This window comes from Acinetobacter tandoii DSM 14970 = CIP 107469 (assembly GCF_000400735.1).
Taxonomy (GTDB): Bacteria; Pseudomonadota; Gammaproteobacteria; order Pseudomonadales; family Moraxellaceae; genus Acinetobacter; species Acinetobacter tandoii.
Genome location: NZ_KE007365.1, coordinates 321,530 through 436,872 on the forward strand (window position 1 = coordinate 321,530; position 115,343 = coordinate 436,872).

Annotated in this window: 131 protein-coding genes and 1 tRNA gene (2 of these 132 running past the window's edge); 40 read left to right on the forward strand and 92 right to left on the reverse strand. The window is 40.1% G+C overall.

The features are described from left to right. On the reverse strand, window positions 1-19 hold the 5' end (the start) of the coding sequence (locus I593_RS05390) for a hypothetical protein (protein WP_026441093.1). The gene continues 335 nt to the left of window position 1, outside the view; only the first 19 of its 354 coding nucleotides appear in the window; it begins with the start codon at window positions 17-19; its stop codon lies beyond the left edge, outside the window. A 252-nt stretch (window positions 20-271) separates the two neighbouring features. Between I593_RS05390 and rlmKL the strand changes: the two genes are divergently transcribed. After that, the gene (gene rlmKL, locus I593_RS05395; RefSeq protein ID WP_016166561.1) at window positions 272-2,476 is read left to right on the forward strand and encodes a bifunctional 23S rRNA (guanine(2069)-N(7))-methyltransferase RlmK/23S rRNA (guanine(2445)-N(2))-methyltransferase RlmL; all 2,205 of its coding nucleotides are present in this window, start codon (window positions 272-274) and stop codon (window positions 2,474-2,476) included. Between the two features lie 68 nt (window positions 2,477-2,544). Here the strand turns inward: rlmKL and I593_RS05400 are convergent, their stop codons facing one another. Next, window positions 2,545-3,828 carry a dicarboxylate/amino acid:cation symporter gene (locus I593_RS05400; RefSeq protein WP_016166562.1) on the reverse strand — a complete coding sequence of 428 codons (1,284 nt, stop codon included), beginning with the start codon at window positions 3,826-3,828 and terminating at the stop codon, window positions 2,545-2,547. A gap of 528 nt (window positions 3,829-4,356) precedes the next feature. Here I593_RS05400 and I593_RS19955 point away from each other — a divergent pair. Further along, the gene (locus I593_RS19955) at window positions 4,357-5,259 is read left to right on the forward strand and encodes a TauD/TfdA family dioxygenase (protein ID WP_016166563.1); all 903 of its coding nucleotides are present in this window, start codon (window positions 4,357-4,359) and stop codon (window positions 5,257-5,259) included. Between the two features lie 11 nt (window positions 5,260-5,270). Continuing rightward, window positions 5,271-6,176 (forward strand): AEC family transporter, encoded by a 906-nt coding sequence (locus I593_RS05415; RefSeq protein WP_016166564.1) that lies wholly within the window; start codon window positions 5,271-5,273, stop codon window positions 6,174-6,176. 208 nt (window positions 6,177-6,384) lie between these two features. On the opposite strand, the gene I593_RS05420 is transcribed toward I593_RS05415, so the two are convergent. From I593_RS05420 to I593_RS05430, 3 genes are all read right to left on the reverse strand, one after another. After that, on the reverse strand, window positions 6,385-7,674 hold the full coding sequence (locus I593_RS05420; RefSeq protein ID WP_016166565.1) for a DUF945 family protein: 1,290 nt from the start codon (window positions 7,672-7,674) through the stop codon (window positions 6,385-6,387). 211 nt (window positions 7,675-7,885) lie between these two features. Then, entirely contained in the window at window positions 7,886-10,465 is a 2,580-nt protein-coding gene (gene clpB / locus I593_RS05425; protein ID WP_016166566.1) for an ATP-dependent chaperone ClpB, read from the reverse strand. Between the two features lie 293 nt (window positions 10,466-10,758). Further along, window positions 10,759-11,181, reverse strand: coding sequence for an OsmC family protein (locus tag I593_RS05430; protein WP_016166567.1), 423 nt, complete (start codon window positions 11,179-11,181; stop codon window positions 10,759-10,761). Window positions 11,182-11,329: 148 nt separating this feature from the next. On the opposite strand from I593_RS05430, the gene crp reads away from it, so the two are divergent. Both crp and I593_RS05440 read left to right on the forward strand, forming a co-directional pair. Beyond that, a complete protein-coding gene (gene crp, locus I593_RS05435) occupies window positions 11,330-12,037 on the forward strand; it encodes a cAMP-activated global transcriptional regulator CRP (RefSeq protein WP_016166568.1) in 708 nt (235 codons plus the stop codon). A 158-nt stretch (window positions 12,038-12,195) separates the two neighbouring features. Further along, the gene (locus I593_RS05440; RefSeq protein WP_016166569.1) at window positions 12,196-13,245 is read left to right on the forward strand and encodes an NADP(H)-dependent aldo-keto reductase; all 1,050 of its coding nucleotides are present in this window, start codon (window positions 12,196-12,198) and stop codon (window positions 13,243-13,245) included. Between the two features lie 130 nt (window positions 13,246-13,375). On the opposite strand, the gene I593_RS05445 is transcribed toward I593_RS05440, so the two are convergent. The 5 genes from I593_RS05445 to I593_RS05465 all read right to left on the reverse strand — a co-directional run bounded on the left by I593_RS05445 (window position 13,376) and on the right by I593_RS05465 (window position 17,963). Next, window positions 13,376-14,152, reverse strand: coding sequence for a M48 family metallopeptidase (locus I593_RS05445; RefSeq protein ID WP_016166570.1), 777 nt, complete (start codon window positions 14,150-14,152; stop codon window positions 13,376-13,378). A 112-nt stretch (window positions 14,153-14,264) separates the two neighbouring features. Further along, window positions 14,265-14,573, reverse strand: a complete 309-nt coding sequence (locus tag I593_RS05450; RefSeq protein WP_016166571.1) for a hypothetical protein — start codon at window positions 14,571-14,573, stop codon at window positions 14,265-14,267. A gap of 169 nt (window positions 14,574-14,742) precedes the next feature. After that, window positions 14,743-16,062, reverse strand: a complete 1,320-nt coding sequence (locus I593_RS05455; RefSeq protein ID WP_016166572.1) for an adenylosuccinate synthase — start codon at window positions 16,060-16,062, stop codon at window positions 14,743-14,745. A 69-nt stretch (window positions 16,063-16,131) separates the two neighbouring features. Then, complete coding sequence (locus I593_RS05460; protein ID WP_016166573.1) at window positions 16,132-17,298, reverse strand: ATP phosphoribosyltransferase regulatory subunit; 1,167 nt, start codon at window positions 17,296-17,298, stop codon at window positions 16,132-16,134. Between the two features lie 212 nt (window positions 17,299-17,510). Then, the gene (locus tag I593_RS05465; protein WP_016166574.1) at window positions 17,511-17,963 is read right to left on the reverse strand and encodes an Lrp/AsnC family transcriptional regulator; all 453 of its coding nucleotides are present in this window, start codon (window positions 17,961-17,963) and stop codon (window positions 17,511-17,513) included. A 141-nt stretch (window positions 17,964-18,104) separates the two neighbouring features. Between I593_RS05465 and I593_RS05470 the strand changes: the two genes are divergently transcribed. Both I593_RS05470 and I593_RS05475 read left to right on the forward strand, forming a co-directional pair. After that, window positions 18,105-18,857 carry an AzlC family ABC transporter permease gene (locus tag I593_RS05470; protein WP_016166575.1) on the forward strand — a complete coding sequence of 251 codons (753 nt, stop codon included), beginning with the start codon at window positions 18,105-18,107 and terminating at the stop codon, window positions 18,855-18,857. Further along, window positions 18,854-19,153 carry an AzlD family protein gene (locus tag I593_RS05475; RefSeq protein WP_016166576.1) on the forward strand — a complete coding sequence of 100 codons (300 nt, stop codon included), beginning with the start codon at window positions 18,854-18,856 and terminating at the stop codon, window positions 19,151-19,153. Before I593_RS05470 ends, I593_RS05475 begins: the two co-directional genes overlap by 4 nt. A 25-nt stretch (window positions 19,154-19,178) precedes the next feature. On the opposite strand, the gene I593_RS05480 is transcribed toward I593_RS05475, so the two are convergent. Then, window positions 19,179-19,484 carry a hypothetical protein gene (locus I593_RS05480; protein ID WP_026441095.1) on the reverse strand — a complete coding sequence of 102 codons (306 nt, stop codon included), beginning with the start codon at window positions 19,482-19,484 and terminating at the stop codon, window positions 19,179-19,181. A 262-nt stretch (window positions 19,485-19,746) separates the two neighbouring features. On the opposite strand from I593_RS05480, the gene I593_RS05485 reads away from it, so the two are divergent. Then, window positions 19,747-20,265, forward strand: coding sequence for a hypothetical protein (locus I593_RS05485; protein ID WP_016166578.1), 519 nt, complete (start codon window positions 19,747-19,749; stop codon window positions 20,263-20,265). A 46-nt stretch (window positions 20,266-20,311) separates the two neighbouring features. Here the strand turns inward: I593_RS05485 and I593_RS05490 are convergent, their stop codons facing one another. Further along, window positions 20,312-21,334, reverse strand: a complete 1,023-nt coding sequence (locus tag I593_RS05490; RefSeq protein ID WP_016166579.1) for a type I glyceraldehyde-3-phosphate dehydrogenase — start codon at window positions 21,332-21,334, stop codon at window positions 20,312-20,314. A gap of 396 nt (window positions 21,335-21,730) precedes the next feature. On the opposite strand from I593_RS05490, the gene alaS reads away from it, so the two are divergent. From alaS to csrA, 3 genes are all read left to right on the forward strand, one after another. Further along, a complete protein-coding gene (gene alaS / locus I593_RS05495; protein WP_171069579.1) occupies window positions 21,731-24,424 on the forward strand; it encodes an alanine--tRNA ligase in 2,694 nt (897 codons plus the stop codon). A gap of 65 nt (window positions 24,425-24,489) precedes the next feature. Next, entirely contained in the window at window positions 24,490-25,770 is a 1,281-nt protein-coding gene (locus I593_RS05500; RefSeq protein WP_016166581.1) for an aspartate kinase, read from the forward strand. A gap of 242 nt (window positions 25,771-26,012) precedes the next feature. Next, window positions 26,013-26,267, forward strand: coding sequence for a carbon storage regulator CsrA (csrA, locus tag I593_RS05505; protein WP_016166582.1), 255 nt, complete (start codon window positions 26,013-26,015; stop codon window positions 26,265-26,267). A 59-nt stretch (window positions 26,268-26,326) separates the two neighbouring features. Here the strand turns inward: csrA and rnhB are convergent, their stop codons facing one another. The 3 genes from rnhB to I593_RS05520 all read right to left on the reverse strand — a co-directional run bounded on the left by rnhB (window position 26,327) and on the right by I593_RS05520 (window position 27,833). Beyond that, a complete protein-coding gene (gene rnhB, locus I593_RS05510; RefSeq protein ID WP_016166583.1) occupies window positions 26,327-26,896 on the reverse strand; it encodes a ribonuclease HII in 570 nt (189 codons plus the stop codon). Window positions 26,897-26,962: 66 nt separating this feature from the next. Next, window positions 26,963-27,328 carry a hypothetical protein gene (locus I593_RS05515; RefSeq protein ID WP_228130564.1) on the reverse strand — a complete coding sequence of 122 codons (366 nt, stop codon included), beginning with the start codon at window positions 27,326-27,328 and terminating at the stop codon, window positions 26,963-26,965. Window positions 27,329-27,455: 127 nt separating this feature from the next. After that, window positions 27,456-27,833 (reverse strand): hypothetical protein, encoded by a 378-nt coding sequence (locus I593_RS05520; RefSeq protein ID WP_016166585.1) that lies wholly within the window; start codon window positions 27,831-27,833, stop codon window positions 27,456-27,458. Window positions 27,834-28,061: 228 nt separating this feature from the next. Here I593_RS05520 and I593_RS05525 point away from each other — a divergent pair, with 228 nt between their 5' ends. After that, a complete protein-coding gene (locus I593_RS05525) occupies window positions 28,062-28,616 on the forward strand; it encodes a cytochrome b (RefSeq protein ID WP_016166586.1) in 555 nt (184 codons plus the stop codon). A 54-nt stretch (window positions 28,617-28,670) separates the two neighbouring features. Here I593_RS05525 and I593_RS05530 read toward each other — a convergent pair whose 3' ends face one another. Beyond that, window positions 28,671-29,669 (reverse strand): adenosine deaminase, encoded by a 999-nt coding sequence (locus I593_RS05530; RefSeq protein ID WP_016166587.1) that lies wholly within the window; start codon window positions 29,667-29,669, stop codon window positions 28,671-28,673. Between the two features lie 63 nt (window positions 29,670-29,732). Beyond that, window positions 29,733-31,055 carry an NCS2 family permease gene (locus I593_RS05535; protein WP_016166588.1) on the reverse strand — a complete coding sequence of 441 codons (1,323 nt, stop codon included), beginning with the start codon at window positions 31,053-31,055 and terminating at the stop codon, window positions 29,733-29,735. Window positions 31,056-32,275: 1,220 nt separating this feature from the next. Here I593_RS05535 and I593_RS05540 point away from each other — a divergent pair. Further along, window positions 32,276-32,986, forward strand: a complete 711-nt coding sequence (locus tag I593_RS05540) for a transglutaminase-like domain-containing protein (RefSeq protein WP_016166589.1) — start codon at window positions 32,276-32,278, stop codon at window positions 32,984-32,986. A 749-nt stretch (window positions 32,987-33,735) separates the two neighbouring features. On the opposite strand, the gene I593_RS05545 is transcribed toward I593_RS05540, so the two are convergent. After that, complete coding sequence (locus I593_RS05545) at window positions 33,736-33,993, reverse strand: hypothetical protein (protein WP_016166590.1); 258 nt, start codon at window positions 33,991-33,993, stop codon at window positions 33,736-33,738. A gap of 267 nt (window positions 33,994-34,260) precedes the next feature. Further along, window positions 34,261-34,419 (reverse strand): hypothetical protein, encoded by a 159-nt coding sequence (locus I593_RS20350; protein WP_154653733.1) that lies wholly within the window; start codon window positions 34,417-34,419, stop codon window positions 34,261-34,263. 65 nt (window positions 34,420-34,484) lie between these two features. On the opposite strand from I593_RS20350, the gene I593_RS05555 reads away from it, so the two are divergent. Next, window positions 34,485-35,650, forward strand: a protein-coding gene (locus tag I593_RS05555; protein ID WP_085944217.1) for an IS3-like element ISAba22 family transposase whose coding sequence is annotated in 2 segments (ribosomal slippage) — window positions 34,485-34,743 and window positions 34,743-35,650 — 1,167 coding nt in all. Because the reading frame shifts where the segments join, the coding sequence is not laid out codon by codon here. A gap of 600 nt (window positions 35,651-36,250) precedes the next feature. Here the strand turns inward: I593_RS05555 and I593_RS05560 are convergent. The 33 genes from I593_RS05560 to I593_RS05720 form a co-directional block, all read right to left on the reverse strand. Then, window positions 36,251-37,228 (reverse strand): hypothetical protein, encoded by a 978-nt coding sequence (locus I593_RS05560; protein ID WP_026441273.1) that lies wholly within the window; start codon window positions 37,226-37,228, stop codon window positions 36,251-36,253. Window positions 37,229-37,402: 174 nt separating this feature from the next. Beyond that, entirely contained in the window at window positions 37,403-37,603 is a 201-nt protein-coding gene (locus I593_RS05565; protein WP_016166592.1) for a helix-turn-helix transcriptional regulator, read from the reverse strand. A 55-nt stretch (window positions 37,604-37,658) separates the two neighbouring features. Then, window positions 37,659-37,934, reverse strand: a complete 276-nt coding sequence (locus tag I593_RS05570) for a hypothetical protein (RefSeq protein ID WP_016166593.1) — start codon at window positions 37,932-37,934, stop codon at window positions 37,659-37,661. An 80-nt stretch (window positions 37,935-38,014) separates the two neighbouring features. After that, window positions 38,015-39,180, reverse strand: a protein-coding gene (locus I593_RS05575; RefSeq protein WP_085944217.1) for an IS3-like element ISAba22 family transposase whose coding sequence is annotated in 2 segments (ribosomal slippage) — window positions 38,015-38,922 and window positions 38,922-39,180 — 1,167 coding nt in all. Because the reading frame shifts where the segments join, the coding sequence is not laid out codon by codon here. Window positions 39,181-39,805: 625 nt separating this feature from the next. Then, window positions 39,806-42,268: a hypothetical protein gene (locus tag I593_RS20815; RefSeq protein WP_016166595.1), complete on the reverse strand. Its 2,463-nt coding sequence runs from the start codon at window positions 42,266-42,268 to the stop codon at window positions 39,806-39,808. 95 nt (window positions 42,269-42,363) lie between these two features. Then, entirely contained in the window at window positions 42,364-49,194 is a 6,831-nt protein-coding gene (locus tag I593_RS05595) for an N-acetyltransferase (protein WP_016166596.1), read from the reverse strand. Between the two features lie 78 nt (window positions 49,195-49,272). Beyond that, window positions 49,273-51,525 (reverse strand): transglycosylase SLT domain-containing protein, encoded by a 2,253-nt coding sequence (locus tag I593_RS05600; protein WP_016166597.1) that lies wholly within the window; start codon window positions 51,523-51,525, stop codon window positions 49,273-49,275. Window positions 51,526-51,527: 2 nt separating this feature from the next. After that, window positions 51,528-52,205 (reverse strand): hypothetical protein, encoded by a 678-nt coding sequence (locus I593_RS05605; RefSeq protein ID WP_016166598.1) that lies wholly within the window; start codon window positions 52,203-52,205, stop codon window positions 51,528-51,530. Then, window positions 52,202-52,672: a hypothetical protein gene (locus I593_RS05610; RefSeq protein WP_016166599.1), complete on the reverse strand. Its 471-nt coding sequence runs from the start codon at window positions 52,670-52,672 to the stop codon at window positions 52,202-52,204. Before I593_RS05610 ends, I593_RS05605 begins: the two co-directional genes overlap by 4 nt. Continuing rightward, window positions 52,669-54,705: a phage tail protein gene (locus tag I593_RS05615; RefSeq protein ID WP_016166600.1), complete on the reverse strand. Its 2,037-nt coding sequence runs from the start codon at window positions 54,703-54,705 to the stop codon at window positions 52,669-52,671. The genes I593_RS05610 and I593_RS05615 overlap by 4 nt, the downstream gene beginning before the upstream one ends. Further along, window positions 54,706-55,260, reverse strand: coding sequence for a phage connector family protein (locus I593_RS05620; protein ID WP_016166601.1), 555 nt, complete (start codon window positions 55,258-55,260; stop codon window positions 54,706-54,708). A gap of 6 nt (window positions 55,261-55,266) precedes the next feature. Continuing rightward, the gene (locus tag I593_RS05625) at window positions 55,267-55,788 is read right to left on the reverse strand and encodes a DUF2829 domain-containing protein (RefSeq protein WP_016166602.1); all 522 of its coding nucleotides are present in this window, start codon (window positions 55,786-55,788) and stop codon (window positions 55,267-55,269) included. Between the two features lie 64 nt (window positions 55,789-55,852). Continuing rightward, window positions 55,853-56,176 (reverse strand): hypothetical protein, encoded by a 324-nt coding sequence (locus I593_RS05630; RefSeq protein WP_016166603.1) that lies wholly within the window; start codon window positions 56,174-56,176, stop codon window positions 55,853-55,855. A gap of 3 nt (window positions 56,177-56,179) precedes the next feature. Beyond that, the gene (locus I593_RS05635; protein WP_016166604.1) at window positions 56,180-56,584 is read right to left on the reverse strand and encodes a Bbp16 family capsid cement protein; all 405 of its coding nucleotides are present in this window, start codon (window positions 56,582-56,584) and stop codon (window positions 56,180-56,182) included. 9 nt (window positions 56,585-56,593) lie between these two features. Next, window positions 56,594-57,589 (reverse strand): major capsid protein, encoded by a 996-nt coding sequence (locus I593_RS05640; protein WP_016166605.1) that lies wholly within the window; start codon window positions 57,587-57,589, stop codon window positions 56,594-56,596. A 17-nt stretch (window positions 57,590-57,606) separates the two neighbouring features. After that, window positions 57,607-58,254, reverse strand: a complete 648-nt coding sequence (locus I593_RS05645; protein WP_016166606.1) for a hypothetical protein — start codon at window positions 58,252-58,254, stop codon at window positions 57,607-57,609. Continuing rightward, a complete protein-coding gene (locus I593_RS05650) occupies window positions 58,223-58,555 on the reverse strand; it encodes a Bbp19 family protein (RefSeq protein WP_016166607.1) in 333 nt (110 codons plus the stop codon). Before I593_RS05650 ends, I593_RS05645 begins: the two co-directional genes overlap by 32 nt. Further along, window positions 58,555-60,237, reverse strand: a complete 1,683-nt coding sequence (locus I593_RS05655; RefSeq protein WP_016166608.1) for a portal protein — start codon at window positions 60,235-60,237, stop codon at window positions 58,555-58,557. Before I593_RS05655 ends, I593_RS05650 begins: the two co-directional genes overlap by 1 nt. Before the next feature lies 1 nt (window position 60,238). Continuing rightward, window positions 60,239-60,523, reverse strand: coding sequence for a hypothetical protein (locus I593_RS05660; RefSeq protein ID WP_016166609.1), 285 nt, complete (start codon window positions 60,521-60,523; stop codon window positions 60,239-60,241). A 72-nt stretch (window positions 60,524-60,595) separates the two neighbouring features. Then, window positions 60,596-62,218 (reverse strand): hypothetical protein, encoded by a 1,623-nt coding sequence (locus I593_RS05665; RefSeq protein WP_016166610.1) that lies wholly within the window; start codon window positions 62,216-62,218, stop codon window positions 60,596-60,598. After that, entirely contained in the window at window positions 62,211-62,543 is a 333-nt protein-coding gene (locus tag I593_RS05670) for a hypothetical protein (protein WP_016166611.1), read from the reverse strand. Before I593_RS05670 ends, I593_RS05665 begins: the two co-directional genes overlap by 8 nt. Further along, window positions 62,536-63,255 (reverse strand): terminase small subunit, encoded by a 720-nt coding sequence (locus I593_RS05675; protein ID WP_016166612.1) that lies wholly within the window; start codon window positions 63,253-63,255, stop codon window positions 62,536-62,538. The genes I593_RS05670 and I593_RS05675 overlap by 8 nt, the downstream gene beginning before the upstream one ends. Beyond that, window positions 63,255-63,464: a hypothetical protein gene (locus I593_RS21035; protein WP_081401222.1), complete on the reverse strand. Its 210-nt coding sequence runs from the start codon at window positions 63,462-63,464 to the stop codon at window positions 63,255-63,257. Before I593_RS21035 ends, I593_RS05675 begins: the two co-directional genes overlap by 1 nt. A 13-nt stretch (window positions 63,465-63,477) precedes the next feature. Then, entirely contained in the window at window positions 63,478-63,906 is a 429-nt protein-coding gene (locus I593_RS05680; protein ID WP_016166613.1) for a hypothetical protein, read from the reverse strand. Then, complete coding sequence (locus I593_RS05685) at window positions 63,899-64,648, reverse strand: ATP-binding protein (RefSeq protein WP_016166614.1); 750 nt, start codon at window positions 64,646-64,648, stop codon at window positions 63,899-63,901. Before I593_RS05685 ends, I593_RS05680 begins: the two co-directional genes overlap by 8 nt. Then, the gene (locus I593_RS05690; protein WP_016166615.1) at window positions 64,645-65,622 is read right to left on the reverse strand and encodes a DUF1376 domain-containing protein; all 978 of its coding nucleotides are present in this window, start codon (window positions 65,620-65,622) and stop codon (window positions 64,645-64,647) included. Before I593_RS05690 ends, I593_RS05685 begins: the two co-directional genes overlap by 4 nt. Next, complete coding sequence (locus I593_RS05695; RefSeq protein WP_016166616.1) at window positions 65,619-66,197, reverse strand: hypothetical protein; 579 nt, start codon at window positions 66,195-66,197, stop codon at window positions 65,619-65,621. The genes I593_RS05690 and I593_RS05695 overlap by 4 nt, the downstream gene beginning before the upstream one ends. A 73-nt stretch (window positions 66,198-66,270) precedes the next feature. Then, a complete protein-coding gene (locus tag I593_RS05700; RefSeq protein ID WP_016166617.1) occupies window positions 66,271-66,780 on the reverse strand; it encodes a hypothetical protein in 510 nt (169 codons plus the stop codon). Further along, window positions 66,777-66,989, reverse strand: a complete 213-nt coding sequence (locus I593_RS05705; RefSeq protein WP_016166618.1) for a hypothetical protein — start codon at window positions 66,987-66,989, stop codon at window positions 66,777-66,779. Before I593_RS05705 ends, I593_RS05700 begins: the two co-directional genes overlap by 4 nt. Then, window positions 66,986-67,153, reverse strand: a complete 168-nt coding sequence (locus I593_RS20355; RefSeq protein WP_016166619.1) for a hypothetical protein — start codon at window positions 67,151-67,153, stop codon at window positions 66,986-66,988. Before I593_RS20355 ends, I593_RS05705 begins: the two co-directional genes overlap by 4 nt. Next, window positions 67,137-67,430 (reverse strand): hypothetical protein, encoded by a 294-nt coding sequence (locus I593_RS05710; RefSeq protein ID WP_016166620.1) that lies wholly within the window; start codon window positions 67,428-67,430, stop codon window positions 67,137-67,139. The genes I593_RS20355 and I593_RS05710 overlap by 17 nt, the downstream gene beginning before the upstream one ends. Window positions 67,431-67,478: 48 nt before the next feature. Continuing rightward, on the reverse strand, window positions 67,479-67,754 hold the full coding sequence (locus tag I593_RS05715) for a hypothetical protein (protein ID WP_016166621.1): 276 nt from the start codon (window positions 67,752-67,754) through the stop codon (window positions 67,479-67,481). 8 nt (window positions 67,755-67,762) lie between these two features. Next, window positions 67,763-67,963: a helix-turn-helix domain-containing protein gene (locus tag I593_RS05720; protein WP_016166622.1), complete on the reverse strand. Its 201-nt coding sequence runs from the start codon at window positions 67,961-67,963 to the stop codon at window positions 67,763-67,765. 111 nt (window positions 67,964-68,074) lie between these two features. Between I593_RS05720 and I593_RS05725 the strand changes: the two genes are divergently transcribed. Then, window positions 68,075-68,740, forward strand: coding sequence for a helix-turn-helix domain-containing protein (locus I593_RS05725; protein ID WP_016166623.1), 666 nt, complete (start codon window positions 68,075-68,077; stop codon window positions 68,738-68,740). 316 nt (window positions 68,741-69,056) lie between these two features. Here the strand turns inward: I593_RS05725 and I593_RS20360 are convergent, their stop codons facing one another. Next, complete coding sequence (locus I593_RS20360; protein WP_016166624.1) at window positions 69,057-69,269, reverse strand: hypothetical protein; 213 nt, start codon at window positions 69,267-69,269, stop codon at window positions 69,057-69,059. Window positions 69,270-69,425: 156 nt separating this feature from the next. Here I593_RS20360 and I593_RS05735 point away from each other — a divergent pair, with 156 nt between their 5' ends. From I593_RS05735 to I593_RS05800, 14 genes are all read left to right on the forward strand, one after another. Beyond that, window positions 69,426-69,767, forward strand: a complete 342-nt coding sequence (locus I593_RS05735) for a hypothetical protein (protein WP_016166625.1) — start codon at window positions 69,426-69,428, stop codon at window positions 69,765-69,767. Window positions 69,768-69,828: 61 nt separating this feature from the next. Beyond that, entirely contained in the window at window positions 69,829-70,677 is an 849-nt protein-coding gene (locus tag I593_RS05740; protein WP_016166626.1) for a DUF2303 family protein, read from the forward strand. An 89-nt stretch (window positions 70,678-70,766) separates the two neighbouring features. Continuing rightward, window positions 70,767-71,225: a hypothetical protein gene (locus I593_RS05745; protein WP_016166627.1), complete on the forward strand. Its 459-nt coding sequence runs from the start codon at window positions 70,767-70,769 to the stop codon at window positions 71,223-71,225. After that, window positions 71,218-71,595 carry a hypothetical protein gene (locus I593_RS05750; protein ID WP_016166628.1) on the forward strand — a complete coding sequence of 126 codons (378 nt, stop codon included), beginning with the start codon at window positions 71,218-71,220 and terminating at the stop codon, window positions 71,593-71,595. The genes I593_RS05745 and I593_RS05750 overlap by 8 nt, the downstream gene beginning before the upstream one ends. Then, on the forward strand, window positions 71,592-71,807 hold the full coding sequence (locus I593_RS05755; protein ID WP_016166629.1) for a hypothetical protein: 216 nt from the start codon (window positions 71,592-71,594) through the stop codon (window positions 71,805-71,807). Before I593_RS05750 ends, I593_RS05755 begins: the two co-directional genes overlap by 4 nt. Before the next feature lies 1 nt (window position 71,808). Continuing rightward, window positions 71,809-72,789, forward strand: a complete 981-nt coding sequence (locus tag I593_RS05760) for a YqaJ viral recombinase family nuclease (protein WP_016166630.1) — start codon at window positions 71,809-71,811, stop codon at window positions 72,787-72,789. Window positions 72,790-72,801: 12 nt separating this feature from the next. Further along, window positions 72,802-73,731: a hypothetical protein gene (locus I593_RS05765; protein WP_016166631.1), complete on the forward strand. Its 930-nt coding sequence runs from the start codon at window positions 72,802-72,804 to the stop codon at window positions 73,729-73,731. 51 nt (window positions 73,732-73,782) lie between these two features. Beyond that, window positions 73,783-75,294, forward strand: a complete 1,512-nt coding sequence (locus I593_RS05770) for a UvrD-helicase domain-containing protein (RefSeq protein ID WP_016166632.1) — start codon at window positions 73,783-73,785, stop codon at window positions 75,292-75,294. Beyond that, window positions 75,282-75,599 carry a hypothetical protein gene (locus I593_RS05775; protein ID WP_016166633.1) on the forward strand — a complete coding sequence of 106 codons (318 nt, stop codon included), beginning with the start codon at window positions 75,282-75,284 and terminating at the stop codon, window positions 75,597-75,599. The genes I593_RS05770 and I593_RS05775 overlap by 13 nt, the downstream gene beginning before the upstream one ends. A 57-nt stretch (window positions 75,600-75,656) precedes the next feature. Beyond that, the gene (locus I593_RS05780; RefSeq protein WP_016166634.1) at window positions 75,657-76,055 is read left to right on the forward strand and encodes a hypothetical protein; all 399 of its coding nucleotides are present in this window, start codon (window positions 75,657-75,659) and stop codon (window positions 76,053-76,055) included. Continuing rightward, window positions 76,048-76,323 carry a hypothetical protein gene (locus I593_RS05785; RefSeq protein WP_016166635.1) on the forward strand — a complete coding sequence of 92 codons (276 nt, stop codon included), beginning with the start codon at window positions 76,048-76,050 and terminating at the stop codon, window positions 76,321-76,323. Before I593_RS05780 ends, I593_RS05785 begins: the two co-directional genes overlap by 8 nt. Before the next feature lie 2 nt (window positions 76,324-76,325). Next, window positions 76,326-76,628, forward strand: a complete 303-nt coding sequence (locus tag I593_RS05790; RefSeq protein WP_016166636.1) for a hypothetical protein — start codon at window positions 76,326-76,328, stop codon at window positions 76,626-76,628. After that, entirely contained in the window at window positions 76,625-76,831 is a 207-nt protein-coding gene (locus tag I593_RS05795) for a hypothetical protein (RefSeq protein ID WP_016166637.1), read from the forward strand. Before I593_RS05790 ends, I593_RS05795 begins: the two co-directional genes overlap by 4 nt. Continuing rightward, a complete protein-coding gene (locus tag I593_RS05800; RefSeq protein WP_016166638.1) occupies window positions 76,831-77,118 on the forward strand; it encodes a hypothetical protein in 288 nt (95 codons plus the stop codon). Before I593_RS05795 ends, I593_RS05800 begins: the two co-directional genes overlap by 1 nt. 12 nt (window positions 77,119-77,130) lie before the next feature. On the opposite strand, the gene I593_RS05805 is transcribed toward I593_RS05800, so the two are convergent. Further along, window positions 77,131-78,144 carry a tyrosine-type recombinase/integrase gene (locus I593_RS05805; protein WP_016166639.1) on the reverse strand — a complete coding sequence of 338 codons (1,014 nt, stop codon included), beginning with the start codon at window positions 78,142-78,144 and terminating at the stop codon, window positions 77,131-77,133. Between the two features lie 318 nt (window positions 78,145-78,462). Between I593_RS05805 and I593_RS05810 the strand changes: the two genes are divergently transcribed. Both I593_RS05810 and I593_RS05815 read left to right on the forward strand, forming a co-directional pair. Further along, complete coding sequence (locus tag I593_RS05810; protein ID WP_016166640.1) at window positions 78,463-78,687, forward strand: hypothetical protein; 225 nt, start codon at window positions 78,463-78,465, stop codon at window positions 78,685-78,687. A gap of 9 nt (window positions 78,688-78,696) precedes the next feature. Next, window positions 78,697-79,287, forward strand: a complete 591-nt coding sequence (locus I593_RS05815; RefSeq protein ID WP_016166641.1) for a hypothetical protein — start codon at window positions 78,697-78,699, stop codon at window positions 79,285-79,287. On the opposite strand, the gene I593_RS05820 is transcribed toward I593_RS05815, so the two are convergent. The 34 genes from I593_RS05820 to I593_RS05985 form a co-directional block, all read right to left on the reverse strand. Continuing rightward, entirely contained in the window at window positions 79,280-79,912 is a 633-nt protein-coding gene (locus I593_RS05820) for a lysozyme (RefSeq protein ID WP_016166642.1), read from the reverse strand. The genes I593_RS05815 and I593_RS05820 overlap by 8 nt on opposite strands. Continuing rightward, the gene (locus I593_RS05825) at window positions 79,899-80,162 is read right to left on the reverse strand and encodes a DUF7940 domain-containing protein (protein WP_016166643.1); all 264 of its coding nucleotides are present in this window, start codon (window positions 80,160-80,162) and stop codon (window positions 79,899-79,901) included. The genes I593_RS05820 and I593_RS05825 overlap by 14 nt, the downstream gene beginning before the upstream one ends. Next, window positions 80,159-80,446, reverse strand: coding sequence for a phage holin family protein (locus tag I593_RS05830; RefSeq protein ID WP_016166644.1), 288 nt, complete (start codon window positions 80,444-80,446; stop codon window positions 80,159-80,161). The genes I593_RS05825 and I593_RS05830 overlap by 4 nt, the downstream gene beginning before the upstream one ends. A 63-nt stretch (window positions 80,447-80,509) precedes the next feature. Further along, window positions 80,510-80,689 (reverse strand): hypothetical protein, encoded by a 180-nt coding sequence (locus tag I593_RS05835; RefSeq protein ID WP_016166645.1) that lies wholly within the window; start codon window positions 80,687-80,689, stop codon window positions 80,510-80,512. Then, a complete protein-coding gene (gene gpJ, locus I593_RS05840) occupies window positions 80,689-85,008 on the reverse strand; it encodes a TipJ family phage tail tip protein (RefSeq protein WP_016166646.1) in 4,320 nt (1,439 codons plus the stop codon). The genes I593_RS05835 and gpJ overlap by 1 nt, the downstream gene beginning before the upstream one ends. A gap of 55 nt (window positions 85,009-85,063) precedes the next feature. Beyond that, on the reverse strand, window positions 85,064-85,642 hold the full coding sequence (locus I593_RS05845; RefSeq protein WP_016166647.1) for a tail assembly protein: 579 nt from the start codon (window positions 85,640-85,642) through the stop codon (window positions 85,064-85,066). Then, window positions 85,626-86,381: a C40 family peptidase gene (locus tag I593_RS05850; RefSeq protein ID WP_016166648.1), complete on the reverse strand. Its 756-nt coding sequence runs from the start codon at window positions 86,379-86,381 to the stop codon at window positions 85,626-85,628. The genes I593_RS05845 and I593_RS05850 overlap by 17 nt, the downstream gene beginning before the upstream one ends. 3 nt (window positions 86,382-86,384) lie before the next feature. After that, window positions 86,385-87,191, reverse strand: coding sequence for a phage minor tail protein L (locus tag I593_RS05855; RefSeq protein ID WP_016166649.1), 807 nt, complete (start codon window positions 87,189-87,191; stop codon window positions 86,385-86,387). Beyond that, window positions 87,175-88,365, reverse strand: a complete 1,191-nt coding sequence (locus I593_RS05860) for a pyocin knob domain-containing protein (RefSeq protein ID WP_016166650.1) — start codon at window positions 88,363-88,365, stop codon at window positions 87,175-87,177. The genes I593_RS05855 and I593_RS05860 overlap by 17 nt, the downstream gene beginning before the upstream one ends. Before the next feature lie 52 nt (window positions 88,366-88,417). Beyond that, window positions 88,418-88,759: a phage tail protein gene (locus I593_RS05865; protein ID WP_016166651.1), complete on the reverse strand. Its 342-nt coding sequence runs from the start codon at window positions 88,757-88,759 to the stop codon at window positions 88,418-88,420. Next, entirely contained in the window at window positions 88,756-92,529 is a 3,774-nt protein-coding gene (locus I593_RS05870) for a transglycosylase SLT domain-containing protein (RefSeq protein ID WP_016166652.1), read from the reverse strand. Before I593_RS05870 ends, I593_RS05865 begins: the two co-directional genes overlap by 4 nt. Window positions 92,530-92,580: 51 nt before the next feature. After that, a complete protein-coding gene (locus I593_RS20605; RefSeq protein ID WP_016166653.1) occupies window positions 92,581-93,201 on the reverse strand; it encodes a hypothetical protein in 621 nt (206 codons plus the stop codon). Window positions 93,202-93,265: 64 nt separating this feature from the next. After that, the gene (locus I593_RS05880; protein ID WP_016166654.1) at window positions 93,266-93,493 is read right to left on the reverse strand and encodes a phage tail assembly protein T; all 228 of its coding nucleotides are present in this window, start codon (window positions 93,491-93,493) and stop codon (window positions 93,266-93,268) included. Between the two features lie 59 nt (window positions 93,494-93,552). Beyond that, on the reverse strand, window positions 93,553-93,936 hold the full coding sequence (locus I593_RS05885; protein WP_016166655.1) for a hypothetical protein: 384 nt from the start codon (window positions 93,934-93,936) through the stop codon (window positions 93,553-93,555). 62 nt (window positions 93,937-93,998) lie between these two features. Beyond that, window positions 93,999-94,436 carry a phage tail tube protein gene (locus tag I593_RS05890; RefSeq protein ID WP_016166656.1) on the reverse strand — a complete coding sequence of 146 codons (438 nt, stop codon included), beginning with the start codon at window positions 94,434-94,436 and terminating at the stop codon, window positions 93,999-94,001. 3 nt (window positions 94,437-94,439) lie between these two features. After that, the gene (locus tag I593_RS05895; protein ID WP_016166657.1) at window positions 94,440-94,808 is read right to left on the reverse strand and encodes a hypothetical protein; all 369 of its coding nucleotides are present in this window, start codon (window positions 94,806-94,808) and stop codon (window positions 94,440-94,442) included. Next, window positions 94,798-95,313: an HK97-gp10 family putative phage morphogenesis protein gene (locus tag I593_RS05900; RefSeq protein ID WP_016166658.1), complete on the reverse strand. Its 516-nt coding sequence runs from the start codon at window positions 95,311-95,313 to the stop codon at window positions 94,798-94,800. The genes I593_RS05895 and I593_RS05900 overlap by 11 nt, the downstream gene beginning before the upstream one ends. Beyond that, on the reverse strand, window positions 95,310-95,639 hold the full coding sequence (locus tag I593_RS05905) for a head-tail adaptor protein (protein ID WP_016166659.1): 330 nt from the start codon (window positions 95,637-95,639) through the stop codon (window positions 95,310-95,312). Before I593_RS05905 ends, I593_RS05900 begins: the two co-directional genes overlap by 4 nt. Window positions 95,640-95,792: 153 nt before the next feature. Beyond that, entirely contained in the window at window positions 95,793-96,119 is a 327-nt protein-coding gene (locus I593_RS05910; RefSeq protein WP_016166660.1) for a head-tail connector protein, read from the reverse strand. A 72-nt stretch (window positions 96,120-96,191) separates the two neighbouring features. Next, the gene (locus I593_RS05915; protein ID WP_016166661.1) at window positions 96,192-97,706 is read right to left on the reverse strand and encodes a phage major capsid protein; all 1,515 of its coding nucleotides are present in this window, start codon (window positions 97,704-97,706) and stop codon (window positions 96,192-96,194) included. 68 nt (window positions 97,707-97,774) lie between these two features. Beyond that, entirely contained in the window at window positions 97,775-98,500 is a 726-nt protein-coding gene (locus I593_RS05920) for an HK97 family phage prohead protease (RefSeq protein ID WP_016166662.1), read from the reverse strand. Continuing rightward, entirely contained in the window at window positions 98,475-99,743 is a 1,269-nt protein-coding gene (locus I593_RS05925; protein WP_016166663.1) for a phage portal protein, read from the reverse strand. The genes I593_RS05920 and I593_RS05925 overlap by 26 nt, the downstream gene beginning before the upstream one ends. Next, window positions 99,740-101,575 carry a terminase large subunit gene (locus tag I593_RS05930; protein WP_016166664.1) on the reverse strand — a complete coding sequence of 612 codons (1,836 nt, stop codon included), beginning with the start codon at window positions 101,573-101,575 and terminating at the stop codon, window positions 99,740-99,742. Before I593_RS05930 ends, I593_RS05925 begins: the two co-directional genes overlap by 4 nt. 10 nt (window positions 101,576-101,585) lie before the next feature. Then, window positions 101,586-102,101: a P27 family phage terminase small subunit gene (locus tag I593_RS05935; protein ID WP_016166665.1), complete on the reverse strand. Its 516-nt coding sequence runs from the start codon at window positions 102,099-102,101 to the stop codon at window positions 101,586-101,588. A gap of 134 nt (window positions 102,102-102,235) precedes the next feature. Continuing rightward, entirely contained in the window at window positions 102,236-102,436 is a 201-nt protein-coding gene (locus tag I593_RS05940; RefSeq protein ID WP_016166666.1) for a hypothetical protein, read from the reverse strand. Between the two features lie 14 nt (window positions 102,437-102,450). Further along, window positions 102,451-102,687, reverse strand: coding sequence for a hypothetical protein (locus I593_RS05945; protein ID WP_016166667.1), 237 nt, complete (start codon window positions 102,685-102,687; stop codon window positions 102,451-102,453). A 3-nt stretch (window positions 102,688-102,690) separates the two neighbouring features. Then, a complete protein-coding gene (locus I593_RS05950; RefSeq protein WP_016166668.1) occupies window positions 102,691-102,903 on the reverse strand; it encodes a hypothetical protein in 213 nt (70 codons plus the stop codon). Beyond that, window positions 102,900-103,490 carry an HNH endonuclease gene (locus tag I593_RS05955; RefSeq protein ID WP_016166669.1) on the reverse strand — a complete coding sequence of 197 codons (591 nt, stop codon included), beginning with the start codon at window positions 103,488-103,490 and terminating at the stop codon, window positions 102,900-102,902. The genes I593_RS05950 and I593_RS05955 overlap by 4 nt, the downstream gene beginning before the upstream one ends. Next, entirely contained in the window at window positions 103,462-103,641 is a 180-nt protein-coding gene (locus I593_RS05960; RefSeq protein ID WP_016166670.1) for a hypothetical protein, read from the reverse strand. The genes I593_RS05955 and I593_RS05960 overlap by 29 nt, the downstream gene beginning before the upstream one ends. Before the next feature lie 182 nt (window positions 103,642-103,823). Then, on the reverse strand, window positions 103,824-104,288 hold the full coding sequence (locus I593_RS05965) for a hypothetical protein (protein ID WP_016166671.1): 465 nt from the start codon (window positions 104,286-104,288) through the stop codon (window positions 103,824-103,826). Window positions 104,289-104,634: 346 nt separating this feature from the next. Next, window positions 104,635-106,401 (reverse strand): DUF5906 domain-containing protein, encoded by a 1,767-nt coding sequence (locus tag I593_RS20715; RefSeq protein WP_016166673.1) that lies wholly within the window; start codon window positions 106,399-106,401, stop codon window positions 104,635-104,637. Further along, window positions 106,398-107,363: a primase-helicase zinc-binding domain-containing protein gene (locus tag I593_RS20720; protein WP_016166674.1), complete on the reverse strand. Its 966-nt coding sequence runs from the start codon at window positions 107,361-107,363 to the stop codon at window positions 106,398-106,400. Before I593_RS20720 ends, I593_RS20715 begins: the two co-directional genes overlap by 4 nt. After that, window positions 107,360-107,854: a phage regulatory CII family protein gene (locus I593_RS05980; protein WP_016166675.1), complete on the reverse strand. Its 495-nt coding sequence runs from the start codon at window positions 107,852-107,854 to the stop codon at window positions 107,360-107,362. Before I593_RS05980 ends, I593_RS20720 begins: the two co-directional genes overlap by 4 nt. Window positions 107,855-107,900: 46 nt before the next feature. Beyond that, on the reverse strand, window positions 107,901-108,131 hold the full coding sequence (locus I593_RS05985) for a hypothetical protein (RefSeq protein ID WP_016166676.1): 231 nt from the start codon (window positions 108,129-108,131) through the stop codon (window positions 107,901-107,903). A 223-nt stretch (window positions 108,132-108,354) separates the two neighbouring features. On the opposite strand from I593_RS05985, the gene I593_RS05990 reads away from it, so the two are divergent. The 9 genes from I593_RS05990 (at window position 108,355) to I593_RS06030 (ending at window position 111,850) form a co-directional block, all read left to right on the forward strand. Continuing rightward, a complete protein-coding gene (locus I593_RS05990) occupies window positions 108,355-109,071 on the forward strand; it encodes a hypothetical protein (protein ID WP_016166677.1) in 717 nt (238 codons plus the stop codon). A gap of 356 nt (window positions 109,072-109,427) precedes the next feature. Further along, window positions 109,428-109,640, forward strand: coding sequence for a hypothetical protein (locus tag I593_RS05995; protein WP_016166678.1), 213 nt, complete (start codon window positions 109,428-109,430; stop codon window positions 109,638-109,640). A 26-nt stretch (window positions 109,641-109,666) separates the two neighbouring features. After that, window positions 109,667-110,137 carry a hypothetical protein gene (locus I593_RS06000; RefSeq protein WP_154653734.1) on the forward strand — a complete coding sequence of 157 codons (471 nt, stop codon included), beginning with the start codon at window positions 109,667-109,669 and terminating at the stop codon, window positions 110,135-110,137. 13 nt (window positions 110,138-110,150) lie between these two features. Further along, on the forward strand, window positions 110,151-110,333 hold the full coding sequence (locus tag I593_RS06005) for a hypothetical protein (RefSeq protein ID WP_016166680.1): 183 nt from the start codon (window positions 110,151-110,153) through the stop codon (window positions 110,331-110,333). Continuing rightward, window positions 110,317-110,529, forward strand: coding sequence for a hypothetical protein (locus tag I593_RS06010; protein WP_016166681.1), 213 nt, complete (start codon window positions 110,317-110,319; stop codon window positions 110,527-110,529). Before I593_RS06005 ends, I593_RS06010 begins: the two co-directional genes overlap by 17 nt. Next, a complete protein-coding gene (locus tag I593_RS06015; protein ID WP_016166682.1) occupies window positions 110,507-110,941 on the forward strand; it encodes a hypothetical protein in 435 nt (144 codons plus the stop codon). The genes I593_RS06010 and I593_RS06015 overlap by 23 nt, the downstream gene beginning before the upstream one ends. Window positions 110,942-110,943: 2 nt before the next feature. Next, window positions 110,944-111,315 (forward strand): hypothetical protein, encoded by a 372-nt coding sequence (locus I593_RS06020; RefSeq protein ID WP_016166683.1) that lies wholly within the window; start codon window positions 110,944-110,946, stop codon window positions 111,313-111,315. A gap of 12 nt (window positions 111,316-111,327) precedes the next feature. Continuing rightward, window positions 111,328-111,576 (forward strand): hypothetical protein, encoded by a 249-nt coding sequence (locus tag I593_RS06025; protein ID WP_016166684.1) that lies wholly within the window; start codon window positions 111,328-111,330, stop codon window positions 111,574-111,576. Beyond that, complete coding sequence (locus tag I593_RS06030; protein ID WP_016166685.1) at window positions 111,569-111,850, forward strand: hypothetical protein; 282 nt, start codon at window positions 111,569-111,571, stop codon at window positions 111,848-111,850. The genes I593_RS06025 and I593_RS06030 overlap by 8 nt, the downstream gene beginning before the upstream one ends. Before the next feature lie 12 nt (window positions 111,851-111,862). On the opposite strand, the gene I593_RS06035 is transcribed toward I593_RS06030, so the two are convergent. The 4 genes from I593_RS06035 to I593_RS06050 form a co-directional block, all read right to left on the reverse strand. Continuing rightward, a complete protein-coding gene (locus I593_RS06035; protein WP_026441052.1) occupies window positions 111,863-112,903 on the reverse strand; it encodes a tyrosine-type recombinase/integrase in 1,041 nt (346 codons plus the stop codon). Window positions 112,904-113,047: 144 nt separating this feature from the next. Next, window positions 113,048-113,124, reverse strand: a tRNA-Val gene (locus I593_RS06040). Window positions 113,125-113,152: 28 nt separating this feature from the next. Then, a complete protein-coding gene (locus tag I593_RS06045; protein ID WP_016166687.1) occupies window positions 113,153-115,183 on the reverse strand; it encodes a transglutaminase TgpA family protein in 2,031 nt (676 codons plus the stop codon). A gap of 3 nt (window positions 115,184-115,186) precedes the next feature. Continuing rightward, on the reverse strand, window positions 115,187-115,343 hold the final stretch of the coding sequence (locus tag I593_RS06050) for a DUF58 domain-containing protein (RefSeq protein ID WP_026441054.1). It continues 749 nt past the right edge of the window; the window shows 157 of its 906 coding nt (coding positions 750-906); the start codon falls outside the window, past its right edge; the stop codon is at window positions 115,187-115,189.

Consider the following 115,343-nt stretch of genomic DNA (forward strand, 5'->3'; position numbering starts at 1 on the left):
GATTAGACATCTTTTTCAATCCCCCAGTTTTATTGAATTTAATACGAATAATGACTTCACAGCAGATTGCGCAAATAAAGTGAAATTTTAAATGCACATCGCCATTTAATGTACTTAACTTAGCAAAATACATACCAATTTTGAGAACCAAGTCGTTAAAAGTGCATTTTTTTATGATCTGCTTATGCAAACACGCAATTTAAAAAGCTTTCAAAGCCAAAATCAGTTAAACTTTGCCAAGTATTTTTTTAAATCTTGGTCTATCTAATTTATGAATAGCTCTTCCCGTTTAAGCAACTATTGGGTCACATGTGCAGATGGGCTAGAAACCTTACTCCAAGAAGAATTACAAGGTCTAGGCATCGAACAAATTGAACGCTTTCCAGGGCGTTTAGTTTTTAAAGGCACGCTAGAACAAGCCTATCGTATTTGCATGTGGTCACGTTTGGCTTCACGTGTTCTGCTCCCTATTCATACCCATGAACTTGAACGCAGCCATGATGCGCGTGATGTTGCTGAAGAACTGTATGAAGGTGCGATCAGCTTTGACTGGTCACTTATTTTTGCACCACAAAGTACTTTTGCTATCCGTTTGCACGTTGAACGCGAAATTATGGTGAACAGCCAATTCGCGACTTTACGTGTTAAAGATGGTGTAGTGGACTCATTCATGGAAGCTGTTGGTCGTCGACCAAGCATTGATACCAAGCAACCTGAAATTACTCTATACGTCCTTGCAGGTAAAACTGAACATACTTATTGCTTAGACTTATCGGGCGATTCTTTACATAAACGTGGTTATCGTCGTTATATGACGGATGCCCCAATCAAAGAAAACTTGGCGGCTGCAATTTTGCAAAAAGCCAAACTTCAACAATTACGACCAGACATTATCTTGGACCCAATGTGTGGTTCGGGTACTTTCATTATTGAATCTTTAATGTTGTTGACTGACCGTGCCCCTGGTTTAGTGCGTCGTTTTGGTTTTAATGGTTGGAATGGTCATAACCATGAGTTATGGATGTCAATTAAAGCGGAAGCTGCTGAACGTCATCAACAAGGTCTAGCTCAACCTTTACCAAAGTTTTATGCTTTTGATGCAGACTGGGAAGCAGTAAAGGCAACTAAACAAAATATTATTGCTGCGGGTTTTGAGAGCCTGCTCGACCAAATTCAGATTGAAGAACGCACCCTTTCTGACTGGCCAGATTTTGAAGTCGGCAATAAAACAGCCTTTATCGTCACAAACCCTCCTTATGGTGAGCGTTTGGGCGATAAAGCATCGAACCGTGCATTGTATTTAGGTCTATCTGCATTATTACAAAAGAACTTCCCGAATCAAACTGCCGCTGTGATCGCAGCAGCCGTTGAACAAGCGGACGTGATGGCATTTAGTGATCCGCAAACCATGCGTTTGATGAATGGTAAATTGCCAATCTATATCCGCTTAGGCAAGATTAAGCCTGCAACCGTGGTGAAGCCATTCCTTGAAACTTGGCAACCCCTGCAATTTGACCCAATTGAAGGTGCAGAAGACTTTACCAATCGCTTACAGAAAAACATGCAGACCTTGAAAAAATGGGCAGTAAAAGAAGGCATTTTCTGTTTACGTTTATATGATGCCGACTTACCTGATTTTAATGTAGCTGTTGACTTGTATGGCGACCGTCTGCATGTGCAAGAATACGCGCCACCAAAAAGCATTGATCCTGAAAAAGCCAAAAAGCGTTTTAACTTGGCTTTAGCTGCGATTCGTGCCGTAACAGGCCTTGGACGTGATGCGATCTTCATCAAGACCCGTGCGCGTCAAGAAGGTAAAAATCAGTACACCAAGCAAAGTACGGCATCTAAACGTTTTATCGTGCAAGAAGGTCAAGCGAAAATTTTAGTCAACATGACGGATTATCTTGATACAGGCCTGTTCCTCGATCACCGTCAAATTCGTTTGCGTATTGCCAAAGAAGCGCGTGGTAAGCACTTCCTAAACTTGTATAGCTATACCTCAACAGCAAGCTTACATGCTGCTTTAGGCGGTGCTGCAAGTACCACTAGTGTGGATTTGTCGAATACATATCTGAACTGGTCAAAAGAAAACTTCGTCTTAAATGGTTTAACCGTCGATCATGCCGATGAACAGCATCAGTTCTTTGCTAGCGACTGTTTTGAATGGCTCAAAGAAGGTCATGAACAATATGACTTGATTTTCATCGATCCACCAACCTTCTCGAATTCGAAGAAATTCTACGGCACCTTTGATGTACAGCGTGATCACGTGTCTCTACTGAAACGTGCTATGAACCGTTTAACCACTGAAGGAACGCTTTACTTCTCGAACAACTACCGTGGTTTCGAGCTAGATGAAGAAATTGAAGCGATGTTTAATGTGCAAGAAATCACCCAAGAAACCATTGGGCCTGACTTCAAGCGCAATCAAAAAATCCATCGCGCTTGGAAAATTCAGCATCACCCAGTCTAATCTTTCAGTTAAAAAAGACCGCTAAAGCGGTCTTTTTTTAGAAGTAATTTTTTAGTGAGCAGCCAATACTAAAGCTTTTCACTTTGTGGTGCATCTACAACAATCGGGCTTGGAAGTTCTTCCTCATCCAACTTTGTTGTCTTAGCAATAACAGCCGTTGCTACACTATTACCGATAATATTGGTTGCTGTGCGACCCATATCAAGGAAGTGATCAACTGCAAGGATAAGTAATAACCCTGCTTCTGGAAGTTTAAACATAGACAATGTAGCAGCAATAACAACCAGTGAAGCACGAGAAACACCCGCAATACCCTTACTGGTAATCATTAGAGTCAAAAGCATTAACAATTGTTGAGAAAGACTAAGGTCGATATTATATGCATGTGCGATAAATAATACGGCAAATGTCATATAGATCATCGAACCATCAAGGTTGAAAGAATAACCTAATGGTAAAACAAAGCTAGTGATTCGCTTAGGAACTCCAAACTTCTCTAAAGATTCCATCAATTTTGGATATGCAGACTCACTACTCGCTGTAGCAAAACCCAAAACAACAGGTTCACGGATTGTTTTTAACAATCTGAACACATCCTTTTTCAAAAAGATAAATCCAGCCGTGATGATAACTGTCCAGAGAATAAATAAGCTGGCATAAAACTCAGCCATGAACGAGCCATAATCAAGAATAATCTTTGGACCTTTCACAGTAATTGCTCCTGCAACAGCAGCAAAAACAGCAATTGGGGCAAACGTCATTACGTAATCAGTAATCTTAAACATTACCAAGCTTAATTCATCAATCATCTTACCGATGATAGAGCCATCTTTTTGCAGATGATTAACGTAAGCCAACGCTGAACCGAAAAATATAGAGAAGATAAGAATCTGAAGAATCTCATTATTCGCCATCGCTTCAGCAAAGCTTTTTGGAAATATATGAGTAATGAAGGTTTGCAAACTGAGGTTTGTTGCGCTAACCCCTACATCGACTGGAGCAGTCGGAATAGGTAAATTCATTCCAACGCCTGTTTGGAAAAAATTAGCGAGTCCTAAACCCAATAAAAGAGAGATGAATGATGCACCAATAAACCAACTCATTGCCTTTAAGGTGATTTTACCTAAAGCTGAGGATTTACCCATTGAGATAATGCCTGAAACAATCGTTGCAAACACCAATGGAGCGATGATCATTTTAATTAATCTTAAAAATACATCGGTTAAAATTTTGAAATATGACGCAATATTTTCGGCTTGAACAGGTGTTAAATAATAGTGGAAGATGCAACCAATAACGATGCCTAAAACCATGGCAATAAGAATAAACTTCAGCAGTTTTTTCTGATTCATATCAAATGTCCTTTTACAACCTTAAAAACGACAAAGCAAGGTATTGAAAAATATAGCTTTAATCTAATTTCATCAAAATCAAATCCTATTTGATTCAGAAACAATGGATGGAATTTAAACAAATTAAAAGAAAATTAATAATGAAAAAAAGTAGAAACCTATGCAAAAAATGCATAACTAATCCTAGTATTTTAAATAATTTGCCAATGACTTAATTGATTAATAAATCTTAAATATAGACCTTGATTTGTATTAATTATTTCAGTTACAAATAATATTTTACTGATTGGTAAATAATCCGATTTTATTCTTATTATTTCATTGAGAATATTTAAAACTCTATGTAATTGAAAATACGCATGAATACATTATTTAATTACGAACAGGAAGGATAATTAAGAACACATTCTCATTATATTTTCACATTCAAGGGAGAATCCAAAGAATAAATATCAACATTTTTCTCGGTTATTTAAATAGTACACATCCAAAGACTTTATAAGAATTGAATTCCGAAATAGGTAAAACATGCAAATTAAGATTGATAAGAATTTGGCTAATGCTTGGAAAAGTGAATTAAAATTATTACCCCCAATTAATGAATGCCTTTCGACAGCGCTCATTGAACATTGTGCGAAATTAGCACAAAAATATCTAAATTTGAGAGATATTCATCTTAATGAATTAAAAGTAGGAGGTGGATTACTTGAGTTTTGCAATTTACCTATTGATGATCAGCTATGCCAACCTCCATCCAGTGCTGCAAGACCCTATTCTAAAGGGTATATCTCAGAACTCGTGCTACTAGGGGTTACAAAAGCGTGTGGTTTAAATCCTTTTGCTTACAAAGAAGAAAAAAAAGGAGCATTAGTACATGAAATCACACCTAAGGACTTAAAAAATAATACCCACATTTCTCCTGTAAGTATTGCAGAGTTTGACTTTCATACCGAGGGAGCTTATTTGTCTCGAAATATTAGACCACATACTCTGTCATTAATGTGTCTTGTAGATGAACAACGAACTGCTACTAATTTGGTAAAGATTTCGGATGTAATTAAAAAATTAAGTCATAAATCTAGAAGTGTGTTAGCTGAGTCAAGATTCGTCCATACAGCACCAGAAACATTTAAAGTACAGAATAAGCGAATAAAGAGTTCAATTTTTGACTTGGTCGATGGGAACTATGAGATTAAAGCAGCATTACACAACCTTAATGCAACAGATGAAGACAGTGAATCAGCATTATATGAACTGAAATCAATAGTTTCTGAGAATCAAATTCAGAAATCATGGAATGCTGGCGATCTCATCATTTTTAATAACCTCCGTTGTTTACATAGACGTAGTGAAGTTAAAGGTAACCGCTGGTTGCAGGGATGTTATGGCACATACACATTCTCATCAGCAACCGTTTTGGACATTCAATAGTTGGTTATTCAATGATTTTTGAAGTTGTAATCAGAGTTTTCTTGTTAATCACAATCTCAATTATTGGCTGGGGTGTGGGTAAGAAATTTGAATTAGATTCCAAAGATATTTCAACCTTGCTTGTTTATATTATTTCCCCATTCGTAATTTTTTATTCAATTATCGAATCACCAGCAAATTGGACCTATCTCAAATTTTCTTTAGGCGCATTTTTATTGGCATCGTTCATGGCTGTAGCGGGGCTACTCTTTGCAAGATGCTTTTGGAAAGACAGCCGAGTAAATCTCTTTGGCTTCGCAGCAGGTACAGGTAACACAGGGTATTTCGCATTGCCATTGATTCTTGCAATTTTTGATAAAACACAAATAGCCATGGCTATTTTTATTATCATTGGTATTAACCTATATGAATTTACTGTGGGTTATTTGATTACTGCTAAAGGCTCACTGAACATTAAAGAAAGTATTTTAAAAGCCATAAAAATGCCTATTCTTTATGCTGCATTTTTAGGAATGATTTTTAAATATCTCGATATTCAATTTGATGAAGTCTTCCTTTCCTTCTTGGCGAATTTTAAAGGTGCATATAGCGTTTTGGGAATGATGACCATTGGGATTACAATTGCAAAATTTTCAAAAATTGAGATAGATTGGCTTTTCTCAGTATTGGCTTTGGCTTGGAAACATCTTATTTATCCAGTTTTTGGCATTTTAATTTTTATGTTTATCTTTCCTGTAAACAAACAAATACTCCAAATTGTAGCCCTAATGGTTGCTACACCTATGGCTGGTAATGTTGTGGTTATTTCTAATACGTTAGGACTTCATCCTGAAAAAGCAGCTACATCCGTGATGTTGAGTACAATGTTGGCATTGATCACTGTACCAATAGCCCTGTTTTTTGTAATGAAGTTCTAAATCTATTCAACCTTTTCATCTAGCATAGTGGGAAGGCTGATCTTCTCATTGAGATATTATCAATAAACCTACAGGTCTTTAATTCAAGAATTTACTTGCTCAAGAAAACTTGTTGATTAATATCTCTAAGTCTAACTCAATTAAACTCTATCTCACCTAATACGCACGAAGGTAAGATAGAGCTTTAGTTTTAAAATATTTTATAAAATCATTCTGTTAAAAATTTCTTCTCGCCATATTTATATTCCATCGACATTTTCATCACATCACCATCACGTTTTAGCTGTCCTGATTGCTGCATACTGCTGAGCATCGTTTCAATATCTTGATCCGACATCGACAGACCTGCCTTACCCGGAATGCTATTCATGATTGAAGCGACCATGTTCTTATCAAATTGCACATCGGCCTTATATTCAACTAGACTCGGCACCATAGCGACCATGCCTTTTAAGGTCTTTTGATGGCTTGGCATAAAACGACCTGTTAGACTGGCTTTAGCTTCACCTGTCCCAATCTTGATTTGATTATCACTAGAATCGAACTTAAAACCTTCATTAATGACTGCAAGCAAAGCAGGTTCCAAATCTTGTAATAATTTCTCTTGGGCTAAACAGCTATTCTCACTCTTTTCAATAATGTCGAACAACGCTTGGAGTTTGGCACGGTTTACATCCTGTACGTTAAAGTTAAACTTCACATTTTGCATGACAGGTGAAAATGTCATTTTCATTTCACCAACTTGAACTGCCATTTTTGTATTTAAAACGCGATCTGTAAGATCACTTTCTGCTTCAACTCGATAATTTTTTAATTCAGCACTTATTGGGTTATTCAAACCTCGATCTGCCATTTTCAGCAAATCCATTTGAACCGTCGTTTTTCCTGCTTCGAGATAATTACCATTCAACCCTTGATTGGTTTCAATTTTCAAACCGGTCATTTGAAAATGAGTTTCTGCATCCATCACAGTCAAATTAGGAATGTCTAATTTCAAGTCCTGCATTTGCAATTGATCATTCACAGGCTTCGCACGATATTCCAAAGTGACTGGATCTAAACGCGTCTGTATTTTGGCTTCATTTCGCACAATCACGGGGGTGGTCAAGGTAGATTTCATTGTCCCTAACCAATTCACATGTGTGTTAAGCTTTAACGGTTGATTCACTAAAGATTTCAAGGCACTATCTGCTTGTACAACTTTAACATCTGATTGAATTTGGTAACCATTCCAACTACGTTTAATCTGATCGCGCCCTGTAAGTTTAATCACTTCTTTTGGCTTACATGGATCAAGAATCAACTCAGCTGTCCAGTCGGCACTGCCTTGCAAAGCCCCCATCTGGAAGTTTTGATAGTTCAAGCTTAGATTTTTACTTGGTTGTTTCGCTTCTTGCTGATAATAAGTTTGCAAGCTTTTATCTGCATATAAATTTCCACCTACCGCTAATGTAGCAACTGCAACGACGCCACCAACACCCCATTTTATTTTCGACATGAATATATCTCATATTGTGTGTTTCTTATGTTTGCGCAGTATAATCAAAAACACCATATAAAGATAATTATTTTACATATAAGGGACTTATAGGTGATTCTTATCACGCTATTATGCATTTAATTGTCAGTTTATGACCCAAAATATCAAATTAATACAAGTCTTGTGATGTAAAAAAAACCAGCCGAAGCTGGTTTTTTTAGACTTAAAGTTAACTTAATTTCAATTTATCAAATAGCAAATGTTGATGATCTGATTTGACCAAGATAGTATCTCCAGCTTGAAACTCTCCAGCCAGAATTTTCTGAGCCAGTGGATTTTCAATTTGTTGCTGAATGGCACGTTTCAATGGACGTGCACCATAAATTGGATCAAAACCTGCATCAATCAATAAGTCGAAGGCAGTATCTTCAACAGATAAACTCAAGTCACGTTCAGCTAAACGGCTACGTAAACGATCCAATTGAATATCCGCAATGCCTCGAATCTGTGCTTTTTTCAACGAATGGAAAATCACGACTTCATCAATACGGTTAATGAACTCTGGACGGAAGTGTTGAGAAACTGCACTCATCACTACTGCACGCACTTCATCATCCGTAGCCCCCTCACCCAATTCACGTACATCTTGTGAACCAAGGTTAGAAGTCATCACAATCACTGTATTCTTAAAGTCAACCACACGACCTTGCGAATCCGTAAGACGACCATCATCCAACACCTGTAGCAAGATATTGAATACATCAGGATGTGCTTTCTCAACTTCATCAAACAACACTACACTATACGGTTTACGGCGTACAGCTTCAGTCAATACACCACCTTCTTCGTAGCCAACATAACCTGGAGGTGCACCAACTAAACGACTGACCGAGTGTTTTTCCATGAACTCACTCATATCGATACGAATCATCGCATCATCACTGTCAAACAAGAAGTTTGCCAATGCCTTTGTAAGTTCAGTTTTACCCACACCTGTTGGTCCAAGGAACAAAAACGAACCACTTGGACGATTTGGATCAGACAAACCTGCTCTCGAACGACGAACCGCATTCGATACTGCTACAACAGCTTCATTTTGTCCAACTACGCGGTTATGTAAGAACTCTTCCATTTGTAACAGCTTTTCACGTTCACCTTGTAACATTTTAGCGACTGGAATACCTGTTGCAGCACTTACCACTTCAGCAATTTCATTGTCTGTAACTTTGTTACGTAGTAGTTTTGGTGCTTCGTTTTCTTCAGCAACCTCAATACGCTCTAATTGCTTCTGTAGCTCAGGAATCACGCCGTATTGCAGACGACCTGCTTCAGCCAAGTCACCCTCACGCTGTGCCTTTTCTAAAGCAATACGCGCCTGATCCAACTTGATTTGAATATCTTTGTTGCCTTCAACTAAAGCTTTGTCGGCACGCCAGATTTCTTCAAGGTCGTTATATTCTTTCTCTACCGTTGCAATTTGTTCTTCAAGATGCTTAATCTCGCCTTTCGCACCTGCATCTTCATCTTTCTTCACGGCTTCAAGCTGCATTTTTAACTGAATGAGACGACGGTCAAGTTTATCCAGCGCTTCAGGCTTAGAGTCCAGCTCCATTTTGATACGTGATGCAGCTTCATCAATCAAATCAATGGCTTTATCTGGCAATTGACGGTCTGTGATATAACGATGCGACATTTTTGCAGCAGCAATAATGGCAGAGTCCAAAATCTGCACACCGTGATGCGTTGCATATTTCTCTTTTAAACCACGTAAAATTGCAATGGTATCTTCCACACTTGGTTCATCTACCAAAACTTTTTGGAAACGACGTTCTAGTGCAGCATCTTTTTCAATGTATTGGCGATATTCATCTAGTGTAGTCGCACCAACACAACGTAATTCACCACGTGCCAAAGCAGGTTTCAACATATTCCCTGCATCCATTGCCCCATCACCTTTCCCTGCACCTACAAGGGTGTGCAGTTCATCAATAAATAGGATAATGTCACCTTCATGTTTGGCTAAATCTTTAAGAACAGCTTTTAAGCGCTCCTCAAATTCGCCACGATATTTCGCACCCGCAAGTAAAGAACCTAAGTCTAAAGAGAGAACACGTTTACCTTTCAAACTTTCAGGTACTTCACCATTCACTATACGCTGTGCCAAACCTTCAACAATGGCCGTTTTACCCACCCCTGGTTCACCAATCAGTACGGGGTTGTTTTTGGTACGACGAGACAACACCTGAATCGTACGACGAATTTCATCATCACGCCCAATAACAGGATCAAGTTTGCCTGCTAAGGCTCGTTCAGTCAGGTCTATCGTGTATTTATTCAATGAGTCACGTTGATCTTCATGATTATTACTCATGACCTTTTCATCCCCTCGAATTTTATTAACCACTTTACGTAGGCTATCACTAGTTACACCTACGCTATTGAATAAAGACTTGGTTGCGCCAACTTCCGCTAAACCTATTAACACCCAATCAGTAGATAGAAACTCATCTCCAGCTTTTTGGGCGTAACTATCTGCCAAATTCAGCGCTTTAACTGATTCTGGGCTAAGGTTAATTTCACCAGTTGGGTTAGCGAGCGTAGGTGCATCTTTCAATGCTTGTTGCAACTTGGTTTGCAATTCACGTAGATTTGCCCCCGCCTGTTGCAAAATACTGGCATTCGAAGCTTCTTCTAATAAAGTCGATAGCACATGAATGCCGTCAATGGAGGTATGATCTTTCCCCATTGCCAAGGATTGAGCATCAGAAAGGGCTTGCTGTAGGCGGTTTGTAAATTTTTCAAAACGCATTCTTGTTATTCCTCACAACAAATTTTTAACTTGTAAGATATATGGGAACTTATTTTTAGATTTCAAATAAATTTTTATATATTTTTCAATATCTTAAATTGAAAAATATTATAGAGGTTAGTTATAATATTGGTCTGATTATTTTTATTTTCAAGAGTATTGATGTAATTTTTCTCTATCTAAAAAATTGACCCAATTAAAACCAAATTCTAAAAGTGTTTTGTTGCATATTCGAATGCAAGCAGTATATTTAAAGTCAAAAAAAAGCTGATGAATCACCAGCTTTCTCAGGCTTATACAGCTTCTATAATTTCAAAATCATGGGTAATTTCTACACCACCATCAGACAACATTTTACTTGCTGAACAGTACTTTTCTGCAGAGAGTTCGACAGCCTTCGCAACCTGTTTTTCCTTCACCGCAGTACCTGTCACCACGAAGTGTAAATGGATTTTGGTAAACACCGCAGGAATACTATCGGCACGTTTTGCCTTAAGTTGACATACAACATTTGTCACATCTTGACGAGATTTTTTCAAAATGGTCACAATATCGAAGGAAGCACACCCACCAAGTCCCATTAATATAAGCTCCATGGGACGTGGTCCACGGTTTTCACCACCATACTCTGGGGATCCATCCATCACCACACTATGGCCACTTTCTGATTTCGCTTCAAAAGCAACATTCTCTAGCCAATGTACACTTGTTTGCATTGCAACTACCTAAAAAAAGCTATAAATTTACCGTGTACCTGTACACTAACATAATTTGAGTTGATAAGGAATTTCACCTCTTCAGTGTGACAAGTTCATTTTAGGTCTTGTGCGATCTATTATTTATCCATTTTCGGAAACCAAAAGCATGACTTCAAACTTTTCACAGCTGAGCACTGATGCGCTATCGCCAGGTCAATTACCTGAATCAGTCAAAGCATTATTAAAACGAGCATATATTAACCGTTACCCTAAACGTACCACCATTGTTGATGCAGGGACGGAATCAAAATCACTTTATTTGATTTTAAAAGGGTCAGTATCTATTATTTTACGTGAAGATGATGAGCGTGAAATTGTAGTTGCATATTTAAACCCTGGGGACTTCTTTGGGGAAATGGGGCTCTTCGAATCAAATCCACAACGTACTGCAGAAGTGCGTACACGTGATGTTTGTGAAATTGCTGAAATTACCTATGAAAACTTCCATGAGTTAAGTAAACAATACCCTGACTTGAGCTATGCAGTATTTGCTCAATTGGTTCGACGCTTAAAAAACACCACACGTAAAGTAACAGACCTCGCCTTCATTGATGTTTCTGGTCGTATTGCGCGCTGCTTGATTGATCTTTCAGGACAGCCTGAAGCCATGATTTTACCAAATGGTCGCCAAATTCGTATTACACGTCAAGAAATTGGTCGTATTGTAGGTTGTTCGCGCGAAATGGTTGGTCGTGTCCTCAAAACCCTCGAAGATCAAGGCATGATTCAAACTGACGGTAAAGCAATTCTTATTTTTGATGCGTCTTTAGAACAGCCCAACACTGATGATGACTATGAAGATGATGAAGAGTAATTCTTCTGATTATCTTAGAAAAGCAAATCGAATGATTTGCTTTTTTTATGCTAACTAATTCAATTTTTTCACAAAACAACCTACAAGTATTCATTAACAAACTTACCTGTTTACGATAGTCTGAAAAAATTGTTCAGCTCTTATTCAGGATAGTCTTTATGCAATTCAAACCATTAGGCGATAGTAGCATTCTTGTTCCAGAAATTTGTTTGGGTACCATGACTTTTGGTGAACAAAACACACAGCAAGAAGCTTTTCTACAACTGAATTATGCTTTAGAGCATGGGCTCAACTTCTGGGATACCGCAGAAATGTATCCTGTCCCACCAAAACCTGAAACGCAAGGTCGTACGGAAACCATTATTGGGAATTGGCTTGCGCAACATGGTGGTCGTGATCAATTATTTATTGCCTCTAAAATTGCTGGCCCCTCACAAGGGGGAAGCCATATTCGTGACGGACAAACTCGTTTTACTGCGAATGAAATTGCTTCTGCCCTAGACGACTCACTCAAACGCTTACAAACAGACTATATTGATCTTTATCAACTACATTGGCCGCAGCGTAACACTAATTTCTTTGGCAAACTGGGCTATGGTAATGCAGAAGCCTTAGACGAAAAACCAATTACAGCACTTGCCGACACATTGCTCGCACTAGCGAATGAAGTTAAAAAAGGGCGTATTCGCCACATTGGACTCTCTAATGAAACTCCATGGGGAACTATGAAGTTTATCCATTTAGCAGAGCAACTAGGCCTCGAAAAAATCGTGAGTGTGCAAAACCCATATAATTTACTGAATCGTAGTTATGAAGTTGGAATGGCTGAAATAGCAAAATATGAAGGTGTAGGACTACTGGCATATTCCCCACTTGCCTTTGGTTACCTAACGGGTAAATTCCGTCATGGTGCCCGCCCAGCGAATGCACGAATTACCTTATTTTCACGTTTTAGCCGTTATAGCAATCCAGAAAGCGAATGGGCAACGGAACAATATGCACTTCTCGCAGAGCAACACGGTCTAAGTTTGACACAAATGGCACTCGCTTTTGTTAAACAACAGTTTTTTGTGACCAGTACCATTATTGGTGCGACCAACCTAGATCAACTTAAAGAAAATATCGCTGCCTTTGAACTTGATCTGCCTTCCGAAGTAATTCAAGGCATTGAAGCAATTCACCGTCAGCAACCCAATCCTGCACCATAGAGATTTCACTGTCATTCACTCAGTTGAAGCACTGCTTCACCTACCGTAGACTCATCTTCTGTTTAAAATACAGATACTCTCAAATCAAAAAAGGATGCCACAGCATCCTTTTTCCACTCCAACCAAACAATTAGCGCTTGTTATATACCGCTTGCGCTGCTGGTAAATTTTTACGCATTGCATCAATACGTTGACTGTTCGATGGGTGAGTTGACAAGAACGATGAGCCACCTGCACCATCCAGCTTGTTCATTTTTTCCCAAAGCGTAATTGCAGCTTGAGGGTTATAGCCTGCTTTTGCCATGAGCATCAATCCGCCTTGGTCAGCACGGCTTTCTAGGCTACGTGAGTAAGGCAAGCCCACGCCAACTTGTGTCCCCAACTGTGCAGCCGCAGCACCCAATTGGCCTACACTATCACCTGCATAACTCAAGCCAATACCTAGTGCTAGATCTGTTAATGCTTGAGCACCAATTTTGTTTTTTGCATGTTCTTCTAAAGCATGAATCATCTCGTGACCCATCACTGCAGCAATTTCAGCATCAGTCAGGTTGAGTTTGTTTACAATACCAGTGTAGAACACAACCTTACCACCTGGTGCTACATAAGCGTTGACTTGATCAGATTTTAATACTGCTAATTGCCAATCAAATTTAGTCCCTGTTTGGTTCATTTGATCAGCATAAGGTTTCAAGCGCGTAAATACTGAATAAATTCGTTTATACGTCGAAGAGGAGGTATCTAGCGTATTGTTCCCACGAGCTTCCTGAACAGTTTTGTTAAAACCTTGGGTTGCTGCAACATTTAAAGATGCTGTATCTGCACCCGCCATATCAGCAACTGTTGTACAACCAGAAAGTGTGACAGCTCCTACCACACACAAACTCAACATCAGTTTGTTCTTCATTATTTTAATCTCCACCACTCTTGGATCACTTTAATATATGCGCATTATAAGCAATCAATGTGGAGCTTTGAATGAATAACAACTTCATAAACATAGTATTTATGTAATTGACTTAATACATAAACTGGTAACTTAACCAATAAATTAAACACACCACATTCAATACGAGATAAACCTGCCCTACAGGTTTGATTTTTTCTGCTAATTTCTCATCATTACGTTTAAACCATAAATAGGCATTTTGAATCAGAACAATAGGCACCAAAACACAAGCAATAATCACAGACAATCCAATTAAAGCATTATAAATTACATTAGGATCAGTGGTTTGCCCTTCAATAATCATCATGGCAATCGTGGGCGCACCGCCCATAGCAAAAATTAAAGAATATAAAATGGTATTTGAAATATTTTTGTGCATCCTGCCTAAATCCAGATTTACTGTTAAGTTATTGTATCAAGGCTATTTTGAAAAAGTGTACAAGCAAATGCAACTTTAGTCTGGATTTCAAAACCGTAAAATTTTTCAATTTAAATACACAAGAAAAAGCCCCGCATCTGCGAGGCTTTTTAGAATGAACTAGTATCGATTAAGCATCAAATGGATGACGCAATACGATAGTTTCTGCACGATCTGGACCCGTTGAAATAATATCAATTGGGCATTCAATTAACTGCTCAATACGCTTGATGTAGTTAATTGCATTTTGTGGAAGCTGTTCAACGCTGGTTGCACCAACTGTTGATTCTGTCCAACCTGGCATTGTTTCGTAGATTGGTTTTAAGTTTTCATACGCAAGCGCATCAGAAGAACCTACACAACCTGAATCTGTATTTTCATAACCCACACAGATCTTCACTTCTTCTAAACCGTCTAATACATCAAGTTTAGTTAAGCAAATACCTGAAAGTGAGTTTACGTCTACAGAACGACGAAGAATTTCTGCATCGAACCAACCACAACGACGTTGACGACCTGTAGAAGCACCAAACTCATGCCCTACAGTACCTAAGTGACGACCAATTGCATCGCCTGTATCTGTCGCTGCATCGTAATGCAATTCAGTTGGGAATGGACCTGCACCTACACGTGTTGTATACGCTTTAGTGATACCTAAAACATAGTCTAAATGTAATGGACCCAAACCTGAACCAGAGCTTACGCCACCCGCGGTCGTGTTTGAAGAAGTCACAAATGGATATGTACCATGATCAACGTCAAGTAATGAACCTTGAGCGCCTTCAAACATAATGTTGTCACCGTTTTTACGGTAGTTGTGTAATTCTGTAGTTACATCAACCACTAACGGAGCAACAACTTCACACCATTGATCACAAAGTGCAATCACATCTTCCAACTTAACCGCTTCAACACCATAGTATTGAGTTAACTGGAAGTTATGGTAATCCAACACTTCAGCCAATTGTGCTTTTAATGCTTCACCGCCACGTACCAAGTCTGCGACACGTACTGCACGGCGCGCAACTTTATCTTCATACGCTGGACCAATACCGCGACCCGTTGTACCGATTTTTGCATTGCCACGCTTTTTCTCACGTGCTTGGTCAAGTGCAATGTGGTTCGGAAGAATCAATGGACAGTTTGGAGAAATACGTAAACGCTCTTTAACTGGTACGCCTTGCTCTTCAAGAATGGTCATCTCTTTGATTAACGCTTCTGGTGAAAGCACAACACCATTACCAATTAAGCACAATACGTTTTCACGTAAAATACCTGATGGAATGAGGTGTAATACAGTTTTCTTACCACCAACCACGAGAGTATGACCTGCGTTATGTCCGCCTTGATAACGAACTACCGCAGCCGCTTGATCTGTGAGCAGGTCGACGATTTTACCTTTACCTTCGTCGCCCCATTGGGTACCAAGTACCACAACATTTTTGCCCATAATAGCCTCATTACATCATGCTGTTAAAATTAAAACTCCAAGTAGTGACATGAACACTACTCGCAGTGGTTAAATTGGTTTAACTTGCCACTCACCAGCAACATCAACTAGTTGATGTGTTGCATTTGGAATAGAGTTTAAATCATCATTACCCAATAACTGAATTACACTTAAGCCTTGTGCTCTAACCGACGCAATCGCTTGTTGTAAATCAGCATTCATACCTTTAGGCGCAACAACCACAGAGATTGCATTAAACTGCCCTGCACTGAGTGCATATAAGTCACAACTAAAACCTGTTGCAGGACGCGCGCGACCAAAATGTTCACCAATGCCGTCATAACGACCACCTTGTGCCAAAGAAGCAGCTCGGTTTGGTGCATACACGGCATACATCAAACCTGTGTGGTAGTGGTATGAACGTAATTCAACAACATCAACGCCAATCAGTAGATTTGGCCAACGTGCCTGAATTGCAGACTGTGTGGTTTTTAACTCATCCAAAGCATGTTTGAATGCTGTATCTGCTAAAATTTCTGCACTAAGATGAGTCTGTAATGCTTCTAGATCACTTGCATAACGACCCAATGCATAAAAGTCAGCACCGAAGCTCAAATCTTGCGTAAATTCTGCCAGCTCAGGCAATGCTTTACGTTGATAAAGATCTGATAGTTCACGTTCAGTATTTTTGTTTAAACCCGCACGCTTAACCAAGCTACGGAATAAACCCACATGCCCTAAATCCAGATGGATACCATCGACCAGACCTGCTTTTTCAATTAGACCCAGCATTACATCGACCATTTCAACATCAGCATCAATACTGTCAGAACCAAACAATTCTGCACCCAGTTGTAATGGCGCACGTGTGGTATTAAAGCCTTGCGGCTTGGTATGTAGAACAGTACCTGCATAACAATAACGAGCCACACCTTCCACAGGATGAACATGTGCATCTATACGCGCCACTTGTGGCGTCATATCCGCACGCACCCCAAGCAAACGTCCAGATAATTGGTCGATTACTTTAAAAGTTGCAAGGTCTAAATCGTGATTTGATTCGGATAAAGAAGAAAGGGATTCTATGTATTCAATAAACGGCGTGTACACCAACTGATAACCTCGAGATGCGAGGAAATCCAAGGCGTCACGGCGCAAGTTTTCAATTACTTGCGCTTGCTCTGGTAATACATCAGCTACACCATCAGGTAATAACCATGTCTCTGAAATGGGCATGTTGTAAACCTAAATTCTTGTCAGCGCGGAAGTAATCCGCATAAAAAAATCGGGAGCACACCCGATTTCTCCTAGTTTAGCACGATAGTTCACACCATGCACTGAGATTTTTTACATTTAATACCATTCCCTGCACAAATTTCGCATCATTCAATCACACACTAAGTCAACGATTGTTATCAACAAATTGATTTCTTTCTATGCACTTGTAGTTATAGAGGCAGTTCAGTTGTCTGTTTAATACTCTGAAGTGGAATTTCAGTTTTTACGTTCTGAATACCTGTAATTTTATTTAAATGCTGAATTTGGAATTTTCGATAAGCATCTAAATCAGACACCACAATTCTTAAAAAGAAGTCACAATCCCCTGCCATTAATTGGCATTCCACGATTTCAGGAATTTCACGGACTGAATCAATAAAGTGATTGACCGTTTTTGCATCTTGCCCTTTTAACCAAATTCGTGCAAATACAGTTAAGCCTAAATTTACCTTCTGTGGATTCACCAAAGCCACATACTTTTCAATAATCCCAGCATCTTCTAGCTGCTTCACGCGACGCAAGCATGGTGAAGCCGATAAACCAACTCGCTGCGCCAATTCATTATTCGCCAATTTTCCATCTTGCTGTAGCGTCTGCAAGATGCGCCGGTCAATTTTATCCATATCCACCCTTTTAGCATTAAATACTTTATATTTTAAATTTAAAGCAATTTTATGCTCAACCTACCCCAAATACCGCTTATTTTAGCGTCAAATATCATCATAAAGTTTTTAAAATAACCTTCTACTTTGTGAGGTTCCCCCATGTCCACTTTTAAAAGCAGCTCATCGCATTCGTTGATTTTAAACAGTCAAAACCAAGATGAGTTTTTGCGTGGCATTAAAACAACATTGCCCATGTTGCTTGGTTTTGTTCCTTTGGCGTTGGTACTGGGTACTCAAGCGGCACAAAAAGGGTTTTCCATTGTAGAAGTATCCCTGCTTACAGGATTAAATTTTGCAGGTGGGTCAGAATTTGCCATCTTAGAAATGTGGACCAACCCTCCGCAATTCCTACTACTGATGTTCATCACCTTTTTAATCAATAGTCGACATCTCCTTATGGGAGCAAGCCTCGTCCCCTATTTAAGACATTTACCTGACCATCAAGTCTACCCTGCACTCTTTTTCCTTTGCGATGAAAGTTGGGCCTTAGGATTATCCAACGCACAAAAAAGGATTCATCAAGTTGGACTAAGGCATGCATTTAATATGCCCTACTACGCAGGAGTTTGCTTAGCGTTATATGTCATGTGGGTATCAGTCACCACCCTAGGGGCTGTTCTTGGTCCAGTTTTGGGCGATATTCACCCTTATGGTTTTGATATGGCATTCCCAGCCATTATTTTAGTTTTATTGCGCGGAATGTGGACTGGTTTTGCTGCAGCACGACCTTGGTTAGTCAGTTTGGTCGTTGCCGCGATTGCCTATTTATATTTACCCGCAGGTTGGCATGTCCCTTTAGGTGCAATCAGTGGCATCGCATCTGCATTTTTCTTAATAGGAGAAAACGAATGATCCATGCCAGCACTTTGATTGCGATTCTATTCATCGCCCTTACCACGTATTTGACCCGTTTATTGGGCTATGTTTTATTAAAAAATAAAACCTTGTCGGCCAAACATAAAAGGATTTTAGAAGTTGTACCAGGCTGTGTCCTGATTTCAGTCATTGCACCTTATTTTGTCAAAGATAACCCAGCAGACTTAATTGCAATCGTAATTACTTTGTTGGCAGCATCTCGGCTACCGCTACTTTCGACTGTGGTCATTAGTATGTTAAGTGCAGCATTACTACGCCAAATTTTGATTTAAAAAAATTGGCGTAGTTGACTCAGCATTAGCGATTTGTTTGCTCGACTGATTTGCTCAATAAGCTAACTAATTCAGCATTTTGCAATTCCAATTGATGCGTTCTTTTTACAGTTTTATCAATTACTTCTTGTTGTACATGCATTTTTTTAGCAAGGTCTTGCATAATTTCAAGCGTTTTCTTTAAATTTTCTTCAAGATGTACCACTTTCTGCTCAAGATGTTGCTGATACTCTATATCTCCTGTACTTTCACCTTGCTGTTTAAACTGAAACCACACCAGAAAAATAACTGCAACTGCCAATAGCAGGATAAATCCCCAGATTAACATCATCATATGTTTCTCATTGTCATTATGTCTTTCTTTTATAATATGTCAGATGACTCTAATTTTTTATAAAAAGTAAAAGATAAACTCGATATTTTTCAAATATTCACTCCTCATGTATGTCATTTATATCAAGAAAGACAACCAAATCTACATCAATGATATTTTGATACATGTTTTCTGTTCCAGAAATGCACATCAATCGATATATTCAATTCGCTAACAATTATTCAACTTTAGAAAAAAACTGTTTATTGAGATCATCACTATGGAATTACATAGCAATCTTTACTATCACCATCCTGATAGCGTCATCATGGATCAACTCGACCATCTGTTCCAACAACATCAAGACAACCCAGTGACTTTTGTGCAATTGGCTAGCGGAATCAACGCTGAGTATGGTGCCGAACTTGCACAAGAACTTATCGATCAAGTGGATCAAATCGAGTATGACCTTGCACCAGAAACTGTCTATCGACTTGCGGGATTTAGTATTCTGCACTTTGTCCACGGTTCGGCTGGCGATGACATTATGGAAGCCATCCTGTTTTTCTTAAAAGCCTTAGTCCCTGCATTACATGTACAAGCATGGGGTTGTGGTGATGATGACCCGTGGGAGTTCTGGTTTAAATTTGAAGGTGATGAGCTCGTTCGTGAGGACGATGAACCGTTTAATGATCCAGATGAAGATCTCAACATCAAAGCCGAAATCTACACTTGGTGGCATCAAGATATGCCTAAAGAAATTCAAGAAGGCTTTTTGAACGAGACTGAAGAAGAATAATAGCTAAAGCACCTTATTTGCAGAACGAAATAAGGTGCTTGATAACTTATACAAAAGATTCACATAAATCTAGTAAGCGGTTGGCATAACCCCATTCATTATCATACCAAGCAAATACTTTCGCCTGATGCCCCACCACCATAGTCTGACTTAAGTCTACAATCAGTGAATAAGGTGAATGGTTAAAATCACTAGACACTAATGCTTCATCGGTCACTTGCATAATTTCAGCATAATCACTTTCTGCTGCACCAATCAACACTTCGTTCAGTCTGTGTACGGTAACTGGCGATTGCGACACAAAGCTCAAATCAATCGCAGCCACATTAATAGTTGGAACACGAATAGAATAACCATCAATGCGGTTTTCCATTTTCGGCATCACTTGCTTTAATGCCCCTAAAGCCGAAGATGTCGTTGGAATAATATTTTGCCCCGATGCACGGGCGCGACGCAAATCTCGATGAGCATGATCCAAAACCGATTGATCAGCGGTTACAGCATGAATCTCGGTCATTAATGCCGTTTGAATCCCAAAAGCATCATCAATAATTTTAACTAAAGGTACTAATGCCTGCGTGGTACAAGACACACTGGAAATAATTTGATCTGAAGCTTTCACTTCATGATGGTTCACACCATAAACAATCGCTACATCGACCGTATCAAAAGGCGCAGCGCCAATAATCACACGCTTTGCCCCTGCCTGAATATGTCGAGTAGCCGCTTCACGTGAACGGAATAAACCCGTACATTCCAGCACCACATCAATATTTAACTGTTGCCAAGGCAAATGGGCAGGTTCAGCCTCACACAAAACTTGAACTTTTAGACTGGCAAGTCCTGCGTGAATATGCAAATAAATTTGCCCATTTTCATGCTCAAGTTCAACTTTACCCTTGAAGCGACCATGTGTCGTATCGTACTTAAACAAGTGAATTAAGGTTTCAACATCAGCAATATCATTAATTGCTACAATCTCAAAATGGAAATCTTTAGGATTTTCGAACCAAGCCCGTAAAACGTTACGACCAATTCGACCAAATCCATTAATCGCCACTTTTTGCATGACTTTTCCTTTGTATGAAACCTTAATTTAAGCTGCCTTATGTTAATAGATTTTGTACTTTAGCCAAGATGTTTTCTTGCAAATCCAGCATAAAATTAAAAAAATGACCGTCTTGACGAAAAATACCACCCAATTCAACCTAAACAGCCCCTTCTACTGTGTTCACTCAATTTAGAAAATCTTAAAAAGTTTATTTACATAAAATAAATACAGACTAAAGGATGACTTACAATTCCATAGTTTTGTCATTAATTCATAGTAAAGTGATTGTGCATGGGGCTTTTTCCGTTATAATTTGGCGTTTTAAAAAATTAAGCCTGTATTTTATAGAATGTGCTAAAACCACCTATAAACAATACATTTAGCCAAATTCAAGATTTATGGAGTGACTTGGTTGTGAGTACTCGTTTTATGACATCAGCTGAAATTCGCGAAGCTTTTTTAAGCTATTTTGAATCGCAAGGGCATACACGTGTCGCGTCGAGTTCTCTAGTACCCGCCAACGACCCAACATTATTATTTACAAATGCTGGTATGAACCAGTTTAAAGACTGCTTTTTAGGTCTTGAAAAACGTGATTATGTACGTGCGACCTCATCGCAAAAGTGTGTCCGTGCTGGCGGAAAACACAATGACTTAGATAACGTCGGTTATACAGCACGTCACCATACATTCTTTGAAATGTTAGGTAACTTCTCTTTTGGTGATTATTTCAAACGCGATGCCATCAAATTTGCATGGGAATTCCTGACCAGCGATAAATGGTTAGCACTACCAAAAGACAAACTGTATGCCACGGTTTATCACACTGATGATGAGGCATTTGACATCTGGAACAAAGAAATTGGTTTAGATGCTTCTCGCATTATTCGCATCGGTGATAACAAAGGTGGTCAATACGCATCAGATAACTTCTGGGCAATGGGTGATACAGGTCCTTGTGGTCCTTGTTCTGAAATCTTCTTTGACCATGGCGATCATATTTGGGGTGGCTTACCAGGCACACCTGAAGAAGATGGCGACCGTTTCATTGAAATCTGGAACAACGTATTCATGCAGTTTAACCGTACTGCGGATGGCGTGCTTCACCCTCTTCCAGCACCTTCTGTTGATACAGGTATGGGCTTGGAACGTATTTCTGCTGTTTTACAACATGTAAATTCAAACTACGAAATCGATTTATTCCAACACCTATTAAAAGCTGCGGCGGAAATTATTGGTTTAGATACAACAGCCTTAGAAGCTGAAGCAAAAGAAAATGGTACGCCTGTTCAGTACCCTGCTTCACTTAAAGTGGTTGCTGACCATGCTCGTTCTTGCTGCTTCTTGATTGCAGACGGTGTAAACTCTTCAAATGAGGGTCGTGGTTATGTGCTTCGTCGTATCATCCGCCGTGCAGTGCGTCACGGTAACAAATTGGGTGCAACAGGCTCATTCTTCCATAAAATGTTGCAGCCTTTAATTGAAGTAATGGGTGCTGCATATCCAGAACTTGAAGCACAAAAGGCACGTATTGAAGCGCAATTGCTGAAAGAAGAAGAACAATTTGCTAAAACTTTAGAGCAAGGTTTGAAATTGCTTGAAGTTGAATTGGCTCAACTGAAAGGTTCTGTAATCCCAGGTGAAGTGGTCTTCAAACTTTACGACACTTACGGCTTCCCAACTGATTTAACTGCTGACATCGCACGTGAACGTGATTTAACCATTGATGAAGCGGGCTTTGAAGTTGAAATGGCTGCACAGCGCCAACGCGCACGTGATGCTGGTAAATTCGCGATTGACTACAACAGCGTTGTAAAAGTTGAAGGTGAAACACAATTCGACGGATACGATGCAACTGCTGGACAAGGTCAAATTATTGCCTTGTATAAAGATGGTGAGCAAGTTGATGAAGTCGTTGAAGGTGATGAAGCCCTCATCGTGTTGAATCAAACACCTTTCTATGCTGAAAGTGGTGGTCAGATTGGTGATACAGGTATCTTCAAAAATGAAACTGGTATTTTTGAAGTTCAAGATACTAAAAAATCAGGCGGTGCATTTGTCCATCAAGGCATCGTGACTGTTGGTCATCTAAAAGCATCACAAACTGTTGACGCCATCGTAAAAGCAGATATTCGTGCCGCAACTGCGCGTAATCACTCTGCAACTCACCTTTTACATGCTGCATTGCGCCAAATTCTAGGCTCACACGTCCAGCAAAAAGGCTCTTTAGTTGCTAGTGATATTTTACGTTTTGACTTCGCCAACGATCAGCCAGTTTCATTTGAACAACTTCAAGAAATTGAGCGTTTGGTCAACGCTGAGGTGATCGCAAATACTGCTGTTAGCACTGAACTTCTTGACATCGAATCTGCAAAAGCCAAAGGTGCGATGATGTTGTTTGGTGAAAAGTATGGCGATGAGGTTCGTGTTCTTTCAATGGGTTCAATTATTGAAGAGAAGAACTTCTCGATTGAACTATGTGGTGGTATTCACGTACAACGTACTGGCGACATCGGCTTATTTAAAATCACTTCTGAAGGTGGTGTAGCTGCGGGTGTACGTCGTATTGAAGCAGTAACAGGTACTAAAGCTTTAGAAGTTGTACAAAAAGCTGAAGCAGATATTGTGCATATCAATGGTGTATTGAAAGCTCAGAAAGATCAAACTGTAGAAAAAGTTGAAGCAATTGTTGAAACTTCATCTGCATTGCAAAAACAGATTGAACAACTCAATCAGAAATTAGCAAGCTTGCAAGCTGCGGAACTTTTAAGCCAAGTTCAAACACTTGCAGGTCGCACAACGTTAATCACAACCGTTCAAGGTATGGATGCTAAAGCACTTCGCAACCTTCATGACGGTGTGAAATCAAAATTAGAAAATGCAGTAATCGTTCTTGCAGGTGTAGAGGGTGACAAGGTTAGCTTGATCGCATCTGTAGCAAAAGAATTTACTGCTTCTATAAAGGCGGGTGACATCATCAAACACTTGGCAAATGAGCTTGGTGGTAAAGGTGGTGGTAAACCTGACTTGGCACAAGGTGGCGCGCCACTAAACGAGAAGTTTGCAAAAGTGATGGCAGATTTAACTGCTTGGCTTGAAGCAAAATAAAACTTCACCTTTTGTGTAACTGACCCTGATTGGCACTTCGGGGTCATGGCTTATATGGAACAACTATGGCATTAATCGTTCAAAAATATGGCGGTACTTCTATGGGTACCCCCGAGCGCATTTTAAATGTTGCTCGTCGTGTGAAGCGCTGGCATGACCACGGCCACAAGGTAGTGGTTGTAGTATCAGCAATGAGTGGTGAAACAAACCGCTTATTAGCTCTCGCGAAAGCCATTACGGACACCCCTGACCCACGTGAACTTGACCAAATGGTCTCAACGGGTGAACAGGTAACGATTTCCATGTTAGCGATGGCGCTCAATTCAATTGGCGTTGAAGCTAAGTCACTCACTGGTCGCCAAGTTGGTATTAAAACGGACAGCGCGTTTACCAAAGCTCGTATTGAATCGATTGATACTGACGTAATGACTGAGCACTTAGATGCAGGTCGTGTCATTGTCGTTGCTGGTTTCCAAGGTTTTGATGCCGATGGCAACACCACAACTTTAGGTCGCGGTGGTTCAGATACTTCTGGGGTAGCTTTAGCAGCTGCACTAAAAGCAGATGAATGCCAAATCTATACCGATGTGGATGGTGTTTACACCACTGACCCTCGTGTTGCACCGAAAGCGAAAAAAGTTGACCGTATCTCTTTTGAAGAAATGCTAGAAATGGCATCTTTAGGCTCAAAAGTTTTACAAATCCGCTCTGTTGAATTCGCAGGTAAATATCAAGTTCCACTGCGCGTATTATCAAGCTTTGATAATGATGATGACGGTGCATTTGATGAAGATTTCAAACAAAACGTAGGCACACTAATTACGACTGAGGCAGAAGACGATATGGAACAACCAATCATTGCAGGTATTGCATTTAACCGTGACGAAGCAAAACTCACTATTTTGGGTGTTCCTGATGAGCCAGGAATTGCATCTAAAATCTTATCGCCAATCAGCAATGCCAATATCGAAGTGGATATGATTATCCAAAACGTAGAAGAAGATGGTACAACAGACTTTACTTTTACTGTAAATCGTACTGACTTGGCAAAAGCAAAGGCAATTTTAGAGCAAACAGCCAGCAGCATTGAAGGCTGTGAAGTTGTAACTCGTGATGATATCGTTAAAGTTTCAATCGTTGGTGTTGGTATGCGCTCACATGCAGGTGTTGCGAGCAAAATGTTCACAGCATTGGCAGATGAAAGCATTAATATTTTAATGATTTCAACATCAGAAATTAAAATTTCTGTACTTATTGAAGAAAACTATTTAGAGCTTGCTGTTCGTTGTTTACACACCGCATTTGGTCTAGACCGTGAACATGGCGAGTCAAGCGCACGCGCTTAAAAGATAATTGTCTTTTGTAAGACAATTTCTTTAAAATCCTATAAAAATACAGAGCCACTATAGTTTTTTCTATAGTGGCTCTGTTATATTAGCCCAGAGGCGTTTTAGTAAATTTCAACAGAATTCTATAAATACCTACCTATTTGTCTTTATAAGTTCTGTTAAAATTTTCTTTATAACGAAGGTTGTGTTTTTTTAACTTTTTAATCAATGCAGGTTTAGCATTTTGCAAGGAGATAAACATGCTGATTCTGACCCGACGTGTCGGAGAAACATTAATGATTGGGGATCAAGTCAGTGTTACTGTACTTGGCGTTAAAGGCAACCAAGTTCGTATTGGCGTAAATGCTCCAAAAGAAGTATCAGTTCATCGCGAAGAAATCTATCAACGCATTCAACATGAACGTGCGATGCACGAACACCTGCAACATCTCGATCAAGATTATCAGCCTTCTTTTGAAGAAGATAATTACTCCCAGAATAACTTTAATCGTTAAAATTAAACGTTATCTCCTAAAGCGGCTTTTCTAAGCCGCTTTAAATTTTTCTAGCCTAGTCAAATTGTGACAAGGCTTTTTTTTACTGGTGCATAACTGCGGCGATGTTCTGCAATAATACCGTGTATCGCAATAGCTTCAAAATGCGCTTTGGTTGGATAACCTTTGTGCTTGGCAAAACCGTACTGTGGATATTTCTGATCTAAAGCCACCATATCTCGATCACGCGTGACTTTGGCCAAGATACTGGCCGCAGAAATTTCTGCATGCAATGCATCCCCTCCAACTACAGCATCACAACTCATGCTTAAACCTTGTGGAATCTTATTTCCATCCACCAAGACATGCTCTGGTGTGATTTGTAATGCCTCCACTGCACGGCGCATTGCCAACAAGGATGCTTGTAGAATATTGATGTCATCAATTTCTTCATGACTGGCTTCTGCAATTGCCCATGCCAATGCTTTTTCTTGAATCTCTAAAAATAACTTCTCACGCTTTTTCTCTGTGAGTTTCTTAGAATCATTTAACCCTTCAATTGGATTATTCGGATCAAGAATGACAGCTGCAGCCACAACCGAACCAACTAAAGGACCACGCCCTGCTTCATCTACACCCGCTACTCGCATGTCTTACTCTCATAAAAAATGGCTGGAAAATCAGCCATCTTAGAATTAATCATATATTCAATATACTTATTTTAACATTTCAGCTGTGCATGTTGCAGAAGTTTTTGTTGCAGCCAATGTCGAAGAAGCATCTTTTGCCTTCGGATCTATTGCTGCTAAAGCCAATTGCTCTTTAGAGAACATTTTCGGTGCATTGTCACCCACACATTTACATACTTCACGTTTTTTCTTTTGTTTTTGATCTTTAGATAAAAGTTTACTACCTACAATCCAAGTAGGATTACTCTCAATTTCCTTCATACATTTTTGGTTTGACGCTATTCGAATCACAGAAATACCATCTGATTCTGAACCAGATAATGGTGAAGATACGCACGCAGAGAGCATTAATACTCCAGTTAAACACGTTAAAAACTTATATTTTTTCATCATTATTCAACCTTTGTTTTACGTAAATAGATTTATAGGTCATTTATTGTTCTGAACAATATAAAATAAAATATGATAAAGCACAAAAAGTATTGCAATAAAAAAGCTAGGAGATTCCTAGCTTTTTAAATTATTTATTTACCGCTTCACTCACACAACTTTGAATGGTTTTCGTCACAACATTATTGACTATCGTTGCACGTGCTGCAGGGTCTATAGCAGCAGTCGCCAAATCTACAGTCGTCACATTTTGTGGTGCTTTTTCGCTCACACAACCACAAATATCCGTTTGAATATTTTGTTTTTGCTCAGCAGTCATAAGCTGTGTAGACTTTTTCCAAGCAGGAGTATTATTTAATTCTGTCACACATTTTGAATTGATTGCAATTTTGATCGCTGCCATCCCTACTTGCTGGGTTGTCGCTGCCGTAGTTGTTGCTGTTTCTGTTGTAGCACAAGCCGTTAGAACTAAAATAACAGGCGCAAATGCAGCTAATTTTTTTTTCACAATATTACCTTGATGATTGATTTAAAGTAGCGCTATTGTGCCGCAACACCAGTAAATAAAAAGCCCTGATTGACTTAATGATCAATTGGTTGTGCAATTTAGCAACAAACCCCATCAAATAACATCAGCGTTGCAACAAATATACGCATCGTTGCAGAATTTGCATTTTTTTGTAATTTTAACTTCAGTAAGATTATAAAAATTATTCAGCCTATTCACTCATACTTTATGAAAAATACATCCCCCTATTACACGCGTACCGCGCAGGTCTTACACTGGATCATGGCGATTATTTTTATTGTCGCTTGGATCATTGGTTTCTATAGTGGGAACTTTTTAAGCTATGAGACTGATGGAAGCTTCAAAGGTGACGTCATCACCTTACACAAGAACATTGCTACGACCATTATCTTCTTAGTCATGATTCGTATTTTCTGGCGTTATACGCATCCAGCCCCTTCACTGCCAGACAGCATGTCTCCGACAATGAAGGTATTGGCTCATCTTAGGCATTTAGCGCTATACCTGATGTTACTTGCCTTACCAATCACGGGGTGTTTATTCAGTTGGAGCGCAGGTCATCCTGCACCTGTTTTATATATGTTTGAGATTCCTCGCCTTCTAGAAGAAAACTATGATGTACTGGAAATTGTAAAACCGTTACACATCTATCTATCTTGGGCAGCAGGTTTATTGGTTGTAGGGCATATTGGTGCTGCATTAAAACACCACTTTATCGATAAAGATGGTGTGCTCACCAGTATGACCCGCCAACCCAAGTAAAACCTAATCATAAAAAACCGCACAATCTCGTGCGGTTTTTTTATATTAAAAGAATTACAGGCTCTGGATTGCTGTAATCCATTTTTGCTTTTCAGCATCACTAATAAATGATGCTTCAAAAGAGTTCTGAGCCAATTTTTTCAATTCATCATTCGACAAAGATAATGCTTCTGTAATCGCAATGAAATTGTCATTCATATAACCACCAAAATATGATGGATCATCTGAATTCACTGTAACATGCACACCCTGCTGCAATAAACGGCGGATATTATGCTCTGCCATATCATCAACTACACACAGCTTTAAGTTACTGAGTGGACAAACCGTTAACGGCATTTTCTCTGCAATTAAACGTTGCATTAAAGCAGGGTCTTCTTCTGAACGTACCCCATGATCAATACGATTCACTTTAAGTAAGTCTAAAGCTTCCCATACATATTCTGCTGGACCTTCTTCACCCGCATGTGCAACGACCAAGAAACCTGCTTCACGTGCTTTGGCAAAGACGCGTTCAAATTTTGAAGGTGGATGTCCAACTTCACTAGAGTCGAGCCCAACACCAATAATTTGATTTTTAAATGGCATCGCTTGTGTCAATGTGTCAAATGCAGCTTCTTCACTTAAATGGCGCAAGAAACACATGATTAAATGTGAACTAATACCATATTTTGTTTGAGCATCATCACAAGCACGCTGTAAACCATTAATTACGGTTTCAAATGCAACACCACGATCGGTATGTGTTTGCGGATCAAAGAACATTTCTGTATGCATGACACGATCTTCATGACATTTTTCGAAATATGCCCAAGCCAAATCGTAGAAATCCTGCTCATGCACCAGTACGTTTGCACCCGCATAATAAATATCTAGGAAGGATTGCAGGTTATGAAAATTATAGGCTTGCTTGACTTCCTCAACTGATTTATAAGGAATTTCAATCTGATTACGTTGTGCAATTGCAAACATCAGTTCAGGCTCAAAAGTCCCTTCAATATGAACGTGTAATTCTGCTTTTGGTAAAGCACGGATGAGCTCAAGTTGATTCATACCTTATCCTTAAAAAAGAAAAAGGGTGTAAACAAGTTTACACCCTTAACATTGGTGTGGGTATTAACCACCAAAAAATGCAAATTTAATTGCCCAAAGCACTGCAACAATCCAAACCATATAAGGAACAGTTGAAGCCTTGCCAGTACATAATTTAATTAACGCATAGCTAATAAAGCCCATCGCAATACCATCTGCAATTGAGTATGAAAATGGCATAAATACGATCGTTAGGAATGCAGGTACAGCTTCAGTAATATCATCCCATTCAATATGGGTAATCCCCTGAATCATCAACACACCCACAAATAACAATGCAGGAGCTGTTGCAAAACTAGGTACTGACTGCGCCAAAGGTGCTAAAAACAAACACAAGATAAATAAAACACCAACTACAACGGCTGTAAGACCTGTACGACCGCCTGCTGCGACACCTGCTGAAGACTCAATATAAGGCGTGGTTGATGATGTACCTAATGCAGCACCTGCAACAATAGCTGTTGAGTCAGCAAATAATGCTTTTTTCAAACGAGGTAATTTACCGTCTTGCAGTAAGCCAGCACGATGCGCGACCCCTACTAAAGTACCTGTTGAGTCAAATAAGTCTACCAAGAAGAAGACAAAAATGACGCCCACTAAACTCGCGGTAAATAAGCCTTCAAAATCCATCTGTAAGAATGTTGGTGCAATTGAAGGAATTTCGCCTACAACACCTTTGAATTCGCTTAGCCCCATCACAGTAGAAATTGCAGTCAGCACTAAAATACTGATAATAATCGAACCGCGCACTTTAAACTGGTGTAGTACCACAATCATTAAAAATCCAAACAACGTCAACAATACGGTCGGTTGCTTAAGATCACCTAAACCAACCAGTGTTGCTGGATTATCAACAATAATGCCTGAGTTCTTTAACGCAATTAGTGCGAGGAACAAACCAATACCACCGCCAATTGCAAACTTAAGTGACATTGGAATTGCATTGACAATCGCTTCACGGATTTTAAACATGCTAATGGCAATAAAAACCAAACCAGAAACGAATACTGCTGCCAAAGCAGTTTGCCACGGCACCCCCATCCCCATACAAACAGAATAGGTAAAGTAGGCGTTAAGACCCATACCAGGTGCTAAAGCAATTGGATAATTCGCAATAATCCCCATCACTAAACAGCCAATCGCTGCTGCGAGACATGTTGCGACAAAGACTGCTCCATGATCCATCCCTGTTTCGGATAAAATCATTGGATTAACAATAATGATGTAACACATGGTTAAAAAAGTGGTTACACCTGCAAGAACTTCAGTACGAAAAGTCGTCTTGTTTTCGCTTAATTTAAATAAGCGTTCAAGTACGTTTTCTGAAGATGGATTAGGAGTCGTCATGACCTAGCCCCTGTAAAAAAACATTATGCCAAAATTCCGAATTGGACTAAAAATAAACTTTTTGCCATTTGATTCTCGAAATTTAAAGCAATGGGTATGCCAAATATCTAATGCTTTTTTTTAAGCTAAACAAGGAAACTGTCATTGCCAAACATAAGGCTTCCTTTTCAAGTAAACGAAAAAAGCTGCATATATTATGCAGCCCAACACTTATACTTTATAAATCAATAGCTTAAATAAAAAACATAAACATTTCTTTAAATTCGGCGTGGATTATAACATATTGATTTTCACGTTGTTTCTAGAATTTATGCACGGCAGCGACTAAGCCTTAAAAAATGAGATACGAGTAAATTTAAATCTTTAATTACAAAAATAAATTCGTACTGCTATTGATCTTTTTTCCTCAAAATATTTTTTGATTGAGCATCAGCTTCAATTTTTTGGAGTGAGCTATGTGCTTCGTTTATCAAACGATCAATTTCTTGCTTCTGCCTGTTCTCAGATTCGTAATATACGCTCAATCCTAAGATACAGACCATCAATAGAAACACAGGTATAAGGAACTTTTTCATTATAATAAAATAAATTTTTTAATTATTGGTAAAATATACACTATATTTTTTTCTAGTTCACTTTGTTTAAATCAAATAGAGCCGACTCATTTAAAAATTATATTTTTCAATTGTTTATAAATAATATTTCAGTGTGCTACATTCATACAGAATCTATTGCACCAGCAATTTATAACTGCAAAATTATAATCATTAATGAAAACCAATTTATTCATTATTATTCAACAACTTAGAAATAAAATTCTTCAAATAAGTCCTTTCAAATTTTTCTCATAAAAATCTGACGATAGATCTTCATATATTATTCACTAAACACCCACTCAACGAATTGAGTCGCCTCCACCCAAAGAAGAAATTTAATTCACTTAAGCACATTCTGTTTGATTATGTGTCAATTTCGAACTTATCCGAACATAAGCTTATTACCATGTTATTTATGAACCATCCTCCTTCCACCCAAAAAATAGTTAGATCCTTTATAAGGGCAATACACGAGTCGTTATTGTTAAAAATATGAGTTTCTTAAATAGACTCATATTTGAATATATCTAGATGGTCGGGGCGTATTTCTCTGCTTAACCTTGACTTCAGACTTACTCCATAGTTTTTAATCCAATTACTCACTTTAGATTTGGAATATAAATTATGGAACAATATCTTAAAGCAACGTCACTACTCGATTATAACCACCCATTCATTAAAAATTTAATTCAAGAGAAAGAATGGCATAAGTTGAGTGATATTGGAAAAGTGAAGCAAATCTATAACTTTGTAAGAGATGAAATTCAATTTGGTTATAATTTAAAAGACTCAATTCCAGCATCTACTGTTTTGAATGACGGTTATGGTCAATGCAACACCAAAGCGACTTTATTGATGGCTTTATTAAGAGCCGTCAAAATTCCAACCCGGTTGCATGGTTTTACAATCGATAAAAGCTTACAAAAAGGGGCTATTGATGGCATTTGGTACAAGCTGTCTCCACAAAATATTCTGCATAGTTGGGTAGAAGTCTATGTAAATGAAAGTTGGTTTATTTTAGAAGGGGTAATTCTGGATAAAGAATACCTAACGAATCTACAAAAAATGTATAAGAGTCCTTCAAATATTTTCTGCGGATTTGGGGTCTTTACAGAGAATTTTGAAAATCCGCCTATAGACTGGAATTTAAGCAATACTTATATTCAGGATAAAGGAATTAATCAAGATTTTGAAATATTTGATAGCCCTGATGATTTTTATAACCAACATCAACAACAACTTAGCTTTATTCAAGGGATAATGTTCAAAAATATAGTAAGACATTTAATGAATAAAAATGTTGATAATATTAGGAATGCCAAGATTGTCGAGTAGCTGAATTCAGTTAGCATATATGTGTAATTTATTGAAAACATGTATTTTTTAAATTTACTATTATTATCTGTGTGATTCATAGACATTCTTTCAATATGATTGGTGTCTATGAATACAGAAATAAAACCACAATTTGTATGGCTTAAATTATTTTAAAAGATCACCAATGTAGGTCTAGTTTGTCGAAGATGTGCATTTCTAGACCAATGTTACACAAATGATGGGAAAAATATTCTGCGCAAAGATCTTGATGAATTAAATCCCAGCGTGAATATCCATTAAAGTTTCTGAATACGCGAGCCAATGCGGAACTAGAATCCTTAATATTTAAAATGTACGCGGCTAGAAATATTGATACTCTAGGTTTGCAAACAGTGTTGATATGACTGTTTCGAATCTATTGCCCTTAGGGACTATGTATAAAGTGCTATCCATTCATCAAGTCAAACTTATTGAAAAAAACTCTGCCATAAAGTAATTTTCATTTGGTATGAATGCTCACGATCAAGCGATAGGATTTAAATGAATTACAGTATAGCTCTCGATGGCTGCACACGATATTGTCTTTAAGGCTCTATAAACATCGACCACCAGTGAATACTTTCGACTTAACTGTGTGATTAAAGCAATAGTCTGATCAGATGAGGTCTAAATACAATACAACTCATCGAATGAACCCATTCAGTACACCAATTAGAAGAGAGATTTAGAGACCGTCCAACTAAAACAATCTTCATGAACGATATAAATTATTCCGCATAAAACTCTTCATTCGACATAAACCCTAAATAAGTAATACACGTTGCGAATATGTCCATAATTTGCGGATGACCATTATTTTCTAGCCAATCTTTTCCCAGCATTGAAAAATGCTTCACCATAGCTGCATTCATGTTTTCATATTTCTCTTCCATTGGAAGGAACACAACATGGTTTTTAGGGATTGGATTGCTATCTTGTAAAAAATTCAAGTTAACCATGTACCAGTGAAATTTCATAGTTGTCATTTTTATTCTCAAATCATTAGCCAATAACTTTTTATATTATACGACGATCAATCAATTCTTGATCTATTTGCTTGTAACTTCCCTTAAACTTTGCAAATTTTTAAATATCAATAACTGAATGGATCGATGTTTTTACAGACTAATTATGAACATTTCATATAAGAAAGGTTAAACCAACCCAATTATGCTTTTTAGAATTCTTCTTTCAAAAACAATGCTCAGATAATTTTCATCATCTGAGCATTATGGATCATTTAAATAATTAATTTAATTCAGTTTTGAAACATAAATTTCGTAATGTGGATTTGTATCCTTATTTGAAATCACTTCATCTATTACGTATTTTTCAACCATTCCATCGGGCAATGAATGGTGAAGAAAATCTCCCTCTTCAACTAGTATTTCTATGTCTTTACTAGTAATCATGATGTGTGCTGAAAAAACAGGAGGTTTTAACTTGGTAAACTAAACACACTCATCAGGAGTTTACCATGAGCAAGAAACACAAGACTTACACCACAGAATTTAAAGCTGAAGCCATCAAATTAATTGAAGCCAATCAAGGCAATGTCTCGGAAACAGCTAGACAACTTAGCATTTCAATGCAAACTCTTTCAAATTGGAATACCAAAGCAAAGGCTGGAACTTTAGCAGGTACAAAACAGTATTCACCTGATCTAAACGCTCTACTCGAAGAAAATAAAAAACTCAAACAACAGCTCAAAATAGCTGAAATGGAACGTGAATTTTTAAAAAAGGCAGCAGCGTACTTTGCCAAAGAAAGTCAGTAAGGTACGCCTATATGAAACAAAAAAGATATTCTTTTCCAATTACCTTAATGGCTCGATTACTTCATGTTTCAGTTTCATGTTTTTATGATTGGCTCAAGAGAGGCGTGAGCAAAAGAACGATTCAACGAAATCAACAGACGATATTGGTGAAAATAGCCCATGAGGAGACAAGGCAGAGCTATGGTTATATTCGATTAACCAAATACTTACAAGCTCAGGGCATAAAAATGAGTATGTACGCTGTACGTCAGATAAAAGCGCTGAACCACCTGTATTGTAAGCGACACAAGCGTTTTAAAAGGACTACGAATAGTGACCATAATCGAGCGATCTATGAAAACCTGCTGGAGCAACAATTCTCAATGACTAGACCAAATCAAGCATGGTCAAGTGATATTACGTACATATGGACTGTTGAAGGATGGCTGTACTTAGCAGCGGTAAAAGACCTTTACACGAAACAAGTGGTTGGCTATAGCTTAAATGAGCGCATGACAGCACAGCTTGTTTGTAATGCGCTAAATATGGCTATTCACAATCAAAAACCAACCAAAGAACTGATTGTGCATTCAGACAGAGGAAGTCAATATTGCAGCCATGAATATCGAAATATACTTGAGCAATATGGTTTTCAAGGTTCAATGAGCAAGCGCGGAGACTGTTACGATAATGCACCGATTGAAAGCTTTTGGGGAATACTGAAAAATGAGTTAGTGCATCATTACAACTATCAAACCAGAGAAGAAGCCAAAGCAGATATTATAAAATACATTGAATTATTTTATAATCATCGAAGAATTCAAAAGGGTTTGGGTTTTAAGACACCAAATCAAATGGCCGAAGACTTTTATAAGTTGGCTGCCTAGAATCTCCCAAGGGAAAGTCTCCTGATAATTCAGCGTATATCAATGTGACTTTTACTTAGTTTTTGCTTTAAAGTATCCTATATGCTTCATAGTACAAATTCTATTTATTTACTCATCACTTCAAACTTTCAATGATGCTCATGATTTTATAAGTAAATTCTAGAATGGTTACACTCTTTTACTGTAGACCATGATCGATACAGACCAACTACTTCCACACTGCTTAGGCTTAGGTAATTTCATGTGTACTCACCATCTTTGCAAAGTTGTACAAAAATTAATTACCACGTTTTATTCAATGCGTTCCAATCTGTTTTTGCCACAAATCTCGACATAAAATAAACTTTATTAGCAGAATTAAATGCAGCAACTAAAGCAAACGAAAGGTATTAAAAAAGGCTTATAAGCTACTGTTTTCGCTTATAAACCTTTGATAAATAGATGGTAGGCATATCCTCTACCAAACTAAATTATAAGACTATGTTTTCAATACATTTAATGAAAATTAAAAACAAAATGATACACATAATGATACAAAAAACAGCTTACTAGAATCGAAAAATACGAGATTTCTCTCAACTATAGCCTATCAAGTTAACTTTAATTATTATCCAGATTCTCCAACAAAACATCACAAGATGAATAATAATAATTTGCTTGACTAGATTTCATAATAGCGGAGTAGCTGTTTCTAGGCTTGTCATTCTTCTGAAACTGAAACTTAAATTGAATAGAGTGATAAAATTGCTCATCCACATAAAGCTGCATTGGAGGATGTATACCAGCCCTTATTGCACTTTTCGCGGAGCTTTCAATAGCCATAAGTTCAGCAAATGGAATCCCTAAGCTATTTAAACAAATATGATTTTGATTTTTCGATATATGAAGTAAAGGTTCTCCATGATATTCATTACCACCCTGAGTCAGAACTGCATAAATTTTCAGACCTAGAACCTCTTGATAAATACTCTCAAGTTTTTTTATTACATATAGTATTTTCTCAGGCTTATACGAGCATTCTATCCCCTTATCAAAATATCCAACTTCCCAGTTTGCTTTTAGAATCAAGCTATCTGCGAAAGAAATAAAGGAAATATCCTCTTCAGTCTCAGCTAAACTATCTATTTTATTCCTTAATTCGATAAGTTTATCTTTTGTAAGAAAGTTATCTCTAATAGCATTTTTCACATCGATAGCATCAACTAGTGCAAATACAGAATACTCTCGTAAATAAAGATGCTCTAGCCATTCATGGTCCACAAATATATATGGTTTTATACCGTACTCATCACAACCTATGCATTTTTTAACTATATCTTTAGGTATGCTTATTGAGATTTCATGAAATCTTGTATGTGTATTGAGATACCAAGATAGATCCAGAGAATTGCTATTTATGGCTCTAACAGACACTCGGCATACCGAACCAACTACATACGGATTACTTTCTTCTCTACGGAGCATTTTCCCAAGCTCTACATCAAATTCCTCCATATAGATTTCACTCATAAGACAACAATCCCTATTAAGAGGAATATCTTTAAATGGATATTTTTCTATATCACTATCTTTAAACAAGGTTCAATACTCCAAAAGAAATCATGACTAAAGCATCTGGTAGATAATTATAAAATGTAACACAGAGATTTTTAAAACATTTCCAAGAAATTGATATTAAAAAAGATACTGAGTTTGTAGTAATCTATACAAGAAAACCAAGGCAACTTCCATCACCTTGGTCTCTTTAAAACATCAACTATATCGAGCCTGCTTTTGCACTTCCCACCATTCAATCAATTCACTGTGATCAAAATACACAGCAGCTTGTCTGGTCACACCCTCTTTAATAGGGCGAGGAAAACTAGGATCATCATTTACCATTTTATTCAGCTTATCTCGCTGAACTGATAAAAAATGGCAAGTTTCATTCATCGTTAATCTTAACTTTTGCATCTATTCTATACCCCCTTAAAATCGTTATATTGCGTGTTATTGCTACGTTTTCCATTCATACCAATATCCCATAGTCCTTAGCTAAATCACGCTTATATCGCGCTGTAGTAGATGCTGTATAGGCTATTGGCAATGCTCCCTGCTTATAGGTTGCCAAGAATCTTACATACTTCGAAGGTAAGTCCTTTTCAGCTATTGGAGGTGGTAAATTCAATAGTGCATGTTGCTCATCAACGGTTTTCACAACTAAATCATGATCCCAAACATAACCATAATTTAAATTGTTATCACGTAAATGCTGACTATATAAACGTACTTCACATCGAACCATACAATCTGCATAGGCTTGCAATTCTGCTGTGATGCGTTTGATATACGCTGAATTATCAGGAGACTTTCCCTTGGGAGATTCTAGGCAGCCAACTTATAAAAGTCTTCGGCCATTTGATTTGGTGTCTTAAAACCCAAACCCTTTTGAATTCTTCGATGATTATAAAATAATTCAATGTATTTTATAATATCTGCTTTGGCTTCTTCTCTGGTTTGATAGTTGTAATGATGCACTAACTCATTTTTCAGTATTCCCCAAAAGCTTTCAATCGGTGCATTATCGTAACAGTCTCCGCGCTTGCTCATTGAACCTTGAAAACCATATTGCTCAAGTATATTTCGATATTCATGGCTGCAATATTGACTTCCTCTGTCTGAATGCACAATCAGTTCTTTGGTTGGTTTTTGATTGTGAATAGCCATATTTAGCGCATTACAAACAAGCTGTGCTGTCATGCGCTCATTTAAGCTATAGCCAACCACTTGTTTCGTGTAAAGGTCTTTTACCGCTGCTAAGTACAGCCATCCTTCAACAGTCCATATGTACGTAATATCACTTGACCATGCTTGATTTGGTCTAGTCATTGAGAATTGTTGCTCCAGCAGGTTTTCATAGATCGCTCGATTATGGTCACTATTCGTAGTCCTTTTAAAACGCTTGTGTCGCTTACAATACAGGTGGTTCAGCGCTTTTATCTGACGTACAGCGTACATACTCATTTTTATGCCCTGAGCTTGTAAGTATTTGGTTAATCGAATATAACCATAGCTCTGCCTTGTCTCCTCATGGGCTATTTTCACCAATATCGTCTGTTGATTTCGTTGAATCGTTCTTTTGCTCACGCCTCTCTTGAGCCAATCATAAAAACATGAAACTGAAACATGAAGTAATCGAGCCATTAAGGTAATTGGAAAAGAATATCTTTTTTGTTTCATATAGGCGTACCTTACTGACTTTCTTTGGCAAAGTACGCTGCTGCCTTTTTTAAAAATTCACGTTCCATTTCAGCTATTTTGAGCTGTTGTTTGAGTTTTTTATTTTCTTCGAGTAGAGCGTTTAGATCAGGTGAATACTGTTTTGTACCTGCTAAAGTTCCAGCCTTTGCTTTGGTATTCCAATTTGAAAGAGTTTGCATTGAAATGCTAAGTTGTCTAGCTGTTTCCGAGACATTGCCTTGATTGGCTTCAATTAATTTGATGGCTTCAGCTTTAAATTCTGTGGTGTAAGTCTTGTGTTTCTTGCTCATGGTAAACTCCTGATGAGTGTGTTTAGTTTACCAAGTTAAAACCTCCTGTTTTTTCAGCACACATCAACCAAATAGGCGATGTGAAATAAAGCGACTTTTCTTAATATTAATGCATAGTTCTCTTTGCTAAATGACCAACATATCAATAAGAAAAGCAAAATAAGAGAGAATCTATCAAAAATTTTGAATATAAAATCTTCTCTATCAGAAGGTATTTGTAGATATGTGTTTGGGAATAAAAAAGCCAGCACTGTATAAAGAATAAACCCTCCCACCATTAAAGCAGATGGAAGTAAAAATTTCTTATTAAACCTTGCATTAAACTGGATAGTTAACAAATATAGGAGTAAAAATCCTATACCTACCACCCCTCTCAATCGAAAATAGCTGTCTAAAGAAATACAAAAAACAGCCAAATACAACAAAATCTTATTGTTCATCTATGATACAGAATCAGTTTTTTACAATTGATCCGCATTCTACTATAAAACTAAGTAGCAAATATATTTAAATAAATAGTCACAAACATCAGATACAAAGATCAAACAACCTTTAATTATTACATAAACAATTACTTACAGAATCTTAAATAGAACAACCGCTGTATGCGGTTGTTTCTTAGTCACTAACTCAAATCAATATGAATTCCTGCATTAGCCCACAAAGTAGAACTGCTTGCGCTAATTAAGCCTAAAATATCTAAAATGCGGTTTTTAATAACACGCTTTTTAACTATGGAGCTAGTATTCCAGTTGAACACTAACGGGTTTGCAGTATCTCGGCGCTGAATGCGAAGAGTATAGTTGCCCGCAGTTAATGCAGTTGATGTGAAAGTAAACTCGACATCCTGATAAGTCGTTGTGTTAATGCTTGCAACAGCACTTGTTGCTACAACAGCCCCAGAGCTATTAAGAATCTCTGCAAAAGTATTCGCACTTACGCCTGTCATTCGAATACGAGCTTTCGTCACACTTAGACTTCGTTTTAAACCAATTGCTATGTCTATTGTTGCTGCACTTGTTCCAAGTGAATACTCGCCCCAAGCTAGACTAGAGTTTTCATATGTAACTCTTTGCGCTTCATAGCTATTCAAAGCTGAATACATATTCTTTTTAGTCAAACGGACATCTAAACGAGACATTAATGTCATGTCTGAACTTCGGAAATCAGCGTAGCTTTGAACGCTTAAGTTCTCACCATAATCGACAAAAGATGGATAACCACCACTTTGTCCGCTTGCAAGTGTGGTATCACCGGCAATATAAAGTTGGGCTGTTGTGTACCAATTTTCAAGATTCTGAGTAGCGAATGTAGCCAGTAATGAACGTGCATTTCCCAAAGAACACATCATCAATAGCTCGGATTTTCCAAAGTTATAAGGATCAACATATGGGGCGTGAACTTCGCGTGCCATACTTATGTTTGAACCCCAGCCAGAATTTCCCTCCAGATTGAAAGTCTTATTGTATTTCCCATTTACACCAGTACCCATTCGCCAAAAGCAAATTAGTTGATCGTCGTAATAACAGATAGTCGGCTCTGCCGAGCCAGCTGATTCAAACTGAGCTGCTTGAGACACAGCAATATCAGTTGTCAAAGTGTAGTCATAAACTGCGGTTGAACGATAAATACGGCATGAGCCGTCTAAACCGTAACTAGGAACAAGTAGATAACCAGCTGGAGTAATCAGTGTATTACCCCATGTAAAATGGTTGGTTGGTAATGAAATCTTGCGAGTGTTTTCCACTGTGTTGTTTGTGCAGTTATATACCAGTAAATAGGTATCGTATGTGCTTGCACTAGTCTGCATGGCAAATTTTACCAGTAAGCGATTAGCATACTGAGGCATGATTGAGATATTAATATCTCGAATATCTTGACCAACTACACTTGTAAAAAGAACTTGCTTGTTTATCGCGTTGTTCTTGTTTCGATCAATGATATACATAACAAGACTGGACGGAACAGAAGCATTGTAATAGTGGTTTTGACCGCATCGAACAGCTACATATTCTTTACCATTTGCTAATGCAGAGCAGCCAAATCCACTGTAACGGTTACTTGAATCGACGTGCTGACCGAACTCATCTTCTAATGTAATAATTCCATTTCTATTGGATCCCTTGCGATATTCAGATTTCATCACCCGATCATGGTTAATAAATCTTAAATCCCCATTGCCATTAAAATTTGCAGTATCAACATTCGAATTGTCTAAAGAAAATGTCTGACTATCGGGAATTAAAATTTTTAAACTTTTGGCTTTTGCGTATGTATCTGCGGCTGTTATCGCTACTGTGGCATTAATACCTGTCAACGCACCAAAATCAAATACACTCAGATTTTTAGTATCTACACGCTCCCACCCCATGACAACTGTTGCATTATCATCTTCAAGTGCACGTACAGAGTTATATTTAAATAATCCACCACCTACAGAATCACTTGTATGCTGAAGAACTTGCACCAATTGCCCTTCTATACGTGGAACTAACGTTCTTAAAAGGCTTAATGATTCTATTTTTTGAATAGTCAAATCATTAATCTGTTTTTGTGTTTGAGTGCCGTCTTGAACAAACTGGGATGGTAATCCCACAACAGGCTCACCAATGATAGAGCTTGCAATGCCATCAATGTACGCCTTTAAATCCGCTTCTCTTGTTTGAGCTAATTCATCATAAGAAATATCAGCTAAAATTCGCGCCTGTGTCTCAAAATCAACGAGATGCTTCCACTCTTGCAAGATTGCTGTGAGCTTATCCAAAGCACGTTCTAATGCATCAGGGTAAAAGTTGTCGTAGTTTGTAATGTCTAAAAGCTGATCTACAGGGGTTTTGCCTCCTACATAAAAAAATGTTGAAGTGTCTGGCGCTTCAACAAATGTGATATATCCCCCCAAGTTTCCTTCATTCATAGTGACAGCATATAAAGCCTCATCCATGAATTCGAAGTCATCACCAGCTTTTACACGGACTGCTACACCTGTTTCATCTTCCTGATTGAATACTCGAAATGTAAAATCGAATCGTGTATTTACCCCATTACCAACATAGAGCTGACTAAGTCGATCGGTAACTTGAACTGTCATGTTTCCACCAATAAAAAAGGTTGTAATTTCTACAACCAATTCTATGTAAGCTCTTAAACAATAGGGCTGTTCAAGGCCATGGACTGTCAACAGACTTATTCTTCAGGGGCGTGCTTCCCTGTAATTGTCCCACGTGCAGCATCATACATACTCTCAGGTGCTTCCTTCTTCCCTTGTGAAATTGACAACCAATAGCCAGAAGGCTTACCAAGCACAGCAAATGGAATGCCAGTGGTGAGTGTTGCAGTGTTCAGAAAGTCTTTAGCAGCCTTACCTTGATTGACTTCCTTTTCTTCGTCCAAAGCAGTTTTGGCATGCTTAATTAGACCTAAACCGCTTTCACCCATACTGAACACAGGTGATGCTGTGTAGCGGTCATTCATGACATTATCATCCGTGTTGCTGATAGCAGCATTCACCACATTACCTGCGTATGGCACAAATGCTGAAAGCATCTTGAATTGTGATAATGCTAATTTAGCAGACAGATCATCCCATTTTTCACCGTCATCATCACTATCCTCTAAACCACCTGCAAAGATAATACCAAGCAATTCAGAAAGCATTGAAGGGATAGAGATCATCATCAGTGCCACATAAGCTAATCGTGGTGAAGCCTTCACCCAACTACCATTCGTAGCTTCAAGTGCAAGCTTCACTTCTGTATTTGCAGTGTTCCAAACCATGTTGAACCAGTTGTAAAACATCAGGAACATGCGCTTCGCAGGTGAGCCACGCTCAAGGTTGGATACCCCTTCAGGTGACATATCCGTCATGTATTGGCGAATTACCGCATCTGCTGCGTGTACAGCATCATATTGATTCAAACCCATCTCAGTATAGTGATTGAACGCAGCTTGCCATGAAACAACTTCCATTGGTCTTTGAATGGTGGTCTGCAATACATAAGCATGTTTCATCGTAAAATCTTTAACTGTCTGAACCGCATTCTTATTAAAAACCATGTCGTCTACAGCATAGCGATATTCGTCTGCCGCCTGATCCCATCGGGTTTTCATGAAGTCCGACATTTCCATGATTTGCTCTGCCATGTGCTGGCGAGTCACTACAGACTTAAAGTATTCACCTTGGGCTTTGATTAGAAGCTTTGGCGGTACCGCAACAGCTACTTGTGCAAATCCAGTGAACTGCTCAATGGCGTTTTTCAAGTTACCTGCCATGATTGCAATACCTGTATTCCGACGCAAAGCCTTAAATACATTGTCCAATAATCTTGAGTCAGTGCTTTGATCAACAGACTGGTCAGCAATTGCTTTTAGCCAAGGGTTAAAGATTTGCTTTGTCGCAAACGGCAAGACTCGCTCAAGTTCATTACGGAAATCCTTATTCAACAATAAGCGCCCAATTTGGCGAATCTGTAGTTCAAGATGGATATAGCGAAGCTCTTTATCTAAGTGACTAGGTAAGCGCGATAAATCCAGTTCAAGCATGTCGCTGTATCGATCTGCACGTGACTTAGTAAAGTTGGCACCCGTAGTCGCAATATCCAAAGCCTGCAAGTTGTTTTCTGCAAGGTTTTTATCCTGGATACGGTCTTGCTCATTTGAACGTATGCGGTCATAGGATGCAGGCACATAACCACCTTTATATTCACCGAATGGCGTGCTGATTGGTGACGTTGGCAACTCATCAAAATAACGGCCATTAATCTTTTTATGGGTTAATTGAGCCTGTCCTTTATATCGATCAAATAGGTCCCAAAGTTTTTGAGCCGTGTCCATATCATTTTTAGTGATTGTGCCTTCAGCAATCATACGATTAAAGAACTGATCCCATTGACTGAAATCCACAGAACCATCTTCAAGACGACTACCCCAACCATAGCCAATCACTAAACGCTCTTTGTTGCTCATATTGCCAGTGTGCAAAATGGCATGAATCAAAGCCTGCTTACCCACGAATGTGTAATTATTCAACTCAGGTGCTGCAATCTTTGAATTATCTAACTTTCCAAAGCCCTCAAAAATCTTAACAACATCATCTAGCATCTTAGTTTTTTCAATGCGGTACTTGCTCAATGCATCTTGCATCGGGTTAATCAAATACTCACGGTACTTTCCAGTGACACCACCATCTAACCACGTTACAACCTGATCCACACGTTTAGCCGAAGCACCAAGCTCCATAAACTTAACTTTAAGTTCTGCTGTCTTGTCTTTTCCGAGCATGTCTTGCTGAATCTTCTCAACGCTCTTTTTACCGCTAGACTGTTGAATCAACTCATCACGTACCTGTTCGCGCTCAATCGCTTCATTGGTGGTGTGCCAGACTTTGTTTTCACGTGAACGGTGCCAAAGCGTTTCGACTGCTGCCATAACAGCACTAAACTGCTCTAATGTGAGTTCTTTATAACTTTGGTTTTCAGGCAAAGCACCTATGTTCTGAATCTCTGCATAGGTGGTTGGATCATATTTGCGAATCAAATCCAATTGATGTTCATAGTTGGTGGATTCTCTTCCTAAATCATATTTACCTAAAATTGCACGTGCCGCTGTGACCATATCAAAATCACGGTTTTTGGCTAATTTTTCATTATTGCCAAAGACCTTTTTGACAAGGTTTAAATGGCTTTGCACTTGGTCCTTTGCATCGTAGCTGTATTTGGTCGCAAAGAACTGAACCAACTGATTTCGCTTATGTCTTGCCGCTTCCACAGATTGACCTTTGCGGAATGCATCACTTGCCATCTTTCCTAAACGTGCATCATCCTGAGCACGTAGATGTGGTCGAATATCTTTTAATTTTTGGCGTTGAATCATGTCACGTGCCACAGATTTTGCAGCTTCATTTAAAGCTGATTTTCTGCCTAAAAGACCATTCAAAGCCGCCATTTCAGCCGATAAAACACGTGCACGGATTTCATTATGTAAGGCCGATTCAACCGCTTCAACAATACTTTGCTGATCGTAGAACTCCGAATACTGCACAGCCATACGTTCATCAGTTAATTGCTCAATGCGCTGCTTAGGTGTTGGTGCACTGATTAAGTCTCGCACTAATGCATCACCACTTTCATAGCCAAACATCTCAGCAACCAAATCAGGGTTTTCACCGCCACGCTGTGCAAAACCATAGGCACCTTTAGAGATGCGATTGAAAATTTCACTATCTGGTCCATACTTGGCTTCAATCCAGTCCAGAGATAGTTTCGCTTTAGTTACCAAGCCTTCTGAATAACGCTGCAAGATATCCATGTCTTGTGAGTAATCTAAGAGCTCAGGATCAACCTGATTTGAGTATTGCTTGTTACTAATAAGCTGTTCAGAGAACTTATCTTCAAGCTCACGTGTATCAAATTTGCCGTTATCATCTTTTGTTAAATAACCTTCTTCAACAAGTCGTTCAGACATTGCCTCAATTGATAGGCCTTTAACTTTAGATTTGCTTGAACGCACCACTGGCTGATTTGCCACGCCTGATTTAATTGTGGCTGGTTGATCAATCCCCCAAGTGCTTTCAACTTCGTTGGCATCCAAACCACCAAATTTGGCAATAGCTTCAAAAAGATTATCACGCTCAGGCTCAACTTTTTTCAGGTTGGTTTTAGGCTTTGGATCAGAAGGTTGACGTAGAAAAGCCATGGCTTGATAAACAGGCTCTTGCGCTACATCCTTTGCAATTTCCTCTCGTACCGCTTCACGCTTCTTATTAGCTTCACGTTGCAGTGTGCGCATGTACTTGGTTTTTTGCTTTTGATACCAGGATAAATTCTGGATAGATTTCTGTTCTAAAGTATTAATCGCCAGTTCAGTTGCAGCTTCATGATCCTGACGCATTTCATCATAATCTTTTGGAGAAATACCCAAGCGCATTGAATCATCTTGTTTAATCAGCATCTCAAGGTTATAAGCTGCTTCAGCTTCCTTGATTGAACTTTCTGAGGCAAGCATACGATCCATAACGCCAGTGATATCACTGCTTAATTCAGCACGGTCATTGATGCCTAAGAACTTCTCAATGTTGCGATATACCGCAATCATGAATTGACGGAACCGGTTAAATACCTGCTTTAAATCTGCATTCGGTGCTTTGCCTGTATACACATACTGCTCAAATGTCTCTGCAAACTTCTCATGCACTTCTGTCTTTTCTGCATCAGTGAAGAAATCCCATTCATTCAAGCTTTCAAAATCAGCCTTAGCCCACTTTAGAACGGTCTCCATATCTTCACGGATTTGCACTGGTGCATCTGGACTTAAAGCCAACTGCATATTCATTTCAAGAAAATGGTGCCCCAACTCGTGTACGAATGTTGAGAAGTCGGCATTTTTGCTTAAAACAATCGTTGATCCATCTTGACCGATGTTGAATGTAATTGAGCCACGTGTACCGCCATTGGTTTGATTGTATTTTTTTCCAAATGGAGAACGATACATTGTCTCGCTGATTTCATAATCCTTATTTCTGCCCTTGTTCTCAACAAAGCCATGTCTTTTATAGAAATCAACCAAGCGACTTTTATTCCCCCCAAAATCTGAACTTGGTGTGAGAATCATAGTTTTGTTAGCTGCATCTGCATAATCAAGTATTTCCTTCATGGCTTTAGAGCCAACACCTTTGCTACGTGCAGTTTCTGGAACAATGATTTTATGTAAAGAGATAAAATTACTTTTTGGGTTGCCTTTTAAACCAAGATCAATACCGTATTTTTCTTTCAAGCCAGTAGCAAAGTCATCTAAAGAAATAGTCTGTTGTGACATTTCAGACTGATTAAAGGTTGCACTCTGTTCGGCAGAGTTATTTGATACCTCATTGGTAATGCGAATTGGATAACGATCAAAAGCTTCTTTTGCCGTAATCCCTAGCTTCTCACCTAAGGTTGAATAGAATGCTGAAGTAAGCTCACCTGCTGCACGATTGTATTTGGCATTGAATGTACCCACATCGGCCAATTGACCTTGCACCTCTGTTGCAACTTGTTCGCGTGCATCATCAGCCACTTCAAAAGCAGCTTGTTCATTCAAGAATACATCCGCTTCCGCTTGCATCTGCTCAGTAGTTCTATTGAAAATATCCTGTGCCTCAAGGTATGTCGGCATATCAGGATTAGAACGGATATTCTCCACAAAGCCTGATGGATCCTCTATCGAAGACATAGCAGACACAAATTCATCAATCGGAATCTGCACCGTACTATTGAACTCCTGTGCATCACCTAACTGGTTTTGCAGACTTGGCGCACGTGCAAATAAATCCTCAGGATCAAGGTCTCGATCTCGCAATAACTGGTTGAAGGTCTGACCATCAATGTAGACCTCTCCAACTGCACCATGTTCTTCTACAGCTTGTCGAATGAAGGATTGGCTTGTCTCTTCATCACGTTGTGCTGTCTTAGTTTCCTTATTCTGATTAATCAGATTGGAAAGCACTGAAGCAAAGGTTGTGGACTTAACAGCATTGGCTTGCTGCTCCTGGTACATCTGATCAATTGCCAACTGTGCTGTGTACTGATTCTTGACCTTGCCAGCCGAAACAATGGCAACCTCAGGTGCAGACATTGCCAAGCCCAATACACCTTCTAATGCCATTTCTACAGGATTAGCTTGTTCACCTACTGCATCGGCTGCACCTTGAACAGAATACATGCCTGCAGCTGATTGAATAACTGCTTGCCCTCCTACAGTCCGCATTGGACCACCAAAGCCAACAGGTAACAACAAACCGCCTAAGGCTGAATACTTGGCAGAACCCCATGTCTTAGCCGCTGCATAGTCAATCTGTTCTTCCTTGGTTAAAAACTTCTCGCGTGCCTCTGCCATATTTTGACCGTAAGATGCTACAAAATCAGCCGCACCAGCACCCAATGCACCTTCCATCGAACTTCCTGCAAGTGCTACACCACGAACCACACTACTAGCTCTTTGCATATTCATCAATACTGGTGCATAACGCGCAGTACTTCGTGTCAGTGTCTGCGATAAAACATTTCCAGAACCAGCACCAAGTGCAAAGCCTGCAATGCTTGGTGGTAACTGTTCAGCAGTAAATTCAGCCAACAAACCTAAATCAGCATTTTTCACGAACTCTTGTGCAGCACCCAATACCCCTGCATCGTTGGTCTGTGCTGCAAGCTGCATGTCTGATAATGCCTGTGACATTTCGCCTGATTGCGGAATCTTGTTTTTATACAGTGTGAATCGGTCAAGCATTGATGCATCACCAGTGACAGCAAATTTAGCTGCACCCATCGTCTGCCAAATTGATGCATAGCCTCGCTTTGTTGCATTCACATAACGATTGCCTTGATCCTCAGCATTCACTGGTTCAGCACTTGCTGTATTGTTCGCCCAATACAACTGATTGCTCATGTACTGTTTGAATCTTGCCGCAGCATAAACGCCATGGCTTTTCTTAATCTCATTGAACTGCTGCTCAATGGTCTGTTCTATTGATTGCGGAAATAATGGCTTGTTCAACTCTTGAATGTGCTGATTTGGAACCTTAGGCTGAATTTGTTTGCTCGGGTCTTCATACAATCCAAGATTTTGAAGTGTTTTCTTCTGTTCAGGTGTTGTGCCTTTCTTAAAAATCTCCTGAATGTCGTTGTAGTCCACTGTTTGACGTGGCTCAGTAATCGAAGGTTTTAGCAGTAGAACTGAATCACTGACACGCTTTAAGCCGCCAAAATCATCAAGAGAAATTGCCGCCTGATTTGGATCAAGTGCATATTTCCCCAACACTGGATCACTGGCAACTACATCATTAATGCGCTTTTGTGTATTTACCTCATCTGCTACAGATGCAATCTCTTCGGGTGTCTGTGTGATTTTGGAATAGTCCAGACCTAAAGACTTTGCAGCCTTACGTGCACGCGCTTCAGTATCCGCAATTTGGGTGGGATTTTTACCTTGGTTTAATTCTAATAATTGACCAATTGTAAGATTTGTTTGGTTTTGATCAGACATAATAAAAGCACTTAAGACTACAGACTTAGGTAATCTTAAATGCTCTTAGAATGTAATTAGGTGTTTGCTGTTGACAGGTTAGAACCCACGTCGCATCAAGGAATAATAAGCATTTAAATACTCAGAATCTGTAACCTTGTCTGGATTGCGACCCTGCTTTTTAAATGTGTCGGATATCTTAGCCAACATCTTAGGTGTAATGTCCGCTTTTTTCTTAACCTGCGAATACATTCGGTTGAGTTCAATTTCACTTCCACCAAAGAAGCCAGTAGTTGTGATTTTTACATTTGTATTTAGGTTTTTAAGAACAAGGCGGTCAATTTGAGGCCATGATAAATAACCACCATTCTTTGCTTCTGCTTCACGTAAGGTCTGCATTAAATCTGATTTCACTGCATTGTAGTGCAGTAGCTGGTCCTTATTTTTGGTATCAGTGATGCCAATTGTATTCAAGTAAGGTTTGATAGCAGCAGCAACAGTGGAATCATTCACAAGGAAAACTTTCTCTTTAGGTTCCTTAGACTTATCCAGTTTATTCACATCAATATACATCTTGGTAGCTTCTTTATAGTCAGCAGGTGAAAGCTTATCTGCGTACTGGTGCAACACTGATTGTGGTTTACCTTTGAATAATTCTTCCTTGTTGAGAGCAATCATTGAAAATACAACTGGATCAGTCTTAATGTTCTTCTCAAAAGTTGCCTTACTAATTGCTTTTAAACTGGCAATTTGATTTGGCTTTAATACATCAAAAGCATTTACAGGAATTTGCTCATAAGTAAATTCACCAGTACTAATACCCTTATAAAGATCGTTATAGACCTGATCTTGTTGATCACTTTTAATCTTATCCATTGCAGCAAACTTCTGATTCAGTCGAGTCTGTGCTTTGGTCTTTACTTCTGATGATGCATCACTACCCCAAATAGCCTCATAAGCCTGCTGACGTGACTTTGTAGGTTCATCCGCATACTTGCCAAAATCCTCAGTCAACCACTTATCAACCCGTTGTAAGTAATTCTGTGTTTCAGATGCAGGCGGCTGCTTGCCCTTCAAAACTGCTTCAGCGGCTTTACCGCCACCGTTGTAGTAAGCAGCAATAACCATTGGATCTTTGGTTTTATATTTTTTACTTACCCAATCCACAAACTCTAACGAAGCATCAATCGTATCCATTGGATTATTAATGTCGCGCTTGCCACCTTTGTTGAAATCACCCCAAGTCGCAGGCATAAACTGCATAATTGATTGAGCACCCTTAGGGCTGACTTGGTTGTTGTGCGACTTCTCACCACTTAAGCGAATACCCAAAAGCAAAGGAGCCGCCCACTCCATGCCCTTTTCTTTTGCGGCATGTATTGTGTAGATATCCAAACGCTGATCATTGTATTTGATGTTCTTCATCTGCTCAGGTGTTAGGCTTTTCAATTCACTCACAGCTTGATGTGTGGCTTGTGGCGGTATGTTAAGCGCATAGTTGCTGCCATATTCAACACCTTCTGAAGCACTATCAACCAGAGCTTCAACTTGCTGATCCTCTAATTTTTGATGAATCAGCCTATTTGATTTAAATGAATCATTTAGCGAAATTTCGTCACTATATTTTTGACGATATTGAACAGCGCCACGCAGATCATTGCTCTCAATAAATGCATTGATGTTTGCCACATGCGTTTGAGAAATAATATCTAAATAAGAATTTTCTGCCTCAAGTGCAGACTTCCCTTGCAACTGTGCTGACTTTGCGATAGCTACTTTTAAATTCTCACGATTATCATCAATGATTACAAAATTTGCAGGGTTTTCATTAATATTCATCACAAAACGTTTAGCTGAAGCTGAATAAACACTTTGCTGATATACATCGTTTTCACGTACAAAATAGCTTTGCAACATACCTTTAAAACGCAACTGATCTTCTGATGCAATTTGATTAAACATATTACGTTGGCGATTGTTACTTAAATTACTGGAAATCTCCCCAACACCATCCATATAAGAACGTTGATAGTAATCAACAAAACCTTCCCCATCACCTGAATCAAAACTAACTACATCAACGCCCTTTTTATTGATATATCCATCATTACCATCGTTTTGCAGACGTAGCTTTAATTCTGCTAACTGGTTTTGCGCATCCATTACACGAACACGGTCAGCTTCATCCTGCTGTTTCTGATAAATACTCGCACCAGTACTCACCAAATTAGCAATTCCGTCAATTTGGCTTCCAACCATACCAACAGCTTCACCTGGTGATAATCCACCTTGCACACGAACGTTTGGCGCTTGATCTTGTCCGACTTGTTGGTTGAATTGAGGTACACGCATATTTACGACATCCAGTTCCAGTTATAGTTCTGCCATGAAGGTGTTGATGTACTTTGATACCCCTCAGCACCTGACCAAGTTTTATAGCCATTTGAATCATTCATACCCACAGATGAAACATTGCCGCCAGTTAAAGACTCACCACCCTGCATTGGACTGCCTCCACCGCCACCCATCAAAGATGAGCCGAATTGATCCATAGCCGCAAGCTCAGCATTTAAGCGCGGACGAACAGATTTGGCTTGTGCTGTGAGTGAATTTCGCTGGTTGATGAAGTTGGTTTCCTCAACACGGAATCCCCACGACTTCATAGCAGCGTTATATTTCATGTTCTCTAGATCACTTTGGGCCATCATGTCTGTGCTTGCCAAAATATCGATGGCTGAACCTTGAGTAACATCCAAGCCATTTTCAGCCATAGCATTAATCTGGCTTGATTTGAAGGCACCAATATTTCTTTGGTAATCCTCAACGCCATTCCGACCTGATTCAATTGCACCACGTGCTTGCTGATCAGCAAGGGTCGCATTGGCTTGTGCCATTTTCGCTTGCTGTTCAAGTGCTTGTTTTTGGGCTTTAAGCTTTAAATAAGTTGTTGCCCCCTTAACAGCAGCTTGTGCAATTGCCGCATAGAGGTTACCACCGCCCATGCCACCACCACCTCCACCACCGCCCATCATGGTGTCACCATACCAAATGGATGAAATAACTCACCATTTGCCCCATGTGGTACAGGATCTTTAAGCTCAAAACCCATTCGTTTTAGATAGCGAATGGCAACAGTATTTTTAGTATAAACATGATTTATCAATAACTTATAGTTTTGACGTATTTCATTAACGATTTGCAAAGATTGCTTATAGAACTCTTTTGGAAATTGCGAAATATGCGTAGTTCCTAAAAGCCAAGGGCAACCGACATCACCAAGTAAACTGGTACGACCAACGCCACAGATGAAAAGTAACTTACCATTCACGATGACTGACCAAGCATCACGCGAATACTTCACACTGGTTTTCACAATAAAATCAAAATCATCACTAAAATAAGCTTTTAACTCTTCTTGATCGGCTGGACGTAAATTTGCAACAAGCATACGCATATCACGTTCAGTTGGTTTGCGAATTTCAATATTTGTGCGTGTCATTTGAACTCGACCTCCATCGCCAAAAGTTTCATTGGTAAAGGTTTATCATGTTTTACAGTAATTTGTAGATCACGACTGTAAGGACTGGCAACAGGGATTTGAACAATGCCTGATATAAGACTTAATGGTTGTCCATAACGCTCAAGGCTACGTGGTTTATGTTCGGTGATAGGCATAGGTGTTGGTGTGTCCTGATTCACACCTACAGAAATATTCTGTGTGCCAAGTACACGAAGATAAACTTGTGAGGCTATTTTAGGTTTTACTGGATTTGCATATTGCGCATACAAAGGTAAAGACCCAACTTCCCCTTCATAATTTAAACCAATCCATACATTTGTGAACTTACGGCTAAGCTTGATTTCACCACCTGTAACAACTACGTCAGGTTTATCACCACCATCAGCAAATACAGAGACAGTTTGACCTTCCAACCAATCAAGGCCTGTTAGAGTATCAACTTCCAGACCAGTATATTGATATGAGCTATCAAGCAAACAATGATCATTAAGCTCTAATGGTTGTCTAAGTAAAAGTCGCTCAATCATACGAAAACCATTACGTTCAACAAGCGCATACAGCACCGTCTGATCAGCTTCGGGAATAGCCGCCACCGATAAGAACTTGCCTTGCGTCTCATGTTCAGCCCAAGCCCATACTTGTTGCTGTGGTTCATAAGTAAGCGAAAGCAATTTGCCATCATCACGAACAAAGAAAACCATACTTAATGGATTGCGCACTAAAGCACAGTCAACAATCTTATAACCATCAAATAAGTGAGGACACATGATTGATAAATCCATCACTTGATAATTTGCGTTATAGCCTTGTGAAATTGAGATTTCATGGACATGGCCTGTCTGATCCGATGAAAAGACAGCAGCACCACCAATCTGAACAGGCGTTACATCATTTGCACCGACATAAGATTGAGGGTTTACGCTAACACTTGATGCTGTAACAGCACCATCAGCAGATAACTTCCAGACTGCACCACTGGTAAGAATCATTAAATCGCTGATTGGTACCAGGTGCTTTACCCCATTGCCGTCTCGAGCTGCAAAACGGATTTGAATTGAATCTGTATCCTGTAGTGGAATGTGATAGCCAAAATTATCATCTGTTGCAGTACGCGACATGCGCAGCCATTGTGGAGATTGAAAACCACCGCCATAGACTTTGCGTTGGCCATGGTATGCAACTGCTGTTGGATAATACTCGAATGGGTCTCGAATTAATGGTGGTGTGAGCGCCCCATTAGTTTCAATATAGTCATCAGTAAAACTTAATTCTGTTGTTTCACCAATATAGCTTGCAAGGCCTGAACGTAGTTTAAATACGTTATAGCGCGTTGCACCAGTTACCGCATCCCATGTGATTGTGTTGTAGTTTCCAGATAAAGTTAAATCATTCAGCACCACTGCTGTGCGCGTAGATGCAGCAGATTCATTTTCCTCATTCACTGCTGTAACTTGATAAATATATTCACGCTCAACAAATGCATCATGTTGTGCCCCACCTGTGGCATATTTGTCTTCAATATGAGCTGTAGCTGCTGCATTTAACGGTGCATCAAGCCCATACCCGACAGTCACAAGCTCTGTTGTCCAGTTGGTTGCTCCACGACGAATGATTTTTCGTGGTGGATAATTAGGGTGCGTGATCGTAATCACATCCGCTGATTGCGCATAGCGAAGCTGCATTAAGTGTTCAGCAGCATATGGCAATACAATTTCTAATGGCGTGCCAAGATCATTTAACAGCATTCCACCTTCAGCAAAGAAGTTCACCATACCTTCGCGGATCACCAGCACAACAGCTTGTTCTTCACTGAATACGAATGGAATTAAACGCATGGTACCAAGTGAATAATCATAGTGATGAACATAACGGAAGCCTGCGCGATAAGTCAGCCCACCATATAGTTCAACATAGAAATTTTTACACTTGGCTACCCCTGTTTGATATTTAGCTTGATCAAAACGTCCAAACATCTCAGGGGAAACAATACCGCCATTAAATGAAAATTGCATTTATCTTGCCTCAATCATTGAGCCTGTAAAATCAGGACGGTTTTCAATCCGGTGTTGTTGTAGGTCGTTCGTAACAGCTTCACCATGAGCTAATTGATATAACTGCATCATCGACATTTGCTTTTGCTCATTTTGCGTCAATGGGCCTGCAATCCTTGCAGCAAGTAAATAAGACAAAGCCAATTTGAACTTCATTGGCAATACTGCTAAATCTTTCACATCACGTACATAACGCAGCACTGGTGCCGTGTCATCCGTAAAGAGATGATCACCTTCAATGTAAAAGCGTGAGCCTGATTCAAGTTGGAATGGTCGAATCATGTCACTTGGCAGAACATATGCAGTTTGTGCGGTATAACCAGCATCAACGTTCAACGCCATACGCCCAACGGCAAAAGTCCATTGGTGCGGATCATCTAATAATTCCTGCCTGCAAACCGGGTAATAGGTATTACACAAATTTGCATGCGGTGTTCTTTCATTAAGATCATTAACAACATAGCCCTGTGCAAGATGCGACAGGGCTAGGTTGCAAAGATCAACAATTGATCTCATAAGGGTTTACTCAACGATAGCCCAATCATCAGCTAGCATATCTGTTTGACTTGCCAGCCATCCAACAACCATTGATCCATCAGCAGCCTTCATATCAATATGACTGCAAATAGTTACAGGTGCTTCAAATCCACATTTTTCATAGAAGCTGTTAGGTTCTAAATTCTCAACAACTCGCCCATGTGTAAGAATTAACCACATACCTTTGCCATTCCAGCCGCTACGAGCCACTTTCTTACCTTCCTTTAAAGCTCGAATAGCATCACCAAAATTCAGGCTGCCATTAGGTCGATAGGCGTTATCAAACACCTCTTTTGGCGACATTGTTATATAACCATTATGTCGTTCATCATTAGCTTTTCCGCCATCCGTATATTCAACCAAGTAAACTGGTTCGTTTGGATCTTCATCATCTGGAATTTTCCAACCACGATAGTCGCAATACTCACCGCGTGTCATTGGTGTTGCTAATACTGATTTGGTACCAATGAAAGCCACCATTGATAATTCGATTAATTTTTTACTCATTTCCCAATACCTTTATTCATATTCAATTAGTGAAAAGCCCGTACTGATACGGGCTTTGATTGGCTTATTTTTGTGAATTTTTAGCAGTCAAAAGCTCGACGATTTGAGCATTGGTTTCATTACCAGTTAGCTCAATACCAGCCTTAGCAGCTTCTAAAGTAAGTTCTGCCTTATTCATGCGTGAATAAACTGGCGGTTTATCATCTGGATCAGAATCACCTGAACCTTGTGTGCCACCAGTTGGGGTTGAAGTATCAACAGGAGCTACAGCAACATCATCAAACCAAAGCGCAGTTTCACCCTTAGGCACCAAAAACACTTCATTTTCTTGGATCAATCGGTCTTTATAAAAACCCTTTTGATTCGCACGTACTTCCTTCTGAGTCATTTATTAAGCCCCCGCATAAACTGGGTAAGCAGCATTCACATCACGATGGTCAGAAATGTGAGCAAACACGGTGCCTGCTGTGAATGGACCACTCGCCACAACATAGTTCAAACGCACATAGCGTTTCGTTTTAACTGGAAGCATAACTTCTGCCACTGTGCCAGCAATAAGCTCTGCACCAGTGTAAGCACGCGAAGTTTCAACTGTTTCCCAAGTGCTATTGTCATTGGACTGTTGAAGCTGCACAGTGATGGTTGCCGTAGTTGGTGAAAGGTTTTTACCTCGCACCAACACTGGAAGGCGGTTCACGCTAAATGAAGCTTTCTGCAAATCTAGCGTATCTGTTGATACCGCTGTGGCTGTAATAGCCTGATCAAGCGACATCACTAATAATTTATCGATAAACATAGCAGCTCCTTAAAACACACGAGATTCAGTGTTTAGCAACACATCAACACGACGAATCGGAATGCCGTCAAATTTAGTCACTGTGCGACCACCCTGTTCATCAGTGGTAATGCGTACATTCGCACCTTTAACACTTTGGCGACGTAAGAATGAAGAAATGGTACGGTTTGCATAGATCGCAACACGACCAGAAGTTTTACGTGGCAATAACTCAGCAGCTTGTGCGAGTAAGTCGAATAGATCAGCACCTGCGCTTGCATCTTTGGTCAATGCTGTAACGTCGATATTGGCAATACGAACAATCGCACGCCAGTCACGAACAGTTACGCCAGCATTCCATTCAAAGTGAGTACGAAGTACCTGATGCATTAATCCACCTGATTCTTCTTTGGTTGCTTCACCTAAGTTACGGATTTGCAAACCTGCTTTGGTGCCACGTGGGTAAATACCGTGAACGGTATCTTTGTGCCAAACCACAAACCAAATTGAAGTGTTGTTATTACCAGTACCACCAGCATCTAAAATGTTGCGTTTATTTGCAGGGTTGGTTTGTGCAATGTCATTAAAACGAGGGGAAAAACCAGTGAAAGCCGCAGGTGTATCACGCGAGTTACCATAGAGTAATGTTTCACCCATGGTTTGACCCATACCTTCAACAAATGCTGCATCTTCACTTGCACGCCACTCCTGTGGATTAGCTTCCATCTCATAAAGTTTCTTATCAACTTCAGAGTAAGTTTCTAAAAGACCACAAGTGTCACGAATTGCAGCAGTTGCTGCTTTCTCAGCAGGGACACCGTAGTTCAATAAACGCCAAGCACCCTTAGGTAAGCCTGTGCGAATAGTTGTCTTGTGTCCTGTGCCATCGTTTGCTTCAATCCATACCATATCGTCAAGCATCTCATTGCTTGCGCTTAAGATTTCAATAACCGCACTTTCGGGCGTTTGTCCGTAACGTGCAGCTAGATCCATCAAGGTTGGTTGTAATTGTGCGATTACAGACATATTAAGCCCTCTGTTAGTTATTTATCGCCATACCAAAGTTGTCCAAGACTTGGCGTTGTTGTATTTGATCCTTGACCTGTAGTTATGCTGTCTGGTTGCAACAGTTTGCCTACTTCAGTCATAAAGCCAATTACATCAGGGTGATTACCAAGTCCACTCATGTATAGAATCTTAGAGATTTTGTCGCCACGGGGTAAGCTGAAGGCACGTTGCGCTGTCAACAGGTTAGCCTCTAATTTATCCCCACCGTATTCAGCATCTGCTTTAGCCGCATCCACCCAAGATGCAATTGCTTTTTGCTGCTCTTGAACTTGGCGCTGTTGCATTTGAACACCTAAATCAACAAGCTTTTGAACAGCTTCTTGCGGCATTTTGAACTGTTGACCAAGCTCCTGAAGAACCTTTGAATCATCACCATTCAGCTCAAAACCTTCAGGCATAGTGAAGTCTGCATAAACGATAGGCTGTTCGGCTGGTTGATCTTGACCTAACAATGTTTGTTGCTGTTGCTGCTCAGTTGTTGTCGTTGCTGTAGTTTCAACAGCAGGTGTAGTTGTAGCCTGCGTTTCTACAGTTGTGGTTGCTGGAGTGGTTGTTTCACCAGGTGCAGAAGCTGTTGTTGTGGTCGAAGTATCAGTCGTTGTTTGGTTGGTTGTTTCGCTCATGGCTCACCTTCTCATTTAATGCATTAAGTTTTTTGAAATGTTCACTTTGCATGGCAATCCATGCGTCAGAATTTGCTTGGGTGATTTCACCAATGATGAAAAGCCCCATCTCTCGACGGCCTTCCATAAAAGCGAAATCACTAGGATTGGCTCCACTGGCGTAAGTTGGTTGAAAAATTGCTGCACGATTAATTAAGCGTTGTAAGAAGCGTTTTCCGCTATCCGTCTCAAGTACTGAACGCAGATCATTAAGCTCGTTCTCGCGCTCGTTCTTAATTTCTTTGGCGTTATCACGATTCATTAGACAATGCCTCCTTCAATTGCAAGATTTCCTAATGCCTCTGCATCCGTTTCACCAACTGTTTTTATTGTGTTGGCTTGCTTTTGCTGAGTTTCAGCTTGTGCCTGTGCCAAAGCTTGTTGTTGTGCAATTTGCTGTTGCTGCGCACGTTGAGCGCGACGTTGGTCAATTTGTTTTTGGTTGCGGAAAATCGTAGGAGATGCACCAATAGTGTCTGCGTACTCGTCGATATACTTATCCGAATCAAACTTATCCAATACATCTGGATTGATTTGTGCAACGGTAGAAATCATTTGCAGCATACGTTCAAGATTGGATGCACCAGTAGCACGCTGCGCCATTGCCAAGATAGACACAAAGTCAATTTTTAGGTCTGTACCTTGGATTTGTGGTGGTGCTGAATCACGTAAAAACTGAGTGGTCTCTAAAACTCGACTTACACAAATTTCAACCAGTGGTCGTAATAGTTCATCAATTTGACGTTCTACTACCGGTCCAAGCATCAGCATCTTTTCAGATTTGCGCTCATACACTTCTGTTGCAGTCATTTGCCCCTTGTCGTATTGATCCAGCATCAAGAACAAATCTTTGTACATTGCACGATTAATACGATCTTGGTTTTGCAGGACAATGGTATTCACACCACCTAAATCAAATTGCACATTCAACATAGGCTGAACCTGTGCGACTTGGCTTGTTGGAGTTGGATTGTAGTAAGCAATACCATTTGGCAGAGTTTCTTTCTCTTGGCCTTTCAGGTATGACGGGATCAACATTGGTGGGCTAACTTGATAATCCACCCCCTTAGCAATTTGTTGATGTCCTTTCTGCAATGCGCGTAAATCTCCTAAACAATCGCTTGCAGGTGATTCACCATAAACATCACTGCTTGATACTGTCCAACGACCTACAATGACCTCAAAACTTTCTAGGCCACTTTCACGCAATAATTTTTCTTGCTCTTTTTCTTCAAAATAAACCGAAGCAAAAGGCATGTTTTTAGCACCATAACCCTTCGCATCTTCTCGCGGATAAATCGCATGATGAATGGTGTATTCCTGTTCAGTGTTGTCATTCTCATAAGCTGATTTGATTTGATCTGAAACATTCTCGATCCCAAATTGTTTAACAATATTGGCAACGGTTAGTTTGAACTTGCGATAGACACCGTTAGGCTTGTTAAACTGATCCACTGTGATAGCAAATTCACCAAAGGACATAGGAATCATATCCATGAGCTCAGCATCTGGTGAACGTGGTGCCAATGCTGCACATGTACCAAAAGCACCTTCTTGCAGGTAATTGTTGTGCATGGTGCGATACACGTTGCTTTTGGCAAATGTTGCATAACAAACGTCTTGCAAGTCTTTCAACCACTGCTTGACCTGAATGTCTTTTTTCAACATTGGATCAGACGCTTCTATCACAAACCAAGGTCGGCTTGGTGACATGGTTCCAGATAACATACCTGCTGCAAGAACCTTCAATGCATCCTTGCCCGTGTTATCTACAATCTTGCGCCATGCTGAACGATCATGCTTTTCCTGATTTTTAATTGACTTAATCGCCACAGGTAAAACATGCAATGCAATCTCAGCACAATGATCGTCATAATCATTGACGCGGTTTTGCCATACTGTATCGAAACGCTTTTTAAGCTTCTTGATTGCATCTGCGTTCATATTAGCGCCCTAAAAGAGTTTTTTTGCCTAAACGTAGTTCTTCATCATTTACGCCTGTTGTGTCGGTATAAAGCGTATTAGCGATGCCACCAGACATAGAATTTTGTGCTTGCTGTGCTCGATCAATTACAGCTGAAGAATCTGCTGCTTTACTTTCCTGTTTGGTTGGCTGTGCAGGTGGAGCCACAACCTGTGCTTTCTTAGGCTCCATACCAAATAGTTTTGCAGTTCCATCAAGAACGCTATTACCACCAATTAATAAATCACCAATATTGCTGCTACACATGGTCATATCTCCTCATTTGTGTTTTCACATTCTGACATTGGCACTTCATAGATTTCCTCTTTGCTGTTGACACTACTCATACGGATCATATTCACGACGTGCTCTTGATCCATGAACCATCTGCATGATGTGACGCTTAGGTGTGTCCATTTGCGCCATGATGATTGCAGAGCCACGGTCAGGACTTCGCCCGATACGTTTCACAATGTCTTCACGTGATTCAGCCTTGATGTTTTTGCCCTGCAATGACCAACGTGGTGCAGTCAGGTCGGCAAGTAATTTAGGATCATCAGGAAGTGCAACAATGCTGCCGTATGCAGGGTCTAATGCCTCTCTCATCTGCCACCAAAGCTGTGATCGTAGATTGAAGAAGCTCAACTGCCCTGAACGGTCGAAGGATGTAGCAGATTGGCGTACATCCACTGGTACAACATGAATGCCTGATTGATTGAGGAAGTCATAAGGACTTGCACCAACACCAATCACATCGATATGAATTGGCGCATGGTCACGGGTATTACCAACGGCAAACGAAGCCACACGTGGACCATCAAGTGAATCTGCACCAGCCAATAAATCTGCATCTGCATACCAGTGTTGATAGCGTGCATAACCTATCGTTTCATCACGCCCACCGCGTGCAACGTCCAAGCCGTATGAATCCATTTCAAAGACACCACGATTCAACACACGCATTTCTTCGTATGGCTTCCAACGTGCCTGAGCAGCTTCTACCCATGCTGTCGGAATGATTTGCCATGGATCATCCTCAATACCAGCACCGAAATCACCGTAGAGCATTTGAGACCTCAAAGGTTCAGGCAAGGATTGCAAAGTATTCATGTAGCCTGTTTCCATGTAGTACTTGTTGTCAGTGACACGCGCTGGGATGAAGGTGCGAGATTTAGGCTTGATGATAAATTCAGGCTTGAATTGCTCTGGATCGAACTCATAGCAAGGTTCACCATCAACTAAAACAAACTGCTCTGGTTGCTCAACTTCCTGTTCCTTACCACCGATCATTGCGAAATAACGAAGCTCACCAGGTTGTGCAGGATTTGGATAACCTTTCTGCAACCATGGCGCGAAATAATCCAATACCCAACGGCCCTCTGCTGTTGTTGGTGGGTTGAAGGTCAGAAGGCATTTAGGCTTGATGCTTGGGTCACTGGTACGATTCCACCCCATGATGAAGCGTGCTTGTGATTCACGAATCTCTGTGGCTTCATCCAGTGCCTTGAGATCATGCGCACGACCTTGCCAACGCTTTTCATCCCCGATGTTGTCCAGACCACCAAACTCTAATAATCGGCCATTATCCAAACGCCATGCAGACTTTTGAGAGTTGAATCCGTTCTTATGTCCGACAATCTCTTCAATACGCTGAACAATACCGTCGGTCTGTGCTTTCTCACGACGTACAATCAGCACACGCTTATGGATATTCAGTGCAAGCCCTGCAAGCAAATCCGTTTTACCGCCACCAGCCGCACCACCGTAGCCAATCACATCAGCCGTGGATAAATACGCAGCCATTTGAGGGCCTTCAAGCGGAAACCAAATTGGAGCATTGGCAAGCAGCTTGAGCACTTCTCTGTGCTCGTCTTCATCCAGTGACAGCAAGTACTGCTCGATTTCCTTTTCGGTCATGTCGGCAAGTAGGGAAAGGATTTCATCGTCAGGGTTTTTAGACATGCTCACCCTCTTTGCACACAGGGCATTCAACTAGTTCAGGAGTAACAACCTGATCCTTGTCATCAAATTGAATCGCACCCATTGCAGACCAGTACAACTTACGCAATTCAGGTGTATCTTTCAGGTGAAGGAATGCAAGATCGAATTGGTATGTGCATGAAGTGTTGTGTCCATGTGGGTTACCCTGACAAAGCTCCCAAGCCAATTGCACAGCAGCAATTTTGTATTGACCATCCTCAAAAATAAAAAGTCGCTCTCCATGCTGAAAAATGAGCTTTTGATAACTTGGAGAATTAATAATTGATTGTTCAAATTGCTCACGCATTTTTCTTCTCCTTCGCCTTTTTAAGTTTTGCCAATGCAGCCAGTTTTTTGCTGTTGGATGTGGTTTCGGTTAATGGATTTTCTGGATCGTTGCTATGAACTAACTGATCCTTGAACATGCCGATGTGCTGACCTGCTTTGATCAAAGCTGCTACTTGGTCATGAAATTTGATTTCAATGCCGTGCTGCGTCTCTTTGACACCTGCATACAAGAGCTTTGCTTGATCACTCACGCGAGTTGTATCTTCGATATAGGTGAAGCCGTGTCCTTGTCCTCTGCATTCAGGGCATTTAGGGTTTGGCTCTTTAGTTCGGTCAAAACCAAAGCCACCATCACAATCAGGCGGTGGCAGTTGTCGCGCTTTGGCTTGATAAATTGCATTGTGGTACTCGCCATTGGTCCACTGGTAATAATGATCTTCTCCCCAGCAATAACGGCAATTCACACGCACAAAACGCTGTAACTCATTGGGATCAGCCGTAGCCATTTCCCATAAACGATTTAAAACCTTGTCTTGGGTAATCTTGTTGCGTTCAGCAAGTTCAGCCTCACCCTTTGCAATCGCTTCCTTCACACTAAGTTTTGCTAAGTTCTGTGCTCCAATCTCGTTTGCAGTCTTTGCTGAATATCCAGCACGAATTGCCGCTTGAGTGGCATTACGATCCTTCAAATACTCTTCAACAAATCGTTGCTGTTTCCCACGTAGAGACATCAAATCACCTCCTTGTAGCAATACCTGTTGCAGATTCTTCGGCACATCTCATGGGATATGTCGTATTTGTGCGCCAATTGACGATAGGACAGCCCCGACGAGTGAAGCTGACGGATGTTCTTAATATCGCTCTCAGACACCTTAGGCGTTGAACTACGCTTCACCTTGTCTTTCACATGAAATGGAGTCAGGAACGCGAGTACTGGCATATTTTTAACCCTCCTAAACGCTCATGCCCCAAATCAACATGCCAGCATCACGCTGTTCTTGATTTGTTCGACCTACCCAACCAGTGATCCGATTAAAATCTTCTGAATTGGTTTTAGATTTTGTTGGCTTCACTTCGACAACTGGCAAACCTAAGTGCTGTGCCATCTGCACAAGTAATTTGCCTGTTGCATGGTTTTCACCAACACGTTTTGAAATCTGCTCATTGACCGCAAGTGATTTCTTCGCACCACTTCTGAAATTGGCTTTCTTGTTCAGCCACCCTGCTTCAATCACAACTTTCTTGATCATGTCTTGTTGGTCATGGAAGAGCTCAACCACATCTGCAAACTTGAGATTCTTCAGCTCAAAATGCGATTGCCCCAAAACTGCCACACCCGATTTTTCTAAATCAGGATCGATGCCTATGATGATCTTAGACATGAGCACCCCCAACACGTGCATCAGCCCAATTACACTCCACTACGGTTAAACCATCGTGCTGGAAGCGTGACCATAATCGGTCTCCAAGGTCATCACGTAATTTTTTCAAGGTGAAATTTGAAATCAACATGGTTGGTTTCTTGCAGTCATATCGCTTGGTTAAAACTTTGTGAACGAGTTCTGTACGTTTTTCACGGTCATGCAATCCGTATTCATCAACGATCAACAAATCGTATTGAGCAAACTCATAAATCACAGCTTCCTCAGACTGGTCTTTGGTGTCCTTGTCCCAAGCGTTCATGATCCGCTGCGCAATTTCTTCACTGGTGATGTAACGCGCTTTAAGCCCATTTTTCAAAAGGTTCTTAGCCGTTGCACAAGCAAGATGTGTTTTACCTGTCCCAGTTGATCCAACCATGATGAAATTAGAGTTTTGTTTTTCAGCAATGCGTTTTGCAAAGTTTGCGCATTGGCTCAATGCATTCGCTTGTCCTTGGGTGGTGGTCTTGTAATTCGAGAATGACGAATGTGCATGACGATCTGGAAGCATTGCCCCTGCAATGTGCTTTTCAAACACTGCTCGATTTGTTTCTGATTGGTGTTTAGATCGATCAGCATTCACGTATTCACTTGCACACATAGGGCAAATCAAATTGCCACCTGCTACAAGTTTTTGAACTTTGTGCATGTCACAAACTTCCTGCGACATTGAAAAGCGACTGAATTGAAAATGTGCGTTCATATCATGCCCTCAGGTAGTTGGACTGTTCCGTGAAACGGTTGATCGTCTTTCGGTTGGTTGTTCCAGTCGTCGTTGACGTTCAGGTTTATGGATTGGGATTTATTCCTAGGTTTACCTTGCTGATTGCCAGACGATTGCTTTTTGAATTCACCAATGAGCCATACAGCAAATTTACGGGTTCGCTGGTTTTCAGTGAGATCTGGTCTGTTTTCCCAATGGGCGTTGAAGTTACCAAGGTGAAATTGGTAATCAGACATGCTTAAAATCGATTCAGCATGAGCACCCATGCTTTCACGAATGACGTTCAGCAAGAAATTTGAATCAGGTTTCCAAGAATCGTCTTGTTCTGATTTTTGGTTCGCGCCTTGTGTGTGTTTATTAATATCTATTCTATTTACGTTCTCTTTACTCTCTATTGCGATCCCCTGACTATTCGGGTCGGTATCGCCCCCCGATACGGGTTGCGATCGTGACTCGACCATTTTGGCGATCTTTTTAGTTAACGCTTTGGATTGCGGAGCGATACTTTTTAGTCGGTAAACTGCATCACATAACTGACCTTCTAATTCAGAAGTATCAATCTCAATACTCCAACGTTTAGCATTGCCATGCGCCCCTGATATAGCATTGGCAAGCTTTTCAATCCAAGCCTCCAATGCTTTCTCTGCAACAACGTGGTGATATAAACGACCATCACCGCCATCAACCCAACCACGTAAAACATGATCTTTTACTTTTTTCCACTTGGTTCCCATACCAGATAAATGCGCAAGCATCTTGTCATTGTTAGGAATGCTTGCCGCAGGTACTTGCGACCAGCTTTTTAACCAAAGCGTCATGCTTGCAACTTTTTCTGAATCATCTCCAAGAATCCATGTTTCAGAATTCAAAAGGCGATCAATTTCAATCGGCATATATGGGAAATTTGATACATCACACTCTTTTGGTGTTAGTGGAATATTGGAATTATTCACGCTGCCACCCCCAACCCATTACCAGTAAGGGATATCTGAACTGCTTTAAATTCGCGCTGGCATGCCACGTTCTTGAACGCAGAAAAGCAAGTCACAATGTATGGCTGCTTTACAATTTTGAATCCTGGTCCCGCAACTTCATGGAAGTATTCATCCATTAATTTGTTGGCACCTTTCCAGCGAGTTTTGACACCGCATTCAACGATGTAAATCGGCTCTTGATCATCCTCACAACCATTCAAAAACTGTCCATATGTCATACGTTCAGGTACAGCAATTTCATAATCGAGCTGTATAGATCGGCCATCAGAATGTTCTGCGTAGATGTCACAACTGATATGGAAGCTTTGTTCCTTGTCTATTAAGTCCTTGCGCATAGCAATTACAAGCGTACCCTTGGTCAAAGTTAGCAAATGGGCTAACTCAGGTGCTTGGTCCTCAGATTTACCATTTGTTAATTGCCAAAGGTCGAGAATGCGATTTTCTTCAATCGCTTCACCAATAAGCTGAAACTTGCGTACAGGATTTAAAGCAGGTTTATTTGGGTTGTATTTTTTATTGCGTTTCTTGGTCACGCCACACCCCCTAATCGAATAGCAACTGCACCAATAGCCATGAAAATGAACAGCAAAGTTTTGTGGAGTTCTTTCATAAATCCCCCTTGTTTTTCACATGCTGCGCCCACCCTTTACATGGCTTCATACGCTTCTTGTCTTCACTGGTCGGGCAGTCCAGATTCTCAATATCTTTATGGCAATAAAAAACCGCATCCGATTCCAAAGCATGAGCCAAGTCAGATTGAGTGGTAAGACAATGATTTGCGAGAGTCCCACAGCGATATGCACATGATTCGCATAGCACATCTTGCTTGGGTGCCTTCTGAGCCAAGATCAGCCCATTTAAAGCACCATGGAAACTAGGTGAAATTAGCTTTTCAATCGCATATGGATGCATACCGCCATTCGTTACCATATGCAGGTAAAGAGTCTCGTCACATGATTGAGCGTAATTCACAGCAATATTCAGAACATTACCAAGCAAGCCCAACAGTTCATCCTGAGACTTGTCACCAAAGCTGTTTTTAATAGCCTGTAAGCGTTCTGCTTCAGGCAATTGGATAATGTCAGTTAGAGCGAGAATTGAAGTGTTGTCGATCACGCAGCACCTCGCATCAAAACCAATTGTTTTGCAGTAACGGTACGTGCTGAAATATCAGGACCAAATGACCAACGGAACTTGGCATACACATGCACAATTTCACAGTTATCAATTCGCATAGTTGCAGCCACGCGATAAGCCCAGCCATCTAAACGAACAACTTGACCTGGCTTAAAACGAGAACGGGTTTTAGGGCGACGTAGGTTCATGCTGTCACCCCATTCGCTTTTTGCTTATCTTCGCGCTGTTTGAAAACACACTCAGCATGAATGACACGAAAGCCTTTAGCGTCTTGACGCTTTTCAAAATGCCCTGCACCTTTTGCAACGAACTGCGTGCAGTAATAGCAATAACCACTAAAGCGATTTCTCATGCTGTACCTCCACCACTGCACCACCATGTTCATGTAAGCAAATCTGCACACCGTTTGGGCAAGTACAGTATTTTTTAGAGATTCCGCAATAAGCGATTTCAACCGACTTGTCTTCCCCATCAGCAGCTAAATCCACACCGATGAAATATGCACTATCAGGTGCAACACCTAATTCAAATTCACGTTTTTCAATTTGCTGAATCAAACAGTGATTGCACTGTTCCCCGTTAAACTCTGGACATTTGCCAGCACACTTATGTTCTGTTAAATTAGTCATGTTCTTTAATCTCTCTGGTTGATGAACAACTAAGCCTGATCCACGAAATCAGGCTTTTTCTTTGCTTAAATTCCCGTGAATCCCTTCCAATCCCTCAGGAAAGCTCACTTCAGTAGACAAGTCCCGCACTAAGGCTCCTAATCCTAAGCGCTCAAAAGATTTTGCTTGTAAATTAAGAACATGCCACTCACCCACGATTTCTTTTTCAAGTAAGAAAGCGAGGTATTGAGCAAGGTCTTTACCCTTAATTTCAGCGAGAGTTTTTGCTCGTTCATGGATCTCTGGAGACAAGCGAACATGCGTAGATTTCTTTTCAAGACTCATACTTTCACCTATGCGATTTGCTCTGGTGAGCAATGCTTCACCCACAATTTTTCCAATTTTTTGCCTTTTTCATACCCAAGGCGTTTGCCACATATCCCGTTCTCCAAATTGCTTACGTAGTTTTGAGAACAATCCATTTCTGTGGCGATTTGCGATTGGGTTAGCCCTTTCTCTTTTAGATCAATGATCTTGGATTGCCATTGGTTCATACAAACCTCCTATATTTTCAATAAATATATAGGTTTTCCGATATTTATACAATAGCCAAACCGATTGGAATATGTATCAGAATTCCGATAGTTGTAACGAAAGGACGAAACATGACTACTTTGGGCGAAAACTTAAAATCAATTCGTAAAGCAAAAAAAATGACCCAAAAAGAGTTGGCTCAAAAATCAGGCGTAAAACAGTCTGTGATTTCTGATCTTGAAACAGGCAACGCAAAATCTACAGGATCAATCCTAGAATTAGCCAATGCATTAGGGGTAACTGCTGAGGAATTAAAGAAAGGTGTTGTGGTGAGTGGGTTTGATAATAATGTCACACCTGTAAGCTCAAAATTATTACCTGTTTTATCTTGGGTTCAAGCTGGATCAATGACATCTGTAGAATCAATAAACCCTTCAGAAATTGCTGAATGGCTCCCCCCTTTAAGTTCCGATGACCCTGATGGTTGTTTTTACTTGAAAGTTGTAGGTATTAGTAATTACCCAACCTATCAGGATGGTGATTATATTCTGATAAATCCATCTTTTCAGGTATGTGATTTGCTTTCTGAGGATCTAATTGTTGTACGTCATAATACAGATGCAACTTTCAAAAAACTGGTTATTGAAAGTGACGATCGCAAGTATTTACAAGCACTTAATCCAAATTTCCAGCCAAACATTATTGAATTTGAAGAAGGTATGGAGCTTGTAGGATTAGTTATTGATGCCTTTAGACCATTGGGTGGATCACGTCCTAAGCGCGTAAGAAAAAGTTAAATAGCTGCGAACCCGGCGCAGCCCCTTAGAACAGATCGGGTGCAGATAAATGTGAAAGAAAAATTTTTACAAGCTATACACGATAAACAGAAACTAAAAATTACTTTTTACTCGAAAGAAGATGGGCGGGATATTGAGAGAATATGTGCCCCTATGGACTTTGGCCCAAGCCGAAAAATTAAAGATGGAATCGATAGATTTCACATATGGGACTACTACCCCGACCAAGGTAAAAAGCCTCACCCTATTCCACTTGAGCCAAGATTTGTGAGAAATATGATTGTTCTTGACGAGCACTTTAATCCTAGTGAATTCATCACTTGGAATGTAAAAACTTCTCCTTGGCACTATCAAAGAGATTGGGGTCAATATTCATAATTTTTTCCAGCAACCAGAAGCATTGGTTTTGACTTAATTCAATAGCGTCATCTTCTTCAGGATTAGGCCCATTAAAAGATAGCATCCACGTTGTTCCTTCTGCGCCAATTGATTCAATAACTAATGGCGGAGATAATTTTTTATCAGTCATAATAATTCCCTATAACCCATCCCAGTGATGGGTTTTCTTTTGCCTATTAAAACATAGGAAATCGGAATTTCTATAAAAATATCGGATTACCTATTGACTACCAATATCGGAAATGCGATATTTACCTCACACACCAACCCAATGTGAGTGAATAAAATGTCAAAACCCACTAATGCAAAACAATTCATCGGCGATCTAAGCGGAGGTGTCTTCGCAAACCAGTTAGGTGCTGTTATCAGCATGGTTGCCGAAGGCGTTGTGAAGAACAACAAGAAAGGTCAAATCAAAATCACGCTTGATATTTCCCGTATCGGTGATTCAACACAAGTCGAAATCGCGCACACCCTTGCTTATGTCGAGCCAACCGCTAAGGGCAAACGTACTGAAGACACAACTTCTAAATCTCCAATGCATTTCAATGCTGGCGGTGACGTAACCCTGTTTGCTAATCACACCAGTCAATTATTTGAAGAACACAACCAGCACGAAGACGCATAAGCAGCTTCGCCAGTTTCTTTCTAACAACTTTTTCAATCCAAACCAGTAAGGTACTTAAAAAATGGAAAACTCAGCTAAAGATATCGTTGAACTCTCTAAGCCAGTACAACAACTTGATCGTGGTCAACTTGTAGCAGTTCACGAAAGCTATAAAGTCGCTGATTTAGAACAATTCTTAAATGGTCGCAATCGTGCGCGTGGTGCGTTGACTACTCCTTCTTTTGAAGACTTCAAAAGCTATGTACTTCAACACTCAGAATCAGGGAGCACTCCAACAGTTTGCTCTGCTGATCAACCTTATGTTGCACCGCAAACAGCCCTTGTATTTGTAGACCATAAAAACGTAGCTGCAACTGCAATCTTAAACTTCACTCAAGAAGACTTTGCTCAAGGCCATTGTGACCATAAAGCAACATTGAAGCTTGAACCAACTGTAGTTTGGGAAAAGCTGAACAAAATTAAAGACGGCAAGTTCAACCAAAAAAGCTTTGCAACATTACTTGAAGATTGGGCTGGTGTTTTCGTAGCACTCACACCAAACAACGAAACCATTTCAATTGGAGAAGCATTGAATGCTGTGCGCAACATGAAAATCAGCGCAACGTCTTCAAGTGAAAGCCAAGTCACTAATTTAAGCGAATCACGCTCTGTTTTAGAAAACGTTGAAGCATCTACAACAGTTGGCAAATTACCTGCGTACTTTGAAATTAAAGACACTGCTTACGTTGGATTGGACGAGAAGACAATCAAATTGCGCTTACTCACCAATGATTCAGAAGGTAGCCCTGTGTTTGCTCTTCAGATCGTCAAAGAAGAACTACTTCGCAACGAAATCATTCAAGAGTTCAAAAACAAAGTTATTGCGCTGCTTCCAGACAATGAAGTTCGTATCGGTACATTCACGGCATAACGCATAAACAATAGGCGAAAAAAAGCCCCGAAATTTTGGTCAAGGACGGGGCTTCTTTAGGGGGTATAGCGAAAGCTATAGGAGGGATTATGAACAAGGTTTCTATTAATTTCAAATCAGTTTTGTTGGGTTTAGGTGGTGCATTAGCGATGACAGCAGTTTTTGCATCGGTACAGATGTATCAACCAGCAAAGCTACCAGTTGAAGAACAGCAACAAATTACTGTTTCTTCTGATAGCTATAAAGTGGATGCGCTTGATCTTGGTCCATACAACGACTGCCGTCGTGATTGCCACGCAACGCTCCTAGCAGCAAATGACAGTTTTTTGATTGAAGTGAACTTCGATTATTCAAGTTTTGATGACAGCAATGGATTCAATAAAGCCTTTGGTATCCAAATAGATCGTCTTGAACCTGAGTTTGTTGGTGATGAATCAGGTGAAGAAATTAATGCCTACATTGACCGTTATGAACTCGTAAAAATCAATGAGGCGCTTGAAGACTCTATTGCGGTGAAACTTCAAAAGTTGGGAGGTTCTCATGGGTGAACTTATTGAGATTAAGCATGGTCCTAAGGTTCAGCGAAATGAGCTGCAAGCACTGGTTTACAGAATGCTTTGCCCTGTTGTTCCTAAAGACTATAGCGAAATCAACATTGGTAAATCGACTATTTACGTGTCGTTGGAAGGTTTCCCATGGCAAACCATCAAATCACGTGACCCTTTAAGCAGCTACCACAATGGTGAGAAATGGGGTTGGAACCCACTCAAAGTGAAGGGTTCAGGTCGTTTCGGTGGTGGTTGGGCATTTAAGTTTGGCATTACCTCTAATCAAGATTTTCGTGAATTGATCATTGATGTAGGTATTGGCTCAATTCGTTTGGAAATCATGGGGAAGCGTGGAGGGTTCTTCTTATGAAAATTAAGCAAATCACCTCTCAAACCCGTCGGGATTTCACAGCAATTTATGAATGTGAACACTGCGGAAATACTGAAACACGTGATGGTTACGATGATGAATTTTTCCATCGTTGCGTAATACCAGCAATGATTTGTGTGAACTGTCAGCGTACTGCTGATGATAGCTACCGCCCTTTGGCTCCTAAATATTCTGAAAATCAGGTGGTGTGATATGAATACCCAAGTAAATCACGAAAAATTCTTAGCAGGTCGTAAAAAAGGAATCGGTGGTTCAGACGTTGCTGCAATCCTTGGTTTTAGTCCGTACAAGTCACCATACCAATTGTGGTTAGACAAAACTGGCCGTAGTGAACGCTCAGAGTCTCAAAGTGAATCAGCACACTTTGGTCATCTTCTTGAAGATGTAGTTGCAAAGGAATATTCACGTCGTGCTGGTGTAAAGGTTCAGCGTGTAACTCAGCAATTAAGTTTGCCTGATCATCCTTGGGCGATTGGCAATATTGACCGTGCAATTATCAATCCTGAAATTTCAGGCAACGTGCGATTCAAAGACGGTAAGCTGACTACAGATCAATTGCTCGAATGTAAAACGGCTTCTGAATACCTTGCAAAACTGTTTGGTGAAGAAGGCTCAGACCAAGTTCCAGACTACTACCTTACTCAGTGCCTTTGGTATCTCCTACTTTCAGGTTGCCAATTCATTGACCTTGCGGTGCTGATAGGTGGCAACAAGTTCCGCATGTATCGCATTGAGCGTGATGAGGACTTGATTGATTCAATTTTTCGTCAAGTTAAAGCGTTCTGGTTCAACCATGTGGTTGCTGATGTCCCACCCGATCCGACGTGTTTTGATGATGTATTGCATCGCTGGTCTAAGCACGTTGTTGGTAAACAAGTCGAAGCAGACTTAAAGCACATCAAATTAGCTGAAGAGCTCATCACTGTTCAGAATCGCCAAAAGGCTGACAAGGCGCGTGAAGATGAAATCAAGCTACAGATCGTTACCACCATGCAAGATGCAGAAATGCTGATTAGCCAAGGCATGACTATCTGTACCTACAAAGAACAATCCTCTACTCGTATCGACAGCACGCTGTTGAAAAAAGAAGAACCTGATTTATTTGCGAAATACAGCAAAACATCCAGTACGCGTGTTTTCCGTACTACAAACAAATTTAAAGAAGCAGTTTAAGGAATATTTATCATGAATGCATTAGTTCAAAACACTGGCTTTTTAACTCCTACTAACCTTCAAGAAGCGATGCAAATTGCTGATTTATTGGCGAACTCTGAAATTGTCCCAAAGGACTATCAGAAAAAGCCTGGCAACATTTTAGTTGCTATGCAATGGGGTGCTGAAATTGGATTACAACCACTTCAAGCCATGCAAAACATTGCAGTAATTAATGGTCGTCCTTCGCTTTGGGGTGATGCTGTTCTTGCCTTGGTTCGTAGTTCAGGATTGCTTGAGCAGTTTGAAGAGACTCAAACTGATGACGTTGCAACTTGTATCGTTAAACGTAAAGGCCATAAAGCCGTTACCAAAACATTCAGCAAAGAAGATGCAAAACGTGCAGGTTTACTTTCTAAAGCTGGTCCTTGGTCTCAATATCCACGACGCATGATGCAAATGCGTGCACGTGGATATGCATTACGCGATGAGTTCACGGATATTCTTAAAGGGTTTGGGGTTGCTGAAGAAGAGCGCGATAAAGAAATTGATGTGACTCCTGAGCCATCAAATATCAAGAAGCATCAAGGTGCATCTGGTCTAAAAGCACAGTTAGAACATCGTGAACAACAGGACAAAGCTGTTGATATGGCACCTGAGTTCGACACAGCAGCTCTAATTGCAGAAATTGCTGCAGCAGAGTCACTGGATCAATTAAAACAAATTGGTTCCACTGTGCCAGATGATTTAGGTGAACCAGCTCAAACAGATATTAAAAATGCCTATGCTGCGAAGAAATTCTACCTTCAGTTGGTTGTTGATCTTGAAGATGCAGCCGATGTTGAAGTTATCAATTCAATCATGGGTGAACGTTTTGAACCTAACACTTCATATCTAACTGACGAACAGATCGACAAGATCAATTCAATTTACGAACGCAAAGCCGCTGAATTAACAGCATAACTCTGGCATGTGGTGCCCTCATCGATGAGGGTGCCAATAGTGAGATCAAAGATGAATCCAACTATGGAACAACGACATGCCATTGATATGGCAATTCAAGGACAATCTTGCAAAGTAACTGCCTATGCAGGTGCTGGTAAGACATCAACACTAAAATTAATTGGCAATGCAAAGTACAACCAACACGGTATGTACTTAGCATTTAACAAGGCAATTGCGACTGAGGCGCAGTCTAAATTCAATCACAATGTGAAGTGCAAAACCTTTCACAGTCTTGCATATAACTCTGTGCCACGCTGGTTGACGAACAAATTGAAGAATCGTCGCCTTATGTCCAACCAGTTGGCATACCGCCATAACCTTGAAAATTATCATGTGCCTGTCGCATTGGTAAAACAACGTGGAGAGGACGATAAGAAACGCTTATTCAATTCTAAGCATATGGCTAATGCTATGTTAAATGCAGTTGGATATTTCTGCCGTTCAAACCACAATGAGATCCAACTGGCGCATGTATATGCTGCCCTGCCTGACTGGATGGATGACACCTATCGCGCAGAGCTGGCTAATGTTCTTTTACCAAAGGCATATGACTATTGGGGCGATATTCTCAACCCTACAGGTGTGAACAAATTAGAGCACGATCATTATTTAAAATATTGGGCTTTAAGCAATCCAGTGATTAATTCAGATTTCATCCTGTTCGATGAAGCACAAGATGCCGATCCAATCATGTTGAATGTGTTGAGTAAGCAACAAGCTCAAGTCATTTATGTGGGTGACCGTCACCAGCAAATTTATGCTTTCAGAGGCGCGGTCAATGCCATGCAATCACTAGAAAATGCTGAGACACGTTTAAGCCAGTCATTCCGTTTTGGTGAAAATATTGCTGACCTTGCCAATAAGATTTTATTCAATGTCTTGGATGAAACTATTCCATTACGTGGCTTTGAACAAATCAATTCTAGTGTTGGTGATGTCAGTGACGTGATTGCAGATGCATTCATCTACCGTACCAATGCTGCTGCCCTATCGAACATGGTTGAGTTGGTAAAAATTGGACGAGAGCCACGCTTGGAATTTGATACAACCTCTTTGTTGAAAAATATTGAAGATGCCAAAAAAGTGAAAAATGGTGTCAAGGTTCACGACGGTAGTGTGTTTGAAGGCTTTAGCAATTGGGAAGAAGTCATCGAATATACCGAAGAAGTTTCAGGCAATGATCTTAAACCACTGGTGAGCCTAATTAATACAGTTGGTGAAGCTGCTTTGATTGAAGCATTGATGAAGAGCAACTCAAGTGATTTTGATTGTGTTGTGACTACAGCCCATAAATCGAAAGGTCTGGAATTTAACAAGGTCAAACTTGGTGGTGACTTCTTTTATAAGGAAGCGGCTGCACCTGGTGAGAAAGTTCTATCTGAAGACGAAGCCCGACTTTTATATGTTGCTGCTACACGTGCAAAAAAAGAATTGGATATTTCGGCTTTAAACCCACTGTTCAAAGCTATTGGCTACAGCACTAAAACTCAACCTGAGGGACGAGAATTATGCGTGCAGTAGTCAAACCAAAGAACCTCTTAGGATTCAAAATCTGGTTAGAAAAACTAGGCTATGACGTAAATGCGTTAAACGGTGGTTTTGCAGCAAGAGCTAAAAGCCGTGAAGCACAACGGGCATATAAGAAGTCACATCACTATGTTCGTGTAGGTGCTGACTTATCAGGCAATCCAGCAGCTCATGAACTTGGCAACGAATTTGAACGGCATCTTGCGGCACCTGAACAAACTTGTACAGCAAAAGCAGAAAAGGAAATTCTGCATATAGTCAAAGGTGAATCACATGGAATGGGTGGTTTGGTTGCTTGAAGTGATGTTGGTTATAAACGGCACGGTAATTATTAAATTCAATTTATGGTGGTTGTGATGGATATAGATCAACTAAAGAAATGTGAAGAAGCCTTTGAGTTAGAAGTTTCACAAATGGGCTTTAACTTGGATAAAGTCTGGGGTACTTACGAAAATCCCTACAAAGAGCATGATGCAAAACTTGCTTATGAATTGTTTAAAAAAGGTTGGCAAGCCAAATCCCAAGCGGTGCCTGACGGGTTTGTTTTGGTTCCTCGCGAATTAAGTGCAGATGAAGCTCGCAAGCACGCTGAAGCAATGTTCAATAAAGTTGAGCACATGGCTAGAAATGAACAACGTGATTTAAGTGAATCTGAGTTCGAGTTATTTAAGAATCGTTGGATTGATGCAAGAACCTTAACCATCCAGTTTGACTGGAAAGCCATGATCGAAGCACAGGAGCAAAGTCATGAATAAAAACAAAATGCTTGTGATCAATCATATTGAGCCAGTTGGTTTGATTGCAGAAAACGGCTCTGATTTAGCAAAAGCTTTTTGCAATCTTTATTTTGTTCAAGCTGTAAATGAAATTGCTGATCAAAATGACATTGAAGCGATTCACTTTATGGGTAGTGTTGCAGGTCACGCCTTATGCCAGATGTTCAGCCAGAACATCAAATTCGATCAACTTGACTCTGTATTAGCTCAACTGCGTAGCTATGTAATTCAAACACAAGGGGCTTAGTCATGACTAAGATTGAATTCAACCAAACTGGCGACTTTTCTGCATTTTATGCAGCAACAAATTGGCTTAAAGAGCAAGGATATAGTTACGGCTCAATGTGTATGGATGAACCTATTGGCATCCTAAAAGGTAACTGGTGTATTGCTAAGTGGCGCAACCTAACCATTACTGAACGCAAACAACTAGATGGTCAATTGGTCTCTGATGATTTTCGTGAAGGTCCCGTTGTAATTCAACTTAAGGATCCTGCTACAGATGAAGAAATTAAATCTGGTGACCGCATTAAGCAAGGAGCAAAGTCATGATGATCAATAATTTTCAGTGTCATAACTGTGGACTTAAAGTCGAGATCCGTAGCTGCCCAGTTTGTGAAACCAATGTTCATATATTAGACCTTAACAACCCTATGGATGCTTTTATTGCTAGCGGTGGTTTTGTTAAAGCACTAGCCCAAACTTGCGATTCTTCGCCTGAAAGAGTAGTTAAAAGTTCTAAGGAGATGTCTTGATGGGAGCTTTAAAATATACAATTACAGTTGAATCTGATGTGCCTCCAAAGATTTTTTTAGGGTCCGAAATCGGCGGTGCAACTGTAGTCGGGATGCAACAGGAAAAGGTTGAATTGGTATCTGCTGCGGATATTGCACAGCGACATGGCATTTCAGTTGCAACCGTGCGTAGACGGCTAAGTGTTATCAACCAAGGGACTGAGGGTAAATTTCTCTATGATCCTGTGAAGGCATCCCAGTTATTAAAAGACAGTACATCTAAACGTGGAAGAAAGAGAGCTTGTTAGCTCTCTTTCTTTTTATGAGTTAAACATTTCAACTAGTTCATCTGCATCTGGGTTGTAATAAACATTCACCAGAACTTCAATTTTCTTGTGACCTGTAATTTTCGCTAATACTTCTACAGGTAATTTTCTAATTTTAACCATTCTAGAAATTGCTTCATGGCGTGTGTCATGAAAATGGAAATCTTCAATTCCTGATTCAGCCTTTCTTCGCTCCCACAACTTTCTAAATGCATCCGGGCTTTGTGGAATGATTTGCTCATCCTCATGCGGAATCAAAGCAATCAGCTCTTTAGCGAACTTAGATAAAGGCACATTGCGTTTAGAGCCATTTTTAGTTTTTGGAAGGTGTACATAGCCGTCATAAATTTCTGAGCGCTTCATATTCAGGATCTCGCCCTTGCGCATCGCTGTTTCGATAGCAAATAAAAATCCCCATGCGACATAATGCTGTGGCAATGTTGGTACCTGCCCTATTTCATATTCTAAGAGCTTCAACATCGTATCAATTTCAGCCTGTGAAATTCGACGGTACCGTGATTCAGGTTTGACTGGCTTCGATATTTGCATCCAAACATTTGAATCCAACAAAAACATTTCTTTTTGAGCATATGTGTACATTGCTGAATAGAGTGAAATCTCTTTAAGCACAGTATTTTCTTTTACTTCAGTACAACGCTTATTTCGCCAATTAGTTAAATCGAGTGGTGTAATGTCATGAATATTTTTATGGGCCAACTCACCCATCTTTTTTTCAAAGGTTTTGTACTGTGTCAAAATCCAATCTTTAGACTTTGTATGCTTGCCTACTTTATCCCAATAAACATCAAATAACTGCTTATAGGTGAAAACAGGTTTTTCATTTACTGGAGCATCTTCTTTGGCACCTGCTTTCAACTCAAGTATTTTTATTGCTGCCCACTGCTCACATTCTTTTTCTGTATCTCGGGTTGCTGAGTAACGCTTTCCATCGAACATTAATTCAATTCGATAGGCATCACCTCTTTTTCTGGCTTTGGGTAATTTCATCGTACAGGTCTTGGCGTAATCTTGGCGTAAATTATGGCGTATTTTCACTAAAAAGAGCAACAAATGCACCAATTGCGCCAAATTACAGGCAAAAAAAAGACCTACAAGTTATTGATTCTAACTGTAAGTCTTTGATTTTATTTGGTAGGCATATCCAGACTCGAACTGGAGACCTCTACGATGTCAAAGCCTGAATATAATTATTAAAATCAATATATTACTTCTAAACTGACGTAATTTTGTCGCTGTAAAACACAATGGCTATAAATGATGCAATTATGTACTATCATTCTGACACAATGGCCAGAGTAAAAAACCATGTGGTGCATCAAAAAAAATGGCTTATATTTATCAACCAAAACAATTGTTCACGAAGATGACTATTGGGAGCCTTCTGAGATTACGGCCCAAATGACAACAAATATTGCTTGGGTAGATAACGTTGATTTAGCAGATACGTTTATTGATCGTATGAGAGCAGAAAGCTACTTGGCCATGAAGCGTGGGGAGTTTTGGCGGAATGCAAGGGTTATTGAGGAGTAAAATAATAAAATGCTATTTTTTGAATTTATAAGTAAAAACAGTACTGCGATTGAAGCTATTGTAGCTATTTTAAATTTGATATTGATTGGCTTTCTAACCTTTAGAGGGAATAGGCTTCAGAATGAAGTCCATACTATGGAAGTTTTTTCTAGAATCCAGCAAGAATCGCTGTTTTGTCAGAGCTTAATTACTGACTTTATTATGTTTTTCGAACAAAGAGCTACGACAACCTCGTCTTACTTAAAAACTTTATATGATGTAGGTGCATCTGATCCTGATAATGAAGGATTTGCACGTATAAGCCTTGGAGAGTATCAATCAATTTTAGAAAAACTAAACAACTTAAAATCTTCATTTGAAGAAGCCTATATCTCTTTAACCCTTGATAAAGTAAGTTATAAAACCCTTCAATCAAAATTTATAGAAATTACTCATCTTAAGTCATTTCTCTCTAACCATAGTCCAATAAAAGTATTTAACTCTTGCTCAGATGGACATAGCTCTATTTGGCTAGAAGATGAGCAAAAATATGATTCCGCTTTTAAAGAGACTAATAAGGTTCTAATCGAAATAAATAAAAAAATTGAAGCCCTCAAGTGAGGGCTTTCAAAAACAACATTTTCTCTTTAGCACGACGATTAGCTAAACCACTCACTTTGACTCCATTGTCATAAACCCAACGGTCAAATTGTGAAGTTGCAGCTTTTAACTGACCTTTATTGATTAAAGTAAGCATCGTACTTTTCGAAAAAGCAGTTTCACCAATGTTGTAAACAAAACTGGCCAGAGCATCAAATTGGTTTTGATTAATGTCGACTTTCACATATTTATCCAGGCATGCATCTACCCATTGGCAATCATTCTTGAGCCATAGTTCAGCTTGACCTCGTGTACACGTATCACCCGCTTTAACCTTGGTGCCATTTGGATACTTGATCGTGCCAAAGCCAATGGTCCACACGCCACCAGTGTCTAAATAAGCATTTGCACGAAATCCTTCAAACTCTCGGATGATTTCGAAGCCCTGCTCTGAAATATCACGTAGCCCTGTAACTACTGGCGTGGTCGGCAATGAATAGCCAATGAGCCTTGCAAATTCCGTCAGACCATTGGTTGCAATAATGGCATCACCTGCATTGACCTGATCTTGAGTCAACTTGCCCCCAGACATAGCACGCAACCAAGAATATGCCTGGGCAATTTGTTCTGAATTATTCACCGTCATTTGTATCAACCTCATCATGCAATTCAGGCTGTTTTTTCAAACGTGCAAGCACCATGGCTACACCTACAAAACATCCGACCACTTCTTTCCATTGCTCTGGCATCATGTTTTTAACGTCTTGCGGAATGACGTTCCAAACTCCCATAAATTGATCTGCGAATAAAATCAGGGCATAAAAAATGGCGCTTAATGCGCCAACTTGTACCGATTTCATTTTGTATGCTTGTTTCCAGTTTTCGATTAATTTCATTCCAATTCACCTGCTTTCGCTTTAACGACTTTGCGCAATTGCGCTTCTACAAACTGGCTACCCAACGTGCCAAGAAACGCCCCCAAACCTAAGACACCAAGCATGCTCAAATCTGAAATCCATATAAGAACTGCTCCAGCACCTAAGGTTGTGAAGCCATTCAAAATTGAGCGTCCAATAATGACTCGCCATGTGGTTTTTTCTTCACTTACAAGTATCTTTGCCATAGCAATAGCGATTCCCATAAAAATTAACTGCAATGCCACTTTTTCATGCTCTTGCATGTAACCCCCTTAAACTTGGCAATAAAAAAGCACCTTTTAAGGTGCCGTCATTCGTTCATATTGTTAATAAAGTTTATAAAGCTCTCGATTAACCACATGGTATTGTGTTGCTGAGACTTGAGACTCAACTTGAATCATGTCCTGGTTAGCTTCCAAGTGAATTGAATTCGCCAGGAACTCAGGACATTCAACAAGATTTTCAATTCTGCCAGTCTCTATATCAAACACCGCAAAATAAGCCATCACTTCCTCATTGTCATTGCGTGTATATATCGCTGTGAAACGCTTACATTGCCACCTGAACCTGATTTAAGCTGCAGTTGGAATGTTCCCGCGATACCCGTTGAATCATGCCTTGAAATATTCAATGTCCCCGCGCTGCGAGCACTACCACGAATCGTTACATTGTGACTGTGAATACCATCAAGTCCCATTGATGCACTACCGTTTAAATTTAAATTATGGTTATGTGATCCTCCCGAATTGGTTGATCCGCTATAACTATGGTTATGTGAAGAGTTAGAAACCGTTCCAGCAGAAGAGCTATTGGTACTCCCATTGTAACCATGGCTATGGCTTCCAGCATCACTAGAAGTACCTGAAACAGTCACACTTACACTATGTTGATGTTGGCCACTATTTTCAGAGGTCACACCCACTGAAGCGTAATCAATAAAATGTACTTCCAAATCTTCAAATACGACATTGCCATTTTTCAGGACACGACAAAGCAACCGTTGCTGCGATGTATAAGAGGTAAAACTAAATACAGCACCAAAAGTCAAAATGGTATGTCCCATATCTGATGGCACAGCCAAAGTTTGAATCGTGATGTAATCAGTACTGACCGTTGTTGCTGCTTCTGCAAATGCCGAAACAGGTACAGTCACCGCATTATCTTTGATCTTGAGAGTATCAACGGCAAGATTCGCAATTTTCCCTTCAGTTACCGCTAAATTATCAATTTTTGCGGTTGTCACAGCCAAAGCATCAATCTTGGCTGTTTTGACTGCGAGATCTTCAATATGCGATGTCTTGACTGACTGATAGTCAAACATTGCAGACTTCATGTAAGCAGACACAGGGAAAACCGTTCCAGTCAATGGATCCGTGTAAGGCGTTGTTCTAAATATGAATGGATAGGTCGTCCCTACAGTACCTGCTGGATTGCCTAACGCAAACATATCTGAATTGATGATGAAGTTCGATGTTTTACCATCGTTCATCACGCCCATACCCGCAACATAGCCGTTGCTATCTAGCTTCAGCGTGTATTGCAGGTTGATCCCATTAATTGACTGCTGCTGTGTTTGAATACTTGCCGTATTTTGCCCTACTGTAGTTTGCAAAATCGTCGTAGCAGAGACATTCGCAGCAATTGCACTGGCATTGGCTTGGATTTGGCTTTGATAAATCGCATCATTCGCTGCCATTTGCGCAATCACTGAATCAGTGCGAATTGACTGCGCAATATCCTCTTCAATTCGTGCAGATTGTTCAGACCAAACCCCTGCATAGCCTGCAGTTGATCCGATCAATAGTGAATCATCACCAATCAACGATGGATTGACTTGCGCATAAACTCCATCGATTTTTGTGGTGTTTGCAGTAATCAATTCACCCTGTGCAGCCACTGTTGAAGAAACTTGATTCAATGCACCTGTACTGGCTTTGCCTCCTAGATCTGCCACGACTGTATCAATACGCTGCCCTAATGCCGAATCAGCATTTGTTCGTGCTGTCACCTCCTGTTGAATAGAAGCCAAGTTTTGATCTGACTTGGTAACGACAGTATCAATGCGTTGCCCTAATGCCGAATCGGCATTTGCGCGTGCCGTTGCTTCTTGCTGAATTGCACTCGCATTGTTCCCAGCACTTGCACTTACAGTATCAATCCGTTGTGACAAGTTTTGGTCAGCGGATTGGCGTTCAGTCTTTTCTGTACTGATTGCAGTTGCACGCTTACTGGCTTCATCGACAATAGCATTGGCACGATCAAGAGACTCTTGCGAGATAGCATTTTTATTGATTTCAATCTGGTCAATTTGAGTCTGTAAATCTTGATGTAGCTGTGACTCAGTTATTTTCCCAGACAGAATATCCAGTACGGCCGATGCATCTGCAGACGTGGTGGCATAGGTCCAATTGGACCAATCCCCCACATTACCAATGCGGTCAATCAAACGTCCCCGATAAAACTGGGTTAAATTTGGCTGTAATCCTTGGATCGTATGGGTTGTGGTCGGATATGAAAACAATCCAAGCTGAGCAATATTGCTGATCCCATCAGGTGAAACCTGAATTTCCGTATAAGCAGTATCCAAAGCACCCACCGCAGGAAAGCCCCACTTCAAATGCATACCAAACAAGATGCCTGTCGCAGTAATGAACGCAAGTTTAGGTGGATTACCCAGCTTTCCTTTCAGTGCTGTCAGCGTTGAATAGGTGGCCAGTGAAGCAATATCAAAGGCATTAATTGCAACAACTCGCGCCTGATAGTTGCCCGTGTAAATCCCTTGCACCTCAATAGAGTTATTCCCAGTGATCGGCAACTTTAACCAGGAACCATCATCTTTGCGCCACTCCACTTGATACTTGGTTGCACCTTCAGCTTGTGGCCAAGTAATAATCATCGTCGCAACAGTTAAACCTTGCTGCACCATTTGTTCAGAACTGATCGTCACTGAAGCAACAGGGTTTTGCAATTTCGGATTGATAATCGAAATTGGCCGTTCATCAATAAATGCCCCGTTATCAATCGCATCATATTTCGATGCATTGTATTGCAAAGCATTGATCGTAAATTGGTGGGTATCATCCTGGGTAATTGAAATTACGCGAAATTTCATCGTCGCTAGATCTTGCGCATCCACAACCCAAACATTTTGGGCTGATACAGATTCAAATGCCGATACAACCGTAATCACACGGCCCGTCATCGATTGAACAATACGCGCTTGAGCCTTACCATTTTCACCATTTACTACTAAGCGATCACCTGCACGACAAATCACATCATTCCGATCTAAAGTGATCTTTTTGAGGTCTGCACTGACTGCAGCAATACGACCACCATTGGCTCGACCCGCAAACAATGCATCGGCAACTTCAATGACTTTACCAGGGCGCGGAATAAATCCATCTAGTCCGACTTTAAACGTCACTGTGCGCGTTTCATACTGTTCAGATTTAAGTGCCCAATGCCCTGCCCGTTGCGCCTGTGCTTCACTGGTACAACCATAAGCAGCAATTTCAGCAATACGGATGCCTAGTCGTGCAATGGCTGCTTCATCCCGCACAAATACATATTCAGTTTTATAGCGGTTGTTTGGATTATCCCAAGCCACTTTGGCAACAGTATGCCGATCACGTGCACGTGTGCCTGAATATTCAAAATGCCCATCAATGACATTGGCTGCGGTATAGGTGAAATAAGTATCTTGCGGAATATCCGCATCACAAACGATGGCTTGACCATCCCAATAGATATACGCGCGAAAAGCCCCTGCCATTTTGGAGAGTACAGACCAGGCATCATCTTGGGATTGCTCATAGACATTCAAAGTGAACCGTGGTTCCTGCCCACCCTTTCCATCTGGAACCAATTGATCACAGTATTGACCCAAGCGATAAATTGACCATTTATCAATCATGCTTGAATTAATGCGATTACCCAGTGCATAACGTTTACTGATACACACATCATAAAAATGCCAAGCTGGATTATTACTATAGGCACGTTTAAATGTACCATCCCATAAGCCTGTGTAAACACGTGTAACAGGGTTGTAGTTGCTCGGAAGTAGAATTTCAACTCCTTCGCACTCGGCAGCCATTTTCGCCACATTGGAAAATGTTTCTGCATCATATTGCAAACCCAACAAGGCTGTATTGGGATAACGTAATTTGGCATCAATGACTTCAGTGATTGCCTGTACGTACATCTTGTCACTGACAGTTTCTGAATTTGAATTTGGGGTAATACGACGGACACGAACCTGCCAACCAAAATTGGCTTTTGGTAAATCTATACGATGTGAACGCTCATAATTGGCTGAGGTTTTATCGGAGATTTTAGTATTTAATACTTCGGTCCACGTCCCACCATCGGTTTGTAAATCGATTGCATAGAGAATGGTGATACCACTGACATCTCCATTGTCCATATTTTGTTGGCGTAGTGGCCCCCAACGTAAACGAATACGTAGTGCATCAAGTTCAAGATTGGTAAAGCTTTTGACCCATGCTGCGCTGGATTTGAGTTCAACCCCAATGCCTGTTTCTGACGAAATGTCTGGAAAGCCATCGATATAAGTTTGATCATTGGTGCCCAGGCGTGAATCAACCGTGACATTTTCAAAGTTCCAAATCCCATTGGCATCTTGTAAAGGGGTATCGTCTAGGTAAATTGAACGTATGCCATTCACCAAGCCTTTTATAGGCCCTTCTGATAAACCATAGAGAATTTTAATAAAGGTTTTGGATTGTGCCGAGTCTGTAGCAATGACAGACTTTCTCGCTTCACCGCTGCCCGCTTTTGCACCTTGCACCACTCGATTCATACGCCTACCCAAGCATTAAAAAAGGCGCTTAAAGCGCCCATAAAAATTAAGATGATTAGATTTGATCTTCTGGATATTGCCCTGCTGAAACAATAAAACCGCCAACTTCACGACGACCACGTAACACTGGCACTGGATTACCCTGTGCTACTGTGGTCACTGCACCACCAAAGCCCATATTGGCTTTATTACCGTCCTGATTGCTGTCTTGTGTATTATCAATTTTAGGCATCAACATTTGAGCCACACCGCCAATCATCATGCCTATACCCGCACCGATTAAATTTGCCCCCCAAGGTTGTCCGAAATACATTGCTACAGCACCAGCCACGATTAGGATAGCCCCGATAATGGTTTGCACGATGCCATTCCCACCCGCACCAATCACTTTTGGCACGATCTTGATTACGGTAGCATCTGTACTCATATCAATTTCTTGTTCCGAAATATTATGTTTGTCCTGGTAAACTGCAAAAGTAAGGCCCTGCTCATGTGCATGTAACATGAACTTTTCAAAGCCAGGAACTTGTGCAGATAAAGCACGCATGGCTTCACGGGTATTGGCCACATCCAGTTTAAATTGCTTACCAAATTTCTTCCCTAGAATGCCGTACAACTTAATGGTTTTTAACATCTTGATGCCTCACAATCTTAACCACCCGCTCTTGCCACTGTGCCCCGTAAATTTCCCGTACTGATTTACGTCCATAGGGGTGATGCAGAATGAGTGCCGAACCTATGCAGGGTTCACTTTGTTCTGACTGGAGCTGACCATCATCAGCAAGAAACACAACAGCATGATTAGGGTGTTCAGTACGACCCACGCGACAAATAAGCACATCACCGCGCTGTAAAGTATCCACTTCATAAAAGCCTGCTTTTGTAAAATTGTCTAAATACAGGGATGCATGCGTTGGATCTTCCCACCATCGATCCACACGTTCAAAATCTGGCAATGTGATATTGAGTTCACGTTGGTAGTAATCACGGATCAATGCATAACAGTCCTGCCAGCCATGGTGATAATTACGCCCCACCAACGGTGCCCGATAGCCATTCGGTGCATACACCTGAAATTCAACTTCTGGATAGGCACAAATCACCCACGGCTTTTGGTGCAACTCAATTTGAATTAAATCCAGTTCAGATGCTTGAGCACTGGCATTCGGATGTGAATGCACATAGGCTTCAATTTCGCCCATGTCTTCTGCATTTGCTAAGTCTTCATGATGAATTTCAAATTGATCCACTCCTTGCGCTACATTGCGACAAGGGTGATAACATCCATTGACGATGACACCACAGCATTCTTGCGGATACACCTGTGCTGCATGCTCTATAACGGCATGTTTGATAGTTGTTGATAATTGCATAATTCACCCAATTAAGTTGGCTGCTGGATAACCCCCAATCGGTAAAGGTTTACTGCCGAATCGCAGCTTGCAGGAACTTAAACGCCCCCCGCATTTATCTAATGCAGGGTTATCCGTTGGTTGATCTTTATCAGTGAACATTGCAGCACCTGTATAGCCACATTCTTCACCACGGTAATTGCCCATCACGCACCAGTGGCACATGTTGGTAATTTGACGGACTGGAATTCTTTGACCTTCAAAATCAATTGGATTGGATAGTTCAAATGAGACTTGAGCTGAACTTTCTGAGGTCTTTTGCTCGATATACCAAAGTTGTTCACTGGCCTCATTTGAAGCAGTGCTATTACCAGCACTAAAATTTTCCGCATCTAGGTATTTTGCTAAAGTGCGAATAACTTTAAGTTTGGCTCCAGCAAAGTCATTGAACTGTAAACAATATGCAGAAATGGCATTTTGTACCCCTGCAATATTGTTGGCCATCGCTAGTGATGGTGCTGAAGCTTTACCATCGGAGCGCATCTCTAGCCCTGTCACTTCAAGGGGTAATGGCTCAAATGTTTGACCTTGCCAAATAATATTTCGGTTCCAGACTTTATTGGTGCCCACATCAAAGACTTTACCAATAGAGCCAGTATCTGAACCTATCAATCCTGCTGATCCGATGGATGTGTAGATACGCTCCCAATCTTGATAAGAAATATGCCCATGAAAACGTAAAATGCCAGCTCCTAATTGGCTGGCATCAAGTTCATACAAAGTAATTAATCCATCAACATACAGTTTCTGAAAATCACTGTTCAGTGTCATCAATAGCTTCCTCTAATTGAGGTTCTTCATGTAAACGCAGATCGATACAACGGGTATCAGGAATATCGATAGGATTATCCAAATCTGGCACCACTGCAGCCAGTTCAAAATCAAACTTACGCTTATGGGTTTTTACTGAAATATCGCCATTTTCTAAGATGGTATAGATAACCGCAACAACAGTATTGCCATTAGCATCTTTTGGGACTTCGATATACCAACCTTCCTGGGCAAGACCGAGTGAACCTTTTACCAGGTAATCCCCAATACCCAATTTTTCGAACGTGATTGGCTGTTTCTGAGCATCATCATTCAATTCAATGTGATCATTAAACAATTTGACCACTGGTGATGCTGCTTTGATAAAACCAGAACCATCAACGGTTGTATTGGCTTTAGTTAGAAGTTCAAACCACGAGGAATAAGCTGCACCATAACTTTTACGTCGATAAAACATCTGACTCGTTGAAGTACAAAGAGATAACTGTGCTTCATGCTCAGTCGCATTTTTAATATTAAATCCAAGGATGAACTGAGATGCTTTAGTCGGATAATTTTTTGCTGCAGTTGCAGCAGTACTTTGGTTTTGTAGCCCCACAAAGAAACCTTGCGCTGCCAAAGTATTTAAATCTGCTGCCCCTAATGAAAACCCACCAGCCCCTAAACCATTAGCAACTAATTGCTGATAAACAGCATCATTGGCATCAATTGCTCGCTTCCATGCAGACCAACTGGTTCCTGAATTTGTTGTAATACGTGAATAGGTTTCATTGGTTGTTGCAGTTTTATAAATCTGGATTCTATAACCATTCGACCCAGATATATCCAAAACCTGAAGTGACCCAGTTTGACCTGAAACGGGGAAATTATTACTGACCAAACCCGAAGCAAAAGTATCGTTACCATAGAATCCAGGTTCGATTATTGTATTTAAATCAATATCTACAGCTCTTTCACCCTTCCAAACTCTTAAAGCTCGGCATGCAGTCAAGGCTGTGGTTTGACCTGTACCACCATTTACGATGGGTAATGCTGATGGCAAAGTACCAGATGCACCACCTAATGCAGCATAGAGTTCATTATCATTTGCTTGAAGTTTGGAGGCAGCTGATCGAAACGTATCTCCGCCTGCGCCAGTGGGAGCCGTGCCCAAACTAACTGTTTGCTTAGCCATAATTTGCTCACAAAAAAGCCCTGACTAAGCAGGGCATGAAATTGAATAAATTTTAAGGATAGAAAACTTGCGTAAATGTGGTTGTAAGACGATATAAACCTGAACCACGATTTTCAATCTGGTACTCACCTGCTTTAACTCGAACTTGACCATCCAGTGGAGATTCCCATAAAAAAGAATCCGTTGCTTTATGACTATCAAGAAATTGTTTTATCGCTTGAATAACCGTTTTTGATGCAGTTTTGGTTATTGGCCATGTCCCTTTTCGGTTATTTATACCAACCGAGATATTTTGTTCATAGCCATCACCAAATTTGCTATTCAGCGTATTAAATTGATGTGTTCCAGAGTTCCCCGCTAAATCATTATCCCAAGTGAAAATTAAGTTGCTCATTTAGCCAATAATCCCCCTTGCCGTTGTTCTTGCCGAATCACATTTCTCACCGCATTACCAATCATTTGCCCCAGTTGCTTCTGATCTTGTGTATTTGCACCTGAAGTACTTACACCAGAATCAGTGACATTTACTTGAATAGAAACCGATCCTGTCGAACTAGAATTTTCACGGTTTGCCAAATAACTTGTTAAATCCTGGTTTTGTCGTGGTGAAAGAACACGCTCGCCCTTATCTAGCAAGTAACTGGACTCTTTCGGCACATAATCAGTACCACCATGAAATACCCCTGAAATCGTCTGAGCAGCAATTAAACCTGCATTCGCATAACCCATTGCCAACATGGCTTTTGATGCAGCTATTTTTGCACCAAAGAAGGTAATTGAAGCATCTGCAGCAACTTGAGCTGCTGCCAATTGTGCAGAAATAATTGCTGAGGCAAACGCAAAAGATTGCTGAGCAAGAAAAGCAACTTTATATGAAGTTGATTGTTCCCCTGCACTATCTTTAACAGCTTGAGTAACTTGACTCCAGGTATTCTGTGCCTGAGAAACCAAATTTCCCCAAAGATTCAACTGCTCCTGATGCTGTGACTTCGCCAACTCTTGCTCTTGAAGTGCATACTGCTCTCCAAGTGCTCGCTTACTTTCTAGATACTGGCGATAGACTTCTTCAAGCTTCGCGTATCGTTCCTGCTGAGTTAATAACTCATTATTACGAATGGCTTCATTTGCTTGCCCTAAATACCCACCCAGTTCCGAATATCCATCTTGCTGCTGATTATTCAGTTTCCAACGTGATAATTCGGCTGGCGACATACCCACTTGAGCTTGAGCATTAATTCCAATTTCTGCCAGTTGGCTCATTGGAACATTCATTGCCTGAAAGGATTCCTGACGAGCACGGATAATTTCTTGATTTGCCTCCTGTTCTTCCTTTACCCGACGATCTTCGTATTTAACCCAGTCCTCAATGGCCACAGCATGTCTTTCATTTTCACGCTGGAGCAACATGTCTCGCATGGTTGTATCATTGGCAAAGGCATTACGAATATCTTCAACTTTTTCAGTGTGCGTCTTTTCAAGCTGCTCCCATTTCGTTGCATATTGCTCTCGAATACGATCTTGTTCTTCTAAAGCAGCAGCAACAGACTTTGATTCATCCTGAAGATATTTTTCAAAGTCATTCGATGTAGACCCTCCTGAACCATTCAACCATGCAAGACGAGATTTCGTATTGGACCAATATTCATTATTAATTGGGCCAATCTTTCTATTCTTTTTAACATTAGTAGGTCCAGCATGATAAGCACGTACAGCTTTCTCTAAATCACCATTAAATGTTTTCAACAAGTCTGAAAGATATTTTGCTGCACCTTCTGCAGATTGCTGAACATTGTAACGGTCTGCAACACCATACTGCTTAGCTGTGCCAGACAAGAACTGAAATGCTCCTGTAGCACCAGTCTCTTTGTTATATGCACGCGGATCCCCTTTTGACTCCTGCATCATCACAGCAGACAAAAGTCCATTCACTAATCCATATTCTTTTTCAAGACCCGAAAAGTTGTACTGTTTTGCTGTAGCCAAAACTTTTGAATTAACAGACATTAGCTTCTGCTGTTTTTCTATCTCTTTGGTGCGTTCCTTTTCAGAAGCAGTTATCGACTCTTGTAAGGTTTTTACTGCTTGTTGCTTTTCGTACCATTTATTGAAAACGTCATACTCTTGCGCAGTCAAACTGCGTGTCATAGGAATTTTATTCTCAGAATAAAACTCTGTAACTGCTTGAGACTTTTCAAAACCTTTTTGACCACCACCAAAAACAGCCGTGTTTTTGATTAAGAAATCATTTTTCAGGTTTTTCTGCGCATAACTTTCTTGAAGTGCTTTGGTCTTCTGCAACTCTTGATTCTTTTTACGAATTGCCTCTGCTTCAGCATTTTGTGCTAATACAGCATTTGGAGTTGAATTAACCAAAGCATCACGTTTCTGCTTAACTTCTTCATAAGCTTGTTTACTGTTTTGATTAGCCGTAATCAAACCACGAAGTTTTACAACCTGCTCATCTGAAATGCCGTTTATAGCTTTAATCGAACTATAAAATTCATCTGCAGTTATACGCCCTTTAGAATATTCCTTGTATTGAACCTGAATCTGACGTGCAACTTTTTCAGAAACACGACCAGAATCTTCAATATAACCAATCCAGGCATTCAGATCCGAAGATGCTGTAACATACTTAACACGTAAATCTTCAATACTTTCTTTTAGCTCAAGTGCCAAAGCATCTTTTTGAATTGAATTAAGATCACGCCATTTTTCTTTCAATTCATCTACTGTTTGACCCTGCATGTCCAATGTTGAAGAAACATCAGAAGTATTGTCTTTCAGTAAGAGATACGAAGCTGCTACCGTAGCAACAGTAAGACCTAAACCCACTGGTCCACCAAGGAAACCTATCAAAGACCGACCTACGGTTAAGCCCGAAGCTTGAGCTGCTGTTACACGTGCTTGAGACGCTGCTAAGGCATTATTTGCCAGAACCAATTCTTTTTTAACCTGCGATTCTATAACACTAATTTCAGCCAATCGAGTTTGGGACGCTGCTAAGCCTTGGGCAGAAATCTGTGCTTTTAAACGTTGAATCTCTAAAGCCCGTTCTGCTGCAAGTGCTGATAATGTTGCCTGTGTATTAACAACTTGCGCTTGAGCACGAATCAAATCTTGTGCTGCTGCCTGTTTCTCAAGTTGGATAGCAGCCATTTGAACAATGATTTGATCTTTTAACTGCGTAACCTTTGCATAACCTGCAACGGTAGCTTGACCTAATGCATAAACTAATTGAGTACCAACATAAGCAGCTAATGCAATCGCACCTGCCTGAACTGAATCAGAGTTATCTTTTAACAACTCTAACGTTGGTACAACATTATTGACAATATTTGCTTGAAAGCCCTGCCATTCAAGGTTTACAAGAGCGATATTTTCTTTTGCTTCTTTTAAATCTTTGATCATACTGTCAGAAAGAATTGCACCTGCACGTTGCGCTGCATCCCCCCATTCAGTAAAACCTGCACCGCCATTTTTAAGCATTGGAATAAGCAAACTACCTTCATCTGCAATTTGTTCCATAAACTTAACAACTTCAGCATGTGAAAGGTTCGCCTTTTCTAAGCCGTTGTAATATTTCTGAATAACCTCTGGACCACTTAAACCCTTAAATTGATCAATGGTTACGCCAATTTTTGGCGCAATTTGATCAAAGAAGTCCATCATCTCACCTTGGCCAGCCATCGCATCACCAAGTTTATCTAAAGCATCTTTCCCCAAGTCCGAAAATTTATCGATACCAATACCTGCAGCTTCTGCACCTGCTGCATAGTATTGAAATTGTTGAGTACTAGAACCAACCAAGTCAGCAAACTTCTGAATCTCAGATGCTTTTGAAATGTAGTTACTTGCATAAGCAGTTAAGCTTCCAATCGAAACACCAGCAGCTACCGCACTTAATCCTTTAACAGCTAGAGCTGCAATATCATAAGACTTTGCAACGCTTCTAACTTCCGCCTCATGCTCCGATATTGATTTTGAAAAGTTATCAACTTGATTATGGGTTTTTTTTACTTCTGTGGTTACACCCTGAAATCCAGTTTTAATATTTTTGACAGATTGGTCCGTAATCCTTTCTGCACTAGCCATACCTGCTTCAAATCTGGATGTATCTGCCTGCAACAGAAGTTGAACACGACCTAATAAATCATCTGTCATTTTCTTTACTCGAAAAAAAACCACCCGAAGGTGGCTGATTTAAAAAACTTACTATTTACAAAGCTTATTCCATACTTCTTCAAATTCGCTTTGGTCCATAGTTGACTCTAAAACAATTAAATCTGGTTTTGGTGCAATATAGCGAACATAGCCAGTGTAAGCACCAAAACTATTTTTGGAGTTAACCTCACCGCAAAAACCTCTTTGGTTTCTGAAAACCGCAGAATAAGGGTCTTTTAAAACACTGCTAACTGCAATTTCAGCAGAATTAACCGTCCTAAGATACCTTTTTTCTGCCTTTTCCTCTGGGCTTTCTTCTCTATTTAAAAATACGTGTATACCCCATCCTACCATTGCCAAAATAACAAGACTGACGATATATGAAGCCAACTTCCTAGAATTTAGATTATCAAACTGCTTATTGGGCTGAATGACTGGAGTCTGATCCTTCAAATACTTTGTAACTTTGGAGTATAAATACAGCCAAGCCCTTGCCTTTTCTGCATCACTTAAATTAATCAAATATTTGTCAAAGCTTTTAAAATCAGTTTTAAATTTTTCGATGCTTAATTCTTTAATGTCTAGCTTCAAAAAGTTTGATTTATAAGCGTTAAAATAACTATCAATCTGATCAAAATCAGCTTTTTTTAATGGTGAATTTAATAGTTCCATTCTAACCCCTTATAAATAAGAGATTAGAATATAGGCAAAAATAGAAATTTAATCCAATGACTGTTCAAACTAATCTTGCCATTCTCGTCTTAATGTCATCACATACATCCTCGACTGTTCGTTCAACAGGCTGTCTAAACATCATAAAGTTCTCTAATCCTAGGCCATGATCAGAGACATTCACATCAGCAAATGTTTTGGCAATATTTCCAAACAATAGGTCCTCTCGATAAATACCGATTGGTTCAAGTATGTTGAATGCTTGCCAATAGACAAACTCTTCATAAGTCATGGATGATTCAAGTTCGCCAACCGTTCGCCCTAATCTCAGTGCAAGCTGAAATTTAAATTTTAGCTCTGGTCGGCTTTGGAGTTTTTTAATTCTTCCGATTGCTGTTCTTCACGTAAATCTTTAACAGTTTTCATGCCGTTATGCTTAAAGATTTTCTCAATCAAAGAATCAACAATAGTCGTTGGTAATTCTTTCAAACGTTCAAGCTCAATTTCTTTTAATACAAGACTCCCTGTGTCTGGATCACAGACAGCATTTTGTAATAAACATATGGTTGAATGTTTTTCCGAAGCCACCCATTCATCACGGGCTGCAATACTTAATTTCTTGATGCCGACTTTACCCAAACCTTCGATTTCATGAGTTTCGATTTCACGATTGTCAGCAGCAGCTAAAAATAGAGATGCTAAGTTTGGTAATGCAATTGCATTTGCAGTATTCATATTTTTTCCAAATTAGAGAAATAAAAAACCCGCTATTAAAGCGGGCAATTACTGTTTAAGAATTAAGGTCCTGGGATTTCTGTTTTGGTTACTTTACCATTCACCGCAATAGTCAAACGGAAACGGTTTTTCTTGTTTGCAGCACGGATTGGAGACAATTCAGTAATAGTGCCTGAATAGGTATAAGTTGTTTTGAGCGCATCAGGAAGTTCAACTTTCCAATCCAACATGGTTCCAGCTTCAAGATGACCATCCAATTCAGTTTGCTGCGCGCTCCCTGAAATCATTAAAAGCTCGTATGCCAAATCATCACTACTGATCACACCTGCAGCAGCAGTTTCTTTGTGGGTAGATTTTACTGTCGTAATATCATCTACTTCACGCTTTTTTGTAGGTAAAGGGCTATCAGTAACTTCAAGCACCTCTTCAAATGTAGAAGCAGATGCCTCTTTATATGAAATTTTAATACCTTGTGAATCAATTAAAGCTTTATCAGCCATGCTTTACTCCTTTTCAACTTCTTGCCAAATCAAGAAGTCGACTTGTTGTTGATATACTTGAGTTTCGTCATCTAAGCCTTCATCACGCTCATCGACCACCACACATGATGAATAAGTTTGCTGATCCATTGCCCAAATCACGCGATTTTTAGCTTTTTCACAAACAATAATGTCTGAATGAAAAATATTGATTTGAACCCGTTGTTGACTGTGGCCAGTCCATCCTTTGACGGTATTCAGTGGCACCGCTGAAATACCTTGATAAGTCACATAGGTTTCATTGGTATCAAATCCTTGTGGCAAGGGATGTGGTCCGACACGATCATTGAATAATGGACCCAATACTGAATAGATGATCTCTTTAACCAGCATCTGAATCCCCCTCTTTCAAAGAACTTAATTGCTGTTTTGCAATAACTTTTTGAATGTACTCACGATAGCGTTCAATAAATCGAGCTATCGCTAAATCCTTGTTCTTGTCATACGCAGGACGAATAAAAGGGACAGCCACAATATGAGGTGTTCCCAGTTCAATAAATCGAAAATAAAAGGCTTTATTTTTGATGTAGATGCCTACTGCAACACCGTTATCAACTTTAATACGTTTTCTTGCGACGTTACGTCTTAAAGTACCAGGACGTTTCAACTTGCGTATGTTCTGAGGTTGTCCCGCTAAACGTGCCCTTGAAGAGCCTCTGTAGTATTTGTAATAAGCCTTTTCAGCTTTGGGTGCATTCTGTTTAATTTCTTCAAACATTGGCTGTGATGCGTAAAACAATGCATTCTGAGTGAGCTGTCTTTCTTTTGCTAAACTCACCAATTGCTGCATTTGCTTTTTTGCTTCTTCCCAGCCTTCAACCTCGGCTGAAAAATTCATAAAAGTTTACCTATCATGCATAATAAGGATTGCTTGCCTTTATTGATTGGTAAAACCCCTGAAATTTTATAAATTTCCCCACGATCTACATCCTTAATAATTAAGGCTGCGTTTAATCCAGGATAATCATCTGGGCGCATAACTACACGACAAACCAAAGCAGATCCTTGTAAACCAGATTGAACAAATGTCTGTGTACTAATTGGCTCTACTCCGCCATAAAAACTGCCAATAACGGTCCAAACATCTTTCTTTTGGCCTGCAGTATTTTTTTCAGAAGATTGTTGATAAACCTCAAACAACGTATCTAATTGACCTGATTGCATTGTCGTCCCTCCAGATATGCTTCAAAAGCAATTTGAACAACCAAAAGCCGATATGTGTCCTTATCCTTGAACATCACACTTTCGCCATGAATAAATATCAATCTTTTATAAAAGTCTTGCAGCTTAAACCACGCTTCAAATGCTTCATGCACATCACACCCCCATTTTTCGATATGGAGAAAACAATCGGGTAAATGTTTTGTTATCAAATAAGGATTTATCAAACTGCGTAGATCGGTTGTGATAAAGATCATCGACCACCATTTTTACTGCAGCTTCTAACGGTGCAGGAATATTGTTGCTAGGATCAACTAAAGCTATATTTCCCCATGTTGTAGGGTCATCAAAACGTCGATCAATGCAGTTTTGAACATCTTCAATAGCTACTTGTATGAGTGATTCAATGAATTGGTCATCACGACTATGAACAACACTCAAGTATTGCTTCAGTTTTTCTAATGTAATGTTGTAATCACTCATAAAAATAGCCTTTTTAAAACAGAAAAAGAGGTAAAAAAAAGCAGCCCCGAAGGACTGCTTTGAAAGTTTTTTTTATGGACCAACAATTTGAACTGCTTCAGACACAGCTCCACCCAAGACTGCAAACAACACTGCTTGTTCACCAGTCGCAAGTGGATTTGGAGTAAATTCCCATGCACCCGTACCATCAGCCACAGTTGATGCAGTCGCCACATTATTTTCACGTAAAACAATAATGCTATTCGGTTCAGCAGTACCAGAAAGCTCGGCAGAAGTATTTACCGCCACAACTGGAGTATCCAGTTCATCAATCGCAGGTAACTCCCCTGAAACACACGCATCTGGTAAAACAACACCAAATGCTGCTCGCATTTCTGCACGTAAAGTCACAAGGTTTTTCGTAAAGTTATTGCCATCTTCAGTTGATGCATCGACATGAACTTCTTCACGTACATAGGCTGCGGTACCCATAGTCAAGTTACCTACCCAGTACTTAAATGCTGGCATTGCTGCAGTAAGAATTACAGGCAAATTCCAAAGAACTGGTTGAACTGCTGCGCCTGGTGCACCAAAAACATAATGGCCATCAGTCCCCTTAATACGTTCAATTGCTCCCCATGATTCTGGATTCAACAAAATATATTCAGGTAAGACACCTGCAGCTCCAGCACGGTACTTCGCACGACTTAACACATCTATAGCACTATCATTTGTACCAACAGCCACAGTCAAATGGGTGCCAACTTCAATCAAGCCAATAAATGAGCGTGCACCTGATGTTTTACCGTCACCATTTACAAGTTTGTATTCAAGTTTAAGGCGTACACCATATGCCAAACGACCTTCAATATACGAAGCTAAGGTCGGCATATCAGACATCAACTGGTTTGAAACACGGATCCAGTGGGCAATTGTGCCTACCGCCATTTCAACTACGCCAAATTCAATATCAGATTCAGGTTTATCGTTAGATTCTTCTACTAAATCCGCCATAATGTCATAGGCTGATTCACGGAAAAGTGGGACCAGTTTTTCAGTGATAGGTGTAAAGCTGATTAAATCCAACAAAGCCAGTGCACGTGTCGCTGTGTTGATTGTTCCAGTAGCAAATTGAGTTGTTGCTGGTAAACCATCCAGAGTTACGATATTACGTGCTTGGATGCCATCAATTGAAAACTTGCCACGAGATTTAAGGATTGCAGCAGCTTGATCTGCAATATCTTTATTACGAATCAAAATAGATGCCACACTATCTTGTTCTGGCTTGCTTCGTTCGTGAATATTTTCAATCAGCTTCTGCTGAACTTCTTCAAGATCAGAAGACAACTTTTTAATTTCTTTTGAGCGCGCTTCAAGATCATCTTTTACGTCTTGCGGTAATTCAACTTTTTCTTCAAGTTTTTCTTTATAGCGGGTGATTAAATCGTCAAGCTGCTGTTTACGCGTTTTTAAGTCACCACAGAGCTGTTCAAATTCTTTTGCAGCAGCTGTATCACGTGTGTGCAAACCTAAAAATGGCGAATAGATATTCCCCGCAGCAGCTGATCCAATTGCTAAAGCGACTTGAGTTTTTGATAAAGCATTCATACTATTTTTCCTATGCATAGAAAATGAAAAACCCGCATTAAGCGGGTAATAAATAAATTGTGATTGGCTTAGTAATCGAGCCAACCAAGTGGATCTTTCTGTGACACTGGTTCTTCATGCGGTTTTTGCATTCCAGACAAACGTGCCATCAATTTTTTTGCGTACTCACCAGGAAAGCCCATAGAACGAATAAGCTCTTCAGCATCATTTTCTGTTTCAATGGAATCAATCGCATCATCATTGATGATTCGGGCTGCACTATCGGCTGGCTCATCTACAACACTAATTTCATAAATATCAGCACGCTTGATTTCAACATGCGTACCTTTGTCCTCTATATCCATTGGATTAGGTGGATAAAATGCAACCGAGAAACCATCTACGGTTTCATGTTTGACCATGGCAGCTACTTGCTGCGCCCAATACAAACCAGGTGTAAATTCTAGCTCTAGATAAAGACCAATCTCGTCCTCTCTTAAAACTATATATTTACCAATCCGCAATGCCATCAGCGAATCAACCCAATACATACGCCAGCCATGGTTATAATATGCATGTACTTTTTTATTCCCTGCTGTAAATGCTGCACAAACTTCAGCAAATGCACCACGAATGAATTTTTCACCGTAAAAATTAATTGAATCCCATTTCACAGCATAGCCACTGACCTTTACCGCACCAGTTTTATCATCTTGAATGAAACGTAAATTTTCAGCCCCAATTGGCATACGCCGACATTGAACTTTCGGCAAGTTTGGCAGTGCTTTATTACGCACTAGCAGGTTTTGATTCATCAGCTTTCGCTCCATAATTGCCTTTTTTCATACGTTCGGCTGTTGTCATGTTCACTGGTGCCAGTAAGAAATCTGCATTTTCAATTGGTGCATCACCCTCTTCCACACGCACCTCGTTCATCGTGGCTTGACCACTCAAAATTCGATCTTTGTTGGATTTAATCCGTTCTAGATATGAAGCACGTAACAAGTCCTTGGTCTTAAACTCGAACTCATATTCATCCCATTCATGTCGTTGCAGTAGGTGAATACGGGCACTTTCTTCAATCCGCTCCAAATATGGACGCAAACCAAACTTATGAAAGCCATCAACCAATTGCTCGATACCGCTACCCCATGTCGTACTAGAATCGGTACTGAAAATGAGGATAGGATTTACACCAAAATAACGACATGCCTCTTCAACGGCTAACTTTCGAATTTCAATCAATTCAAGATCTTCAGGCGTTAGGCTGATTTGCTCAAAGGTCATTCCTCCTTCAAGAACTGGCATATCACCATCATCGCCATTCACAAGAATATCCATTTCGTCACGAATTTCGTCACGTTGTTCTTTTTTAAGCCATTTTGGTGTCAAAATAGCACCTGTTGGTTTTGCACCATTTGACATCAAACGCGAGGTCTTATCACTGCCAGCCAAACCAATGCCAATTGACTGAGCACCATAGGCAATAGGTGACATACCGACAAATCCAGTACCAAAAAGCTTGATATGCCAAATTTCTTTATCAGTATATTCGACAGTCTTACTACCAATTTTGCACTTATATAACGGTGTGCCATCCTCTCGAATACTCGGATCGACTGAACCAGAATTGATGACTTGTAAGCTGACTAATTTCTTGCCAATAAAATCCTTTTTTACATAAGCATTTCCCGCGACCAAATTGAGCATGAGCTGTTCAAAAAACTCTACTCGGGTTTGGTATCGGTTGGGCTTGTTGTAAAGCAATCGAATAACATCATGATCTTTAACTTGTACTCTGGTTCCATCAGACTTTAACTGGAACATTTGCAGAGGAAGGGTTGCTACTGACTCTGTCAGAATTTTGACACAGGCAAAAACAGCACTAAGTGTCATGGCACTGTCAAAAGTCACAGGCTTAGCCGTTCTAAAACCAGAACGGGGACGATCAATAATGGTCGTCCCCGTTTTGTCTTGCATTGGTCCCATTCCCCGAACCTTTAGACTATCGCGATTGTTTTTATCACGACTTTTAACTTTATCGCGCTTTTTACTCATCGCTTTTTCACCTTAATCATGTCTTTCAACCAGTCATCAATGTTCCCGTCATCTTCGCCAGGCACCAACTCAAATACAGATTCATTGTCATAATGCATAGCACGTGATGCAGCAATAATGAGACCAACAGCAGCATCAATTTTTTTCCCTGGAGAGTTTTTTCTAGGCAAGATTTGATTGTTTACATCTGGACGTATGACAACATTACACATACACCACTTCAAGACAGGATCACCATCATGGTGCAGCCGATCTTCAGCCAGAAGTTGCTCAATCCAGCGCATTGGTTCTGACATAAACTTGGTAACTTGGGGCACTTCAATAACATTGATCCCTTCATCAAGTAAATTTGCTGTCAATTGCGCGGCATGGTATGGATCGTGACCCATCTCATAAAATGGATTTTCAGTGTGGAAATCTTCAATATCGCGCTGAATTTGCTCAAAATCTGTTGTTTTACCTTCAGTAACAATCAAATATCCCTGATCACGCCAAACAGGGTATTCATCAGGTCTTTTTTCACCATTAATAGCTTCTTTGGTATCTACAACGTGCTCACTAATATAATTACTGGTAAAGATGTACCAATGTACTTTCCCATCTTCAAGCTTTGGACGTAACCGCCCCCAAGAAGCTAAATCTAGGCGACTGGCAAGGTCATAACCACCAAAACAGACTTGCCCATCAAATGATGATTCTGAAATTTCCCGACCTGCATTTTCCCAGATAGATGGTGCAATCCAACCATCAATAGCACCAACCCATTCATTCAGATGTTTTTGCCGAGTAATGCCCTCTTGTTTTGGACTTACTTTGACCTTTTCAAAGACTGAATGCAGGTATTTTTCCGTCACAGAAATACCATAATTAGGATTTGCCTTAGGCCAAACAGTTGGATCTTTCCAATCATCATTTCGATCTAAGCAAAAAACCATGCCAAAGTACTGGTCATGAGTAGCTTTTCCTTTAAGGATATCAACTACAACTTGACGTTCTTGGTAACATTTGCTGGTTGTATCGTCTCCAGCAGTAGTAATGGCAAGAATTAATGGCTCTTCACGAGCTGCTACACCATTGGCCACAATGTCATACATATCTGCAGTTTTATGCGCATGTAATTCATCAATAATTGCCGCATGGACGTTCAAACCGTCTTTTGTGCCGCCCCGATCTTGTGATAACGCTTTAAGCGTGCTGTTTGTTTCTGTCTGGTACACAGAATATTGTGAAAATTCAATACCGAAGGTTGAGCGCATACGTGGAGAGAACTCCACCATTGTTTTTGCATCTTCAAATACGATTTTTGCCTGATCCCGCGAAGTAGCTGCTGTATAAACTTCAGCCCCCATTTCACCATCGATAAAAGCAAGGTATAACGCAACGGCTGCAAGCCAAGTAGATTTTCCATTTTTCTTTGCGACCTCAATATAAACATATAAAAATCGACGTTTGTTATCGCTATCAACCCAACCAAAAATATTCATCATGCAGAATATTTGCCATGGCTCTAAAATCAGGCGATGACGGGAACCATCAGGTTTCATTTTTGCCAACTTGCCTTTCACATGTGGGCAAGCCTCAACAAATCGACAAGCATGGGTGACACGCTCAAGATTTAATTCATAATCAAAATCTATATCTGGCTGAGGTTTAAACTTGAGTTTTTGAAGTAAAGCCTTACTCTCATCATCAACTGATTCAGGATCAAAACCTGACCTTGCTAAATCTGATAAAAACCTTTTAATTGCAAGTTTTTCCAACTGACCTGCAACGCGCACCCCAGAGCGCACGTCATGGCAATACTGGAGCGCGATTTTGAAGTAATCACGCATAATTTTTCACTTAACTTGAACGAATGCCCATACCAGAAAATTCATCTTCTTCAACTGCAGCTGATGCACCAAGTAAATTAAGTTGCTGTGGTTTATTCACTTTCACACTAGAACGTGCTGCGGGTGTCAGACCAAATTCACGGGCAGTTTTAATAATTTGTTCTTGCAATTTATTGCGAATCTGAAGCCAAGCTGCTTGAACTTCAAATCCGTTTGGAGTTTTTGCTACCCACTCAGACACAACAGTTAGTTTTGTCATTGCCTCTTCATAGGCTGCCATGTTGTCACAGTGCAATCCGAAAACATCGCCATCCACCACAGATAACAATCCAGCTTGTACCAAAGTTGGTCCTAATGTATCCCAATGCTTTTTGGCTTTTTTATTCAGCCATACTGGGCATGGTGGCATGCCTAAATCTACTGCTGCATTTGCAACTTGTGCATCATCGTCACGGTCATCTCGAATACGAGCACCAGACAATATTTTTTCTTGCAATGGCTTAGGAGGTCGGCCAGTTTTAGACATACAAACCTCCTGAATTTCCAAAAACTGTTAAATATCGGAGGTATACCCCCCTATGGACTTTTGACCACGTAAAAATTTGACGGGGGGGCGGTCTTTTCTAAGAGGTCGGTTTTGACTTTTGACCCCATATCCCCCTATTTTTCTAAAAATCTATTGATATCACTTACAAGAATATTAACTTCGCTTTCAGGAATTTCATGTGCAGAGGTGCCAAACTCATGCTTGACCAATGCCACCCATTTCCCATAGTCACTTGAGTTTGGCTTTGTGATTTTCTTTACTTGAACAACATCTGAAGCAAGAACAAAAAGATCAGAATTAATTTTTACAAGCATTTGAATAGCTCCCCTCAAGTGATAGCAAAAGCAATTAGATAACCAAATAGCATTCCAACACCGATGCCAGTGAAGTAAAACCAAAGCCAACTAAAGCCGTCTTCAAGTTGTTCGCCATTTGATGACATTACAACTATTGGATCTACAACAATCGTTGGAACTGGTTGATGACATGGCCGAGCTTCTGTTCCATCTTTGCCATCAAATATTTTGCAGCCTTCACACTTTTCACAATTTGTATATTTAAGCATGACTCAATCCTTATGAATAACTCGACACTGAGCATCAACTTCATCCAAGCGAGCAATGCGAAGTCGTTCATATATCTCGACCTTAGAATGCATCTCATCATTCCAAAGGACTTTAAAATTTGTAGGTGATGCATTGGTTACGACACCGATCTCATCCATGCCATGAATATGATCTTTGTAAACAACTGGATCACCTAGCAAGATAACTTCACTCATACTGGCACCGCCTTGAAATGTGAATGATGCAGCCGACCACCGTTGCCTTCGTCATCTTGAACAAACACTGTCTTGTCATGGACTTCAATCACAGTGAATACCGTCTTGTCATCACACATCAACGATTCTTGTGCATACTCAGTGGCAACCAGTAAGCGGTCACTCACCTTGAATTCGTTCTTGCTGTCTAGGTTAGCTTTAACTTGCTTTGCCACTGGAGACCAACTGCCCCGATCCTCGGTAGCCGTTTTTATATTGTGATGTGTCTCACAAAGCGGTTGCCAATTCGTTTCATCCCAAAACAAAACCTTGTCGCCCTTATGTGGGATGATGTGATCCACAACCGTTGCAGGATTGATGTAATCTTTCTTGCTGCACTCAACGCAAAGCGGATGCTGATCTAAGAATGCATCACGTGCTTTTGTCCACTTAGCATCGTAGCCACGCTGATGCGCGGTGCCACGTTCACGATCTTTCTTTTTAATTTTGTCCTGATGGTTATCGCAATAACCTTGGTTCGTTGCATAGTCCTTGCAACTGTTGACCAGACAAGGACGTTTAGCTTTCTGCGGTGCTTTGTTTGTCATGAACTGGAACCACTTGCATTGAAACTGAACTCTTAATTAATTTTTTGGAAAGTGCTTGCGCTACCGCGCCAACTGCACCCAGTGCATAAGCCAGAACAATTTTAGGTTTGGATAACTTGACCTTGACCTGAACAATTTGCGTTGCATGCATAACCAATCTCCAAATTAAAAAGAACTGCATGCCCATGACATTGACATTGAAACTGGACATGCAGCCATAAAAAAAGAGCCTTTTCGGCTCTTCAGAGGATAACTACAACGTTTTGATATAGTTTCTCATTGTGGAGAAATGTAGATTAAAACTGGCTCACCTGTCAATACACCAAATAAACTTTAAGTTGATTTTTTCAATTGGTAGTTAATTTTCTCAGATGCAATCTCAATCTCATTCTTAAGCAGCTCCTTAAAATTATTAATCATATTCCCCATTTTACGCTGGATTTGCATACGACTCACTCCTGCTATCACTGCTCGATTGCGTTCTGAAGGAGTGTAGTTTGCAGGAACCTTAGCCAACTCAACAAGAGCAACAAAGATTGAAAGTTCATGCTCTATAGACATCTCAGCTTGCTTAGTTTGAATTAACTCTGCATGTATCACCTGTGCCGAAAGTTTTACTTGATCAGTTGAATTGCGATTCATAGCACACAGCTCCATCAAATGGCTCTGGACAGTTGTTAGTTTTGCATAGCTCAATGCTACACAGACATCTTGAGCTGTCATAGCTCCATGATTTCCCCCACCGATAGCATCAAAATTTGTGGTTTTTGGATTTAGTAAGCGAATATATTTTTCCATTTTATCAACCTTAGCTCAATTTATAAGCAATGTTACGGGCTACCCCTTGTTTGTTACGGGGTTGTTACGGGTATAGGTATTAAAAAGTTATTTAAAATCAATTGTTGTTACGGGTGTAACAGGTGTTACGGGGTGTTTTCCTCGCGCGGGAAAATATTTAAAGGGTATTAAATTAAATAGAATAAGTAGATGTGAGTTTTTCCCCGCGTGCGCGCGTGTGCATATACCCGTAACACCCGTAACAGGTAGGCTGAAAGTCTTGTGTGGTAAGGCGTAGACAGTGTTACGGGGTGGCGAAAAAGCCCGTAACAGACCCGTAACACCCGTAACATTTTTAGATTTATTATTAGAGTACAGGCGGTACATCGTGATCTCCTTTTAACTTAGCACGGAATTGCTTTACTTGTGAAGATAGCCAATCAGCCTGTTTCTTATCTTTGGGACAATTGGCTGTAAATATCATGCGACGCTGAACGACTTTCCTTTGCTCTTGATAGCCAACACCTGTTACTACATCCTCATAGACGCGCCCATGCCCTTTGGCGACCACACGTTCCGATGCAATCAGGCTTAGAAACTTATTGGCTGGAATAGTCTTTTCCCCGTTTTTGTGGCACCACTGGCGATATGCAATGTACAAATCATCAGACAAACAGCAAACAAAAGGGTTATCCAATACACCTGCACGCCAGTCATCAAGAAATAACTTCCAACCAGGTAAACCGAACTGAATGATTTTATGCTTGGCTTTAGTCATTGGTGGTTCAGTATATGGAGTAAAGTCGGTTAGATCCTGCGACAATAGGTAGGTATAAAACGCACTGATTGCATTGCTATCAGGTTCGAGACAATTCTCAATCAATCGCTTGAGGTCATCACCTAATTTCTGGTTCGGTTCAAGCACAAGGAAACGTCGGTCACGTTCTTCAATGGCTAATGGCTGAACTTCATTGGATAAGAACACGCAGTTGATGTGGTTATTTTGGCTATACCCCGACATAAACTTTTTCTCGATACGGATCTTCTCGCCAGTAATCATGTGCTTGATCAAGCCCATCATGCCGAACTTAGATTTATTGTTAAATATTTCTTCAAACAAGCAGTACAGCTTACGTTCAGCCCAGTCGGTATAAATGGATTCAAGCCCATTCTGCCCTAACGTAACTGAGTACTTTTCGCCATAAATCCGCGTCATGATCTTTTCAAAGAACAAGGATTTACCCGAACCTTGCACAGCACTACACAGCAAAACTGAAGTATTCATTTTTGCTCCCGGGTGCTGGAGAGGATAAGCCAGCCATTTCATCAACCATTCGTATGCATCGTCTTCTTTACCGCATAAGAACTTGACCAAGTTAATGATTGGACTGCACATCTCCAGTGCTTCGGCTTGTGGAACAATCTGATTTTTATCGTCCATAATGGGTGAAATTTCCATACCATCATAGGTATTGATTTGCCCTTCACGAATATGCATGGATGGCACAAAAACCAAATCTTCATGCCAAATCATGCGTTTATCACGTGCTTTTGCCCACATTTCATAGGCACCCGCCCAGTTATCCTTCATAACATCGGTGCTCACCATTTCACGACGAAATGTATCCCAACAGGATTTTTTACCTTCAAGCATGATGAATCGTTCACTCATCTCCTTTGCTTTGATATGGCTTTCACCAGTAGCACGCCCATTGGCATCATCTGAAGAAATGGTTTTACGTTTTGGATGTGAATTCCATGCATCAAAAACTTTTTTACCACCCAACATGGTTTGAAATGCAGCCTTCTTCCAAATCTTTTTGCCATAGTCATCCCATACATTGGTTTCCCCCTCGATTAAACAGAATCGGGCAATCCATTTTTCCATTTGTACTTCTGGAGAGGACTCATCTTGAGCAGTATTTTCTGGTGAAATACCCGCCTCCCCTTTGGATTCAACAACAAGATTTTCTGCAATTTCCGATGTTTGACCCTGCAAATTGTGGGTTGCATTTTTAGGGGGTTCGGGGGAAAACTTAAGGTTAGAAATAGCAGTATGGATCTGCCTTGCTACTTCCTCTAACCCACAAGAAACATGCAAATCATTGAAGTCTGTGAAACTGGTAGAACTCATGCAATAGACTCCTGAATTTGCTTAAATTGTGGTAACACAATGATGCCACCAGTAATATCTAACGCCATCTGCGCATATTTCCTGCCAGTATCATCCTTAGCTGAGTCATCATCAGCACAGTACACAAGTTGTGCATTAGGGTATTTTTGCTTTAAGACATTACCTACTTTAGGTAAGTTATTGGCTACAAATGAAAGTGCTACTGGATAACCTGTTGCCATATGAATCGACATTCCTGTTGCGTAACCTTCAGCAACGCAAATGTTGTGATCATCGTAAAGATCTGGTTGTACTTCACCGATCATGAAGCCCAAGCCTCCCATCCGTCCGCCACCTGTTTCCCATTCGCCCGTTTCGTTGGTATCACCTTTGATGAAGTACTTGGTTCCATCAGGTTCGATGGTTTGTAAATTCCAAATTTTCCCATCAAGTAAATCTACTGCAGGGATCAGAAGGTTCCCATCATGGGTAATCTTGATTTTTGGGTCCTTCTCTACTTTCTTATTTTTCAAATAAAGACTTTCTTCGCCCAGGTATGCATTTCGAAATATACCTTCAGCTTTACGGGCAATTTGCTCTTGGCGTTTACGTTCACGCTCCAGTTGCTCCTTTTTACGTATTTCACGTTCTTTCGCCCAACGTGCACGATCTTCATCGGTTATCGTTGAACTGTCGCTAAGACCTAGTATCGATGCAACTTCTGATACAACTTGAGGAAAAGTAAATCGGGTGCAGGTTTTTTCAATAAGGCTCAAACCATCGCCTGGTCCACATTGCTGACAAAAGTAATCACCATTACCATTTTTGTCGTCATACCAAAAACGGTCACGTCCACCACATGCAGGGCATGGAGTTTTCTTTTTCCATTGAACCTCTATTCCAAAACTGGGGAAAATTAGGTCTGACCATTTACCTTGGGCTGCATGTTTAATGTCATCAGCCTGAATTTTTGCTTGTTTCATTTGCCCTCCTGGTCATGCTCACGCTGCTTTTTTACCATGGCAAAAATGGTCGTAGCGACTCGTACTAAATCTAAAACTTCCTGATAAATTTCAGCCTCTTCTAGTTTTGTAATACGACCATCAGAGACTGCTACTGCAATAGATTGCGCAAGCCCACCTTGTTCTTGTGCAAGTTCACCCAATTTCTTCATGTAATTTGCTTGGTCTAGTTCTTCTGCGACTGGAGGTAACTCGAACCAACCCGCATTGCCATGGATCGCACATACACTGTCCATAATTCTGCTATCTTTGGTTTCTGCCAGTACTGCTTCAAAATGATAGATATTTGCTTTGTGTGTGGTTGTTGTTGGACAAAGGGAATTGCGAAAAGTCGTGACATTCCAGCAATTCTTTTCTGCAATTACTGAAATTAACGACTGATCCCCTTCGCTATACACAGCAGCTCTTAATGCCATTGAAAGGGAAAGCACTTTTTCTTTCTTATTAATCATGATTTTAAACCTTTTCGATAATCGTATTTCTTGGGAGAGAAAAAACCTAAGCTACCTTCAAGTCATATAACCAAGAGATAAATTGATGTTTAGAAAAATCACCCTTAGAAGCCAAAACCAATGCATCGATCATTTCAGGACGTGGAATCTTTTTTTTGTAGATCAAATGCACCTTGATGTAATTTGGAGTAGTACCCGAATCAAGTGCGAAAGTATGCAAACGCTCTTCAGACATTTCACGAATGTAACTAGCAAAATTAAAATCAACTTTAATCACAATAAATCACCTTTAAGGTTATTTCTTTAAACGCATTATTAATTTTTTGAAATTGCTAAGTCAATACTTTTCAGTTGATTTATAAAATTAATGGTTGATTTTTTTTATTTAATTTATGAATGATAATCACCGCATAGAAATAAATACAGTCACTCTAGTGCTTTGTGGCATATGGCGGTGACAGAGGAAACCAACCTCAATATTTGGTTTAAGGTGTGCTTACATGCAAACAGTTTACGAGATCAGGAAAAGTAATTTACTCGAGATATTAGAGCAATTTGGAAGCCGTAAAGCGTTCTGTGAACGCCTTGGCATCGAATATAATCTTTTAAATCAATATCTAGGCAAGAAATCTCAAAAAAACATTGGCGATAAATTTGCAGCAAGAGTTACCGATGCCCTCCATGTACCTACTGGATGGCTAGATCATCCTCACGATAAACTTGCTATTAAAAACATCATCCAGTCTCAAGTGGCGACAGATAGTGTCGTACACTTATCAAATACAACCGATAATGTAGAAAATCACCCTAGCATTGATCAAAGTAATACGCTTAGAATGGTTTCACTTACCAACATTCTAAAAATGTCCAAAGGTGAAAACTTGGAATTAAGCGCCAATACTGAAGAAATAAAAAACATTCATGTTCCAACTGGAATGATCAATCCTATTGCCTACTTAATCAAAGGTACTGGCTTCGCTAAACCGTATCGAAATGGCTATGCTGTTGTATGTGAATACACTGGTCAACCGGTTGCCGGTGAAGAGGTTCTAATCTTCTGTAAAAATGGATCTATCTATGCTGGTGAATATTTATTCGAGCAAGATGGATTAGTAAAAATTGATTCAGTTGAAGGCGCTCTTGAAACACTTCAAAAGGATTCTATCGAGCGAATGTCTCCAGTGAAAATGTTCATTTCACCAAGTCAAATAATATAAATGGATATAAATTTCTAGGTGGCATATGCCACCTTTTTTTTATAAAAATTAACTATTGCCATAAATGTACTTATAAAAATTAACTTTTCATTTATTTTTCTTTATAAAAAAGTAAGTAAGCACTTACTTTTTTTGTCTCCAAGACCACCAAAACTCAACTGTAAATATATTTAATCAACTAAAAGTTGTTGACAAAGTTGATTTGATAAATTAATAATTCACCAAACAAATAACCTGTTAGGTGATTTAACTATGAAAAAATCAACTTTTGATACCATCATCATTAATCGCATCAATGCCGATGACTTCGCTCAACCTCAAAAAAAGCCGTTTCTTCAACGTCTCTGGAGAAAGCTATGTGCAAAGACAGCCTAATGCAGATTAACGCTGCAATCGAAATTTTAGGCAATGCGAAAGTTGGTCCTGAGTTAGTAGCAGCACAAAGCCAAGCTCTCGCATTTATTCAATCAGCTTTCGATGTAGAAGAAATCAACCAAGTCGAAAAGCAAACTTTAGAAAAAAAAGTACGTCGAATTTATAGAAATCAACTTATTGAGGAATCGACATGAAACTCAACTCCCAATTACAAAAGAAAATGGCTAAGAAAAAAGTGTGCTTTTTAGCCATCACAAACATGAAAAGCGCTTTCGAATGTAATGATTATTCAAGCTACCATGAATTTGCATCAGATTTATTCTCACCTAAAAATGGGCGCTTAAAAACGTATTTGAATGAACAGCATTCTTCAATTTCAAAAATGCTTAATGAAAAAAGTTTCTATACGACTGTCAATCAAGATATTAACTGCAAATTTGGTAGCTTTTATTCTCATATTGACCAAATTAGCCGTGATTTCAATTACGTGATTAAAATCGGATTTCTGCATGAAACCCACCATGATCTTAATCGATCAATAGGTATTGGGAATCCATTTAAGTTTCATTTAAATGAACCACGTTGGATTTTTGCTAACGATTTAAACAAAGCTGCACGCGATGCCATCAAGCTTGCAAATGAATACCGCATTGATCTTGAAGCAATTCAAGACTGCGATCTACCGTTTTAGGAGAGTTCTACAAATGATTACTCTCTTTCAAGCCATTGTAATCTCTTTTGCGTTTTTACTTTGTACAGCTCTCATAGCAGGCATGGTCTGGGCATTAATGCAAGCCATTGAAACATATGGCCGACTTACAGAAGAAGCAAAACAGCTTCAATTGCGTTATGAAATTTTGGAGCGTGAAAATGCTCAAATTCGTTGATAACCAAAACCTTGAACACGTTTTTAACTTAGAAAATTTTGTACACCTGCATGTGCGTACATCAGACGAAAAAAACGTGACGCTCGCTATACACATGCTTGGACCACACTTAATTCCAGTGACAGTAAGTAAAGCCACTGCAAAACAAATATTAATAGAATTGGGGAATCAAAATGCGCTCGAATATCGACCATAATGCAATCATCAATCAGGGCAAATCTATTGCCCTTGCCATCCAAGTTGACAACTGGCTGAAGGCTAAGGGCAAATCTGAGCCTACTCAAATTCCTTTTGGCCATTCAGGTTTAAGTCATAAGCCGAAAAGTACTGAATATAAAACTGGCCAACAGTCTATGCGTGAATCAATGGCTCATGCAGTAAGTGCTAAACGACCAGTTTTGCCAAGTTTAGATAAGCCACTAACAGCTGAACAGCAACGCCACAAATTCAACTTTGAAGCGAAAAATAAAGCTATAGCTGCCGATGAAAACACGTTTCAAGGCAAATGTGATTTGCATGGATTGACTGATTTTAAAGTTTATAAATCTGGCAAGTGTCACTGCATCAAATGCCGTGAACGTACTAAACAATTGGGAAAGGAAGCTTAAAAATGACAGCACATTTACCAGGACAATCAGTGTCTATCCATGATGATGAATGGGGAACTTTTTGCTATACCCATCACGATAGAAAAGCTACTCATCGTATTTGTTCAGAAGCAGATAGCTTTGGTGCCGAATATCACAATATGTGTGACGAATGCTGGGATGAGCATCAAGCAGCTATTCAAGCTAAAAAAGAAGATCCTGAACAATGGGAATCTTGTCCTAAATGCAAGCAGCGAGTGCCTTACCTTAGTTCATATCGTGATCCAGATGAAGGGATGTGTGGACCAGTTTATGAAGCATGTTCCGACTGCGTATCAAAGTTTTATAAAAGCTATGAAGAAGAATGCGACATGTTTGATGATGATTATTATTGAAGGTGCAGACAAATGACCTACATTGAAATGCTCCAAGATCCAAAAATTAAGCAACGCTTAGAAAACAAATTAATCGCCCATGTGAACAGTGAATATATGAAAGCGGGTTTAAGTCCACCACTGCCAATTATTCGCAATAACATGACGTACTATGAAGATGCAAAAGTCACTAAATTAGCCAATCGTGTAAGAGTCGGCATTGTGATATTTGCCCAGATGCTTGATGAAATAAAGCAAGAAAATGGAGGAGAAAATGCCTGAATTCGTTGTAACCATTGATGCAGATTCTGCTCCACAAATTGTACTTGGGCAAAAACTATTTGGTGGTACTGTAACTGCGCTCAAACTTGAAAAACGCAAACTGGTCTCTGTTGCTGAATTGGTTGCTAAATACGGTTTCTCTGATGAAACCATACGCACCAAACTGGCAGCAATTAACCAGGGCAGTAATGGCAAACATATGTATGATCCTGATGCTGCAGATGAACTCCTTCGAAAACAACAACGACGACGTGGACCAAAACGCATCAACTGAACAATGCCCGCTTTATGCGGGCTTATTTCTTTCTATGGACTTGAATGCATCAACTAAATCTTTGGCATCAGGGTTGTAGTAAGTATTCACCAGTACCTCAATTTTTTTATGGCCAGTAATTTTCGCCAGGACTTCTACTGGTAGTTTACGAATGCGCACCATACGCGTAATCGCTTCATGCCGTGTATCGTGGAAATGCAAGCCACTTAGACCTACCTCATCTTTTCGTCTTTCCCACATCAAACGAAATGCATTTTCAGACTGGGGAATCAAACGACGACCATCATGCTGAATCAATTCCAACAATGCTAAAGCTTCATCTGATAGAGGGACGTTCCTCGGATCTCCATTCTTCGTCTTAGGCAAGTGCACATATTCATCATAAATATCTTTCTTCTCGATACTCAGAATTTCACCCCTACGCATGGCTGTCTCCAGTGCAAACAGAAATGCCCAAGCAACATAATGTTGAGGCAGCACAGGCACCGTTCCCATTTCATAATTGAGTGCTTTTAGCATAAGCTCTATTTCAGATGGATGAATGCGACGATCACGCGCTTTCGGCTTTTTAGGTTTGGTCATCTGCATCCAAGGATTTTCATCCAGGAGAAATAATTCCTTGTGCGCATAAGTGAACATGGCACTGTAGTGCGATATTTCTTTCAGTACCGTATTTTCACCAACTTGAGTAAGCCTGTTATTACGCCAAAGTGTTAAATCCTTTGGTGTGATGTCATAGATCGATCGTTGTGCCAGGGCACCGAACTTCATTTCAAAGTTTTTATACTGCCCTTTGATCCATGCAAGAGATGATTTAGATTTATTCCAACGACCAACGTCTTCGAAGTATTTATCGTTGAGATCTCTAAATGTGTATTTTGGCTTGAGTTCACCCGTTTCAATTTGGGTTTGGGTTTTTAATTCAAGTAATTTGAGTGCAGCCCACTGTTCACATTCAGCTGCAGTATCGCGGGTGCAGTAATATCGCTTATTCTCATACGAGATCGTAATTGTATACGTCTCACCTCTTTTTCTTGGTTTTGGCAGTTTCATCTTGTCGCAGACTTGTCGCAGATTTGTCGTAAATATTGCCATTTTCTGCCAGTTTTGCCAACTTTCCCAAGTTATAACTGCGACAATTCCCCATAAAAAAAGACTTATAAGCATCTGATTTGCTTATAAGTCTTTGATTTTATTTGGTAGGCATATCCAGACTCGAACTGGAGACCTCTACGATGTCAACGTAGCGCTCTAACCAACTGAGCTATACGCCTATATGTCACGCATAATATTCAGTTTTTTTCACTTAGACAAGATCTTTCTTTTATTTTTCAACACAAACGTGCAAGTTTTAAGCATTTCAGCAAATTGTTCCATCTCTTGCTGACTATGCTGCGGCGCATACATAATCTTTCGGTGTAAATGCGCGATATTTTCAAAGATCTGGATATCATCCGCTTCTTTTATTTGATCACTAAGACGTTGCATCCAAACAGTGATTGTTTCAGAATCCTGCTTACGTAAATCATGCTGTAATTTTTTAGAAAACTGCCAAAGTAATCGGTCAATTTTAGAGGTGCTTTTCCATTTTCGATAAAAGATATAGAGAAAATACCCTGCTAAAAGAGATAAAACACTCAAAACCAATACCATAACCATGGCATAAGTTGAACGAATACCCAACTTAGTTAACCAACTTTGCTGTGATTCGGCATTATAGCCAATTACCTTACTTTGCCATTGATAGCTTGCATAATCACTCCAAATACGCATTTTTTTTAGTAAAGCATACTGCTGATAATTTACATTAGATCTTTCTGCTCCCCAAACATTTTGTTCAGTGTCCATATAGTTTTGCATTCCAGTATCTATGCGCTGTGGTGCAATAATCGCTGTTGGATCAACCCTCATCCATTTACCGTGCAACTTCACCTCTGTCCACGCATGAGCATCGTGTTGTCTAAGTTCCCAACTTTTACCATCGGGTGCTAAATCTCCCCCTTGGTAACCCACAACAATACGTGCTGGTAACCCCACATATCGCATCAATAAAGCAAAACTTGATGCATAATGTTCACAGAAACCTTGCTTCGATTGAAATAAAAATTCATCAATACGGTTCTGTCCCAGTAATCCTGGCTGTAGGGTGTATGCAAAATGTTGGTGCTTATACCAGCCAATAACATGATGGATATATCGTTCTGGATCACGACCCGCTTGTTCAAATAATTGCTGTGCTAATTTTTGTGCACGAAGATCCAAATGCGCTGGGTATTTCGTGGTACTTTTTCTAGTAGTTGGATTCTCTGTAACAAAATCAGCAAGAGTGCTTTTTCCTAACCACTGTAAATCTATCGGTTCATTCAACTGTACAGCGCGATTTGGAACGATACTGCCATCATTTTTTAAGAAATATTGAGGATTATTCGGGATAGATTGATCCAGCCCCATGACCCAACTACTCTGCGGATCAGCTGCTAAATATCGATATGTAAACTTCGCGTGCTGAACCAGTCGTGTCTGATTTTCAGAGTTATAGTTTTGCTGATTAAATGGGCTACTGGTCCACGTTTGACCATCATAGTGATCAAGCACCATCGCTCGCCAATACAGCTCTGAACGTGGTGGTAACTTCGACATATCACCCAAAATGCGGAATGCTAAAGCACTGGATTGAGATAATTCTGCAATATCTCCTGGTGACATGCGATCGCTCATGCCTGTAACGGCTTTATTTTCAGGAATTGGGATATGCCATAATGGCGGTAAGCGTGGAAAAAATAAGAACAGCAACACAAAAAAAGGCAGTGCAAGCCCTATGAACTTTGCAACATGTTTTAAATCCTGCTTAAATCCACCTGTTATGCTCTCTTGATGCTGAAAACCTGCGGTTTGAAGCCGATATAACCCCATAAAACAACTAACTAAACAGGCAAGTACAATACTTGCCATCCAGATCGACTGGCTAAATAAAAATGAACTCGCAGCCACAAATAAAGCAAAATTGAAAATAATAATGACATCACGCGTATTTTTAATTTCTAAGGCTTTTGCAAAAAGAAACGTGGTTAATATAGCAACTCCAGCCTCAACGCCAATAAAGGTGCCATAGCTAAAATAAATACTCGCAAGTGCTGCGAGCACCCCAAAAGCTGTCCACAGTTTTGAAAAAGCGTGTAATTCGGTTTGCCTAAAATGAATATATAGCGTTGTAATCGCAGTTAGTAGAAGTACCGACAGCGTCATTGGCAAATATGCAGCTTGCGCGATCAAAATTAAACTTAAGCTTAATAAAATGGTTAATTTGACCGAAGAGTTGAGTGTCTTTTTCATTATTTAAGCCTGTGCCAACAGCCGTTTCGCTTGTAGCATTTGTTGCTCCCCAACCCCTTTGACCAGTTCAGCATGTGGTAGAAGCAAGCGATAAGCGTATTGCTGCTGCTCACATTGCTCGACTAATCCCATCATCAAACTCAACTTTTCTTCATGATCT

Coding starts and splice junctions, on each gene's coding strand:
- I593_RS05450 (WP_016166571.1), bottom strand. CDS start 14,573: ATGCACAAAAATATTTCAAATACCATTTTATATTCTTTAATTTTTGCT.
- rlmKL (WP_016166561.1), top strand. CDS start 272: ATGAATAGCTCTTCCCGTTTAAGCAACTATTGGGTCACATGTGCAGAT.
- I593_RS20605 (WP_016166653.1), bottom strand. CDS start 93,201: ATGGAACTATTAAATTCACCATTAAAAAAAGCTGATTTTGATCAGATT.
- I593_RS06010 (WP_016166681.1), top strand. CDS start 110,317: ATGCTCAAATTCGTTGATAACCAAAACCTTGAACACGTTTTTAACTTA.
- I593_RS05795 (WP_016166637.1), top strand. CDS start 76,625: ATGATGATCAATAATTTTCAGTGTCATAACTGTGGACTTAAAGTCGAG.
- I593_RS05885 (WP_016166655.1), bottom strand. CDS start 93,936: ATGAATACTGCAAATGCAATTGCATTACCAAACTTAGCATCTCTATTT.
- I593_RS05785 (WP_016166635.1), top strand. CDS start 76,048: ATGAATAAAAACAAAATGCTTGTGATCAATCATATTGAGCCAGTTGGT.
- I593_RS05485 (WP_016166578.1), top strand. CDS start 19,747: ATGGAATTACATAGCAATCTTTACTATCACCATCCTGATAGCGTCATC.
- I593_RS05890 (WP_016166656.1), bottom strand. CDS start 94,436: ATGGCTGATAAAGCTTTAATTGATTCACAAGGTATTAAAATTTCATAT.
- I593_RS05780 (WP_016166634.1), top strand. CDS start 75,657: ATGGATATAGATCAACTAAAGAAATGTGAAGAAGCCTTTGAGTTAGAA.
- I593_RS05905 (WP_016166659.1), bottom strand. CDS start 95,639: ATGCAATCAGGTCAATTAGATACGTTGTTTGAGGTTTATCAACAATCT.
- I593_RS05925 (WP_016166663.1), bottom strand. CDS start 99,743: ATGAGTAAAAAGCGCGATAAAGTTAAAAGTCGTGATAAAAACAATCGC.
- I593_RS05770 (WP_016166632.1), top strand. CDS start 73,783: ATGAATCCAACTATGGAACAACGACATGCCATTGATATGGCAATTCAA.
- I593_RS05950 (WP_016166668.1), bottom strand. CDS start 102,903: ATGAGTGAAGTTATCTTGCTAGGTGATCCAGTTGTTTACAAAGATCAT.
- I593_RS05645 (WP_016166606.1), bottom strand. CDS start 58,254: ATGAGCGAAACAACCAACCAAACAACGACTGATACTTCGACCACAACA.
- clpB (WP_016166566.1), bottom strand. CDS start 10,465: ATGCGTTTTGAAAAATTTACAAACCGCCTACAGCAAGCCCTTTCTGAT.
- I593_RS05415 (WP_016166564.1), top strand. CDS start 5,271: ATGATTTTTGAAGTTGTAATCAGAGTTTTCTTGTTAATCACAATCTCA.
- I593_RS05765 (WP_016166631.1), top strand. CDS start 72,802: ATGAATGCATTAGTTCAAAACACTGGCTTTTTAACTCCTACTAACCTT.
- I593_RS05825 (WP_016166643.1), bottom strand. CDS start 80,162: ATGAAATTAATCGAAAACTGGAAACAAGCATACAAAATGAAATCGGTA.
- I593_RS05565 (WP_016166592.1), bottom strand. CDS start 37,603: ATGCAAAAGTTAAGATTAACGATGAATGAAACTTGCCATTTTTTATCA.
- I593_RS05570 (WP_016166593.1), bottom strand. CDS start 37,934: ATGGTTCGATGTGAAGTACGTTTATATAGTCAGCATTTACGTGATAAC.
- I593_RS05400 (WP_016166562.1), bottom strand. CDS start 3,828: ATGAATCAGAAAAAACTGCTGAAGTTTATTCTTATTGCCATGGTTTTA.
- I593_RS05605 (WP_016166598.1), bottom strand. CDS start 52,205: ATGATGGGCGGTGGTGGAGGTGGTGGTGGCATGGGCGGTGGTAACCTC.
- I593_RS05880 (WP_016166654.1), bottom strand. CDS start 93,493: ATGACTTATGAAGAGTTTGTCTATTGGCAAGCATTCAACATACTTGAA.
- I593_RS05420 (WP_016166565.1), bottom strand. CDS start 7,674: ATGTCGAAAATAAAATGGGGTGTTGGTGGCGTCGTTGCAGTTGCTACA.
- I593_RS05920 (WP_016166662.1), bottom strand. CDS start 98,500: ATGAATCAAAACCTGCTAGTGCGTAATAAAGCACTGCCAAACTTGCCG.
- I593_RS05655 (WP_016166608.1), bottom strand. CDS start 60,237: ATGAACGCAGATGCAATCAAGAAGCTTAAAAAGCGTTTCGATACAGTA.
- I593_RS05910 (WP_016166660.1), bottom strand. CDS start 96,119: ATGAGTGATTACAACATTACATTAGAAAAACTGAAGCAATACTTGAGT.
- I593_RS05670 (WP_016166611.1), bottom strand. CDS start 62,543: ATGCGTGAGCAATTTGAACAATCAATTATTAATTCTCCAAGTTATCAA.
- I593_RS05455 (WP_016166572.1), bottom strand. CDS start 16,062: ATGGGCAAAAATGTTGTGGTACTTGGTACCCAATGGGGCGACGAAGGT.
- I593_RS05540 (WP_016166589.1), top strand. CDS start 32,276: ATGGAACAATATCTTAAAGCAACGTCACTACTCGATTATAACCACCCA.
- I593_RS05710 (WP_016166620.1), bottom strand. CDS start 67,430: ATGACTAATTTAACAGAACATAAGTGTGCTGGCAAATGTCCAGAGTTT.
- I593_RS05465 (WP_016166574.1), bottom strand. CDS start 17,963: ATGGATAAAATTGACCGGCGCATCTTGCAGACGCTACAGCAAGATGGA.
- I593_RS05530 (WP_016166587.1), bottom strand. CDS start 29,669: ATGAATCAACTTGAGCTCATCCGTGCTTTACCAAAAGCAGAATTACAC.
- I593_RS05940 (WP_016166666.1), bottom strand. CDS start 102,436: ATGCTTGTAAAAATTAATTCTGATCTTTTTGTTCTTGCTTCAGATGTT.
- I593_RS05945 (WP_016166667.1), bottom strand. CDS start 102,687: ATGCTTAAATATACAAATTGTGAAAAGTGTGAAGGCTGCAAAATATTT.
- I593_RS05965 (WP_016166671.1), bottom strand. CDS start 104,288: ATGGAAAAATATATTCGCTTACTAAATCCAAAAACCACAAATTTTGAT.
- I593_RS20360 (WP_016166624.1), bottom strand. CDS start 69,269: ATGACTGATAAAAAATTATCTCCGCCATTAGTTATTGAATCAATTGGC.
- I593_RS05615 (WP_016166600.1), bottom strand. CDS start 54,705: ATGCAATTTTCATTTAATGGCGGTATTGTTTCCCCTGAGATGTTTGGA.
- I593_RS05440 (WP_016166569.1), top strand. CDS start 12,196: ATGCAATTCAAACCATTAGGCGATAGTAGCATTCTTGTTCCAGAAATT.
- I593_RS05755 (WP_016166629.1), top strand. CDS start 71,592: ATGAAAATTAAGCAAATCACCTCTCAAACCCGTCGGGATTTCACAGCA.
- I593_RS20715 (WP_016166673.1), bottom strand. CDS start 106,401: ATGAGTTCTACCAGTTTCACAGACTTCAATGATTTGCATGTTTCTTGT.
- I593_RS05490 (WP_016166579.1), bottom strand. CDS start 21,334: ATGCAAAAAGTGGCGATTAATGGATTTGGTCGAATTGGTCGTAACGTT.
- I593_RS05685 (WP_016166614.1), bottom strand. CDS start 64,648: ATGAACGCACATTTTCAATTCAGTCGCTTTTCAATGTCGCAGGAAGTT.
- I593_RS05445 (WP_016166570.1), bottom strand. CDS start 14,152: ATGAAGAACAAACTGATGTTGAGTTTGTGTGTGGTAGGAGCTGTCACA.
- I593_RS05725 (WP_016166623.1), top strand. CDS start 68,075: ATGACTACTTTGGGCGAAAACTTAAAATCAATTCGTAAAGCAAAAAAA.
- I593_RS05955 (WP_016166669.1), bottom strand. CDS start 103,490: ATGACAAACAAAGCACCGCAGAAAGCTAAACGTCCTTGTCTGGTCAAC.
- I593_RS05865 (WP_016166651.1), bottom strand. CDS start 88,759: ATGAGCAACTTAATTTTCACTTGGGATAATGATTTAGCGGGGAACTCT.
- I593_RS05545 (WP_016166590.1), bottom strand. CDS start 33,993: ATGACAACTATGAAATTTCACTGGTACATGGTTAACTTGAATTTTTTA.
- I593_RS05980 (WP_016166675.1), bottom strand. CDS start 107,854: ATGATTAATAAGAAAGAAAAAGTGCTTTCCCTTTCAATGGCATTAAGA.
- I593_RS05810 (WP_016166640.1), top strand. CDS start 78,463: ATGTGGTGCATCAAAAAAAATGGCTTATATTTATCAACCAAAACAATT.
- I593_RS05500 (WP_016166581.1), top strand. CDS start 24,490: ATGGCATTAATCGTTCAAAAATATGGCGGTACTTCTATGGGTACCCCC.
- I593_RS06015 (WP_016166682.1), top strand. CDS start 110,507: ATGCGCTCGAATATCGACCATAATGCAATCATCAATCAGGGCAAATCT.
- I593_RS05900 (WP_016166658.1), bottom strand. CDS start 95,313: ATGAATTTTTCAGCCGAGGTTGAAGGCTGGGAAGAAGCAAAAAAGCAA.
- I593_RS05990 (WP_016166677.1), top strand. CDS start 108,355: ATGCAAACAGTTTACGAGATCAGGAAAAGTAATTTACTCGAGATATTA.
- csrA (WP_016166582.1), top strand. CDS start 26,013: ATGCTGATTCTGACCCGACGTGTCGGAGAAACATTAATGATTGGGGAT.
- I593_RS05915 (WP_016166661.1), bottom strand. CDS start 97,706: ATGAATGCTTTATCAAAAACTCAAGTCGCTTTAGCAATTGGATCAGCT.
- gpJ (WP_016166646.1), bottom strand. CDS start 85,008: ATGAATCGAGTGGTGCAAGGTGCAAAAGCGGGCAGCGGTGAAGCGAGA.
- rnhB (WP_016166583.1), bottom strand. CDS start 26,896: ATGCGAGTAGCGGGTGTAGATGAAGCAGGGCGTGGTCCTTTAGTTGGT.
- I593_RS06005 (WP_016166680.1), top strand. CDS start 110,151: ATGATTACTCTCTTTCAAGCCATTGTAATCTCTTTTGCGTTTTTACTT.
- I593_RS05860 (WP_016166650.1), bottom strand. CDS start 88,365: ATGGCTAAGCAAACAGTTAGTTTGGGCACGGCTCCCACTGGCGCAGGC.
- I593_RS05720 (WP_016166622.1), bottom strand. CDS start 67,963: ATGAACCAATGGCAATCCAAGATCATTGATCTAAAAGAGAAAGGGCTA.
- I593_RS05595 (WP_016166596.1), bottom strand. CDS start 49,194: ATGTCTGATCAAAACCAAACAAATCTTACAATTGGTCAATTATTAGAA.
- I593_RS06045 (WP_016166687.1), bottom strand. CDS start 115,183: ATGAAAAAGACACTCAACTCTTCGGTCAAATTAACCATTTTATTAAGC.
- I593_RS05535 (WP_016166588.1), bottom strand. CDS start 31,055: ATGACGACTCCTAATCCATCTTCAGAAAACGTACTTGAACGCTTATTT.
- I593_RS05740 (WP_016166626.1), top strand. CDS start 69,829: ATGGAAAACTCAGCTAAAGATATCGTTGAACTCTCTAAGCCAGTACAA.
- I593_RS05665 (WP_016166610.1), bottom strand. CDS start 62,218: ATGTCTAAAAACCCTGACGATGAAATCCTTTCCCTACTTGCCGACATG.
- I593_RS05750 (WP_016166628.1), top strand. CDS start 71,218: ATGGGTGAACTTATTGAGATTAAGCATGGTCCTAAGGTTCAGCGAAAT.
- I593_RS05660 (WP_016166609.1), bottom strand. CDS start 60,523: ATGTGTAGCAGCAATATTGGTGATTTATTAATTGGTGGTAATAGCGTT.
- I593_RS05470 (WP_016166575.1), top strand. CDS start 18,105: ATGTCCACTTTTAAAAGCAGCTCATCGCATTCGTTGATTTTAAACAGT.
- I593_RS05935 (WP_016166665.1), bottom strand. CDS start 102,101: ATGTCTAAAACTGGCCGACCTCCTAAGCCATTGCAAGAAAAAATATTG.
- I593_RS05815 (WP_016166641.1), top strand. CDS start 78,697: ATGCTATTTTTTGAATTTATAAGTAAAAACAGTACTGCGATTGAAGCT.
- I593_RS05680 (WP_016166613.1), bottom strand. CDS start 63,906: ATGTCTAAGATCATCATAGGCATCGATCCTGATTTAGAAAAATCGGGT.
- I593_RS05610 (WP_016166599.1), bottom strand. CDS start 52,672: ATGACACGCACAAATATTGAAATTCGCAAACCAACTGAACGTGATATG.
- I593_RS06035 (WP_026441052.1), bottom strand. CDS start 112,903: ATGAAACTGCCAAAACCAAGAAAAAGAGGTGAGACGTATACAATTACG.
- I593_RS05760 (WP_016166630.1), top strand. CDS start 71,809: ATGAATACCCAAGTAAATCACGAAAAATTCTTAGCAGGTCGTAAAAAA.
- I593_RS05830 (WP_016166644.1), bottom strand. CDS start 80,446: ATGCAAGAGCATGAAAAAGTGGCATTGCAGTTAATTTTTATGGGAATC.
- I593_RS05620 (WP_016166601.1), bottom strand. CDS start 55,260: ATGAGATCAATTGTTGATCTTTGCAACCTAGCCCTGTCGCATCTTGCA.
- I593_RS05650 (WP_016166607.1), bottom strand. CDS start 58,555: ATGAATCGTGATAACGCCAAAGAAATTAAGAACGAGCGCGAGAACGAG.
- I593_RS05850 (WP_016166648.1), bottom strand. CDS start 86,381: ATGCAATTATCAACAACTATCAAACATGCCGTTATAGAGCATGCAGCA.
- I593_RS05625 (WP_016166602.1), bottom strand. CDS start 55,788: ATGAGTAAAAAATTAATCGAATTATCAATGGTGGCTTTCATTGGTACC.
- I593_RS05735 (WP_016166625.1), top strand. CDS start 69,426: ATGTCAAAACCCACTAATGCAAAACAATTCATCGGCGATCTAAGCGGA.
- crp (WP_016166568.1), top strand. CDS start 11,330: ATGACTTCAAACTTTTCACAGCTGAGCACTGATGCGCTATCGCCAGGT.
- I593_RS05475 (WP_016166576.1), top strand. CDS start 18,854: ATGATCCATGCCAGCACTTTGATTGCGATTCTATTCATCGCCCTTACC.
- I593_RS05635 (WP_016166604.1), bottom strand. CDS start 56,584: ATGTTTATCGATAAATTATTAGTGATGTCGCTTGATCAGGCTATTACA.
- I593_RS05525 (WP_016166586.1), top strand. CDS start 28,062: ATGAAAAATACATCCCCCTATTACACGCGTACCGCGCAGGTCTTACAC.
- I593_RS06030 (WP_016166685.1), top strand. CDS start 111,569: ATGCCTGAATTCGTTGTAACCATTGATGCAGATTCTGCTCCACAAATT.
- I593_RS05895 (WP_016166657.1), bottom strand. CDS start 94,808: ATGCTGGTTAAAGAGATCATCTATTCAGTATTGGGTCCATTATTCAAT.
- I593_RS05790 (WP_016166636.1), top strand. CDS start 76,326: ATGACTAAGATTGAATTCAACCAAACTGGCGACTTTTCTGCATTTTAT.
- I593_RS05430 (WP_016166567.1), bottom strand. CDS start 11,181: ATGCAAACAAGTGTACATTGGCTAGAGAATGTTGCTTTTGAAGCGAAA.
- I593_RS05675 (WP_016166612.1), bottom strand. CDS start 63,255: ATGTCTCTACGTGGGAAACAGCAACGATTTGTTGAAGAGTATTTGAAG.
- I593_RS05800 (WP_016166638.1), top strand. CDS start 76,831: ATGGGAGCTTTAAAATATACAATTACAGTTGAATCTGATGTGCCTCCA.
- I593_RS05705 (WP_016166618.1), bottom strand. CDS start 66,989: ATGAACCTACGTCGCCCTAAAACCCGTTCTCGTTTTAAGCCAGGTCAA.
- I593_RS05480 (WP_026441095.1), bottom strand. CDS start 19,484: ATGATGTTAATCTGGGGATTTATCCTGCTATTGGCAGTTGCAGTTATT.
- I593_RS20815 (WP_016166595.1), bottom strand. CDS start 42,268: ATGACAGTTCAAGTTACCGATCGACTTAGTCAGCTCTATGTTGGTAAT.
- I593_RS06000 (WP_154653734.1), top strand. CDS start 109,667: ATGGCTAAGAAAAAAGTGTGCTTTTTAGCCATCACAAACATGAAAAGC.
- I593_RS05460 (WP_016166573.1), bottom strand. CDS start 17,298: ATGCCCATTTCAGAGACATGGTTATTACCTGATGGTGTAGCTGATGTA.
- I593_RS05845 (WP_016166647.1), bottom strand. CDS start 85,642: ATGTTAAAAACCATTAAGTTGTACGGCATTCTAGGGAAGAAATTTGGT.
- I593_RS05960 (WP_016166670.1), bottom strand. CDS start 103,641: ATGCATGCAACGCAAATTGTTCAGGTCAAGGTCAAGTTATCCAAACCT.
- I593_RS05715 (WP_016166621.1), bottom strand. CDS start 67,754: ATGAGTCTTGAAAAGAAATCTACGCATGTTCGCTTGTCTCCAGAGATC.
- I593_RS21035 (WP_081401222.1), bottom strand. CDS start 63,464: ATGCCAGTACTCGCGTTCCTGACTCCATTTCATGTGAAAGACAAGGTG.
- I593_RS05745 (WP_016166627.1), top strand. CDS start 70,767: ATGAACAAGGTTTCTATTAATTTCAAATCAGTTTTGTTGGGTTTAGGT.
- I593_RS19955 (WP_016166563.1), top strand. CDS start 4,357: ATGCAAATTAAGATTGATAAGAATTTGGCTAATGCTTGGAAAAGTGAA.
- I593_RS05820 (WP_016166642.1), bottom strand. CDS start 79,912: ATGACGGTGAATAATTCAGAACAAATTGCCCAGGCATATTCTTGGTTG.
- I593_RS20720 (WP_016166674.1), bottom strand. CDS start 107,363: ATGAAACAAGCAAAAATTCAGGCTGATGACATTAAACATGCAGCCCAA.
- I593_RS05630 (WP_016166603.1), bottom strand. CDS start 56,176: ATGACTCAGAAGGAAGTACGTGCGAATCAAAAGGGTTTTTATAAAGAC.
- I593_RS05515 (WP_228130564.1), bottom strand. CDS start 27,328: ATGATGAAAAAATATAAGTTTTTAACGTGTTTAACTGGAGTATTAATG.
- I593_RS20355 (WP_016166619.1), bottom strand. CDS start 67,153: ATGAGAAATCGCTTTAGTGGTTATTGCTATTACTGCACGCAGTTCGTT.
- I593_RS05995 (WP_016166678.1), top strand. CDS start 109,428: ATGTGCAAAGACAGCCTAATGCAGATTAACGCTGCAATCGAAATTTTA.
- I593_RS05835 (WP_016166645.1), bottom strand. CDS start 80,689: ATGGCTTATTTTGCGGTGTTTGATATAGAGACTGGCAGAATTGAAAAT.
- I593_RS05930 (WP_016166664.1), bottom strand. CDS start 101,575: ATGCGTGATTACTTCAAAATCGCGCTCCAGTATTGCCATGACGTGCGC.
- I593_RS06020 (WP_016166683.1), top strand. CDS start 110,944: ATGACAGCACATTTACCAGGACAATCAGTGTCTATCCATGATGATGAA.
- I593_RS05600 (WP_016166597.1), bottom strand. CDS start 51,525: ATGCGTGTACCTCAATTCAACCAACAAGTCGGACAAGATCAAGCGCCA.
- I593_RS05805 (WP_016166639.1), bottom strand. CDS start 78,144: ATGAAATTACCCAAAGCCAGAAAAAGAGGTGATGCCTATCGAATTGAA.
- I593_RS05775 (WP_016166633.1), top strand. CDS start 75,282: ATGCGTGCAGTAGTCAAACCAAAGAACCTCTTAGGATTCAAAATCTGG.
- I593_RS05855 (WP_016166649.1), bottom strand. CDS start 87,191: ATGACACTGAACAGTGATTTTCAGAAACTGTATGTTGATGGATTAATT.
- I593_RS20350 (WP_154653733.1), bottom strand. CDS start 34,419: ATGATTACTAGTAAAGACATAGAAATACTAGTTGAAGAGGGAGATTTT.
- I593_RS06025 (WP_016166684.1), top strand. CDS start 111,328: ATGACCTACATTGAAATGCTCCAAGATCCAAAAATTAAGCAACGCTTA.
- I593_RS05870 (WP_016166652.1), bottom strand. CDS start 92,529: ATGACAGATGATTTATTAGGTCGTGTTCAACTTCTGTTGCAGGCAGAT.
- I593_RS05640 (WP_016166605.1), bottom strand. CDS start 57,589: ATGTCTGTAATCGCACAATTACAACCAACCTTGATGGATCTAGCTGCA.